Raw genomic sequence first — 115,343 nt, 5'->3', positions numbered from 1 at the left:
TCGGACTGCCTGTTGTGCCTCCTGTATAGGCGATATGAGCAAGATCAAGTTCCGGAACGATACCCGCATCGAAGTCGTCTTCTGATGCCGCTGCTTTTAATGCTGCAAAACTATACCAGCCATCGTAGTCATCCATCGGTACAGGCGTTTCGTTGGAAAAGATTTCGGACTCTCCAGTGAGAATCACATGTTTGACTTGCGTATTGGTAAGCACTTCTCGAATGGAATGTGCAACCGATTCATGTGTCACGACAACTTGAGTTTCGGAATCATTCAATTGGTGCGTTAAATCTCCTGCAGGTAAATACGGATTGAGTGGGGAATAGGCTGCACCTGATAAAATGATTCCGTAATACGCTGCGACGTATTGCGGGCAGGTTGGCAAATGAGTTGATACGACCATGCCACGACCAATACCGAGTGTTCGCAGTGCATTTGCAAAACGCTTTGCCTCTTGATAAATCGCGTTATATGAAATCGGAGTATCTCGGTAAATATAGGCATTTTTTTCACCGTATTGTTTAACGCTACCTTTTAAAATCGCACCCGCCGATACGTTGGGAATGTCGAGAATTTCAGGGAAATCCAGGTCATAGTTATCTTTTTTTGGGAGTTGGACATTCATCTGATCACCGCCTATTTAAGAGTTTGAATGCAATCTATTTATAATTCAATAACACAAGATTTTTCGCGACAGTAATCTTCAATCGAATCTGTGCCAAAGCCACTACTTTTTACACCACTAAAGGGCATTTCAGGTCCGACGCGCGCATACGTATTAACCCATACGTTTCCAGCCTCGATTGCAGAAACCATGCGATGCGCAAGGCTCAAGTCTTTTGTCCAGACACCTGCAGCCAGACCGAATTCCGTGCCATTTGCGAGTGATAGAGCTTGTTCTTCCGTGTCAAATGGAATCATAACTGCGACAGGTCCAAAAATTTCTTCCTGGCAAATACGCAAAGTATTGGACTCAGCTTTTAATAAGGTGGGCTCAATCCAATAGCCCTCTGCTAAATCACTGTGACCGGGTGCAACTTCTGCTCCTCCAGAACGACCGCCAAAGAGCAGTTCCGCGCCTTCGTCTAATCCGACTTGGATATAATTACGAACGATATCGTATTGTGATTTGTTTGCGATGGGGCCAGTTGTAGTTGTAGGATCCAGTGTCGGCCCGTATGTTTTATAGGCAGGATTTTTTAGGCGTAACACGACGGCTTTAGCCACTTTGTCAAAGATTGATCGATGGACAAGTAATCGTGAACTTCCGACACAAATTTGTCCTGAGTTTCCAGAGAAGATGCTGTATGTACTAATCGCATCTGCTACGGCATCGATGTCCGCATCTTGAAAGATTATATTGGCAGATTTTCCGCCAAGTTCTAGAATGAGTGGCTTTGGTTTATCAGCTGTCGCTCGTGCAATAGTAGCAGCTGTACGACTAGATCCAGTCAAACTAATTTTGTTGACGTCGGGATGACTCGTTAAGGCGTCTCCAATATCTGCGCCGTATCCAGAAATTACGTTGAAAACTCCTGGCGGAAAGATGTCTTTTACCAACTCAGCGAAATACAGAGAAGCTGAGGATGCATGCTCAGAAGGCTTGATAATGACCGTATTTCCTGCTGCCATGGCATTTGCTGCTTTGATGGAAAGTGTAAATAATGGAGCATTCCACGGTGTGATTCCAACAACAACGCCATAAGGCTCACGAAGTGTATAACCCAGACTTGTCGCTGTCACGGGAACGGTTTGACCGCGGTTCGCACCCAATGCTCCAGCGGCAGCGTTAAACCAAATTTGTTGCAATACGGGGATTAAGCCATATGTCGTTTCGCGAATAACCCAACCCGTGTCTTGCGTTTCAAGAGCTGCAAGCGCGTCTCCGTGTTCACCGATGAGTTCAGCCACTTTTCGTAAAGCGGCTGCTCGATCTTCAGCTTTCGCTTTTTTCCAAGCTGGGAATGCACTCTTCGCAGCGTTAACTGCCAACACCGCGTCTTCTTCAGTGCTTTGAGGAATGTATGCCCATACTCGACCAGTTGAAGGATCGATGCTGCCAATTTTTTCGTCACCTATTGCCCCACGTAATTCACCATTAATTAAATTCTGATAGACTTTCAAATCCGTTGATACGGTCATTTGCCATTCTCCTTCTTAACTAATCTGTAGTTCGTTACTTACGAAACAGGTACGGGATGTTGTTTAGTGGATTTTGTATGCCAGCCAAGTGCACGCGCTGCTTTTTTACGAGAGTCGCGAACCGAACCGAAATAGTTCTCGTAATAGCGTGCACGTTTTAGGTAAAGTTGAACATCCAATTCTTCTGTGAATCCAATTCCGCCATGAAGTTGAATCGAGTCGGCAGCTGCTTTTATATAGGCTTTCGAAACGAAAGAACGAGCGCTATGAACAGCTGTTTCTTTATCTTCTGTATTATTTTCTACAGCCCAAGCTGCGTAATAAGACAAAGAACGTGCTGTTTCTAAATCGAGTTTCATGTTCACAATGCCGTGTTTGACTGCTTGAAATCGACCAATGGGTTGATTAAACTGAACACGGATTTTTGCGTATTCGGTCGTTGTATGAACCAGTTCATCCATGCCACCGACCATGCTAGAGCAGAGCGCCGCATTGAAATGGAGCAGTGCATTGTCCAACATTTGTGCCGCCTCGCCTGGTTCACCGAGCAATTCAGCAGGTGCTTGATCAAAGGTCAATTGTGCAATTTGCTGCGTCTCGTCAATGCCCTGAAGATTTTTTTGTGACGCAACATCACTTGCTTTAATAAGAAATAAAGATTTTCCTTCGGCTGTTTGTGCAGCTGTGACGAAGATGTCTGGATTTCCTAATACGGAAACAAGCGTTTTCGTACCTGTTACGGCGTATCCGCTAGTTGTTTTTGCTGCAATGGCGCTAAATGATTTTGGTGTCAGTCCTCTGTTTTGTTCATACCACGCAACAGAGATTGTGCTTTCGCCTGTGGCGACTTTTGTTAACCAATTGGATTTTTGGACTTGTGTTCCGTAAGCGTTAAGTAACGGTACGGCTAAGGCGAGTGTTTCAAGTTGGATGCCCGGTAATAGCACGCGTCCAGTTTCTTCAAAAACTGGAACGAGATCAAGTGCACCAAGTCCAAGTCCATCTTGCTCTTCTGGAATTGGAATCGCAGAGATACCCATTTCAGCAAGACCGGAAGTTACACGTGTAATCGATTCTAGTTTGCCATCAATTATGGAACGGGCAATATCGGTTTTGCCTAAATCAGTCATGTATTTACGAATGGCTGTACGAAACAACTCTTGTTCTTCACTTAATGCGAAATCCATGTTCTTCACCTCTCCTAACAGTTATCGTCCTAAGTCTTTTGGAAGTCCGAGAATTCGTTCGCCAATCGTGTTACGTTGTACTTCGCTTGTGCCGCCACCAATCGTTGCACCGAATGAAGCGAGGTATTGCCCTTGCATATCCGAATCGAACAAGGCATCTTCTGCCATAAGTATGCCTGCATGACCTTGAATCGTCATCGCAAAGTCGAAAAGTTCTTTCGTCAATTCACTGACCAGTAATTTATCAAGCGAACTTTCTGGTCCCGGTTTCCCGTTTTTTAACGTATGTGTGATGTTGCGATAGTAGTTTAGTTTGGCTCCATTGATGCGCGTGTATAAATCAGCAAGTCCGTCTTCAACGAACGGATCTTCCATTAGCGAGACACCGCATACTTGCACGGATTTTGCCATATCAACGACGCGATCAAATTGCTGTTCGAGTGTAAACACTTGAGCTGCAATACCAGATCGTTCATGCAACATAAGTGCAATCAGCACTTTCCATCCTTTACCGACTTCGCCAACGACATCTGCGTCCGTTGCAAGGGCATCTGTTAAATAGACTTCATTGAATTCTTGGTGACCGTCCATTTGGACAATCGGCACTGTTTCAACACCCGGTTGGTGCATATCAAGCAAAAATACGGTAATTCCGTCATGTTTGCCTTCGCTTTTTTCTGTTTTTGTTAACAAGAAACAGCAATCTGCAAGGTGAGCAAAACTGGTCCATACTTTTTGCCCATTGATGACCCACTTGCCGTCTTTCTTCACAGCCGTCGTTTGGATTGCAGAAAGGTCAGAGCCTGCACTCGGTTCTGAATAGCCTTGGCTCCATACTTGCTCGCCAGTTAAAATTTTCTCGATAAATTCATCTTTTTGACTGTCGGTTCCCATTTGCATCAAGGTTGGAGCAACCATATGAATTCCGATGTAGTTAATAAGGGGAGGGGATTGGACACGAACCATCTCCTGATGATAAATAATTTCTTCCATTAACGTTGCGTCGCGTCCGCCGTATTGCTTTGGCCAAGCGATGGCAGCCCAACCACCCTCATAGAGTGCGCGTTGCCAGTCGCGTAAAAATTGAGAGTAGTGTTGTGGGTCTTTAGGAAGTTGACGATCCCCTTCTAACCAACCTGTCGGGAGACTCGTTTCTAGCCAAGCGCGTAGTTCATCGCGAAACTTTTCTTCTTTTTTCGTAAATGTAAAGTTCATCAAGACACATCCTTTCGTTCTATTTCGTCGTTAGTTGCAAAGTTGAACTGCACTATTAAAAAGAGCGGGACTCTAGCTGTTGTTACTTTTCAGCAGGTATCCATTGAGGTAATGCTCGGTCTTCCGTGATATCTACCCACGTCATTTGGAGTGGCATGCCGATTTCTACATCTTCTGCGTCGCAATTAATAATGTTCGCCATCAGTTTTACTTCAGGAGCGGCATCAAGTGACGCTACAGTAATAATCGTTGGTAAGTCATGCTGGAAACCGGGGAGGAATGGACGGTACGACACAACGTATGAATACACGGTTGCTGAAATATTTGACCCAAGCAATTCCCATTCAGTTTCTGGACTGCCACAACTAGGACACGCTGGACCTGGTGGATGAATAAATGAACGACAAGCTGTACATTTTTGCAACTTCAACTCATGTTGATCTGCAGCATCCCAATACGGGTGATTGTCTTGGTTTTTTAATGGAATCGGTTTTTCGTAATCAGTTTTTATCGTCATAAAAACGCCTCCTTAGTTTCGTAGAATCATAGCACCGGCCATATCAGGACCCGCCCAGCCAGTTGCAATCCCGAGCTCACAATTTTTTACTTGTCGATCGGTTCCTTTGTAGTCATGTCGCAATTGGCGAACGAGTTCGAGTACATTATTCATGCCATGGGTATAGCCTTCGGACAACATACCACCTGCTGTGTTAGAAGGAAGTAAGCCGCCCATTTTCAAATTGCCGTCAGCCACGAAATCGCCAACTTCGCCGCGTTTGGCGAATCCATAGGACTCTAGTTGGCGAAGAACGACCCAGCTAAAGCAGTCGTAAATCGCTGCGACTTGAATGTCTTCAGGTTTTACACCAGCAGAACGATACAATTCTGCCGCCGCATAGTCGGCCGCAACTTCATCCACCTGAGTCCAATAGTGAGTGTTGGAATGAGTCGTACGAGGAGCCATTCCCGCAATAAATACAGGTTTCGATTTGCAATTTTTCGCATTTGCTGCAGACGTTACAATAATCGCATTTGCTTCATCTAGTTCTACGCAGCAGTCATGAATATTAAATGGTGAACTGATGTCAGGTGTCGCTAAATACGTTTCCATATCAAGTGGCTTGCCATGTAAAAATGCATCGGGGTTTCGCTGTGCATGTTCATAAAAACTAATACATACATGACCTAAATGTTCTTTCGTGATTCCAGTTTGCTGCATATGTCGCGTCGCGAACATGCCAAACCACTGTGTAGGACTAGCAGTTCCATAAGGCATCAAGAAGCTGCCACCTGACAGCATTTCTTGTAGCATGTTAGGGTCATAGCCACGTCCGACTTGATGGCCCGAACTACCATTCATTGAACGATAGATTAGCACCGTATTCAGCATGCCCGCTTCGATTAGCGCAACGGCGTCAGCGATAAGCAATTCTGTGCTACTGCCGCCACCACTTACGTCTTTGACGTATTTAGGGTGACATCCAAGAAACGTTGCGAGTTCATGGGAAGGACACGAGTCAGCCCCGGTAGAGTAGTTCATGATGCCATCAAGGTCGTGTGCTTCAAGTCCGGCATCTGCTAATGCATTACGTGCTGCAGTGAGTGCCATATGAAGCGGAGTGGTTCCTGATTTACGTGAGCGCTTATTTTCGCCGACTCCGACGATTGCGCATTGATTTGAATAAGTTGCCATGTGTGGAGCCTCCTTCTTTAGTTAAGTGGGTTCGAACATACTAGAACAGCAGAACCGGTCCCGACTCGCTCACCCGGTGCTTTTTCTGCAAATAACTCAAGTGCCACTGCCGGTTGTCCATCGATTTCCATCAATTGCTTTACAAAACCACCACATGTGATCACGTCACCAGGTTTTGTCATGGCACCGAATCGCATATTGAATTGGTGAACAACCGATTCGGTTCCAGCAATTTCTTGAACGTATTGACCAAGAAAGCCCATGATGAGCATGCCGTGGGCAATAACGCCATCTAGTCCAATGCTTTTTGCAAAGTTATCATCTGTGTGAAGCGGATTCAAGTCGCCAGAAGCTTGTGCATACTGAACGAGTTGTTCTTTGCTGACAGCAGGTTTTGTAAAAGAAGGAAGAGCGGTATTGGACTGAAGTTCCGAAAAAGAAATAGCTGTAATCGCTTTCATTTATTTCGCCTCCTTCGGAACGGGTCGATAAATAATCGTGTTGCGAGAAACTGCTACAAGTGTGTCGTCTTCAGTTGTCATATTCGTGTCGAGAACAAGAAATTGCATCGTTCCACTTTTCCCAACCCGGTCGTAGACATCCGTGACGGTCATTATACAGTCTAATTTATCGCCAATTCGTACGGGTTGATGGTAGATAAACTCCTGCTCCCCGTGCAACATGCGTTTGAAATCGAGTTTAAGTGGAAACTCAGCGTGGCTACCCAGCGCCACTAAAAAAGTAGGAGGGACAGTCATTCCTTCGTAAGCGGTTGTTTTTGCATAAGCTTCATTTTCATACAACAAGTTGTTGTCGCCGATTGCTTGTGCAAATCGCGTAACATGTTCTCGTTCGATGACGACACTATAGGGGGTACTGGCAATCCCTATCATGCTTTTATTTAAATTCATGAGGCACCTCCGAATTTTTTGTTTGAATATTCTATCTAAAATGAATATTAAATGAATTATATTGACAGAACAATGTATGAATCTCTATATTTATAGTATATAAAGTAGATTTTTCTCTACTGAAGGAGCGTGAGGCTATGGATAATTCGATTGCAACACTCTATAACCGAATGGGGTTCAAATTGCCTTATTCCGTATGGAAGAAAACCGGAGAGTCTAGCACGTTGGAGGCAATCGTTAATAAATCAGAAATGAAACCTCCTGCTATGGAAAATATGCGAGGAACGCCTATTCACACCTTTCAAGAGAACGATGAACAAAAAGTCCAATTTACATATGCAGATGATTACCATGTCTTTCTCGTTTTTACAGAAAATCGTGTAGTTGGTGAAGACGAGTTGGCTGTGCTTTTTGACTTTTTCTATAAAGGCTATGCACAGTTTATCGATGTTACGGGACGTGTCAAATTAGCAAAGATTGTTGATAGTATTCGTTATACAACCGCATCACTCAATTTAGAAGACGTTTTTTGCAATATTTTGACGCATACGCTTGAAGTTATTACAAATGCAGATTATGGAACACTTTGGTTGTATGATGAAACGAAAAAGAAAATTGTTTGCAAAGCATCACAAGGATATCGGTACGAAGAAATCCGTCACATGGAGTTCGAACTAGGAGAAGGTCCTGTTGGTCATGCCTTTGAAGTTGGGACGCCCGTGTTAATAACAAACCCTAGCGATCTGAAATTTGGTGAAGTAAAACATATTTCGAAAGAAAACAAACAGCGTTGGGGAAGGCGAGTTGAAGATATCACGAATATTCGATCTGTGATTGCCTATCCCATCGTCGTAGAAGACCGTATTGAATGCGTCATGTACCTGGGACAGATGCATTCAGAACATGTCTTAACCGATCGAGATTTATGGCTGCTGCAAATTTTTACGACTCAAGTGGGTATCGCAATTCGCAACGCCAAGCAGTTTGCGAATATCAGGGAATTGAATGATGCTTTGGTGCAGCGAGATGTCATTCATGCAAGGTTGACGGATTTATCCGTTCGAAATATGGGGACAGAGAAGATGGTTGAGGAACTAAGTCAGATGGCGGGACAGTCGCTAGTGTTTATTGATTTGTTGATGAATGAAATGATTCCAGCTATGGCCATACTTCCCACTGGATTATCATTCAGTCATTTACTGCAGATTATTCAAAAAGAGTCTCAAGCAAAAAGTATCGAACTTAATACAAAAGAAGGCGATGTCGTATACCCAATTCGTTCAGGATCTGTCGTGCTGGGTTGTTTGATTGCAAAGTCACCACAAACCTTGACGCGTCTTGGTGAAGTAGCACTCGAACAAGGCAGTGCAGTACTTGCCTTAGAACGTGTTCAAAAGCAAAATGTGTTAGCATTTTATTATAAAAATCAGCAACAATTGTTTGATGAACTTCTCTATACGAACGATCCCGAGCTACTGAATGAAAAAGCAGAGGCTCTCGGAATTCGGAATTCTGAAGGGTTTGTCGTGGCGATGCTGCAAGTGACGGGTTGCTCCGATCCGCAGGAACTAGAAGCGCATATTTTTCGCCTTATAGCGGAGTTACGTTCCGCAGCAGGTGCACTTGTTCAGACCGTATTTGGTTGGCAAAACAAAGTCATTTTGCTGGCTGGCGTAACCGGAACTGTGGAACTTGGTTTTTTCGAAAGGCAATTGGATGAAATGTTAGTGTATCGAGCAGATGGCCGAAACGATTACGTGTTGCATGGGGGAATTGGGTCGTTGATCTCTTCATACAGCGACATTGAGCGCTCGTATCGTGAAGCCGAAATTGCGCTGACCAATCCACTTGCAGGAAAGGTGAATCACAAACTTGTACGTTATACAGATATCGGGATTAGTCGGTTATTCACGAGTCGGAATACCGAAGAAGTCAGTAAGTTTTTATCAGATGTCTTTCAACCATTACGCGAAATCGACCGTTCAGGTGGCATGTTGGAACAGACACTTCTTGTCTATTTCGAAAAAAATCGATCAGCAGGCGAAGCGGCAGAAACCTTGCATATCCATATTAATACGCTTTATCAGCGGTTAAAAAAGATAGAAGAGGTACTTGGCTTGTCGTTAAAAAATGCAGATGATGTCTTACAATTGCAGCTGGCTTGTTATTTGTGCCAGCGTGCATAGAAAAATTATCACCTAACAAAGAGGGGATGTCTCAAAAAAATTAGGAACAATGACTTTCGAGATAGCTCCTTTTGCATGCTAAAGAACAAGTTGCTGTTTATTATGACGAGGCTAGCGAACATATCTTTGCTCTTCGCCATGTCCATACCTATCAGCCGTTTTGAATCTTAAAAAAGAGACAAATAAACATCCATTTCTGTAAGGAAATAGAACGATTACGCAAAAATAATGTGGAAAATGCGTTCGGTCTTATCAAGAGAAATCAGTCGTTCTGAAATTTCACCTCCAGGGTCTTGAAAAAGTGCACACCGAGTTCTGGATTATAGGTACGAGTCAATAAAACAGACGAAGAAAAAAGAACTCTTTTTTCTTCGTCTGTTTTATGTTAAAGGCTATAGGGCGACGCTCTTTATATAAAGCTATTTTTTTTGTAACTCGATTTTAACATCTCCATTAATATAATTTGGATAGGAGAACAAGTCGATTTTTATCGGATTGATATACCCGTTATCTACGATGCCAATTGCAAAGTTTTGTCCGTTTTTATAACTAGTAGACATGCTAGAAGATGACAAGTCTAGTAGTTCATCATTTGCATCCTTTACTTGATAATCAATTCCGTAAGCATGTTCTTTATCTGCATCGACTTTCAAAGTCATTTCAACTTCAGTTCGACTAGATTTAGTTAAGGTCAACCTACCATCTTTTGGACTGTGCAATAAAAAGTTCTTCTCCGTATCTACTATCAAATAAGCGTCTTCTTGGTCGACCGCTTGCATAGTATTGATTCGTAAATACAGTTGCTTCGGCTTTTCAAAATAATTGCTTTGAAGATAGTAAAGCATTTCGCCATCTTCCATATTACCAGTAGTCGAAATTCCATTGGATATTGAACTCCAAATTTCACCGGTGTCATCTTCTAAGCGCATATCTTCAAATTGAAGTATTTTTTTAGTGTTAGTTGGATCAAACGAAATCTTAATACCTACGCGAAGTGGATGAACAGTGATATCTTCGATTGTGAATTTTTGTCCTTCGACTTCCACTTCTTTATTGATGCCATAAATGATACTTGGTTTTACATTTTCAGGAACAACAAACGGTATGGAAAAATCAAACGAATTGCCGTTCAAAATAGTTTCTAGTTCAAGTGTAAAAGATAGGTCTTCAAAATTTATCGGGTTTTCAAATGTATATTTCAGGATATCTGTATAGATTTTTGGAGACAGATCTTCAGACACTGGAGAACTGTAGGAAATGCTTGCAGAACCATGTTCTTGTTGCTGATTTTTTAAAACAGGCGTTTCTATGACGACATCTTCTATTTCTACAGGAGATTCAATGGTATAAAAGAGATTCATGCCCGATTCGTCTAAAACGACACCGTCAATTGTCATCGTCGTATGTCCAATTGTTTGAGACTCACCGATCGGTTGGTAGTAGTCATTTTCAAATATAGCAGTAAGTCCTTTGTCATCTTGTATCATTTCAACAAATTTTTCCATTCCAGGAATTGATGCCACCGCATTAGCGAAAGTGGGAGATATCCGGATTGTCGTGAGGACTGTGAGAATTACCAGCGCAGCTGCGGCTAGGCTCCAAAAAGTTCGCTGCCGTTTAGCGTGGAGTTGTTTTTTTTCTCGTTTGGCTTGTTCAAGACCTTGTCTAATTGCACCGTCTGCTTGATCAATGGGAAGAGGGATCTGTGCTAAGTGGTTTTTGAAATCATTTAATTTCTGTTCCTCTTTTTCATACATGATCGATCTCTCCTTTGTCTTCAAGATATCTACGGAGCGTTCGTAGTGTTTTATGCAAGCGTGATTTTACAGTACCTTCAGGAATTTTTTCGATGGCTGCGATGTCTTTGATTTTAACGTCCTGAAAATATTTCATGTAAATCAATTGTTGTTCAGTGGGAGAAAGTGTACTTAAAGCTTCCTGTAATTCAATTTGGGCTAAATTATCTAAAACTGGAAGGTCAAGATTTTTCTCGCTCAGGACGAACCGTTTGCCTCTTTTTAGTTGATCCTGGCAATAATTAATCATAATACGAATTAGCCAGGTTTTGGCATAGGCAGGCTCCTTTAAGGTGTGAATTTTCTTGAATGCTCGGTAAGTCGTTTCTTGTAAAGCTTCAAGTGCTGCGTGTTCGTTTTTAAGAAAAGCTAAAGCAGTCCGTAATAAGGCTTCTTTATGCATATGCATTAAATCGATAAAAGCTTCTTCTTCGCCTTGTATCGCTTTTCGGGCGACGTTAATTTCATCCACAGCCAACACCTCACTCTCTACTTACATATTAGACATCTCAGCCTCGAAAAAGTTCATCGAAAATATTTTTTTGTTAAAATAATTTTTTTCCATATTTATATGATTCTAGCTCAATACAAATTACGGTTTTTATGTACTTGATCGATTAACCAACAAAACACTCTTTCGACGCTTACTCCACACAAATTGATGCTGCCATTATCAGCGCGCTTTAATGCGTCCGTTACCCGCTTCAAAATCAATAGGAAAATCGAGCGCGTCGGTAGCTAGTTGGATACGCTCATTCTCCGCCTTCGCCTGCAATATTGGGCTGGACGGATAAGTTAGTTCAGCACTTTACTTACCCGCGGAAGTCCCCACTATTTTGCTCCATCTCTTCTTGTTACCAACGAAAAAATAGATCCTACCTTCCTGCTCGACAAGTTACTTAGCACCGGTGTGTCGACGGGCTTGGCGAAGTAAGAAGACTGGCGAACTTTACCTGGCTTCTCGAGGAAGCCATTCCCAAAGCGTTGTAGAAAAATTGGCTACTTTCATTCAATTTATATAAAAAAAATGGTGCAAAATAGTCATCCTATTGACTAAACCGTAAACTTTATCATAAATGTATTTATTTATCAGAAAAATCAGTTCATTAATGGTTTACATGTTATATTATGGAGTAACAAAGTGAATATGGTGCTGAATTTATTTTTTCGCAACTGCTTGAAAGAATGCATTGTCTCTATTGTAGAAGGGGGATGCTGAAATGTGGCATGTAGAGAAAACGATTTTCATCGACCGCAGTGTGGAGGAAGTCCATCGATTCGCAACGAATCCGAAATTCTGGTACCAGTGGTATGCCAATTTATCCGAAGCTGAAAATCAAATAGGAACAGGTAAAAAAGGAACAAGCATGGATTTAAAGTATTTTTTTTTAGGAAGAGAACGATCGGTGCATGTACTTGTGGAAGAAAACGCGCCCGTTGGTAATGGGTATGTTTGGCGATGCCTCGTCACGGGTTCTTTTGACGCGTCTCAAACATGGAGTTATGTACCGAAAGAGGAAGGCACTGAACTTCATTTTGAGATGAATTATGAACTTTCAGGAAACATCGTCGGGAAAGTGGCCAATACGTTTTATGTAAAAAAGCTGATGTCCAATTCAGTAAATCAGACATTGCAAAATCTAAAAGATATTAGTGAAAGCGAATAACATGTCTCATATGGCGGATTGTGTGAATCGAAATGAACTAATTGCAAAAAAAAGTTTGCTTAAAGAACAAGTCAACTGGGCCTCTTATGAAAATGCCAGGGGCAAATGGAGAACCCGAAACGTTGTCACCTGAGATTCACTTTTTTTACTCTTTTGTCAATGTATAGCGCTCAACAGCATTTAATCCTTGGCCTCCACATGCGATAAGTCCGACTTCCGCTTGTTTTGCGTAGTCGCGCGAAATGACCTTATCAGGTGAACCTGAGATGACAAATACGTTCACTTCAGATATGTCACCTGCTAAGGCTTTTTAAATCATCAAAACGCTTCTTGCCACAATCAAAGATTCGATCAACATACAAATTCCTCCGAAGCTTTTTTGTTCATAGGCTTGGTATAATTTTTCAACCATGATAAAAACCTTTAGAAATCTTTTTACTAGCTGGCTAAAATGATATGAAGCTTTGTTTATAAAGGTTCATATCATTTTGATAAATTGAACTGACTCCACACTTTCTGCATGTATAGCGCGTACATTTAAATTGTAGACAGATACAAGGATTTTAAAAAGGAGGCAGAAAGAAATGATGGGACCAGGATGGGGAATGGGTTGGGGAATGGGAGGTGGAATTTGGATGATACTCGCATTATTGGTTATCATCGGCGTTGCTGTTTACTACTTTACGAAAAATAAAAACAACAATGGTTTAACTAACTCGCAGCAAGATACTAAGACAGACGCACTGGAAATAGCTAGAACTAGACTGGCTAAAGGTGAAATAACGACTGAAGAATTTGAAGAAATTAAAAAGACGCTGTTATAAAAAAGACTAATGAGATGCTGAAAAAGCGCGCATGAAAAATACATCCGTGCAATACGCAATTTCGAGCTGTACAGTTTTGTAACATAGAGAAGATAAAGCAAAAAACCGCGATTTGGGTCTGGCTCAATCACGGTTTTTCTATAGGTATAACTTTACGTTTTCATACGACCAAATATGTTTTAAGCGCTTGCTGCAACGTACCCAGTGTTTTCGTTTTTGGGTCAAAAGACAAGTCTAAGTGAATCATTTTGCGGACAACTTCTGCGCGTAAACCGGTAATTATCGTGTTGCAGCCCATTAACGCTGTACCATCGATAATTTTCATAATGTGATAAATGACTTCTTTTTCCATATCGGCTATTCCAGACAAATCCAAAATCAATGTATCGATACGAGAGATACCGACTTCGTTTAATACTTTTTCTTCAAGAATCGATGTACGGAACAAATCAACCGAACCGATTAACGGAAGAATGGAGACAGATGAATTGATGGGAATGATTGGCACAGACAAGTTTTCAACCAACTGTCGGTGTGCTTTAATCAACGAATCTTTATAAGTTGAATAACTGATAAAGAACGTATTTAAGAACACATCAACGCGTGAGTTAATATCTTTTTCCATAGCAAAAAAATCAAATGTACTTCCATTGTCAGTAGCCTCGTTGTATTGTTGAAGGAAGATCCACAAGGTACGACGAATGGCTTGAATCCATTCTAATTTGAAGGAAAGTTCAATAGAGTGTGTAGCCCATGCAATGCCTTCTTGCTTAGCAAATAACCGGAGGTCTTCTTCTTGTCCATCAATGATGTAGCTAACAACTGCATGCGCGTTTGTAACAAGATCAATATTGCCAACCGTTAAGATTTCATCCATTTTGTTTTTTACGTTAACGGCTTCCTCTGACAATTTTTCTTCAAACGCTTCTTGATGCTTCAAGAAAAAAGCTTTGATTTCTTCTGATTTTTGTAACGGCTTGACCATTCCTTTTTCTCCTTTAGAGTGAATTTTAATGAGTAAATCGAGTGTCTCTTTAAAGTATATCATTAACGATTTTTTTTTGTGAAGTGGTGTTAGGAGAACGGGGATTTCTTATTTCGTCTGTAATTCTGAGTAAAAACTGCGTATTTAGAAAAGGGGAAGAGCATTGTAGTAGATAAATTGACGCAACAAACCATCCGAAGAATTTGACAATCCTAGGAACGCAGCGTCAATATGCATATTACGTTTATTTGTATAAACTAATAATGTTTTTTAATGTGTCATTGCCAACGGCTCCTAGATTTAACACATTCGCATCTGTCCAATAAAGGATTCGCACAGAAGAGCCATCTTTAAGGTGAATATCGAGAAACGTTCCTTCTTCATCTTCGATTTTCTTGTATACATTATCAAACCCTACGAAATCTAGCGTCAAAAATTCATTAATAAATTTTGTCCAATGCTCCTCCTTCAAATCCATGACATGACTGCCATCGTAAGAACTTCTAACACTCATTCCTTCTACCTTTCCTTCTATATCATAAAGTTCACCGATTGTTTTGGCTTTATCATTTTCTTGAACTTCGTAAACGATTCCATCGGCAATTATTCGGAAATCACTTTTGTATCCATTAAATTCATATAATGTAGTGCCAACAGATAAAAAAGCAGCATCTCCATTTTTTATTTGATGATTTAAGCATGCTTGATCGGCCATCTCGTATTTAACTTCACCAATAATTTCCCCTAAATCTTTCTCTTCAACCGTATAATTGGTGGCATCTAATGCATGATATTGAATATCGTTGATTTTAACCAAGTCGACCCATTCAACGATTGTGTTAGGAGGACACCCACGAGGGATCGAGCAGCCGGACAACATAACGATGCTCATAAAGAATAGAAATGTTCTTTTCAAATGATTTCATCTCCTTTAGCTTGTTAGGCGCTTTAGTAGAAGAAAAGTTACACTGAAAAAAGCCGGTTTCTTTGAAAATTTATAATTCAGTGGGAGTCATTGGTGTTTGGAGATACAGGTGTCCTAGGCAGAGGTTTAGGATAGACATTCTGATAATTCTGCTTCTATAATAAAGTGTGTATAAAAATTATACAAAAATTATATAATGAAAGTTTTTAAAATCAACAGGTAGGGAATTGTAAGGACGATAACAATATTTTTACAAGTTAACAGATTCTCCAAAAGTATAGATGAGACAAGAAGGGCGGTACCTGTATGAATCATTCACAAAAATCGGTAATCGTAATTGGGGGAGGCCTTGGCGGCTTGTCTGCTGCTATTTCACTTGCACAAAAAGGTTACGCGGTTTCTTTATATGAAAAAAACGATCACATCGGCGGGAAAGTAAATCGTCTCGAGCAAGACGGATTTGGTTTTGACCTCGGCCCGTCTATTTTAACGATGCCGCATATTTTTGATAAACTGTTCCAAGGGAGCGGCAAGCGGATGGAGGATTATGTGCCCATTGAACGCCTTGAGCGGGAATGGCGTTCGTTCTTTCCAGATGGTACCGTACTGGATTTGTACCATGATCTTGATTTAATGGAACGAACAAATCCTGCACTTTCTCACAAAGACATGAAAGAGTATTACGCATTGTTGAAATACGCACAAAAGATTTATAAAACGACAGAGCGTAGTTATTTAAAAGAAGGCTTTGAGTCACCGCAAGAAGCCGTGGCGCAAAATGGCATCATTGCGACGTTGACTGGATTCGATTTAACGTCAACCATGTATAGCGCGATTTCGAAACGTATTAGTAACCCACATCTACGCGACATGCTGTCGTATTACGTTAAATACGTGGGTTCTTCTCCTTACAGTGCACCTGCCGTTCTCAACATGATGATTTACATGCAACACGCGCAAGGGTGCTGGTATGTGAAAGGCGGTACGCATAAATTAGCAGAAGGCTTAACAAAGCTTGCAGAAGAAGCAGGCGTCCGACTCCATACAGGCATGGGTGTGATTCGTGCATTGACTAGCGAAGATGACAAAATTGTCGGTGTTGAACTGGAAGATGGCTCATTCGAAACTGCAGATTATTACGTATCTAATATGGAAGTTATTCCGTTTTATAAAAAAATGGTCGCCGCAGACGAAGCGTTTGTTGCGGATTTGAAGAAAAAGTATGAACCTGCAAGTTCTGGACTTGTGCTGCATCTGGGGGTCAAGAAAACGTATCCCTTGCTAAATCATCATAATTTCTTCTTTTCTGAGAACCTGCATGAACAAATGGAGAAAGTGTTTGAGAAACACGAGTTGCCAGACGATCCAACCATCTATTTAGTGAATGTGAATAAAACCGATCCATCTCAAGCACCAGAAGGACATGAGAACATTAAGATTTTGCCACACATTCCGTATATCCAAGACAATCCATTTACACCTGAGCAATACGCGGATTTTGAAGAACTTGTGCTTGATAAATTAGAACGCATGGGCTTAGAGGGGCTGCGGGAAAATATTGTGACACGCGACGTCTGGACACCACACGATATCGAACGCGTGTATGGTTCAGACCGAGGTGCCATTTACGGAACGGTTTCTGATAAAAAGAAAAATGGTGGCTTTAAGCACAAGAAACAAAGCGAACTGTACGACAATCTTTACTTTGTCGGGGGCACAGTAAATCCAGGTGGCGGAATGCCCATGGTAACGCTCAGTGGTCAACAAGTGAGTGATAAGATTGTTAGACGTGATCAAGCAGAGAAGAAATAGAAACGCTATATTTACGGGCATAATCCGAAAAGAGGTGACTCGGTGAAGATGATGAGATTTATGGATGATTTGAGCGGTGCAATTTTCGATTCGGACCCACAGGGTATGGGGCGTGCAACTGGCGCATCAGGACGTAGCGGTACCCGTTGCTAATGGAAAAACAGACGCTCTCTTTTTACTTAACGAGTTATTTAGCGCCGGCGTGTCAACAGCCTGGGCGAAGTAAGAAGACAGGTGAACTTTGCCTGACTTCTTGAGGGAGTCATGCCCAAGGCGGTGCAGAAAAGTCGCTTTCTTTTATTCAACTTATATAGTTTTTTATTAAAATATGAATAGCAAAAAAGCCATCTTTGAAAAAATCAAAGATGGCTTTTTCGTCGGTAAAGAGCTTCAAAATTTAAGAAGAGCTGTGCAATTCAGAGCGAATACGTGAGATGTGTTGGCTCATGAGGTGTTTGGCCAAGTCACTATTTTTGTCTGCGATAGCATCGTATATTTCCTGGTGTTCGTCAAGTGTCTCTTGTTGGCGATTGGAATCGGTAAAGCGGTGTTTGCGTGTTTCTCGGATGTTTTCTTCTATTCGCAAGGCTAATGTCGCCATTAAATCAATCAATAATTGGTTTTTCGTGGCATAAGCAACTTGTAAGTGAAAGTCTAAATCTGCTTGTACTCCTTTTTCGGGGTCACTTTTTGCATTAGCCATTTGGATAAGGACGTTTTGGATCGCTTCTAGGTTTTCAGGACTGGCTCGTTGAGCTGCTAAAAAAGCGGCTTCGACTTCAAATGCACGTCGCAGCTCAAGCATTTCATCAATCAAAATCGCTTTTGCTTTGTCAATATGCGTTCGAAGTTCATTGCCAAGGAGGTCGCGTTTGGTCGTTGACAGAAAACTCCCACCACCTTGCCGTATTTCGATGAATTCTTTCCTTTCCAAATCTTTTAAAGCTTCCCTAATGGAATTTCTACTGACGCCAAACAAACTCGCAAGGTCCCGTTCGGAAGGCAGGCGATCACCTGGCTGCAGATTTTGTTCTAAGCAGAGAAGATTGATTTGTTCCACGATTAGTTCATAAGTTTTTTTCTTTGGATTCAAAATAAGCGCTCTCCTTGCATATTTTTAAAGGTTAACTTTAGTATACAGAATAAAATCTGCAATAGCTTAAAGAAAACGTTGTACTTTTCAGATTATTATGTATAATTGGGTTAATTGGTTGGACCAATTTTAAACGCAAGGGAGCGAACAGCTATGACAATTGCAAATCAAGAAGCCATCCTCGATCACTTAAAAGAACATTTAACAGCTGAGCAAATCAGCATGAACGAAACCATTAAAGAACTTCATGGGCAAGATGAGTCTTATCATCAAATGAAATTACCCGATCTGGTGGTTTTTCCAGAAACAACAGAACAAGTTTCTGAAATCATGAAAATATCCGCACAATACCAAATTCCAGTAGTGCCATTTGGTCTCGGTTCCAGTTTAGAAGGACATGTAATTCCAGAGAACGGCGGAATCACTATTGATTTCTCATTGATGAATCGCGTGTTAGCAGTGTCTGAAGAGGACTTTCTGGTGACTGTACAACCAGGAGTGACACGGTCGCAGCTCAATAAGGAATTAAAGAAGCATGGTTTGTTTTTTACCGTAGATCCTGGAGCAGATGCAACACTTGGTGGCATGGCTGCGACAAATGCCAGTGGCACAACTTCTGTGAAATACGGCGTGATGCGCGACCAAGTACGTGATTTGGAAGTGGTGTTAGCAGACGGAACTGTTATACATACAGGCAATAAAGCCGCCAAATCTTCATCGGGCTTGCACTTAAACGGTTTGTTTGTCGGTTCTGAAGGAACGCTCGGTTGCTTTACTGAAATGACGCTGCGCGTTTACGGCATTCCTGAATTCATCACAGCGGCTCGTGCATCGTTCCCAACTGTAAAAGACGCTGTCGAAGCAGTCGTATCGATTTTACAAGCGGGCATTCCAATTGCGCGCGTTGAACTAGTCGACGAGCAATCAATGCAGCAAGTCAACAAATACAATGATACCGCTTACGCGGAAAAACCTACACTGTTTTTAGAGTTTCACGGTAATGAAGCAGGGTTAAAACAAGATGTAGAATTTATGCAAGAAATTGTTCAAGGGCATGCCTGCGAAGAAGTCGCATTTGAAACAGATACGGCCGCACGAAATCTTCTATGGGAAGCACGACATACATTGGCGTATGCCTACATTCACGGTTATCCTGGCAAAAAGATGATGGTCACAGATGTTTGTCTGCCCATTTCTGAACTAGCAGGAGCTGTGGGACATGCCCGTGAAAATTTGATGGAACTGGGATTGCCTGGTGGCATCGTTGGACATGTCGGTGACGGCAACTTCCACGCACTTATCATGATGGATATGAATAATCCAGAAGAAATAGCAAAAGCACAGGAATTCAATGAACGCATTGTGTTGTACGCACTAGCAAGAGGCGGTACATCTACCGGTGAACATGGGGTTGGTATTGGGAAGCAGAAATACCAGCAACAAGAACACGGACATGCGCTAGATGTGATGGAGAAAATAAAAGCAGTACTGGATCCAAGCAATTTATTAAATCCTGGCAAGAATATTAAATCAGTAAAAAAGGGAGTTGAGTAAATGAAAGTTCTCAATGGATTGAGTAACATTGCGGGAAAATACTTTGCGGTTTGGGTCATTTTGATTGCACTCGTTGCCTTTTTGTTTCCGTCTGTGTTTGTGGGCTTAGGCAGTTACATTACGATTCTTCTAGGTGTCGTGATGTTTGGTATGGGATTAACGTTAAAGCCTGTAGACTTTAAAATTATTGCGAAAAGTCCGCGTCCAGTTTTCGTTGGGGTGGCTGCACAATTTTTGGTTATGCCGTTCGCTGCATTTGGTATCGCGTATCTACTAAATTTGCCTGCTGAATTAGCAGCTGGACTTGTTTTGTTAGGTTGCGTACCAGGAGGAACCGCGTCGAACGTTATGGTGTATTTGGCAAAAGGAAATTTGGCATTGTCTGTTGCTATGACCTCGTTATCGACCTTAATGGCACCGATTATGACACCCTTATTGTTACTCCTGTTAGCGGGACAATGGCTTCCTGTAAATCCAGTATCTATGTTTGTGTCCATCATTCAAGTGATCATCGTGCCGATTGTACTTGGTCTATTGGTTCAAAAGCTAATGCCAAAAGTGGTCAAACAAACAATTTCAGTGATTCCCCTTATTTCAGTTGCCGCGATCTTGATTATTGTGTCGGCTGTTACAGCAGCTAATGCAGAAAATGTCGTCAGTTCAGGATTTGTTGTTTTCTTAGCAGTCTTTTTACACAATAGCTTTGGCTTAATGCTTGGTTATGTAACGGCAATGGCGATGGGGCTCGACGAAGTGGATCGTCGTGCTATTTCACTGGAAGTCGGTATGCAAAACTCTGGTTTAGGAGTCGCGTTAGCCACGGCTCACTTTGGGCCGCTTGCTGCGTTACCAAGTGTTTGGGGCGCAATTTGGCATAATATCTCTGGTCCGATTTTGGCCACAATTTGGTCGAAAAATCCTTCGCAAAAGGAAAAGCTAGTCAACGTAAAACGAGTACCTGAAGTTAAAGCAGATAGTGTGTAACTTTAACGACCAACACAAAACCCGTAGTCGAAAAGCTGACTACGGGTTTTGTTTCGTTTATTTTGTATTCGTGAATCCACCATCAATACGGATGGTGTCACCGTTAATGTAATCGGCTTTTGTTAATAAGAAGGTCACCAGTTCTGCAACATCTTCTGGTTTACCAAGACGTTTTTGCGGAATTCCAGACTCGGCACTTTCTTTCATGTCTGGATTGTCTTCAAAGAACTTTTTAACCATTGGTGTTTGAATAGGTCCAGGTGCAATGGCATTTACGCGAAGACCGTCTTTAGCGTACTCGGCAACAAGGCTTTTGGTCATACCCACAATGCCATGCTTAGTTGCACCGTAAGTCACGACAGAAGCTTGGCCAATGACGCCAGCACTTGAAGCGGTATTGACAATTGAGCCGCCGCCGTTTTTCACCATAACTTCAGCGACATAACGTAAGCCGTACAAAGCGCCAAGCATATTGATGCCTACAATTTGTTCAATTTCTTTGATGTCGGTTTCAAGGAATTTCTTACCACTACCAGAAATCCCAGCGTTATTGAAAAAATAGTCAATCGAGCCGAAATGCTCGAGTGTTTTGTCTACGTAGTTTTTGACTTCTTCCGCTTTAGAGACGTCCGCTTTAATGAAAATCGCATCAACGCCTATTTCTTTAAGTTTGGCGACTGTTTCGTTGCCACTTTCTTCGCTAATATCGACAACTGAAATATTGACGCCTTCTTCGGCTAAATAAAAAGCTGCAGATTGTCCTAATCCACTACCGCCACCTGTAATAATTGCTGTTTTACTCATTAAATTTCCTCCTCTGCTGTAAATACCTGTTATAAGTATTCTTTTCCCTATCGTGATTGATCTTAATCAAGAAATAGTGGAATAGATTTTTTCTGAAATTTGTAAAATAGACTGATAATAGCTTACACTTTATGCAATACCATAAAATGTGAGTTTAAAGTGAGGAGGACAATTATGAAAATCGGAATTATTGGAACAGGTAACATTGCGGCATTTCTACTAGAACAGGTAAACAGTAATCAGATGATCGAAGGGGAAATCATAGCCATTTTTGGCCGCAATCAAGAAGTAGGTTCACACTTGAGCGAGCAATTTGGTGTGGACTTTCATACAGACATTCACGAATTTTTAGAAACACCACTCGATATCGTAGTAGAGGCAGCGACGATAGAAGTGGCGGGTCTATATGCAAAAGAAGTAGTGACTTATAAGAAAGACCTTGTTGTTAGTAGTATGGGTGTGTTCAAAGACAGCGATTTTTTAGAGGAAGTGGATCGATTAGCTGAGTCTGTAGGCACGCAAGTTTTCTTGCCATCTGGCGCAATTGGCGGATTAGACGTATTGCAATCGGCTAAAGCAACTGGAGGCTTAAACCAAGTTCGAATCACGACACGAAAATCACCAGCATCTCTTGGTATCGAAGCCAGTGAAGAGAAAGTGATATTCGAAGGCTCTGCTTATCAAGCTGTCGAGAAATTCCCGAAAAATGTTAATGTCGCAATGACGCTGGCACTTGCTGGAATTGGCGTTGAGAAAACCATCGTACGGGTTATCGTCGATCCGAACGTTGTACGAAATACCCACACCATTGAAGCGATAGGGGATTTTGGACGCATGGAACTAAAAGTAGAAAATAATCCGATGCCAAACAATCCGAAGACCAGTCTTCTTGCAGCATTGAGTATTGTGGCAGTATTGCAGAACAAAGACAAGGCGTTACGGATTGGGAATTGATTTCGACAAAACGATCGATGTTCTCATTTGCTCTTTTTGTAATCAACAAATGTGTAGCGAATAAAACATAATTGGAGATAGTGACTCAAGAATACAAAAGTTAAGGGGGATTACTTTGGAGTCTTTTGCAATTTTGGGATTTACTTTTGGAATGACAGGATTCTCTTTTGGTCTGATTGGATTTATTTTAAGTACTACAGCAACGAGTAAACTAACCAAACTGGAAAAGAGAATGGATGATTTGGAGAAAAAATCTTGAATCGTTTTGTTGAGCAAATGAAACTGTCTATGCAGTTGGCGTATAGAAGACTCCAGAAACCTTGTTCAAGCAGGTGGCTGGAGTTTTTTTATATGAAAGAAAGTCGCAAAGTATTTTAAGACAACTCAATCCCGCAACGTCAGTGCCAAATGTAGTACAACTGCGTCTTGAAAATTAGTCGGATCTAATCCGGTTGCATCATAGATTTTTTTTAGCCGGTAACTCAAAGTATGACGATGAACTTTTAAGCAGTCAGCGGTTTCTGCGCTGTTTTTGTTGCAGATAAAGTACATAACCAGTGTTTGGCATAAGGAATCGTTCAAATCTGCTAGTATTCTATTGGTAAAATTTTCGAGCTCGACATGTGGATTATGCTTTAATAACGCTATCAATTCCACGTCTTCAAAATAAACGAGCGACTGATCAGGCTTTCCGAAATCCAATGCGTTTTTTGCCGCGAGATAAGAAGTTCGGGTATTCAGAATGCTACTGACTGTTACGCCGACACCCATTCTAACGAGTGCCGTTTTTTGCAGTATTTGGAGCAGGGTAGTTAATTTTTGTTGAAGTTTTGCCGGTTCATCGTTCTTCATCAATAGGAAGATTTCGTTTAGTTGCGAGTGACCCGTAACAATCGTTTGACCATCGAAATGGCTTTCGAGCTGTTCGATAATTCTGCGAGAAAGTGAAGGAGATTTTTTTATTTCAATTAATAGCGTGATAAATGACGTGTTTTGGTCGAGTCTCATTTGCGAAATCCGTTCATGGACAGCGGCAGACAAAGGATTGCCACTTGTCAGTTCATCAAAAATCAATTCATTGCGCTTACGATTCCATTCAATATGAGAGGTAATCAGTGATTGATGGACCATCATTTCTGTCGTCAATTGAACGAGCGTCGAGATTTCTTTGAGCTCTTCTGGGTTACCTGTAATCCCGATGACCCCCACAAGTTTTTCTTGAAAATAAATCGGTAAGTTGACGCCGGGTTTGACGCCATGCCAAGCTGCTAAATCCGTTTCTTTAATCCACAAGGTTTCACCGCTTTTAGCGACTTGAGCTGCGGCCTCATGAATTTTTTCAATCCGCTCGGTTTCTCCTGAAGCCAAAATCATGCCGTTGGTATCCATAACGTTTAAGTTGCGGTTTAATCGGATCATGGTTTGTTCTACAATTTCCTCCGCCAGCTGTTTTGTAATCATAAATACTCCTCTGTGTATATATATATTCTAAATATTTCGTCAAAAATCCATACCGTCAGTATAATGTATATTGGCTTCTTTTTCATTATAATTTTATGTAAGCGCTTTACTAATAGGGTAAGGAGGTTTTAGGGATTGAAAATTATAGTAGCACCCGATTCATTTAAAGGCAGTTTGTCTGCTACAACAGCCGCACAAGCAATGGCAGAAGCCATACAGGAACTGGGTCGTGAGATAGAAGTCGTCTTGCTACCGGCAGCAGACGGCGGGGAAGGAACGATGACGGCCATGGTTGAAGCGACAGGTGGCAAGTTGATCACGCACGACGTCGAGGATCCGCTTGGCCGTAGAATTACCGCTCGTTACGGAATTCTTGGTGACGATCAAACATGCGTTATCGAAATCGCAGAAGCTTCTGGACTGACCTTGTTGAAAATAGAGCAACGAAATCCGTTCAAGACTTCGTCATTCGGGACAGGAGAACTGATCTGTCACGCTTTAGATGCTGGTTTCCGAAGCTTTATCATCGGACTTGGCGGTAGTGCTACCAATGACGGAGGAGCAGGAATGCTAGAAGCTCTTGGTATGACTTTTCTAGACCACAGTGGGCAACGTTTAAAAAGGGGCGGGAGCGCACTCGGTGAACTTGCTGAAATTGATCGTAGTCATTTTGATCCGCGCATTGCGGAAAGTACGTTTCTAATTGCCTGCGACGTAGAGAATGTCTTAATCGGTGAACAAGGAGCTTCTGCAGTATTCGGTCCACAAAAAGGAGCGTCTCCAGAAGCAGTCGAGCAACTCGATAGCAATCTACAAAATTTTGGAGATGTTGTCGAGCGACTTACTGGAACGGCACTTCATCATAAAAAAGGTGCCGGTGCAGCAGGTGGTGCTGGTGGCGCGATGCAAGCGTTTTTTGCAGGTAATATGCAGCGTGGTGTTGACGTCGTACTTGAAGCGATTGCATTTCAAAATCATGTGGAAACGGTCGATTTGATTGTGACCGGAGAAGGGAAAAGTGATAGTCAAACTTTATCGGGAAAAACTCCTTTAGGGATTGCTGAAGCTGCAAAAAGAACGGGGACTCCAGTGATTTTAATTTCGGGGATGGTTGAACCGGAAAGTACAGAGTTACTAGAGCCTTATTTCACCGAAATTCATTCGATTGTCAGTGACACCGTATCGGCAGAACGAGCGGTAGCCGATGCCTATAACCAATTAAAAATAAAAACCAAAACAGTCGTTAAAAACTATATAGAAAACGAAAAGGGGTGTTAACATGTTGTTTTTCATTATTGCGTTAAGTGTCATCTTGGTTGTGTTGTTAACTGCTGTATTCAAAGTTCATCCGTTCTTATCGTTATTAATCGGCGCATTTTTTATGGGCATCGCGTCCGGTATGCCGCTAGCTGACGTTGTACTGAACGTTAACGAAGGCTTTGGCGGGTTGATGACCAATATTGGGATTGTCATTGTTGCCGGAACAATTATCGGTGTTATTTTAGAGAAATCCGGTGCAGCTTACCGGATGGCAGAAGTGGTATTGCGTTTGATTGGTGAAAAGCGACCGCAACTAGCGATGTCGATTATTGGCTTTATCGTATCAATTCCTGTGTTTTGTGATTCTGGATTTATTATTTTATCGAGTTTACGAAAAGCCTTAGCAAGACGTGCGAAAGTATCCATGGCTTCGATGTCAGTGGCGCTCGCAACTGGTTTATACGCAACCCATACTTTGGTACCGCCAACACCAGGACCAATTGCTGCAGCTGGTAACTTAGGCGCTGAAAATTACTTAGGGACAATTATCTTAATCGGTTTAGTCGTCGCAATTCCAGCAGCAGTTGTCGGGTATCTTTGGGCTATTAAAGTCGCTGCAAAAATCGAAGTGCCTGATGATACTTTAGAAGACGGCGAATTGAGCTACGAAGAAGTCATTAAATCATTTGGGAAAATGCCTTCTACATTTAAAGCCTTCTTGCCGATTGTTCTACCATTGGTATTGATCGGAGCAGGGTCTGTTGCCGGTATTCTTGGTGATGATGGTGGGCTGACAAGCTTATTGAAATTTTTAGGATCACCAACAGTGGCGCTATTATTTGGTGTCTTAGCGGCGTTCTTATTACTGCCAAAATGGAACGAAGAAACCTTATCTGGTTGGATTGGCGAAGGAATCGTCGGTGCAGCACCTATTCTATTAATTACTGGAGCAGGTGGCGCATTCGGACGAGTTATTAGCAATTCAGGTGTGGCAGATTTGATAGCGGGAATGGACATGACAGCACTTGCTGGTGGCTCGTTGTTCTTACTCATTCCATTCATTATTGCAGCGGCATTAAAAACCGCTCAAGGTTCGTCAACAGCAGCACTGGTTATCACGTCAACATTGATGGCACCGCTCTTGCCAACGCTCGGCATCGAAGGCGCAGTACCACTAGCGCTTGTCGTAATGGCGATTGGGGCAGGCGCAATGACAGTGAGTCATGTTAACGATAGCTTTTTCTGGGTTATCACACAGTTTACAGGCATGAAGGTAACAGAAGCCTACAAAGCGCAAACAATGGCAACTTTGTTGCAAGGTGTAACAACGATTGTCTTCACGATGATCTTGTGGACAATTTTAGTTTGATGGGGTAGTACAAATAACTGTATAAATGAAAAATGCCTCACCCTGGAATGCATATCCAGGGTGAGGCATTTTTAAAGAGAATAATATTTACAAAATCAGTAAAAATTTAGTTAGTAATAGATGTTTGATATGATACTATTGAATCATTAGTTAGGTCTTATTAATTAGAAGGGCGATTTTTAACTGCATCACAAAAAAACTCAAGGAGCAAACCGATGACAAAACTAACTGAGAACCTAAAATCACTTCGCTTACAGAACAAATTGTCACATCAAATCGTTGCAGAGCATTTAAAGATTACTAAAGCAGTTTATGGGAAATTTGAGATGGGTACTATAGAACCACCTCTGAGATTAATGATCAAACTAGCTGATTTATATAGTATTTCTTTAGACGATTTAGTTGGTAGAGAGTTTGCAGCTAATGGTCAAATAATTAACCAATTGTTAATGAAGAAAGAAATGACTAAAGAGATTAATGTCCTAGTGAAACAATTAGGTAACCAATTTATTCAAAGCAAAGAAGCAGACATTGTGAAAAGGTTGAAGCAGAAGTTTGATTTGAATTGAATGATTGAAGTAATAAGAAAACGTTCAAATTATAATGAAACTCATTGCATAGTTGATAGAGAGTAATTTAATGTCGTTAAAGAGAAGAGACATATAGGAAATGTTATGTCGCAGTCACTACACATTGGAGTGATTTCTTCACTGTCCTAGTTTATTGAGTTGAACTACTCTTTTTTAAACAAACTTATGAATAGTAACTAGAAATAAAATTTTATTTTTAAAAAAGGAAGTTTCCCATGGCCAGAAAGAAAAAGAAAGATAATCTATCAGAACTGCTAATGGCAGTTTTAATGCTTAGTAGCGCAATCACATTTGTTTACACACAGTCACTCACAGCAACGGTCGCTGTATTGGCTGTCGGCTTTGTTGGCATGCTAGCAATCGTAAAGACCCTCCAAAACAATAAGCAGAAGAAATTAAATGAGTCAGGTATTTTGCAAGTGGATGCAATGTCGGGGGCAGAATTCGAAGAGTTTCTGCGTCTCCGTTACAAGGCTGAAGGATATGCAGTTCGTAAAACGCCTTATACGGGCGATTATGGGGCAGACCTTATTTTGGAAAAAGGACCGCAAAAAATTGCTGTGCAGGCAAAGCGATATAAAAGTAATGTTGGCATCAAAGCCGTGCAAGAAATTTCTGCAGCAAAACTGCATTACGGAGCAAATGAAGCATGGGTGGTTACCAATAGTTTTTTCACAAAAGCGGCAGCGGAACTAGCGCGAAGCAATAAAGTGAAATTAGTAAATCGCGATGAATTGGTAGAGATTCTATTGGCAAAGAAGGTAGGATAGACAAGAGATTTCCTTTATAGCGCGATTCGTAAAACCAGATACAGCAAAATTCAAAGTATCTGTTGGCATTTTCGGCGTTGCAGCATTTGCCTCGAGTTTTGTTGGCTTCGTCACTTTGGTCAGCACAGTTTATCCGGTTATGGGTTATTTAGGATTTGTCTTGATCGCTGCGCTTGTTGTAGCTTGGTTCCGTTCGAAAAAAGTAGCAGCTGAACGCAAAGTGCTGAGTTATTAAGAACATTTACGATAGATTTAAGGTTTACTAGTCTGTAAAATTTGTGCAATGTAAATAGCTACTCCGAAGGGATTTATCTCCTAAGGGGTAGTTTTTTATTAAATAATGATGACGTGAATATCAAATGCAGGTTTCATTCTGAATCGAGTAAAAGTAGTGATTCCCAACTATTTTAATTGAGCGCTAGTGATATAATACATACATTTCAGCATTGGGAAATTCTTTTTCTAAAAAATCGAATACATGATTGTTAAAATAAATGACAAGGATATATGTCTTTACCATTTTATAAAATAGTTGCTCCTAAAGAAAGGAGGATGTTTAATGATCCGGATTGCAGTCGTAAGTTCAAAAAAATTTGCTGAAGAGATTAAGAAATTTGAGAATGAAGTTCCGACTAGTCGAGTTACTTATTATACATACGACAATCCTTTGGAAAGTCTAGCAATTGTTAAGAAAATTCGTGAATGTGACGTCATTATGTTCGCTGGTCCGCTTCCTTACTTTCTGTCAAAAGCATGTACTAAAGCTCGAAATTTACCCTCGGTATTTATTCCATCAGATGAATATACATTAACGCACACTTTACTGTACTTGTTGCTCAATCGAAAAGAAGGACTAAAAGGATTATCAATAGATATCCATAATGAGCATCATTTACATCAAGTAGCAGAGGAAATGAATATGGATGTGTCGGATTGGCATGTCTTAGATTCAAAAGAAACAATAACTGAAAACCAAGTAACTATCGATCCCAATGCAGTTCTCGAATTTCATCAAAATTTATGGGAGAGTGGAAAAACAACTTATGCGGTAACAAACATCGATTACGTGAGAGACAGGCTCCAGAAAATAGGTATTCCGTCCACGGCAATCATCGTACCAGGGAAAGCCATTATTGATACCTTTCAGCAAGCAATCATGTGTGGGAAATTATCCATTAGTAAAAACATGGAATTCTCAGTAGGTATTATTTCTGTTACCTTATCTGGTGCAGAACTCACGACTGAAGGAGAACAAGCAGTCTTGGCAGAGCAAATGTTAACGTATTTGGCACGAAATTTGGAGTCTCCTATTCAAAAAAAATCACCGGGACAATTTATAGTTTATGGGACTATCGGAAGCATGGAACTTTTCTTGTATAGTGAAAGATTACAGAAATTGTTGAACCATTTTAGCGAGGTTCAACAGTTGGTTATTCATATCGGTTGTGGCGCAGGTATGACCGCGAAAGAAGCTGAAGAAAATGCGCAGACTGCATTGTTTTATGCTCGTCAAAAAAAATTGGAACACAGTGTTTTCTTTATGACTGCTGAAAAGAAAATTATTGGGCCACTTAATGAATTAGTAAAAACGTTTCAAGTCAAAACTGAAGATACGGAGACGTTGAAGGTGGCAGGTAAAACGCATTTAAGTGTCGCTACAGTGACAAAGCTCCAAGAGTTTGCAAAATTGCGTCATGACGAAGGATTTACGACAGTCCAACTTTCAGAATATCTTGAAATTGGTCGACGCAGTGCGGAGCGACTAATGAAAAAAATAATTGAAGAAGGCTATGCTCTGCAAATTGGAGAAGAACAGCCTTATAGCAAAGGACGTCCACGTTCGGTGTATCGAATGAATCTAAACTAACTTATTTGTTTTTCATTTAGATATGCAATATATCTGAATTCTATTGACTGACTTTTCTTTCTATAGTAATCTAGTAAAAGCATTTAACGACTATATAACGACAGAGAGGGAAGTGTAGTGATTGATGAAGTGTAGTGATCTGTAATCCCTAAAAAAGGAGCTAATAAAATGACGATCGTTACTGACGCAACAACGAAAGAGAAAAAGAAAAAAGAGGCAATTCACCCGTTTAATATTTTATTCATTGTTATTTTGTTTATGGCTATTTTGACTTATTTTGTTCCAGCAGGTGAATATGAACGATTAACAAACGATGCTGGGCAAACGATCGTTGTTGACGGATCGTATGCACAAATCGATTCAAACCCGGCAGGATTTTTAACTGTGTTTCAAGCCATTCATAAAGGAATGGTGCAAAGTGCACCGATTATTTTCTTTATCTTTATTGTAGGTGGGGCATTCCATGTGTTTCGTGACACAAAAGCAATCGAAGGTGCGTTTGCCAGCTTGTCTGCGAAGACAAAAGGAAAAGAAATGATCATGATTCCAATTGTAATGATTTTCTTCGGCATAGGTGGTGCAACAATTGGAATGTTCGAAGAAGCATTTCCATTTGTCATGATTATGGTGCCACTTGCTATGATTTTAGGCTATGACTCAATGGTCGGACTTGCTATGGTGTTGATTGGTGTATCGGCTGGATTTACCGCTGCATTTATGAACCCCTTCACTGTTGGAGTTGCTCAAGGATTAGCTGAACTACCACTATTTTCTGGCATGTTGCCACGTGTCGGTTTTTGGCTCGTCTATATGGCTGCAGCGATCATTTTTGTCATGTTGTATGCAAATAAAGTGAAAAAAGATCCAACCAAAAGTATTGTTTACGACGTAGACCAAGCGCGTGAAATTGACCGGAACATGATGGGGATGGAGAAAATCACTAAAAGACAAGTTGCAGTTCTTAGCGTACTGGGTCTGACACTTGTGGTTTTAGCTTATTCCGTTATTCAATTTGGCTGGTATATTGGTGAAATTTCCGCGCTCTTTATTATTATGGCGTTAGTGATGGGTCTTGTTTATGGAATGGGCTTCAACAAAATCACCAAGTCATTTGTCAAAGGCTGCGAAGAAATGGCAACTGGGGCCTTAATTGTGGGTCTCGCTTATGCTGCCGTTGTCATTCTTCAAGAAAGTTTCATCATTGATACAATTCTCTATAGTATTTCAAGCTTGATCTCTACTATTCCAGCGAGTTTGAGTGCTGGGGCAATGTTTATTACACAAGCGCTGTTGAATATTGCAGTAGCTTCAGGCAGTGGCCAAGCGGCGCTTAGTATGCCGATTATGGTACCTCTCTCAGATTTGATTGGCGTTAGTCGTCAAACTGCGGTCTTAGCTTTCCAAATGGGGGATGGCATTACGAATATGTTTTCTCCAACGAACGGTTTGTTGTTTGCAGCGCTTGCTATGGCCGGAATACCAATTCTTAAATGGTTTAAATGGGTATGGCCTTTAATCTTAGTACAAGCAGTATTGAGCCTGATTTTCGTAACTGTAGCTCATTTCTTTATCTGGCCGGTGTAATAGAAGAGTTGAAATTAGAAGGAGGACAATCTGTTGCTTGATAAATTGTTTACGCGTTACGAAGAGCTTTATCCAGAGTTAGTTGAAATTCGACGAGAACTGCATAGGAATCCTGAAATATCAAACGAAGAAGTAGAGACTCCGAAAAAAATAGCGGCATATTTAACGGAACTTGGGCTTGATGTACGAACAGGCGTAGGTGGACGGGGTGTTGTCGGGTATCTTAAAGGTGGGAAACCGGGAAAAACAATTGCTCTTCGTGCAGACTTTGATGCACTGCCAATTCAAGACGAAAAACAAGTCGAATACAAATCACAAGTAGCTGGAGCTATGCACGCGTGTGGACATGATCTACACACGGCGACGCTGCTTGGAGTAGCGAAAGTGTTAAGTGAAATCAAAGAAGAGATACCAGGGACTATTGTGTTCTTGCATCAATTTGCTGAAGAAACAACTCCTGGTGGTGCACAATTTATGATAGAAGACGGCTGTCTTGACGGAGTAGATGTGGTTTATGGCGCTCATGTTATGTCACACGAACCAGTGGGTACCGCGCAAGTGATTGAAGGCTATGCGTCTTCAGCACAAGATGATTTTTACGTGGAAGTCCAAGGTGTTGGCGGACATGGTGCATCACCACATATGACGGTTGATGCGCTTGTTACAGTTTGTCAATTAGTCGTGAACTACCAGCAAATCATTAGCCGCCGTGTGAGCCCAATGCGTCAAGCTGCATTAACAGTAGGAGCTATTCATAGTGGGAGTGTAACGAATATCATTCCGGATACAGCTTCGTTAAAAGGAACAGTTCGAACATTTGACGAAGAGACGCGTGACGTGATTGAAAAAGCTATGCAACAAGTAACAACATCTACTTGTGAAGCAGCGGGGGCAACTGTGAAGTTCAACTACATTCGAGACTGTCCATCGATATTCAATGATGCGACCGAAACAGATCGCATTCGCGAAGTTGCAAAATGGGTATTAGGCACTGAGAATGTTAGTGATGCAGAAAAAATGACAGGCAGTGAAGATTTCGCTTTCTATCAACAAGTAGTGCCTGGCACCTACTTTATGGTTGGTGGAGGAAATCCTCAACTAAATGCCGTTTATCCTCACCATCATCCTAAGTTTGATGTGGACGAAATGTCCATTCAACATATCGGTAAAATTTTTATTGGTGGGGCATTGAATTATTTGTCAGATGGAGAAATAAAGAAGGAATTGAAAAAAAATTTGGTACTTTTATAATGAGAAATCCTTACGCTAGCATATTTGGCGTAAGGGTTTTTATTGTGAAAAGATTAGTGGAACTTAATAAATACTTTATGTAAACATATAGATAGTTCTCATCAAATTTTAATGTTCTTCTCATTCTCAGCTCATTTTCAAAGATTATGCTTAATGTGTAAAACAAGTAGAGGAGGAATAATTTTGAAAAACAAAGTTATGATTGGAACAGTAGTAGGTACGGTTGTTGTAGGGAGTCTTGGTGGAGTAGCAGCTTTTGCAGCGTCCAATGACAGTAATTCGGTAGGGCAACCTGGAATTACTGCAGAAAGAGCACTTGAAATTGCATTTGATCATACAGAAGGAACTGTTCAAGAAGTCGAACTTTCTTTTGAAGAAGATGGCAATTATTATGAAATTGAAATCGCAAGCAATACGAGTGAGTATGAATTTAACGTTGATGCAGTAAAAGGTGAAATCTTAGATCAACATGCAGGTAATGTGGAGCAAGAAGAAGAGGAAGACAATCCTTCAGATAATGGTCATTATCCAAATGAGCCAGCTGATGTAGCTTCTTTTGAGGAGTACGGCATGATTGTTGATCAAGTGAACACAGATGGACTAACTTTCCACTTATCTACTGACAATCAAGGAAATCGCATTATGTTCTTAGTGAGCGAAGATGGAAAAAAACAATACAAAACCATTTTTGTGAAATACGATCAGCACCTTAAAATTATTGATGTGAACAATGGTGGATTGGTGTATAACGGTACGATTTAATTGATCCGTCCATGTGAGTAAGAAAATAAATAAAACGATTAAATGCCCCCTTCATTTTTGAAGGGGGCATTTGTGTTTGAAAGAGTGTACGTAAGTATTAAAATTTACACGGAAGAGTATCTGTTTCTTCTTGATTGCTGGATCTTCAAATATGCTATTTCTTCTACTAAACATAACCGGATGTCATTTAAAGCTAAGCTGAGAGTAATTAAAAATTCTCCGTTTGTTCGTTAATAAATCTCAGGCGTCTAGTAAAATTCACAACTAAAAAAACGCATAAGCTCAAATAGATGATATGATTAGATGAAAACAGATCAGGCGAAATACGTCGATTTGAAATTTCTTCAGCTCCAAAGAACAGGTGATTACATGACGAATGCACAGACAGCAACATATAAAACTTCGGTACGACTAACTAAGACGGCAGCGGAAAAAATGGGCGTGTTCGGTATCAGCGAACGCTCATTTTTTGTTGCGGACAAAGCCTTTAAGGTGTTTATCGAGCGTTATCCTTCCAATGCGGATGGCGAGCTTTCGGTTGCGTTGATTTTGGACAGGTCGGAGAACGCACGATTGACTGGCAAAAAAGCAGAAGCCTCGATTGTTTTGCACGGGGTCTTTACCAATCATCATTTGCTCATCACTAACTTGACGCAACGGAAATCCTACCAGGCGCTCGGAACTAATTGGCAACGAGAGGCAAACTTGACGTTTGAAAAAACGCGTGAACCGGCGTCAGTGCCTTTGATCAATATGATCAAACGGTTGACGCCAGCCAAAGAAAGTTCAGATTATGTTAAAAAACGGATTGGTAGTTGGGAAGGCTATTTGAAAATTCAAGAGCGTGGCATGGACATACCAGACGTGAAGACTTCTTTTTCTAACTTGTCATTTAGCCATGATTTTAGCCGTATTACGTTAAAAGGCTGTCAGTTAAAAGAGACGCAATGGAAACAGGTGAAAAACCTGACAGTGCGCCTCACTGGAATTACAGGGGATGTTGGAACGGTTATTAAAGCGGCAAATCGAACAGTGGAAGTAGAATTGCAAAGCTATATCGTCAAGCAACTACGGGAAAAAGGGTTAACACTCGATAAGAAAGAAGTGGTTTTCAGCAATTTCGCAGCCTTGAGCCAAATCAGAAGGTTGCGGCAAGGATTTGCGAATCTTGAAAAAGGTCTCGCGGTAAATCCAAATCTAGACCGAATCTTGTTTGAAGAAAAGCCTCCAGTCCAACCACTTCAACCTTTAGAGCGTTTAACTTTCCATAACCGACTCAATGAGTTCCAACAACGAGCGGTGTCGGGAGCAATGGCGGCGAAAGACTTATACGTTATTCAAGGTCCGCCGGGTACCGGGAAAACTACAGTTATTTCGGAAATTTGCTTGCAAAATGCTAAAAAGGGACTGCGAACACTTGTCGCTTCGCAGTCGAATTTAGCTGTTGATAACGCACTTGGAAGGCTACTGGCCAACAAAGATATTCGGATTTTGCGTGTCGGACGAACGGAAAGCATCGAAGAAGAAGGCAAGAAATTTATTGAGGAAAATGTCGGTCAGTATTGGAAAGACCATACCTTAAAAGAAATTACGGCTCAATACGAAATGCGTGAAAAACGTAAACCACAGCTTGAAAGTGAACTAACGAGTAACCAACAAGCTACTGAGAAGTTGCAGCCGCTATATGAAAGTTTGGCAACAGCCGTCGAAGAGAAAAAGGCAGCGCAAGTTAAACAACAAAAAATTCAGCAACTGCTTGATAGTGAACAAAAAAAGGTAGACGCTCTCGAACTTCAAAAAGACAAGACGACCTCTGAAAGCCAGGAGATAACGCAAGTTGTCGAGAAAATTAATGCATCTATTCACCGAGACACAGCATTTACTGATCATCATGACAGCGACAAAAGACTTCAGCAAGAACAGCATATTCAACAAACTATACAGTTGCTTGAACGTGCACTCGGTTTGAAAAGACTGGAACAAGACTTAGTCGTAAAAAGACAAGAAATTGCAGTGATTACCGAAAAGCGTGATCAAATGGCAGAGATTATTGAACAAAAGGCAATAGCTGTTGAGAATATGGATAGCATTAAAAAAATGGATGACTTGCTTCAGGTAATGAAAGTTCAACGAATTGAAGAAACATCTGCTATTACTTATTTAGTGAATCGGCTAGAAGCCAACCGTGAAAATATGGCAGATTGGACTAAGCTTAACGAATACAACGTGCTGGTATCTAACGCCATTACGTATATTGAAAACCTACTGACTTCTGTTGATATTTCTGTAGATAAGTTAAAAAAGCAAGCATTGTTGAAAACAGAAACGTATAGTTCAGCTGAAATTGATGAGTATTTAGAGAAGCTGAGAGCGGTTTTGAAAAGTACACAACGCAACGATCCGACCATTTTACAAAAAGCGTTAATTGGGTTGTACAGACGGCAACATAATTTGTGGAGAAGAGGCGCAAAATTTAAACCGGTCGACGTCTATGCAGCTGAATCTAAGCGAGCTTTCGATGACTTGAAAAAGGCATTATGCGAAGAACTAAAAAAACAGCAAGAACAATATCGTGTGTGGGACGAAAAATGGTTAGAAAAACAAGAAAAGCTAGAAGAAGATCTAGCGCCGCTTGAACAACGTTACCGCCAAATGCCCAACTCAGCGGACTTGCCAGCTGATGTAGAAGCCGCGATTCGTCAACACAAAACAGAACTTGTGGAGTTGCAAAAAGAACAAGCTTTAGTGGAACAAGCGCAACAAAGAATTGAGAACGATAAAGCTAAGCGCACGCAACAGCTAACTTTACTAGCAGAAAAAGAAGCCCAGATTGGCAAAGTAGATGTCGAAATCCAACAACTAAAAACAGTTGCAACCAGCTACGAACAAGAGTTGCATTCTTTGAGTGAAGTCCTAGCTTTAAATCCAGAACAGGATTATGAAAGAACGGCAAAAGAACTAGCTAGTTTGTCCTTTACAAAAGAATCGCTCAAGCAAGAAATGAAAAATTTACCGCTGCTTCAATCGGTACAGAAAAAATGGCTGGATTTACTAGTAGGAGCGAGCGAGCACGATTTGGACGAAATCCGAAAAATGTATATTAAGCATGCCAACGTTATTGGTACGACTTGTGTTGCTTCGGCACGCAAAGATTTTATCGACAACTATCCCGAGTTTGATGTCGTTATCATTGATGAAGTATCCAAAGCCACGCCGCCCGAATTATTACTGCCCATGCTCAAAGGCCAAAAGATTATTTTAGTCGGTGACCATCATCAATTGCCACCACTTCTTGGCAATGACACATTAGAGGAAACGCTTCAAGAAATGATTGATGAAGACAACGGTTTTGAAGAAAAGAAAGAGCTTGAGAAGTTACTTGAGGAATCGTTGTTTGAACGATTGTATAAAAATCTACCAGCAGCCAATAAAACGATGTTGGCCATTCAGTACCGAATGCACGAAGACATTATGGAAACCATTTCGCCATTTTACCAGTTAGAAAACGACCAGCTGCAATGTGGCATTGAGGATTCTGACAAAGAGCGTGACCATTTACTCGAATCAACCACCGTGAAGCGTAGCAATCATCTGATGTGGCTTGATTTGCCAAACGAATCGGCATATTTTGAAGAACGCATGAACGGAGGCAAGAGCTTGTACAACGCAGCGGAAATTCAGGAAATCCGTTCGTTATTGGTAGAATTGAATAAAGCAGCTGGTGAAGCGAAACAAGCTGGACGAATCGCTCTAGACCAACAAAAAAGTATTGGCGTCATTAGTTTTTACGGGGAACAAGTAAAACGACTTCAGCGAATGATTGACCAAGAGCTACAGTTGCCACATTTAACGGTTCGAACAGGCACAGTCGACCGTTTCCAAGGAAGTGAAAGAGACATCATCGTACTAAGTATGGTGCGCAACAACCAAAACAAGCATGGCGATATTGGCTTTGCGAAAGACTATCGGCGATTGAACGTCGCATTGTCACGTGCCAAAGAATTACTGGTACTTGTCGGTAGTTCTCAGATGTTTACAGAACGGGCCAAGCAAACAGAAACCAAAAAAATGTACAAGCATGTATTAGCAGTCGTGAAAAAGACAGATGGCTTAAAGACCTTAGAAAGCAGCAAGGGGTGACGATGTGGACGAATTGATAAAAGAGCTACGATCAACTGTAGCAGAAAATCCAGAGGTCACCGTCGTCAACGAACAGCTATGGAAGTTGCCAAGTGTATTATACGAAGTCAGCTTTAGCCAAGTTAAGCGATTAAAGATGGACATTTTAATGAAAATGCTGCTGTTATCGTTTCAAGAAGCGGATATTCGCCGAGCTGCGACTTTGGCTGAAATGCTGTTTGTAGAAGAATTGTTTATTCGTGACTTGATTGATAAAATGCAACGGACCGGATTGATCCAACTAGAAAAGCCGGGTTATAAGTTAACGACCAAAGGCTATGATTATCTTAGTCAAGGTATTTTTGATGAAGAAAATGCAGGTGACGAAACCGTAATTGCCTATAGTGCTAGTCACGACAACTACAAGTTAGCAGAAGAAAATAGACATCCCGAAGCCGAAGAATCATTACCGTTGTATCGCTATCCGGGAAAAGGCAGTTTGAATAAAGAACGCATGCAACAACTTCTTTTCGAGAAAAAATCAGCTTTAAAAGAAGCAGGTTTCCAAACAATCGTTACAGGCATTACAGCATGTATCGAACAAATTACAGATTATCTCCCGTGCATTGAATTTCAATTATACGACGAAAAGCAGGACATTTTTTATGCTCGTGTCTGGAATACAGCAACTGGCGGTTGGGATGAAATGTTGGAGCAGCAGATTGAAGCACGTGAGCTTGTGAAATGGCGCAAAGTGATGGAGGAACAGAAAGTAGCTTTAAGTTGAGGAACTAATTCTACTGCAGTGACGTCTACTAACTTAATAGGTTGAAGAAAGCAGACATGGTTTCGAAACTGAAACTATGTCTTTTTCTATTGGTTTAAATGAATATTCTGAAAGAACGACAAGCTGTCATTTTCTAGTATATTAGAGTAAAATAGAGTTTGTCATAATTTTTACATGAAATTTACTTAAGCTATTGGGTTCAAATTTTTAACCAAACGTCCCCAAGTCCCTGTGAATACTAATAATGAGAAGGTGCAATATGGAAAAGAGTAAATCATTAAATAAAAAAATAGTTAACAAGTATGTGCCTCTGTTCGTTTTGGCAGTCGCTATGCTCTGGATAAAAACCTATGTATCTCAGAAAATGCAATTTAAACTAGATGTTGACGGAGTGCTCCAAGAGTTTCTGCTGTTTATCAATCCACTTGGGTCCGCGTTACTCCTATTAAGTTTGTCGTTCTTCTTTAAAGGGGCGCGAAAATACTGGTCGCTGCTACTCATTTACACATTAATGTCGGTGTTATTATATGCCAACGTCGTGTATTTCCGTTTCTTTAGTGATTTTATAACCTTGCCAACTTTGTTTCAAACGCAAAATTTCGGTGATTTAGGCGGCAGTATTATTACATTAATCCAGCCAACCGATGTGCTATTCTTTGTTGATGTAATAGTACTCGCGATTCTTATAGGATCAAATCGAGTTAAAAAAGAGTCCGGAAATTTTAAGACGAAAGTTATTCTTCCGGTTATTACGATTGCGTTAGCCATTTCGTTCTTTAACTTGGCTCTAGCGGAAAAAGATCGCCCACAGTTGTTGACGCGTGGATTTGATCGAAGCTATATCGTAAAATATTTAGGTATGTACAATTACGCGCTTTATGACACGGTCGAAACCTTGAAATCCTCTTCACAACGGGTTCTTGCTGATAGCGATGATAAAACTGAAGTATTAAATTATACAAAATCGAATTACGCAAAGCCCAACGAAGACTATTTTGGTGCTGCTGAAGACATGAACGTTGTTTACCTACATCTTGAATCGTTCCAAACCTTCTTGCTGGACTATGAACTGGACGGGGAAGAAGTGACGCCGTTCTTGAATTCACTGATCGGTGATCAAAACACATTGTATTTCGATAATTTCTTCCATCAAACAGCTCAAGGTAAAACATCAGATGCAGAATTCATGCTTGAAAACTCTTTGTATGGGTTACCAAAAGGCTCGGCATTTATAACAAAAGGCCAGAATACGTACCAAGCAGCTCCGGCAATATTGAAGGATAAAGGTTATACATCAGCTGTGTTCCATGGCAATAACGGAACGTTTTGGAATCGTTCGGAAATTTATAAATCCTTTGGTTATGATCATTTCTTCGACATCGAATCGTATACCAATTTGACTGAAGAAGACATGGCAGAATACGGCGTTATGGATAAGCCATTTTTTGAGCAATCAGGTGAACTATTAGAAACCTTGCCAGAACCTTTTTACACGAAATTAATGACAGTGTCGCATCATTTCCCTTATCACATCAATCAGGATTTGACGACAATTGGAAAAGCTACAACGGGCGATCCAAGTGTTGATAATTATTTCCAAACGGCTCGTTATGCAGATGAAGCAATCGAGCAGTTTTTCACGCAACTAGAAGAGTCTGGTTTGGATGATAACACGATGGTTGTCTTGTACGGTGACCATTACGGGATTTCCGATAATCACAATCAAGCAATGGAACAAATTCTATCAAAAGAAATTACACCAGTTGAAAATGCTAATCTTCAGCGCGTGCCACTATTCATTCATGTACCAGGTATGAAAGGCGGCGTTGACCATACTTATGGTGGACAAATCGATCTTCTGCCGACTGTTATGCACATGCTTGGCGTTGAAACAGAAAATTACATTCACTTTGGTGCAGATTTACTATCTGAAGACCACGAGGAACTGGTGACATTTAGAAATGGCGATTACGTCAGTCCTGAAATCTATTCAATCGGCGAAAAATATTACAACCCTAAAACGGGATTGCCGTTAGAAGATACACAACTCGAGCAAGCAGAGAAATTCCAACAACAATCTAATTACGAACTGGAATTATCTGATCAATTAGTTACTAGTGACTTGCTGAGGTTCTACACACCTGACGGATTTACACCAATTGATCCGGCTGACTATAACTATCAAAATGATAAAGTAGAAGAAGCTGAGTAACGATAACAAAAAAGCATCCTAAAGACGGATTACACCGTCTTTAGGATGCTTTTTGCATTTAGTTAAACTCTCAAAAACCCTCTAAATCCTCTTGCTCCGTAATACGAGTCCGCACCGTTATGGTACAAAAAGACTTGTCCATAGCGGAAATCACAGAACAGAGCGCCGCCGAGATCGCGGATTTCTTTAGGTGTCAGAACCCAGCTTGATGTTTTCAAATCAAAGCTACCGTGTTTTTGCAATACCCGGTATTGATCTTCAGACAGCAGTTCAATACCCATAGCAGTAGCCATGGACAGAGCATTGTTGTCAGGTTTGTTTTTCTTTCTAGCGTCCAATGCCTTTTGATCATAGCAAATACTTCGGCGACCACTCGGGCTTTCTGGTGAACAGTCGTAAAAGACATAATTGCTTGTTGTCTCATCAAACTCTAGGACGTCTGGTTCTCCGCCAGTTCGCTCCATTTCGTGCAGTGACCAAAGCTTGTCAGGCTGGGTCTCCAACTTTTTCTGGATTTCGTCCCACTGCATCCAGTCGTGACGCTGGATATTTTCTTCGAAACGGATTTTCAGCGTACCGAGTAGTTCTTCTCGCTGTTCAGCTGTTAATGCGTTTTTCTTAGCCATGCGCTTTCCTCCTGTCGTTCTCGACGTTCTACAAACTGACTTTTATTAAATTATGCACGGTTTTGAATAGCTAAGCAACTGGCACTCTTATGTAAGGAGAGAAAAGAGGGGTTATAATATTTTTTTGTAAGAGTTGTTGCTCTGTCACTAATATCCATTCAAATCCCATTGACTTTTCATTGATAACGATTATCATTATTAATTAGAAACAAAAGATGAAAGAGGGATATACATGAAAAAAGCTCCATTTTTACTATCTTCCATATTAATAAGTGCTGCATTAGCAGGATGTGCAGAAAAAGAAGCGAGTTCACAGCCTGAAGTAGCTGCAGAAACGATCGATTTACAAAATGAAGTAGATGCCTATAAACAATTTGCGATTGAGCAAATGAACCAATTTGTAGTAGAAACAGAAAAATTTACAGAAGCTGTGAAAAGCGGGGATATTGAAACTGCGAAAGCGATTTATCCACAAGCACGTATGTATTTCGAGCGATCGGAACCAATTGCAGAAAGCTTTGGCGATTTAGATCCCCGTATTGATGCTCGACTTGCAGATATCGAAGAGGCCGGTCAAGGTGAAGAAGACTGGTCAGGTTACCACAAAATTGAGTACGGCCTATGGGTAGAAAATACAACAGAAGGTTATGAAGAAGTAGCGGATCAATTATTGGTCGATACGAAAGAACTTCGTGCTCGAGTCGAAACGGTAGAAGTGACGCCAGACTTAATGATGACAGGCGCAGTCGATTTGTTGAATGAAGTATCTACTTCGAAAATTACTGGCGAAGAAGAAATATTCTCTCATACCGACTTATATGACTTTCAAGCAAATGTCGAAGGTGCAGAAAAGATCTTCCACATTTTAGAACCTGAAATCGAAAAGAAAGATGCGGCACTTACGGAAGACTTGCAAGCAAAATTCGATGCTTTATATGGGCTATTAGACAAACACGCAACGGGTGAAGATGGTTTTGTTTCTTACGAGGAATTGACTTCTGAAGACACGAAACAATTAGCAGAAGCAGTAAACCAGTTAGGTGAACCACTTAGTCGGATGGGTATCATAATGGAGTGAATGTAATGACTGAAAAAGACGAAAAATGGTTGGAAAAGAAAATTTCAAGACGCCATATGCTGAAAATCACAGGAGCAAGTGCAGCAGGAGCTGCTGTGCTTGCTTCTGGAATGGGTGGCATGGCAAAAGCTTTTGGCTTTGACATTCTTGATGACGATCAAACGGCTGAAAACAAAGTTTTGTTTTACGGAAAACATCAGTCAGGCATAACAACTGATACCACCACGCACATTTACTTTGCTTCGTTGAATGTATTGGTGGAGTCACAAAGTGAGTTACAGGACTTGTTTAAGATGTGGACTCCTCTGGCCGTACGTTTAATGAACGGAGAACGATTGGAAGAAAGTTCTCAAGGGGTATTTACGCCACCGAAAGACACCGGTGAATCAGCGGAGTTAGATGCTGCTAACTTAACCGTTACGTTTGGCGTTGGCCCATCGTTATTCGACAACAACAAGCTTGGTCTTGGATCTAAGAGACCAACTGAATTGACTGAGCTGCCTCATTTTCCTAAAGACCAAATTGACGATAAATTTGCAGGCGGGGATATTTGTATACAAGCATGCGCTGATGATCCACAAGTCGCGTTTCATGCCGTCCGTAATTTAGTGCGTGCTGCTACAGGAAAAGTGACATTAAAATGGACACAGACAGGATTTACATCGACACCTAAAGTAAAAGATAAAAAAGAAACGCCCCGAAATTTATTTGCCTTTAAAGATGGAACCGTCAACCCAAGTCCGAAAAGCGCTGTTGATATGAAGGAAGTTGTATGGGTTCAACCTAATGAATCAACAGGCTGGATGACTAACGGAACTTATTTAGTCGTCCGCAAAATTCAGATGCATTTAGAGACATGGGATCGAACTTCATTGCAAGGACAAGAAGCAACTTTTGGAAGACATCGTGACAGCGGCGCTCCAATTGGTAAAAAGAAAGAATTTGACGAAGTCGATTTAAATGCGAAAGATGCTAGTGGCAATCCGCATATTCCAGCCGACTCACATATGGCACTTGCGCGGAAAGTGAAAGATCGGATTTTGAGAAGAGGCTTTTCTTATTCCAGTGGATTGATCGATGAAACAGGCGCATATGATGCAGGCTTATTATTCATTTCGTTTCAGAAAAATCCAAAGCAGTTTATCAATATTCAAAATGCATTAGGACGTGCGGATAAACTGAATGAATATATTACCCATCGAGGTAGCGGTATTTTCGCTTGCTTCCCTGGTATACAAAAAGGGAGCTATATTGGTGAGAAACTTTTTAACGTACTTTAAAATTCTTCTACTAGCGATTGTATTACTATTGGTTCCGGCTCATAATCATGCTTCTGCCGAACAATCTTTTGGTCTTTTCTATGTTTCGATTACCGACGCGATTATGAGCACTCAAAATGATGATGATGTAAAAGCTGTTGAGGCCATTGAAGATTTTCAAAAAGAATGGCAACAGCTAAGCGTTACGGAAGGGGAGGAATCCCAAGCAGTAACGAACTCGCTTGAAAAAGCTTTGGTTGCAACAACCAGTGAAGAGCGATTAACTGCATTAACCGGACTATCAAAAGCACTGACCGCCTACGAAAAAGCTGAAAACCCCGTTGACGAAAAAGCGGGACGAGAGGATTTTTTGCAAGCAACAGAGCCATTTGTCGTTGACTTAAAAACAGCAGTCGATTCTGGAAACACACAAGAAATTCAAGATGCGTATTCAGTTTTTCTGGGGGTTTGGTCGAAAAATGAGCGAGTTGTTCAAGAGCAGAGCATTGCAGCCTATGGGCAAGTAGAAACACAAATGTCCTTTATGCGGATTTCTTTAGCTGAAGATAGTCTTGATGTTGCGGCATTTAGTGAGCAGGTTGAAGCACTTGATCAAACGATTCAAAATTTTGCTGCTGGAAAAATAAAAGAATCAACTGCAACGACTACTTATTCTTTAGCAACTTTGATTGGCTTGTTAGAAAAAAGTGAAGCTTCAATTGAAGAAAAAGAGTTTGACCAAGCTGCAGAGGCGTTGAAGAAATTCATCACAATTTGGCCAAGTGTCGAAGGCGAAATTCGCACAAAAAACGCCGGCTTGTACAGCGAAATTGAAGCGGAACTCCCTCTTCTTGTGAGTGATTTGACTCGTGACGAAGTACAAGTTTCTGCAGTTGTTGAGAAGATTGCTTCTTTAAAACAACAAATCAATTTTATCCAACAAGATACGGAATACAGTTTTTGGGACTCTGCCTTGATCTTGTTACGTGAAGGATTAGAAGCGTTGCTCATTATTTCTGCGTTGATTGCGTTCTTGAAAAAAGCGGGTCAGCAACATATGCAGCATTATGTCTATATCGGAGCGGCAGCGGGTATTGCGGTGAGTATCCTTGCTGCAGTATTGATGTCTACGCTGCTTCAGTCCGGAACCATTGATGCCAGTCGCGAAGTAATGGAAGGCTATATTGGCCTACTTGCGGCAGCGATGATGCTAGGTGTTGGTGTATGGCTTCACAGCAAATCAACTGTCACTGCATGGAATCAATACATTGCAAAACAAATGAACCAAGCGTTATCCACACAAAGCGTTTTGGCCATGACGGTCTTGAGTTTTTTGACGGTATTTAGAGAAGGGGCAGAAACGGTCGTGTTTTATATGGGCATTGCACCGAAAATGTCGACCTTCGATTTTAGTTTGGGAATCGTCCTTGCGCTACTGATACTAGTAGCAGCAGCTTTCTTTTTTGCAAAAGCCAGTAAAAAGATACCGATGCACTTATTTTTTGGTGTAGCAACTGTCTTCATTTACCTGTTAGCATTTAAAATTATTGGCGCGAGTATTCATACCTTGCAATTAACCAATGTGTTGCCAACTCATATTCTTGCTGATTTGCCTGTCATTAATGTCATCGGATTTTATCCATCTGTAGAAACGCTGAGCGGTCAGTTGATATTGGTCATACTGATTGTAGCGACCATACTTTATAAAAAGAACGCAGCTAAAACTAGCAATGTAGCAGTAGAAGGGTGATTACACCCACGAAATTCCTCTAAGGAAGTTCGTGGGTTTTTTGTGTTTGAAAAGATGATTTTACGCAAAGTAAACTGATCCATGCAGGACATCTTACTGAATTTAGCGAAAGATACTAACTAGAAAACGAATAGAAAACGAACTAGAGGAGGAGCTTTATGTTCACTGATGTTCAAGATGTACTTCAAAACTACCGGGATGCTGTTTACGAGCAAGATGTGGAGAAATTCCTTTTAAGCTATGCACCAAATGTTCATGTTTTTGATTGCTGGGAAGAGTGGGAATACCATGGAATAGAGCAGTGGAGTACGATGGTGATAGAATGGTTTCGTAGATTGGCTGAAGAAGAGATGAAGCTTGGGGTAGAAATTCACAAAGAAGCAGGAAAAGAAAATGCAGAAATGGCTTATGTTCATGGCTCTGTTAGCTTTGCAGCTTTAGACCAGACAGGTAAGGAATTGAGAAAGATGAGCAATCGGTTTACTTTTGTTATGGAAAAAATAGACGATTCTTGGCGTATTGTTCATGAACATTCGTCGCTGCCGATTGACATGGAAAGTGGGAAAGCGATTTTTGGATAATCTAAAAATAAAACCCCTGGCAGAAAAACGTGCTTTTCTGCCAGGGGTTTTTGCTTTCTATTCTTTTTCTGTTAAAAAGGTAATGATTAAGAACAGCAAAAATGCGAGCAACAACAAACTGCCACCTACGATGAATAAAATCATGACCAAGGTTTCATTCCAATTAAATGGGTTGATAGTGTATAGCCACATACCCCCAGTAAGCGTGAAAGCTCCAACCATCGCGAGTACACTGTGAATCGCAACTAACTTTTTGAAACGGATGGTATAGACGCGGTAAAAGATCCCCCAAGCAAAGACTGAAAGCCAGCCAACGAGCAGGATGTGTGCGTGAATTGGACGTAGGGCATAATCCATTTCACCTGCCATTTGCGAACCAAGAAACGTACCAAACAATCCAAAAACTGCTGAAAAGCGTATTAAACGAAGACTCCATGTTTTTTCCAAGATATGACCTCCATAAGGTAGTTGAGTAAATCGAGATGCAGAAAAGCAAAACGTTTTTTTCACATTTTTATCGGAATGCGTTTTGTCAGCAATCTGATAGCTACTAGCAGTAGTGTGATTAGCATCAATGATCCCACTGTTGCTAGTGTAATGCTAACTTCTATAGAAATAAAGGGAATCCATGGAATCATCGAACTGCCGGTCCAAAAAAAACTATTTAGACTGAGAGCTCCCATCGCAATTGCAATAAAGCCAAAACCAATAAGCCATCCGAAACGGTAATAACCAATGCCGATCAGCCAGCCAATCAGGTAAAACGTAAAGATATCTAAGAAGAACATACCTGATGCTGAAAACCAACCTGTCGCTAGATCGAATATCATATAAGTGTTTGCATCAATAGGCAGTGTCACAAAAGTGGAAATTAAATGCTCAATGCCGTTAAGCGCAAGTGGAATAAGAGTAACAGCCAGCGCCAAGAAAAATGTGGAAATAACCGTTCCGGCATACAAGTCCTTACGAGTAATGCCTTGTTGAACATAATAGCCTAAAAAACTATATGCTGCGATAATTCCGCACACCAACATAAAAATAGCAACAGAATAGGTTGAAAAGGCGAAAAACCCTTGAATACTGGCATTATTTTTTGATGCAATAACCAATCCAATAACATGAGCAGCCGTAACAAAGAAGAAAAACCAAATACTCCATTTAACCTGTTCGTAAAAAAGGTCGACTGCGACTTTTGAGTAGAGTTTGACTTGCGTCACGTCAACGCACCTCCTCTGTTAGATGAATAAATAGATCTTGCAATGACAAAGGACCAACTTCAAGGCCTTGTTTTTGAGCAGTAAGTCGTTCTTGTTCTGAAATTGTTCCGTAGAACATGACAGATTTCGTAGTGCCTAGTTTTTGCTCGTTTAGTATTTTTCTGTCTGAGACAAAGGCATCGACTTGATCGGTTGCTCCTGTAATAGAAACGCCTTGAGCAGAAATGCTTTCATAATCATCATTCAGTATTAGACGACCTTGATCGAGAATGACAATTTGATCAAAAAGATACTCCATTTCTGAAATCAAGTGAGTAGAAAGAATAAAGGTTCGAGGATGCGTCTCTTGGTCTGCTAAGATTTCCTGATAAAAAATTTCACGAGTAGGGGCGTCCATTCCGAGATATACTTCATCGAAAATGGTTAATGGCGAACGACTAGCCAAGCCGATGACCACAGTGAGAGCCGACTGCATTCCTTTTGATAATTTACTAATCGGTTTGTCTAGTGGTAGATGGAAGCGTTGCAATAAATAATTAGCATACTTTTCATCGTAATTCGGGCGATACCGTTTAGAAAACTCTAGTATAACCGGAATCTTATCATCTTCTTCGCTGTAATTTTTTTCGTAAAGAAAAGCAATTTGCTGCATCTTGTTAGGATTTTCAAAGACAGGTTCGCCATCAATTTCTACTTGACCTTGTGTTGGCTCACGGAAAGCCGCAACCAAAGAAAGAAGAGTGGTCTTTCCAGCACCATTGCGACCGATCAGTCCGTGGATTTTCCCGGGCTCAAGTGTCAATGAAATATTCTTTAACGCTTCAAACTTTCCGAATGTTACTGTGACATTACTTAGATTCACCTCAGCGGCCATCAGATTTCACTTCCTTTCGTGTTTTTGATCAATTCAATGACTTCTGTTTCTGTAATTCCTAGTTTTTGCGCTTCTTGAACAAGGCTTTTGACGTAATTATCAACAAATGCTTTTTTACGTTGTCTTATTAATGTTTGTTTTGCCCCTTCTGCTACAAACATGCCAATCCCTCTTTTCTTAAACAAGATTTTTTCATCTACTAACTGGTTAATCCCTTTCGAAATGGTCGCATGATTAATTTTGTAAAAATTAACAAGTTGATTGGTCGATGGTGCTTGATCACCTTCTTGAAGCTGATCATTGACAATCTGATCTTCAATTAATGTACGAATTTGCAAAAAAATCGGCTTGCTCGAATCAAACGCATTGTTCATTAAAAACACCTCCTATGATCGTGTTAGGATATATGGTTGTATACTTATGTATATAACCATATATCGTAATGAGTTAGTTGTCAATTAACAATGAAAGTTTTTTCAATAAAAAACGTTTTAAGCAGCGCGTAAAGACTACTTAAAACGGGATATGATACGCATGATGGGTGTGGAATAGTTATTCGATTTTATCTCCAAGTTTTTCTTTACTCATCAGAAAGGCAGTTAATAGCGCTAAGAAAGCGGGAACAATCGCCCAGAAGAATGTGCTCGAAATTGAAGAAGATAATGCACTTATCAATTGATCTGTTATGTCAGTAGGGATATTTGCACGCGCTTCGGGAGATAGTAGAGCACGAGAATCTCCTGAAAAACGAGCAGCTTCAGTTCCAAACTGCTTTGTTAAGTTCCGACTGAATAAGTGGCTTTGAATAATTCCAAAAACAGTGATCCCGATGGTCATTCCGAATGTACGCAAAAAGCTCACTGTAGATGTTGCAGCTCCTCGTTTACGAATAGAAAATGGATGAATCGCAGCTGAAGGGATGACGGAAAACGAAGCCCCAATGCCAAGTCCTACCAAAATCATAAACACGACAACCATAAATCGTGGTGTATCAACAGACAGTGTCGCTAACAAAATCATTCCAATTGTCAACAAAGCAAGAGTGGGAACTAAGAAAGAACGATATGTGAATCTCGTCATTAATGCACCGCCAATAGAGGCACTGACAACCGATCCAACCATCATCGGCAAGAGCACGAATCCGGCATTCGTCGCATCGCCACCTTGCACACCTTGAATATAAAAAGGAATATAAACAGAAGCTGTGATAAAAGCAGCACCACTAAAAATGGAAATTAGCCCACTCGTCGCAAACAATCGCTCTTTAAACATGCTAAAGTCGATAACGGGTTCTACAGCACGACGCTCAGCGATAACAAAAACAATCGTGAGTATGACAAAACTTGCAAACAAGGCAAAGCTTTGAAGGGACATCCAAGCGAATTCTTTACCACCTAGTTCAACTGCGAACATTAAAGAAACGACCGCGCCAACTAATGTAGCAGCACCTAGCCAGTCAATTTTCCCTTTAGAGCGCTCGAGTGACTCTTTATAGAAAAAGGCGACCATGATAAAGGCAATCAAGCCAAGTGGGATGTTAATATAAAATACCCACGTCCAGTTAATGTATTCTGTAATGTAAGCACCAAGAAGAGGACCAAATACACTGGAGATGCCGAAAACTGCACCGAACATGCCGCTCATTTTCCCGCGATCTTTTAACGGTACGATATCAAACATAATCGTAAACGCAATTGGCATTAACGCTCCGCCACCGATTCCTTGAATCGCACGGAAAATAATCAATTCGTTAATGGTATCGGCGGTGCCACATAACATTGAACCAATCATAAAAACAAGTAGCCCGAACATAAAAAATCGTTTGCGACCATACATATCGGATAATTTACCGAAAATAGGCATACCTGCCATTTGTGCAACTAGATATGCAGAAGTTACCCAGACAAATTTATCGACACCGCCAAGCTCCCCGACAATAGAAGGAAGGGCAGTGGTGACAATCGTATTGTCCATGGCTGCGACTAAAATCGCTAGCAATAATCCACCGATGACCACTTTAATATTACTCTGACCTGTATTGTTCATGATTTCCACCCGCCATTCTTTTAGAGTATGTAAAAGATATTCATATCATAGTCCTCTGTACAAAAAAAACCAAATTCGAATGCACGATTTTAACAATAAAGAAAGTTTTTTTGAGTTATTGCTCTTTTTCAATATCATAGAGACAGTATGGTAAAGTTAAACTAAAAGGAGAAGATATCGAATGAATACTCTTTTTATCGCGGGTCATGCTAGACTTCCAGCGGGGATGGCCGCTCAAAATATATATGAAACGTTGACCATTACTGCAGAAATTGATAAGAATTACAGTGTGATTGTATCGGCAAGCTGCACATTGGCAACAGCTCACGGCCAAGAGTTTGTCCAACAGTTACTGAGAGGCTATAGTTTGCAAGACGGTATTGAAAAACCATTAGCAGATATAAAGGCTCATTATCTTGGAAAAGCAGGAAATGCTTTGGCTTCTGCATTGAAAGACCTTTTTAAGCATTATGAAAGCTATAAAGGAAGCTCCCGGTCATCTTAAAAATAACAGTAAACTATCAAAAACTGAATCTTAGCAGAAGCAGCAATAAAGAGGTTAGCTTCAGTTTTGTTGGGTATACAACAAGTAAATCTTTGGAATCGGAGTGATTAGAATGGCGAGAAAAGGCACAGCAGGAAAAACTCCTGAACAACAATCGGCTCCTTCACAATCGGTAATTGATAAAGCCGTCAAGAAAACAAAAGAAGCTTTCGACAGCGACAGTGAGGCGACTAATTACGAAGACGCTACAGATGAAATGGAGAAAGCGAAAGATTATTCTAAAGAGGCGCCCCATAAACGAAATGGAGAAAACCGGACTATTTAGTTAGTCTGGAGAAAGTGATGAATAGTCAGATTAAACACTCTTTTCGATTTACAAACCCTGTGTTCTGTATTACAGTGATACTAAGAGTCGTGTTAAAACGTTACAGCGTTTATCTCGCACGATCTGTACGATACGAAAAAAATTATGCTGCCTAGTCTGCTGAAATTTCTTTTCAGGAGTTTCATACGTAGATAAAAGCCAGTCCATTCAGACAAGCAGTTTTGCTGTTGTCTTTTTTGGCTGGCTTTTTTGCATGGCAGTTGCAGGGAAAGGAGAGGTGAACGTGGCAGGAGCATTGGCAGGCATGAAGATACTCGATTTATCACGCGTTCTGGCTGGTCCTTATTGCACGATGATTTTAGGAGATCTCGGGGCAGAAGTAATCAAAGTGGAAGCGCCCGGTGGCAGCGATGAAACCCGTAAATGGGGTCCTCCTTTTCAAAAAGGGGTCAGTGCTTATTACCTGAGCGTCAATCGCAACAAAAAAGCCATTACTGTTGATTTGAAAACAGCAGAAGGTGTCGCTACTATTAAAAATCTTGTAGCAGAAAGTGACGTGGTCGTTAGTAATTTCAAGACCGGTACGATGGAACGCTTGGGACTGGGTTATGAGACATTATCGCTTATTAATCCAGCTATCGTATTCTGTTCGATCACGGGTTTTGGCGAAACAGGACCTAACCGACATTTACCAGGTTATGATTTCATTATCCAAGCGATGAGCGGACTTATGAGCATAACGGGTACGAATGAGTCAGGGCCTCAAAAATCAGGCGTTGCGATTGTCGACATACTGACTGGATTGTATGCCTGTATTGGCATACAGGCGGCAGTGCTCGAGCGCGTTCACTCAGGAAAAGGACAAAAGCTAGATATCTCTTTGTATGATACAGCGGTTAGTGCGTTAGTGAACATCGGTAGCAATTATTTAATGGACGAACACATACCAACAGCTCTAGGCAATGCGCATGCCAACATCGTTCCTTATCAGACATTCCGAACAGCTGATGGAGAAATGGTTATTGCTGTTGGCACAGATCAGCAATTTCAGGCACTGTGTACGGTTTTAGGGAAACCCCAGTACGCAGTGGACGAACGTTACGACAGCAACCCGAAACGAGTAAAGAACCGTGACAGCCTTGTGCCATTATTGCAGGAAGCTTTGTTGACACAAAAAACAGTGTATTGGCAGGCTATATGCATAAAAAATAACATCCCAGCCGGACCCATTCAGACGATAGCGGAAATGATCCATGATCCACAGCTTCAAGCACGTGATATGTTCATTGAACAAAATCATCCGACAGCTGGAAAAATTAAATTGATAGGCAGTCCGCTAAAGTTGTCGCGGACACCGGTCAAAATGGAACGTCATCCGCCAAATGTGGGAGAACATAATGAAGAGATTTTAGGGCAATATTCTATTACGTAATTCACTTTATTAGTAAGGGGAGATTGACGATGAATTTTTCATTCACAGAAGAACAAGACATGTTGCGCAGCACGACACGAAACTTTGTCGACAAAGAAATCATGCCATTTATTGAAGACTGGGACCGAGCAGGTAAATCAGATCCAGCGATTTATGAAAAATTGGCAAAGCTTGGATTGATGGGTGTCTGTATTCCCGAAGCATACGGAGGCAGTGGCATGGATTACAATTCGCTAGCAATCGTTTGCGAAGAACTTGAACGTGGAGACACGGCTTTCCGTACTGCCGTTTCTGTCCATACGGGATTAAATAGCTTAACCATTCTTCAATGGGGAACAGAACAACAAAAGCAGCAGTACTTAATCCCACAAGCAAAAGGGGAAAAGATGGGTGCTTTTGGATTGACGGAACCAGAAGCCGGATCGGATGTTGCAGCTATGAAATCGACTGCTGTGAAACAAGGCGATCATTACGTGTTAAACGGCCAGAAAACGTGGATTTCTTTATGTGATGTGGCAGATTATTTTCTCGTCTTTGCTTACACGGGCGACCAATCACAAAAGCATGGAGCGATTTCTGCCTTTATTGTCGAACGTACGTGGCCAGGATTTTCCTCGAAGGCAATTAAAGGAAAACATGGCATACGAGCAGGAAATACAGGAGAACTGTTTTTTGAGGATGTTAAAGTACCGAAAGAAAATTTGTTAGGGCAAGAAGGCGAAGGATTTAAAATTGCGATGTCGGCACTAGATAACGGTCGATTTACGGTTGCCGCTGGAGCAGTTGGGCAAATTATGGCATGTCTTGAGGCAAGTGTGAGTTATTGTCACGAGCGTCAGACATTCGGTAAAGAAATCGGTAGACATCAGTTGGTTCAACAAATGATTGCAAAAATGGAAGCAGGATTCCAGATGAGCCGTTTGCTCGTTTACCGTGCAGGTGAATTAAAAAATACAGGAAAACGCAATACACGTGAAACGTCTTTAGCAAAATGGCAGGCTTGTGATTTTGCCAATCAAGCAGCGGACGATGCTTTCCAAATACATGGAGCTTATGGTTATTCCGATGAATATCCAGTCAGCCGTTATTTGCGCAATTCCAAAGCACCTGTTATTTACGAAGGAACACGAGAAATTCATACAATCATGCAAGCAGAATATGCTTTAGGTTATAAAGAAGATAAGGCGTTGTCGAAAACTTTACCTGCTTGGGAGCATCAAGCCGATCCGACAACTAGCCGCTAAGGATTTGTTTTAAAGTTGGAAGCCCCTGAGCGAATGGCAGTCAAGTTTTGCAAAGGGGTTACCAGCTTTTTTTCTTTTCATCAGGTTGGTTTAGTTTTGAAAAATAGAAAAGACTGAATTCTCTTTCGTTACAGATTAAATGAGTCGATTAATGCGTTATACTAGAATGGAGAAGTTTTTTCATCGCTATAGCTACAGTGAATATTGGAAGTAAAGAAAAACTATACAAAGAGGAGAATGATGATGGAAATTTTAAAACGTTTTAAAGATATTATGACGAGTAATATTAACGCTTTACTAGACAAAGCAGAAGATCCTGAGAAAATGATTGATCAGTATTTACGTGATTTGAACAGTGATTTAGGAAAAGTGAAATCGGAAACAGCCGCAATTATGGCAGCTGAAAAACGCGAACGCCGCGAACTGTCAGAGGTTGAACAAGAGATTGACGACATGCAGCGCTATGCCGTAAAAGCTTTAGAAGCAGGCAATGAAGACGATGCGCGGAAGTTTTTGCAACGAAAAGCAGAGCTTTCTGAAAGAGTAACAGACAAAGGAACAGCCGTTGAACTCGCAGCGGCCAATACACAACAAATGCGCCAAATGCATGACAAGTTAGAGTCGGACATTGGAGAACTTGAATCTCGCCGTTCAGAGCTAAAAGGCAAAGCTGCAGTTGCAAAGACACAAAAACGCATGAATGATTTTGCTTCTTCAGTAGACGGTGCAGGCGAGCGGATTTCTGCTTTTGATAAAATGGAGCAGAAGATCAACCAAGAACTTGACGAAGCCATTGCTATGACCGAACTCAACAAAGGATCGGAAACAGATATTAAAGATTTGGCTTCGAAATACGATAGCGACACATCTGTCGACGATGAATTGGAATCGCTAAAAGCAGGCATTAATGTAGACGATGAACTAGAAGCATTGAAAAGTCAGTTGGGCAAAAATGAATGATATGTGCAGTGTAAGAAGTTCCTTTAAGTTGAAAGGGGCGTAAAAGATGGTCATTCAGTATAAATGTCCGAACTGTGGTTCAGACATGGCGTTTGATAGTGAGTCAGGGCACCTGTCTTGTTCGAACTGTGGCAGGCAGGACAACATTGAGACGTTTCCTGAAACCAATATCTTACGAAAATTTGATCCACAAGAAGCGAAAGAATATCACTGTGAAAACTGCGGCGCCGTTATTTTGACCGAAGCACAAACTACTGCGACACATTGCAGTTTTTGTGGAGCACCCGTGTTACTTGCAGACAGATTAACAGGTGACCTGGCTCCGGCCAAAGTAATTCCTTTTACGATTAGCAAAGATGAAGCTGTCGCTGCATTTCGAAAATGGACGAATAATGGGCGATTGACACCAAGAGGTTTTACCAGTGGTGACCGCATTAAAAAAATGACCGGTATGTATGTGCCGTTCTGGCTGTACGACATTGATGGCACAGCGGATGTGGCAGCGCTTGCGACTAGAGTGCATAGCTATACGTCGGGCGATACGATCTACACAGAGACTGATTTTTATGATATTCGTAGAGAAATAGACCTTAGCTATTTAAAAGTTCCAGCAGATGCCTCGGAAAAAATGGACGACGAATTGATGGACAAGCTGGAACCTTATAATTACGAAGAATTGAAAGATTTCAAGATGCCTTATTTGGCAGGCTTTCTTGCCGAAAAATACGATTATGACGAAGAAGCGCTGTACTCACGGATCGAGTCGAAGATCGTCCCTTATATCGATTCGTACATAGGCAGCACCATTTCAGGCTATTCGACTGTCAGCTATACCCATAAGCAAATTCTGACGAATAAGAAAAACGTCTACTATACGTTGTTTCCTGTGTGGATGGTTTATTATGATTTCGACAATAAGGAACATACTTTTGCGATGAACGGTCAAACCGGTAAGGTAGTCGGTAAACCGCCAATTAGTGGATTTAAAGTTGCAGCTTGGTTTACCGGTATTGCGGCTTCCGTTTTTGCAGTCATGAAAGTGGTTGCGTTCGCTGTAGGAGGTGTTCTATGGTGAAGGCTTTTCAAGGTACATGGCTTAAAACTCTTTACTTATTGCTAATACTGGTGACTATAACTGGAGTCACTGCATTTGCTGCAGTGGATCAACATGTTTACGATAACGCTAATTTGCTTAGTGAATCAGAAATCGCAGAATTAGAAGCTGTGGCAACAAAATACAGTGATGAGCAAGATACGGACTTCCTGTTCTTAACTTTGGTAGATGAAAAATCGTTGTCGATTATGGAGGACATGGGTGATTTTTATGATGCATGGTCTGTAGAAAACAATCAAAAAAATGCGGTGCTGCTGACGATGAACATTGCCACACGCGATGTTTACTTAGCGGGCTTTGGTACGGCAGAAACATCACTAGATAATAAGCGGGTCGATTTGGTACTAGATCGAATTGTTCCCGAAATGCAAAACGGCGACTATGCAGATGCTTTTCAGGAGACCGTCACTACATCAAGCCGCTATATGGAATATCGACCAGGTGTCAATCCGGAAAACATTCTTCTTAAAAGCTGGTTTCAGCTGCTAATTGCGTTGTTACTGGCGACAGGTGTTGTCGGATTCATGTTATACAATTCTGGTGGACGTGTAACAACGACTGCTAGTACTTATTTTGATGGGGATCATACAAAAGTGACCGGTACGCGTGACCAATTTCGCAATAAAACCGTTTCCCGTCGTAAAGTTCCGAAGGCTAACAGTGGAAGCGGCGGAGGCTTTGGTGGGGGCGGAAGTACGGGAGGCGGCGCTTCTTTCAGTGGAGGCGGTCGTAAATTTTAAAAACAGATGATAGAAAAGGAGGAGAAACGAAGAATGGGTTTTTTTGGCAATCAATTTTCAGATGTAGTGGAATGGGAAGAATTTAGGGAAGATCAGATTTTCTGGAAGTGGACGAATAATGAAGTGAAAAAAGGGAGTAAGTTAATTATTCGTCCAGGTCAGGATGCCGTCTTTATGAATAATGGCAAAATCGAAGGGATTTTTGAAGAGGAAGGCGAGTACGATATCGAATCACAAATCGTGCCATTTTTGTCGACCTTAAAAGGCTTTCGTTTTGGCTTTAATAGCGGTATGCGTGTAGAGGTATTGTTCGTCAATACAAAAGAATTTACGGTTCGATGGGGGACGCAAAATCCAATTAATATCCCATCCCCACAGTTGCCAGGCGGTATGCCAATTCGTGCAAATGGAACGTTCCAGTTTACAGTAAGCGATTATATCGGCTTGATCGATAAAATTGCAGGCGTTCGAGATAGCTACATCGTTGACGATGTGAAAATCCGGATTACGGCGATTTTGGATCAACTCTTGATGAGATGGATTAGTAAAGAAGGCAAGGACATGTTCAATTTGCAAGCCAATGCGCATGAAATTGGACAAGGCATTCAAGACGATTTGAATATGCAATTGATGGAAGATGGCTTAAAAGTGACAGGCTTCCAAGTGATGAGCTTTAATTATCCGAAGGAAATTCAGGATATGATTAACAAAAGCGCATCACACGGAATGGTCGGGGACGTCGCCAAATACCAACAGATTTCAGTGGCCGATGCCATGGGCAAGTCATCTGGGTCCAATGCAGCCTCTGACATGGCAGGTATGATGATGGGAATGAACATTGCCAAAGAAATGATGGACGGTCAGAAAGAACAAGAGTCCAGAAAGCAGCAAAATACAGCGGGTACAGGTTCTATGGATTCAGCAACACAATCAGGTGCTAACGATAAGCCAGCACCAAAATTCTGTCCGAACTGCGGCCAGAAAAACGAAGGGGCCAAGTTCTGTCCGAATTGCGGGCAAAAGCTAGTTTCATAAACAAAAAACCCACTGCTAGGATATCAGAAATCCTAGCAGTGGGTTTTTCTGTTGGTGTAAAAGCGGTAAAAAAGCTGAACTGCTATTCTACTTATATAGTAAAATAGCAAAAGAGTAAGTCGAGACTGTTACGAATATTTCTGGGATCTTGAAATCATAGAAATATGGAATGTACAACTGCCAAGTCAGTTTTAATTGTTTTTTAAGAAAGTCAAAAAACTGGACCTCTCCAAATCACGCTTGGCTTAAAGCGCGAAAAACAGTCTATAAAAGAAAAATATGGAACTTACATAGTCAATAAAACTAGAACGGAGCGGTAACTAATGACTTTACCACGCTTTAAACTGAGTTCCATCATCATCTTCTTTATCTGTCTAGTGGTACTGATTTCGTTGATGATTACTATTCTTCTTATTACCGAGACAACAAGCGAAAGTATAGAAAATCAATTAGAAGAAAAAGCTGTCAACATTTCGCGTATAGTTGCGGAATCTCAAGTTATACGCAACGGCTTATTGTCTACTGAAATGGAAACAGAGATTCAAGATTATGCAACGACCATTCAAAAAGCCACAGATGTACTGTTTATTGTCGTTATGGATATGGAAGGAATACGAAAATCACACCCTGATTCACAACAGATTGGAAAGTTTTTTATGGGTGGAGATGAGAAACAGGTGCTTGTAGGTGAGGATTATACGTCGCGCTCAGAAGGTACACTTGGCAAATCTCTACGTTCATTCACACCTATCATGGATACAAAAGGAAAACAAATCGGCGCTGTAGCAGTTGGAATTTCACTAGAAGAAGTCCAATCGGCTATTTGGCAAAATCAAATCAAGATTTTGATGGGCTCGGCTGTCGGCTTGCTGATTGGAATTATTGGTGCTTTCTGGCTTGCTTGGTATATCAAGAAAAGTTTGTTTGGATTGGAACCATATGCAATTGCACGCATTCACGAAGAGCGAAATCAGATGCTGGAATCAGTTTACGAAGGGATTATAGCGATTGATGCAGATTCGAAAATCGTCTTAGTCAATAAGTCGGCAAGACGGCTTTTTTATGAGGCGGGATTAATGGACGAGGAACCGATTGGTATGGATAGTAACGAATTTTTACCGGGTGCTATGTTAGAACAAATACTAAATCAAAAACAGCCAGATTTGGATCAAGAGCAAAAGTTTAATGGTATCTCTGTAATTTCAAACCGCATACCGTTAGTAGTGAATGACCAAGTGATAGGAGCAATTGCCACATTTCGAGAAAAAACAGAAGTAAATTTATTGGCGGAACAGCTGACAGGTGTCCGACTATATGCAGATACTTTAAGGGCACAATCACATGAATTTATGAATCAGTTGCATGTGTTACTGGGTATGATAAAACTTGAAGAATATGAACAAGTAAAGCAATTTATTTCCAAACTAACTGATCATCAGGCTCATGAAGTCGCTGCTGTCACACACTATATTAAAGATCCTGTTCTTTCAGGATTTATCATTGGGAAGATCAGTTATGCAAGAGAAGCGCATGTCGAACTTACCATTCAATGTGAAACGGAAATTCCATGCCCAGAAGATCCAGCTGTTACACATGAAATCATTACTATTCTTGGAAATATCGTCGACAATGCAATTGACAGTGTGATGGAAAGTGAACGAAAGCTCATCACCATGGAGCTTTCTTATATTGATAATTTGCTAGAGATGACCGTAGCGGATTCAGGTCCTGGGATTCCACGAAACAGGGAAGAGACTATTTTTTCGAAAGGTGTCTCTTCTAAAAAAGGAGAAAATCGGGGATTCGGTCTTTATCTTACGAAAAATAGTGTTGAAAAACTGGAAGGTTCAATCGATATTATGTCAGAACGAGACGGAGCTGTATTTTCAATTATCGTTCCATATGAAGCAGGAGGTGAGTGTAATGATTAACGTCATGATCATAGAAGATGACCCCATGGTGGCAGAACTAAACCGCCAATACGTTGCAAAAGTAGAAGGCTTTACGGTGATTGGCCATGCAGCAGATACGAAGGAGGCGATTGAAATGTTAGCAGCAGTAGAAGTGGACTTGCTGCTGCTCGATATTCATATGCCAGGAATGAACGGATTAGATTTTTTAAGACAGCTTCGCGAAGGAAAAAAGGATTTAGATGTTGTGTTCATCACCGCAGCTTCTAACATCAGTCAAGTTCAACAAGCACTCAGACTTGGTGCTATCGATTACTTAATAAAGCCTTTTGAATTTAGTCGCTTTCAAGAAGCGCTTTTGCAATACAAAAGTCATTATTTTGGACTGGATAACAGAGATAAAGTAAGTCAGCAGGAACTTGATCAAATGCTACAGAAAAACAACGATACTCAAAAATCGGGGAAATTCGCAACAATACCAAAAGGAATGACAAGAACGACGTTAAAAAAAGTTGTTGAAGTAATACTTCAAGTAGAGTCAGAAACGTTTTCTACAGAAGATGTCGCAGAAATTAGCCATATCTCAAGAGTATCGGTAAGAAAATATTTAAAATTCTTGACCCAAATTGATTTTCTTGAAGAAAATCTTGTTTATGGAATCGGCCGACCAATTTACCGATACGTAGTAAAAAAATCAAATCGAAATAGTGTAACACCTTATTTGTAAAAGTAGCCAATTTGGCTACTTTTTTTAATTACAATAACTTCAATAGTTTTATAAGGTATTTGTTTTCTGACTATTTAATTAAGATAAGAATTAACAGTTGAAAGCGCTTACCCTTATGCGTTTATCAGTTATTAAGAAAAACAATGAAAAGCTAAAAAGTTGGGTGAATAACAAAAGAACATAGAATGGAGCTGATAGAAATGGAAGAAAGTAAACGAACAGTTCCAGCCGATTTGCCGATGAAAAAAAGCTTAGGAACGCTATCAATTTTTAATATCCCAATTTTGTGGTTTGGAGTTTTTGCGGCAATTGCTCTTTACGCTATGTATACAGATAACTTGCCAGCAGGTATGATTGGAGCGCTATTGATCATCATGGTCCTAGGGGAACTACTTGGCTGGATTGGAGACCATACGCCAATTGTTCGAACGTTCTTAGGTGGCGGTGCAATTGTAGCCATATTTGGTTCAGCTTATATGGTCTATAGCGGGTTAATGCCGGAAACCACTACTACGCTCATTACGGAATTTATGAAAGACGGAGACTTCCTGAACTTTTATATAGCGGCTTTGATTACTGGAAGTATTCTGGGGATGGAGTCGAAAGTACTGGTGAAAGCGGGTGTTCGTTACGCTTTGCCGCTACTCGCAGCAGTTGCAGGTGCAGTCTTACTCGCAGCGCTTGTCGGCATGTTACTCGGATTTAGTATACAAGATGCTGTACTGGTCATAGCCATGCCAATTATGGGAGGAGGCATGGGTGCAGGTGCCGTGCCGATGTCACAGGTTTACTCCGAGATGCTTGGAAACGAGCCTGGTTATTACTTATCAATTCTGGTGCCGGCATTGGCACTTGGTAACGTTTTTGCGATCATTCTTGCGAGTGTATTGAACATTGTTGGTAAGAAATACCCGAGTTTGACAGGTAATGGACAATTAATCAGAGGATTTCATTATGAGAAAAAAGAAGTACCACAATATAACCTGTCCAAAATGGGTATCGGTGTCTTGGCTGCAGTCTCCTTTTACATGTTAGGAAATCTTTTAGGCGACTTTATCCCTTTGCATCCATACGCAATTATGATTATTTTGGTGGCAGGTCTAAAAGTGGCGAATGTTATGCCGGAAATTATCGTTGAAGGAGCAAGTCAGTGGTACGAATTTGTCGCTAGAAACTGGACCAATGCTCTGTTGATTGGTATTGGTGTCGCTTATACAGATTTAGCGGCTGTTTTAAATGCATTAAGTGTAGAATATGTTCTGATCGTTCTGGCAGTAGTTATAGGAGCGGTTATCGGTTCAGGCATTATCGGGAAATTTATGGGCTTCTATCCAATTGAAGCGGCCATTACAGCTGGTCTTTGCATGGCGAACATGGGCGGTACGGGTGACGTCGCTGTACTATCTGCGGCAAGAAGAATGGAATTAATGCCATTTGCACAGATTTCCTCTCGTCTTGGGGGTGCGCTGATTTTACTATTAGCTAGCGTATTTATTCCGTTTTTCCTATAGAAGAAAATCCACTCACAGCTAATAGTGTGAGTGGATTTTTGATTCTCTTGTAGTATTTCCTTGAATGTTGCGCTATTGATTAGAGAATAAACATGTTCCCAATTCAACTGTTTCAAGTAGTAGCTTGCTTTTTCAATCGGATGTAATACGTCCATAGTTTGACTAACAAGGATCCGTAAATAGTGATGCATAGCATAAATACGAAAGTTCCCCATGATAACCATTGAGATAGCTCCGTTTGTCTATTCAAGTTGTTAACTAGGAAGTAAAGATACAAAAGTGTAAAAGGTAAAAAGAAGGCTGTATAAGTAAAAACTATTTTTTTAGCTTGTTTGATCCGAGTGAAATAATCGCTATATAGCTGTGGTCGCTGTTGATTTTCTTTGTACTCCTGGCTCCAAATAGTCCAGTTTTCTAAATTAGAATAGGAGACAAAACAATCACGCCAGCCGGCTTCTCTATGAATCGAAAAATAGCCTGCAGGCGGTTGTCTTTGATAGTCGACTCGGTAAGCGATATAGCGAGGCTGGCCTTTCGTAAAATGAAAAACAGTTCCAATTTTACTGACGCGATATAAATTAAGTCCCTGCTGTTCCATCGACTCTAGCCATTTTTCGAGTTTATCAGGAGAATACATCCAGCCTAATCGAATTTTTGTCACCCAGCGTCCTGAGCGTTTCAAATGCTTTTCTGCTTGCGTATCAATGCCATTATTTAGTTGAGTAGTAGCTCTAATAACTTGTGAATTTTTAAGGATATTATTCGTTTTCGTAATTTTAATAATTGAATAAATGCCTAGCAAAACTAAACCAATAGCTAATGCAAAGAACAAATACGTCACAATCCAATAAGGGCTTTCTTCTACAACAATCGATTCATCCGTGAACAAGTAGGAAAAAGCTAAAGAAATGGGTGCAATTAGTACACTTATTAAATAAAACAAAAGTCCATAAAAAAGATACGTAATCGTTTGGTTGTGTTTAATAACACCATCTCGAGTTGGAAAGTTTCTAATCGTTTGTTCAGGTCGATTATTTGTTGTGACTTGCCATTTCCCTTTAGTGGCAATAGCTTTCCAACCCTCAACTTGCAGCGTTTTTGGAAGGATAGGCGATTTTAATTTGTCATAAGCAATTCGATAAATTCGTGAATTTGTGGGGGTCTCAGTAAAGTAGAAGCAGCGCGTCCAGCGATTCAATTCTGCAAAGGTTAGTCCGCTATGTGCCATTTTTGATAGCCATTGCTCTGTTTTAATAACATCGTAGCTCCAGAAAGGATTGTACATTTTCTTCATTGGAAATCCTCCTCAAAAGTCAGTGCATTTTGATGTAACTCTTTCAGTCTTCTTATTTCTTCGTGTATGAGTTGTTTTCCAGTATCAGTGATTTCGTAAACAATTTTTCGCTGTTCATCCGCAAAAACGACGATCACTCCATCTTTTTGCATCTTTGTCAAGGTTCCATATACAGTACCTGATCCAAGACGCAGTCGACTTGTTGTAATTTCTTCTACGTGTTTAACAATGCCGTAGCCATGTCGAGGTTCAGTTAAAGACAATAGAATATAAAAAGCGGTCTCAGTCATAGGTACATATTTTTTTAACATTTTTTGAATATCCATAAGAAACCCTCTTTCTCATATGTCACATCTCGACTATATCACGTCGTGACATATAAGGCTATTATTTTATGTATAAAGTACTCCTCAGAAACTGAGAAAAGAATAGTAAAAATACAGAATAAAAATTATGGTTTATACTTTTTAATTAAACTGAAAAATCAGTCTTATTTTGTATCATTCTCAAATAAAAGAGAGTATGCTAAAGGGAAAAGGAGGAGGAGTTCTAATGGAAGCTACCTTTGGTTTTGTGCCCATGCTCATCCTTTCCATCATTGTCATTGTGCTCATCTTGTCTTATTTCTTCTTTCATCATTGGGCAAAGTGAGTAAAAAAGCGCTACTCCTAGGAATGTACATTCCTAGGAGTAGCGCTTTTTTATTAAACAAACAAATGACCGAACAACACAAGAATTGGTAAAGTGATGATGGTACGTAATACGAAAATTACAGCCAGTTCCCAGAATTTTACTGGGATGTTCGAACGTAAAATCAAAATGCCGATTTCAGACATATAGATGATTTGCGTTAACGAAACACCAGCTAGCACAAAGCGAGTCAATTCACTCTCGATACCTGCACCTAGTACAGCAGGCAAGAACATATCTGCGAATCCAACTAAGAACGTAGGAGCGGCTTCGGCGGCTTCGGGTAAGCCGAATAAGGTCAGTACGGGAATCAGTGGATAAGAAATGATTTTGAATAATGGTGTGTATTCTGCGACGATCAATGCCACAGTACCAAGAGCAATAACGAGTGGGATTAGCGCTAGCCATATATCCAGTACCGTCTCAATGCCGATTTGTGCAAGTTTTTTCGGGCTTGCCGCGCTGCTTGCTTTACGACGAGCTTCGTCAAAACCCCATTGTAAAAGCGGTGCACCTTCAGGAATGGTATCGTCAATTTGTTTGCCAACTGGCGCATAATAGTCGTCTTTTTTACGAGATAAAGGTGGGATGCGCGGCATAATGATGGCAGCTACTAAACAAGCAACCGATACAGCTAGGTAAAAAGGAAAGAACAAATGTCCGATGCCGACGACATTGGCAACTACTAAACTAAACGCCACAGAAGCGATTGAAAACGTAGTGGCAATGACCGAAGCTTCACGTCCGGTATAATTGCCTTCATCGTATTGCTTCATTGTTACCAAAACTCCAACAGGTGCAGCGCCCATCCATGATGCCATCGCATCGATTGAGGAACGGCCAGGCAAGGTGAAGACAGGTCTCATGAATTTGTTGAGCAAGGTACCGACAAATTCCATTAAGCCAAATTCAACTAGTAACGGCAATAAAATTCCAGCAAACAAAAACCAGGTGAGTAGGACAGGGGCTAAGTCATAAAGCACAACGCCTCCCGTAGCTCTTGAAGAAATGATTTCAGGGCCAATTTCATAAAAAGTCATAAAGCCAAATGCAAAAGCAAGAACACGAACGATTAAACCAAATGGTCCATTAATAAACGTAGTGCGTAAAAAAGGTGAATTTTGAACGAAAGCAGGTTTTGTAATCGTTGCAAGTACGCTAGCAAGTGCGGAAAAACCAAGTAAAAAAACAATAAATGCAGGAATTATATCACCGAATGTTGTTAAGAGGAAAGATGCCAAAATACCGACACCAATCGTGATTTCATCATTGTAAGAGATAGGGCATAAGAATAATAGCGCACCTATAATAGAAGGAATTAAGAATTTCCATGTGTCGACAGATTCAATTTTCTTTTTTTCGCTTTGAAGCAATGTCATATAAGTTCCTCCTTAAGTGATGTTTGTGTATTTTTTTAGTTTACGAACAACCGAAGGCTGGCTAATGCCGAGAATATGAGCCATTTCAGTCGTTGTTCTGTAGCGTTTTTGTGCATTTAGTAACACTTTCTTTTCGACAGATTCTAAAATATGTGGAAGCGTCTGGCCATCAAGTTCAAAGCCGATACGTTCACTGGAATCTGGCTGATAAGTAATCGGGAGGTCATCGAGCGTAATCAGTGCAGATTCACTTTCGATAAAGCTACGTTCTAGTACATTGCGCAACTCTCGGAAATTGCCTTTCCAAGAAAGTTGTAGCGCATGAAAGTAGAAGTCATCAGAAATCGTTTTTCGATTTTTGTAGTTGATATTGAGTTCTTCAAGAACGCGATGGATAAACTGATCTAAATCATCTGGACGTTCTCTTAGCGCTTTTAATTCAATCGAAGCTAAATGCAAAAAGTAAAACAAGTCTTCACGGAAGTTCCCAGCAATGACGGCCTCTTCAATTGAAACCGTGCTGATGGCAATTATGCGTGCCTCGTGTGGCTGCTGCAAAACGTTAAACAGGGTGGCCTGAGAAGCAGCTGAGAGCTGTTCCACTTCATTGAGCACAAGCGTGCCTCGAGCAGCTAAGTTTATGTAGCCTTCTCCGTCAAGTCCGGTAAAACTGATTTCAAACACCGATTCGGGGATAGCGCTGCAATGGACTTCGATAAATGCTTCTTCACGTCGATCGCTTTGTGCATGGATAAACTTAGCTAATGATGTTTTACCGGTGCCAGGTTCACCGTAAATAACAACCGGAACTTCAAGTTGCGCCATTTTGATGGCTGTTTGGAGTGCACGTTTAGAAGAAGGACTTTCCATGACATAGCCTTCAACATGAAGCTGTTGGTTTCGTAGATGAGCCAGTTCCCCTTTTACCTTGGACATTTCCGATTCCAGATTCTCTAAATATTCCTTCATAACCATCAACTGTGACATATCGTAAGAATAACTGACGACAAACTCTACATCGCCATTATCATTAAAAAGTGGAATGCCAGTGATCAAGACCTTTTTCCCAGAAGGTGTATTTTGGAGCAAAACAACTTTTTTCTTTTGCTTTAAAACGAGTGGCGTAATGGCAGGAGAGAAGATTCCAGCTGCTTCTAAATCATAGACCGATTTTCCAAGTAGTTCTTCAGCAGGTACTCCATATTGCTCACCACTGCAAGTAGAAGCTTTGATAATACGACCTTCTCGTGTAGTAACAATAATGTCTTCATCATAAGTGTTGATAATTTCTTCGTTCGTATTGGGAAGCAGAAATAAAGTATTCATGACTGTCCTCCTTTATTCATTCCTGTATAGACTATACATTATTGAATAATCAAATTACAAGAGAAAAATAAAATACTTTTAAATAGTTTTAGTTAGTTGTTGATTTTATAAGAGATAACCATATTGGTATTGATAGTTTGACGAAACAAGTGAGAGGAATTCTTATAAGTGAATGGGTATTTTTATAAATTTATTTTTAGTTTTTCTACATACTAGAATACTTACGGAAAAGGCAATGACGTTTAGAGAACCGAATACAGGGAAATCTAGAAGTATAACCATCTAACTTTAATTCAACTTAATGTAGGAGGAATAAATAATATGGTGAACGAGACAACAAACGATCTACAGGCCATTAAAACAGTTAATGACTTGATTAAGGATATTAAGGTAGCGATGTTCACAACCATTTCTACTGATAACAAAATTATTTCGCGTCCTATGCAAACACAGGAAGTAGAATTTGATGGTAATTTGTGGTTCCTCACAATGAAAGATACGGAAAAATACGATGAAATCATTAGCAATCCAACCATCAATTTAGCCTATGCAGGGAAATCTTATGTATCTATTAGCGGAACTGCTGAGTTTATTGAAGATGCAGCGAAGAAAAAGGAATACTGGAATCCGATTTTTGATAAGATGCTGGATACTACTTATGACGATCCGAATGTCGTGTTGATTCGCGTTGATGCTGATTCGGCTGAGTATTGGGACTCTGGCAATACGGTAAAGTCCGTTAAAACGTTTGTGAAGAAATTGACCAATAAGGACATAGAAAAAGACCGTAAAGAAATAAATGATACAGTGGATTTTAAATAAGAAAACATACAGCTATAAAAAAGCTCGCAGACAACTAGTTGTCTGCGAGCTTTTATGACTTTAAAGAACTTCTGTTTTTAGCGTGGGCTCTTCTTTAGAGAGATTGTCGTTTTTCCGTCCTGAGCTCCGTGCAATTAATCAACGCAAAGCGAGCAGTTGGCGTTTTGAATGTCCGATTTTCATTCAATCGCAATCAATTCTTTTGTTATGGTGCCGTCCAAGTCCACCGATTTTACTTCTCCAAAACCTTCCACCATATAGTAGATATGACCTTTTTCCAAAAGCTCAGAATTAGCCGCAACCGTTACTTCCACTGCGTTTGTGAACGTTCGATAAGGTGTTTTGACTGTAACCCCGATGTTGGTGACTTCGCGTGGAGCCGCGTACATCGTGTTCATATACCAATTTTGTCCGATTTTAACAGGGTACTCAAGCTCGGTATAGGACTCCGAATAAGGCATGCCAAATGTATAGTGAGTAGAGGTCTCGAATTCCACTGAATCTGTTATGAGAATGTCATCTTTCGTGTTAATGCTCCAAATATAACCCATCGCTAACCCATTTCGGGAAGGCACATAATTATAAACGTGACGTTCGACACCAAATTCTGTATCGTACACATAGGTTTTTGTTTTGTCTCTTAAATAAGACTGTTTGATCGTTGCGTCATTTTTAAACTTCGGTTCGAGTCCCCGCGCCAAAAATGCAGCAAATTGGCCACGCGTGACTGTATCGTTTGGACGGAAGGTATTATCTGGGTAACCGATGGTAATGTTAGCTGCTAATATTTTCTGTATAGGTTCGTATACCTTCATATTACGTGAAACGTCGGTAAAGCTAATATCTGCGCGGAACGGAACAATATACAATCGAGACAAAATAAACGCCATTTCGGCACGTGTGATGGTGTTGTTCGGACGGTAGCTGCCGTCTGGATAACCTTTGATCAACTTCGCTTCTGCAGCTGCTGCAATGTAACCACTGGCTTTGTGAGAAGAAGGGACGTCTGAAAATCCTGTATTCCGTTGTGTACGATCAAATCCTTTCAAGCGGCCCATCATAATAACAGCTTCTGCACGTGTTACCCCTGTATCGGGACGCATCGTACCATCAGGATAACCGCTTAAGACATCGCGATCTACTAAGTAACTGATTTCTTCATAAAACAAATGAGACGTCGCTAAATCGGAAGCAGCTTGAACAGGAATTGCCAAGGACAGCATTAAGACTAAACAAGCACTTATTGATAATTTCTTCAACACGCTCACTCCTTTTGTACGTATTCACCGACTCATGCATCGAAAGTGGTCATCATCCGGAGCAACACAGCTTTGTTTAAGGTATACCCGTTTTGCTGAATAATACTAAAACACAGTTAAAAAACAGAAATTTTAAAGAGAACAATTTTTATTTTCAAAAATATTTTTGTGCGATATAAAAAAAAAACGTGGAATTAATGCGAATGATAGCGCTCTCTTTTTTGACTTGACCGATGAGGCACCAATTAATTAGCTACTATAGTAAAATATTGATTTGCGCTAGCTTAAAACTGTTTGTATAATGAAAGGAAAATATTAAAAATAGCGAATAATTATACAGTTAGTTGCTGTTTTTAAAAAGGAGATTGAATGCAATTGACATTTATACGGCAGGAAAATCCAATTAAGCAGCAATCATCTTATGAATATATACAAGGTATACATAAAAAAGTTCGAGATCGAAATCCAGGAGAATCTGAATTTTTACAAGCAACTTGGGAAGTGTTCGATACGTTGCAGCCGGTCTTCGAACAACATCCTGAATATGTTGAACAAGGAATTCTTGAACGCATTTCAGAGCCAGAACGATTTATCGCATTTCGTGTGACATGGGAAGATGATGCTGGAAATGTCCATGTTAATCGGGGATACCGTGTCCAGTTCAATAGTACTCTCGGACCTTTCAAAGGCGGTTTGCGTTTTCATCCTTCTTTAACCGCAAGCGTTGTGAAGTTTCTTGGGTTTGAACAAATTTTCAAAAATGCATTGACTGGGTTACCAATCGGCGGCGGTAAAGGGGGCTCTGACTTTGATCCAAAAGGAAAAACAGATCGTGAAATTATGCGTTTTTGTCAAAGCTTTATGACAGAACTTACGCGCCACATCGGACCTGATATTGATGTTCCAGCTGGAGATATTGGCGTCGGAAAAAGAGAAATCGGGTATATGTTTGGACAATACAAGCGCCTTCGGAATGCCTCAGAAGCGGGTGTCTTTACTGGAAAAAATCCAGGAAATGGCGGTAGCTTAATCCGCAAAGAAGCAACGGGTTATGGAACGGTGTATTTTGTTGAAGAAATGTTAAAAGATCAGGGACATTCATTTAAGGGCAGTAAAGTCGTCGTCTCCGGTTCTGGAAATGTTTCAATTTACGCGATGGAAAAAGCAATCGAATTTGGTGCGACCGTTATTGCCTGCAGTGACTCAGAAGGTTATATTTACGATCCTGAGGGCATTAATGTTGAAACGGTTAAGCAGTTAAAAGAAGTGGAGAGAAAAAGAATTTACCATTACTTGGAGCATCATTCAAATGCTCAATATGGCAAAGACAAGTCAGAAATTTGGAAAATCCCATGTGATATTGCTTTACCATGTGCCACGCAAAATGAAATTGATAGAGAAAGTGCCCAGGCGATGGTCGAAAACTCAGTAAAGGCAGTGGGAGAAGGTGCTAACATGCCGTGTACAGAAGAAGCAGTTCGTGTGCTGACGCATAACAAAGTGTTATTTGCACCGGCTAAGGCCGCTAATGCAGGTGGAGTTGCGGTGTCTGCTATGGAAATGTCTCAAAACAGCATGCGTTATTCCTGGTCGGCTGAAGAAGTTGATGAAAAACTGTTACAGGTAATGAAAAGTATTTATCAAACGTGCACAGAGACAGCAGCGCAATACGGTTCGCCAGGCAACTTGATTGTCGGAGCTAACATCGCGGGCTTTAAAAAAGTAGCAGATGCTATGGTTAGCCACGGATTAAATTAAACATGAGTAAGCAGAACGAATAACAAACGGCTATTCCTAACGTAGAAAATTGGGGAATAGCTGTTTTTTTATTTGGAAGGTATTTATAGATTTGGCCGCGTCACTTATAGTTAGGCATAAGAACAATACGCAAAGGATGAGACATGTGAAAGATTTTGCTACACACGGCGAGCAGTTGAAAATTCTTGAGGAACGAGGCTTGGACGTATCTGATCAAGCAGCTGCGAAACGAATTTTGTCTCGTGAAAATTATTACGCATTGGTTGATGGCTATAAAGAACCGTTTTTGGAGCATGATGAGCGACTCAATCCACACGGTCTTGAACGTTACAAAGAAGGTACAAAATTTAGTCATCTTCAAGCACTGCACAGTTTTGACCGGAATTTACGATTGCTATTGCTAAACGAACTGTTGAAGTTTGAAAAAAATATAAAATCAAAAGTGGCATATCGTTTTTCAGAGAAGTTTAGAGAGAAAGAAAGTTTTCTTAACCCTGTCAATTATAGTCACGACAGCCAGCATCATCATGAGCGTGACCGCATTATTTCAACACTTGCCAATCTAATCAAAAGTCATAAAAAGCGAGACAAAGTAAGGTATCCAGCCATCCGTGAATTTTATGACAAGCACAAAAATGTACCGCTATGGGTGCTCGTCAATTTCTTGTCACTTGGACAAACCACACATTTTTACACAGTAATTGATGAAAAACTACGTGACCAAATTGCAGCTGATTTTGCCAATGAATACAGTGAAGAATACCGAGCAATCCATTTAGAGGCAAACGAATTAGATGCTATTTTGCGTATTGTTTTTCCGTATCGCAATAAATCTGCACATGAAGAAGTACTCTACCGCTTCCGCCTTCCGCATCCTGTAGAACTAGGTGCTCTCGAAGAAAGACTGGCAATGTCAAAAGGCAGTTTGAGTGGAGCGACTGTTTTTTCTGTGAGTCGTCTATTAAAACTAGTACTCTCACAAGCTGATTACGGCCAGTTTTCTACAGAATTAAATCGATTGATTGAGACGCTTGAAAAATCGATTCAAGAGCACGCATTTACAAAAATTATGAAAGATACCGGTTTTCATGAGTAGCATGTGAGGAGAGGAATGCGGTGTTATATGTGGCATTACTACGAGGAATCAATGTGGGTGGCAAGAACAAAATAGATATGAAGCTGTTAAAGCAAGCCTTTGAAGAACTAGGCATGTCATCGGTTATGACCTATATCAATTCAGGCAATATCATTTTTGCCAATCCTAATCATTCTGAAGAACAACTGGCAGAACGATTAGAGGAAACAATCTATAGCCATTTCAATTTGCGAATCCATCTATTGATTTACAGTGCAGAAGCGTTCCGGAAAATTGCGCAAGCCATTCCGGAACAGTGGACAAACGATTCACAGATGAAAAGTGATGTCTTGTTTCTATGGCAGGATGTTGATCATGAAGCAGTGCTAGACAGACTGACCATCCACAAGGAAGTTGACCGCGTCTTTTACGTTCCGGGGGCCATTCTTTGGTCGGTTAATAAAGACAAAGTTTCAACTAGTGGAATGGTCAAGGTTGCAGGAACTACCCTTTATCGCCATGTCACTGTTCGCAACGTCAACACGGTCCGAAAAATTTTAATGCTGTTATAGAAAATGGAGCACGAATAAAACGACCCTCCTCTTGTCATAAGAGAAAGGTCGTTTTTATTTGTAGGTATTCAAGCCACTGTATATTTCGACAATGTCTTTCATCTTTAAACGGACGAGTCCGCTCGAAGATGGTGCTACATATTCGACAATGCCCGGAATGACCGGTTCTTTTTGAGCACCCCACGAAACGGCTTTTCTTTGGCTAAACTGCTGATAGACACCTTTGCCGACAAAGCAGACAGCTTTTGGTTGCAGCTGTTTAATTTTTGCTGCTAGTAAGCTAGCCCCTTGTGCATATTCTTCTTTTGAAATCTCTGCCGCTTCTTTGGTCGGTCGTGCCACAATATTTGTTAAACCATAGCCGAGAGCCAGCAGCTTACTGTTTTCTTCAGGTAGGTATTTCCGAGGTGTCAAGCCAGCTTCGAAAAGAATCTTCCAAAATCGGTTATTCGGACTAGCGTAGTGAAAGCCGGTTTCAGAAGATCGAATGCTCGGATTAAACCCGACGAACAAAATCTTCAACTCTTTTTTTATATGGTCAGGAATCGGTTCTAAGTGCAAACGAGATATCCTCCTTTAAGATCTACCATGTTTCTCTTGAAAGTTTTCTTCAGATTGCAGAAGATATAGAATGCCTTCAATAATCCCGATTACTGCAGGAATACCTGTCCAAAAGAATAACAGATAAAGGATTCCCATGCCCGGCTTCCCAAGATAAAATTTATGTGCCCCAAAGTCGCCAAGGAAAATAGCGAGTAATGCGGCCGCTAATTTGTTTTTCATTCGTAATCATCCTTTCCAGATACTTTACTATTCCCGAATTATGAGAAGTTAAAAGCGATGTCAGTAATAATGTCCTTATTTTAGCTAAAGGAATTTTTGTTCTAATCAAATACAGTGAGAAAGAAATAACATTCAACTATGGATTCTGATCAACCATTAACTTAAAAGAGCGAAAGTCTGGTCACAAATCAGCTATATCGTTAAATGATAACGGGTTCATCCAATTAATAGAGAAAAAATAGCAAGATCTAAGTTTTGATATGATCACAGCGGTTATATTGAGAAGATATTTAAAGGAAAGAAGGTGAGCGCACAAGACAATATCTATGAAATGTTCGGTTTACTGCCTTGGTAATTTTTTGCGAATTCTGCTACACTATCAACTTATAATTAATTTTTCTAGAAAAATGTTGCTGGACGATGGAATAGAAAAAAGTTGAGATAGGCGTTTGGACATCTTCAGATTAGGTCAAGGCCGATTGATGGGGAGAATGACCAAGGTCTTTGTGAGGGATCAGTTATGAACAGAAAATGGTGGAAAGAAGCAGTTGCGTATCAAGTGTATCCGAGAAGTTTTCAGGATTCAACTGGAGACGGCGTAGGTGATATCAACGGCGTAACCAGCAAGCTAGATTATTTGAAAGACCTTGGGATTGATGTGATTTGGATTTGTCCGATGTATAAATCACCCAACGATGACAATGGCTATGACATAAGCGACTATCAGGAAATTATGGATGAGTTTGGAACGATGGCGGATTTTGATCGCTTGCTTGAAGAAGTACACGCACGAGGCATGAAACTTATTATTGATTTGGTGATCAATCATACAAGCGATGAGCATCCGTGGTTTATGGAATCACGTACATCAACAGATAATGACAAACGTGATTGGTATATTTGGAGCGATGAGCCAACCAACTGGGAAAGTATTTTCGGTGGTAGTGCTTGGGAATACGATCAAGCAACTAAGCAGTATTATTTGCATTTGTTCTCTAAAAAACAGCCAGACTTGAACTGGGAAAACCCAGAAGTGCGGCAAGCTTTGTACGATATGGTCAATTGGTGGTTAGACAAAGGCATTGATGGTTTCCGTGTAGATGCAATTAGCCACATCAAAAAAGACATGAGCGACGTTGAAGACCCCCAACAAAATTTGTATGTACCGGCTTGGGAGAAAATGATGAATGTCAAAGGCATTCAACCGCTGCTTGCGGAACTGCGTGATGAGACGTTTGCGAAACGTGACATTATGACAGTTGGCGAAGCGAACGGGGTCCAGGCAAGCGATATTAACGAGTGGATTTCAGAGGACGATGGGAAATTCAATATGGTATTTCAATTTGAAAGCATGGGGCTATGGGATACGGATTCAACAACCGGTATCGACGTGCCTAAGTTAAAAGAAGTATTGACCAAATGGCAAAAAGCGGTGGAAGGCCAAGGTTGGAATGCACTTTTCGTTGAAAATCACGACAAGCCGCGAATTGTCTCTTCTTGGGGCAATGACCAACAGTACTGGCGGGAAAGTGCCACGGCTATTGCCTGCATGTATTTTTTCATGCAAGGCACTCCGTTTATCTATCAAGGTCAGGAAATTGGCATGACCAACGCGCCCTTTGAAGAACTTGCACATTACAACGATATACAAACACATAATTTGTATCATAATAATCGTTCGGAAGGCATGGAGCACGACGCGGTGATGACCATCATCAAAGCACAAAGTCGTGATCATTCACGAACGCCGATGCAATGGGATGCCAGTCCGAACGCGGGGTTCTCAAGCGGAGAACCCTGGCTGCGTGTCAATCCGAATTATGAGAAAATTAATGTAGCAGCACAGCTTCGCGATCCACATTCGGTTCTGTGGTTTTACCGGAAGATGATTTGGTTACGTAAGCAGCAAGATGTGCTCGTTTACGGAAATTACGAGTTGCAGGACGTCGGTCATGAATCAATTTACGCTTATACACGTACAAATGAAAACAAGACAATATTGGTTATCACTAATTTGACCGAGTATTCTTGTTACTGGGACGAACCGCAAACAGCACATTGCTTGTTGCATAATTATCAGCAATGCGACCCAAAACAATTATTACCTTTTGAAGCACGCGTTTACGAATTGTGAAGCTAAAGCCATGCCCTCAAGTGATTTACTTGAGGGCATGGCTTTTTTATTTGATCCAATCGGTCATTTTGCAAACAACCAGTTGGATTACGCAAACAACGAGCCTATTTACGCAAACAAGCTTCACAAAAAACCATATCCTCAAGTAATCAAGGTTTATTCAAATAAATCCCTTTAAAGTCAAGGAGACTTATACAAATCCTCCACTTAAACAGAAAAAAACCACCTTGCCCGAGGGCAAGATGGTTTTGATAGTTTGCGGCGTTTCAAGCCACGTTCCACAACGTGTTCCTAAAAGGAATGCTTGTCCGTCTTATGCAAACGAGCTCATCGCGTAGTTAATACTAGTCGATAATCTACAAACTGTCAATATTTTAGCGGGAAATAGTACTTGTTTTCTTCGTGTTTATGCATATTTACAAAACAAGACCTTGGCATTTGAATCATGTGTCAAGTCCGGATTATTATTATAGTAAGAATATTTTTATATGAAGGAGAGTTGACATGAAGCAATCTTGGCAAGAGTTAGCAGAATTACTGACTGCAGTTAAAGTCGTAGCCCATCCGAATAACGAACCCGTCAGTATTGACGGAAATGTGGATGGATTTCGCTGCATCGGAGTAGGAACGGATGCGGCAGTGTTTCAATTTTTAGAGGCACCAGAATATGCCTTCAAAATATACGCAAAAGACAAAAAGGATAAACTTGAAGCTGAAGCAAAGGTTTATGCACAAATCGGTTTGTCTCCTTATTTCTCCAGTTGCTACGGGGTGACCAATCGATTGTTAGTGATTAAATATGAAGAAGGAGTAACTTTATTTGATTGTCTTTTGCAAGGAATTCATGTCCCAGATCAAGTTATACAAGATGTTGAAGCGGCAAGGGAATACATCCGTCAAATCGGGTTAAATCCACGAGATATTCACTTGAAAAATATTTTATTACAAAACGGTCGAGCGAAGCTGCTTGACGTTTCTGAGTATATAAAGCCGGGCAATGATTTCAGATGGGAGCACTTGAAAAAAGCATATGAAGAGTATTACGCGATTATTGACGGCAGACCAATGCCGTTCTGGCTGTTGGATACGATTAGGAAATGGTATCATCACTGGAATCGCTACGCCTCTTCTTTTGATGAATTTATGCAAACGGTATTAAAGCAAATGAATTATTGGAAATAAGTGTGTTTCTAACGAGCGGAATTTGTGTAAAGAATGAAAACGATGAAAATGTGCTTTCTTACACAATATTTGGCTATCGCTCTCCGGATGTGTGGCGTAAAATATTTTTGATTCCGAAGAACCTAAGTGACTTTTTGTGGAAAAGCTATCATTGAATCAATGTATTTGCGACAAATTCTGGTGTATTGTCCTATATTACTTGATGAGTTTTTAAAGAGAGTCTATTTAGATAAAAGCTAATCCGCTTTAAAAAAATGAAATTCATAAAAAAACATTGCTAATTCCTTATTTATACGAACATTAAACAGTTACTTAATGTTTAATGTTCGTATTTTTATTGACCCATCGCGTTGTGTTTGCTATAGTTGCCAAGTGAAAAATATTATATCACTCGTATATACTCGGTAATACGGTCCGAGTGTTTCTACCAGGTTCCCCGTAAAGAACTGGACTACGAGCTGGAGTATTTGGTTATTCGGTTTTCAACCGGAAACTTGGTTATTGCTTGGTGTGTGCATCCGCTCTCTTCATTCAATTTATACTTCGGCTCCAAAGGTTCAAATGGTAGAAATTCCATGACATTCTGGAGACTTTAACTTTGGTCAAATTACCGAGTGGAGCATACACCAAGGAGGAAATTCAGATGAAAAAAATGAAAATAGCTATCAGCAAGCAAATGGTAATTGCTATAATGGCAATAATATTATTAGCAATACTCACAGGATGTAGTTCAGCAGCTCAGTCTAGTGAAGCTGAAAAAGAAAGAACAAAACGTCCAATCCTGATCCAAGGACCAATGCCGATCGAAGCTGAAAACTTCGCTGAGCGTTTAGAGAATGTTGAAATAGAGCAATCAGGTTCGACCTTTGAATTTCATATCGGTACTGTAGATGGCTATCCAGTCATTGTTTCAAAAACCGGTAAAGGCATGGAAAACACGGCGGCTGCAACCGCAATTGCGATTGAAAAATACAATCCAGTAGCTATCATTAACCAAGGAACATCAGGGGGACATGATCCTGCACTTAATGTTTTCGACATTGTTTTGGGCGAGCGAACAGTGAATATCGGTTCTATGAAAACTGGAGACCGTGCTGAAGGTGAAGGCATCGAGGCAACTGAATGGAAACCGATGGACGTTATGGCTTCTGAAGGAAGTGCTGGGGAAGATCCAAATGCTGAAAAAGCACGTTATTACGAAGGGGACACAGAACTATTGGCCGCAGCTAACCGAGTGAAAGATAGCTACACACAAGGCAAAGTGGTTGAAGGAACAATTGGTTCAGCTGACGTATGGAATAACGAAGTTGATCGCATTCACTGGTTTCATGAAAACTATGGCACGTCAGTCGAAGAAATGGAATCCGCATCGTCCGCTATGATTTCAAAGGCGTACGATGTACCGTTTTTGGCAATCCGTATTTTGTCGAATAACAAAACAAATGAGGGTGCATACAACCCGGAAACAGCTGCAGCGAACCAAGAATATGTTTACAAAGTTGTGCAAGAGTATATTGCTGCGTTAGAAAAATAGCATAAAATAGAAAAAGCATTCCCACCAACTCAATACGGTGTGAATGCTTTTTCTATAACCGATTCTTATTTTACAACGTAGTCCATGGTCACTTCATACATTTTTCCTTGTTTCGGGGTTAACCAAGCAGCCAGTTTATATGTTCCGGGTTCAAGCTCAAGTGCGGGAATTTCAAAATCATAACTTAGCTCATCACCTTGATTTATCGTTTCTTCGCCTAAAGCTTGTAGGTACAAACTGACTGATGAAAAGAGGAAAGCTACTTCTCCACTGTCAGTTGTTAACGAAAAATCAAAGCGCTGGCTACTGGTGAATTCAAAAAGCTGTGCTTTTTCTGTTTGATTGATCAAAGTGTAACGATAGGTATTGTCGTTAACTTGCTCGATAGTAAGTTCTAACTTTTCTGCTGCTTCACCGTTAGTATCGATTTCTTCAGTTGCCGGATCTTTTTCTGTATCGTCACTCTCTCTCGTTCCGCAAGCTGTTAACACGAAAACAGCAAACAGAATCAGAAAGGCGCCCAACCAAATCATTTTTTTCATGGTGGATTCCTCCTAATGGGTTTAAAGACAAGTAAATCGCTTTAGCATAAGAACGTTAAAGTGCTGGAAAAGTTACAACTTTCCGGTAGAAATGCATCGAATACAAAGAGGATTTCCACGACGTTCTACACATTAGGTGTTGCACACTGTAGAATAAGCATTAAGAGATTTTATATTATGCCATTAGCTACACGAAAGGAGAAAAATCTACGTGAAAACAGCTTTCCATTTTTCAAAAGATATTGAAATGGCTTTTAAAAATGATCCGCCTGGCCAGTGGCTTTCTACTTTACCTCCAGGCTGCTTGCGTCTGAGTTCGGGTTATCCGGACCCTGCATTGGTTCCATCAAAAGAAATAAAATTAGCGGTAACGCGCTTGTTAGAAGAGGAAGGGGATTTGCCACTCCATTATATGGGCAGTCCACGAATACCGCAGTTAAAGAAATTTCTTCAAAAACGAATGGCACAGCGCGGAGTTGAATTAGCATTAGATGAGCTGCTCATCACTTCGGGTGCTTGTCAGGCCATTGATTTGATTGCTCGCGTGCTACTAGATAATGAAGCTGTCGTGGCTATTGAATCACCAAGTTATATGGAAGCTTTGGAAATATTCCAGAATTATACACCGCATTATATGACCATTCCAATTGATGAGAACGGATTGCAGACAGAGCTGTTTGCGGACATGTTGAAAGACCGAAAAGAAAAAGGACAACCGTTGCCGCGCTTGCTGTATACCATCCCGACTTATCAAAATCCGACCGGTACGACTTTGTCGCTTGAGCGTCGTCAACACTTGCTCGAACTTGCGGAACAATACGATTTTGTCATTTTAGAAGATGATGCTTATGGGGAGCTTGGCTTTCAAGACGTGCCGCATTTACTAAAAGCGATGGATCCCACTAACCGTGTACTTTACGTAGGTTCATTATCGAAAGTGGTAGCACCGGGTATGCGAATTGGTTGGGTAGTTGCCGATAAGCTACTAATCGAACCATTAAGCTGGTTTAAGAAAGATCTTGATCATCCATTCGATCAAGCAACAATGGCTTCTTTCTTAGAAGTTACTGATTTTGATCAGCACCTCCACGCTTTAACAAACGTCTATGCATCTAAATGTCAGACCATGTTGTTAGCGCTAGAAAAGTTTTTGCCACCTGAAGTCTCGTGGTTCGTGCCGAAAGGCGGCTATTTCGTTTGGGTTAAAGTTCCAGGTGTTGATACGTCAAAAATTTTGTCGGAAGCATTTGACGCGGGAGTTTCTTTTGTGCCGGGTAAATACTTTTTCTTAGAGCAGCAAGAAGGTCTTCAGTATATGCGCTTATCATTTAGCTATGCTACTGAAGAAGAAATTGGCAAAGGCGTGGAATTACTAGGACAAGTAATTGGCAAAAATATAGCCGTAGCTGAAAACGACTAGTACCTCTCAACAGCGTAATATTCCACAATAAATTAAGTATATTCATCTATTAACTCGATTAATTACGCCATATATCGTGTGAAAATACGCCAAACCGTGCACATCTATACAAAGATGGAGCACGGTTTTATTGGTTGTTGTCTTTTGAGACTAAGCTCTATATAAAACGAATTGACTATGTTTTCAGAATACGGTAAAGTTGAATATACTATTTAAGGCAGTGTGGAAAGTTCTAACGAGCATGAAGATGCTGGGGAACTTCAGTATAGGAGGAACAACTATAAGAGCAATAAGTTGATTACACGAGGAGGAATTCAAATGAATATTACAACATCACTCAGACAAAATGCGAAACGCTTTTCAGATAAGATGGCCATTACGTGCGAAGGAAGATCCTATACGTACCAAGAGCTTAATGAAGAAGTAAATAGATTAGCCAATGGACTGTTGGAAACCGGTTTGCAAAAAGGCGATAAAGTATCGTTGTTTATGAAAAACTCCGATTATTACGTCCTGGCTTTTTTTGCTGTGCTAAAAGCCGGCGGTGTTGCTGTACCTGTGAACTACCAGCTAAGTTCAGATGAAAGTGGCTATATTTTCGGTCAGTCTGATAGTAGATTTATCTTTTGTGATGCGGAATTTGAACTTGTTGTAGCTGAAGAAAAAGCACAAGCAAGCTCACTTCAGCAAATTATCGTTCATCCTGCACCTGACAATAACGATTATCTTAGCTGGGAAAGCGTGGTAAGCGAAAATGCATTAGAACCTTCCGTTGAAGTATTCAGTACCGATGACGCCGAAATTTTGTACACGTCTGGTACTACCGGAAAACCAAAAGGCGCGTTGTTTGATCATCAGCGTCTCGCTAACGTCAGTGCTTCTTTTGTTTTTGGAGTGGAGTTAAAAGCTGAAGATCGGATTCTTCATGCTGTGCCGCTTTTCCATTCGGTTCAATTAAATCTATATTTAGTGACCGGCATTTTACTAGGGACCTCTAATGTTATTGTTCGCGACTTCGAGCCAGTCAAAGCCATTCAAGCAATCAATGAATTCCAAGTTTCTGTTTTCTTTGGTTTACCGGATATGTACAGTGCATTGCTGCAAATGCCAGATGCAGATACAGTTGATGTATCTTCTGTCACCAAATGCATGTATGGTGCAGATCCAATCGAAGCGGATCTAGTCAAGCAAGCAATGACCTTTTTTGGACACCAACAATTTTACAATCTATGCCTATTAACGGAAGGTGGTCCTGGAGGCGTCTTTTTATTGCCAGCTCAGCATGAATATAAAGTAGGCTCTGGTGGAAAGCCGATGTACTTCACAGAAGTACGAGTAGTTGACGAGGAGTTTCGGGATGTTCAGCCTGGAACTATTGGAGAGTTTGTCATAAAAGGTGCGACGGTCATGAAAGAATATTTCAAAAAACCGCAGGAAACAGAAGAAGCTTTTCAAAATGGTTGGTTATTAACAGGAGATTTAGCAACAATTGATGAAGACGGATTTATCTCACTTGTCGATCGTAAAGCAGATCGAATCATTTCAGCCGGAGAAAATATCTATTCGATTGAAGTAGAGCAGGTTATTAACAGCCATCCGCAAGTGGCTGAAGCTGCAACGGTTGGTTTGCCGGAAGAAGAGTGGGGCGAGATCGTAGGCGTGGTTATCGTACCTAAACAAGGAGAAACTATTGATGAAGAGCAATTAATGGATTATTTTTTAGAGCATCTTCCGGGATACAAAATTCCACGCAAATACAGAATCGCGGATTCACTGCCACGCAGTGGAGCTGGGAAAATTGTGAAGTATAAATTGCGTGAATTGCATATTAGCGAATTTGAATGGTTCCGTAAAATTCCAGAGAGTCGTTATTAGGTTTTGGCAACACAAAGATGCCTCGCAGCAAGTTAAGCTGCGAGGCACCTTTGTGTTGTTTGTTTAAGTAATAGAAGCTTCGTAAATGCTCTTAATGGAGTTTTCCAACAGGGTGTTAAATTCCTCATCTGACTGACTGGCGCTGACACCTTCAGATAAAGCACGCGAGAAGCTAGCAATCAGTCCTTCGTTCGCAGCTAATTTCTTATTAGCATCGTCTCGCTTATAGCCGCCTGACAATGCGACCACTCGAAGTACACGTGGGTGATCAATCATTTCCTTAAAGAAATTATCTACGTTAGGAATAGTGATTTTGATCATGACATTTTGGTCTTCCTTTAACTGGTCTAACTGCTTTAACATTTCTTCTTTAAGTATTGTTTCGGATTGTTCTTTGTCTTTGCTATTGATATCTACTTCAGGTTCAAGAATGGGCACTAAACCAGCTGCAAGAATTTGTTTGCCAACGTCAAACTGCTGTTCGACTACTTTTTTGATGCCTTCAGAATTGGCTTCTTTAATAACGGAACGCATTTTCGTACCAAAAACATTTCGTTCGTTGGCACGTTTTAAGACATCTTCTAAGTCTGAAATAAGCTTCATGACCTGAACGCCGTTTTCTTCATCGGCTAATCCTTTGTCGACTTTTAGGAAAGGCACGACGCCTTTTTTCTGCCATAAATAATCAGGGGTATAATGACCTTCCACTTTGCGGTCCATCGTTTGTTCAAAAAGGATTGCCCCGATAATCGAATCAGAACTGAAAGAAGGTGCTGTCATGACGCGTGTCCGCATTTTATGGATCAAGTCATACATTTCTTCTTCTGTCGAGTATTGGTCTTCCGAAACGCCGTACAGCGCTAAAGCTTTCGGTGTGCTGCCGCCACTTTGATCAAGTGCTGCAATAAAGCCTTTGCCGTTTTTCACGAATTCCATTTGTTCCTGATTCATCATCCCAGCTCCTTAGATAAGTTTTTAGAAAGTCGATCAGTGTGCGTAAAAAATTTACTATAAAGAAACTCTTTCACTGAATATTGTAACAATATATACAAGAAACTACAAAAAGAAATTTTTTACTAATCGATCTATACATAAGGGTTTCCCTGTATAAATGGTTGCAAACTTCCCTTAGCTATCAAGTTCCACAAAAAGTCTGGTAAAGTCCACTCGTAGGACCCGGCGGCTGCGCATAGATTTCTTGTTCGGGTGAGTGAGCATACGGATTAGCCAGTACTGCCAGAAGTTGGTGGAGAACACGGTAATCTCCTCGTTCTTCAGCTGCTTCCAAAGCTTCCTCCACTCGGTGATTGCGCGCGATGACAGCCGGATTACTGTCGCGCATCAATTGCTGAATGGCTTCTATGGATTCCTCTTGCCGGTGGAGACGTGTCTGCCATGAGCGATGCCATTCCGAGAATTCGGGTGTTGTGAAAAAATTGTTGCCTTGCAGTTTATCGAAAGTTAATGCGCGAAAGGTATTGGTATAATCTGCAACGTTGGCATGCATTAGATTGAGCAATTCTTCGACTAAGATCTTATCAGTTGCTTCTTCATTGAAGAGCCCCAGTTTTCGGCGCATGCCGTTAAGCCAGTGACTTTCGAACAGTTCGATGTAGTTAGAGAGTTGTCTCTGTGCCATTTCGACGGCCTCTCCCGGTATGTCGTGCAACAAAGGCAGTAAACTTTCACCAAAGCGAGCCAAATTCCAGCCAGCAATCATCGGTTGGTTGCCGTAAGCATAGCGACCTTGAGCGTCAATCGAACTGAAAACAGTTTTCGGATCATAGCTATTCATAAATGCACAAGGACCGTAGTCGATTGTTTCACCACTAATTGCCATGTTGTCGGTGTTCATTACGCCGTGAATAAAACCGGCTACTTGCCATTTGGCAAGTAACGCGGCCTGGCGTTTGATCACTTCTTGAAACAATGCCAAATACCGATTTGGAACATCTTGTATATGAGGGAAATGGCGTTCTAATGCATAGTCAGCTAACGCCTTCACATCTTCTGTCGTTCCGAACCTGGCTGCGTATTGAAACGTGCCAACGCGCAGATGGCTATCGGCGATGCGCGTCATAATTGCACCGGGAAGTATAGTTTCACGACGAACGGTTTCGCCAGTTTCGACGACAGCTAGGCTACGTGTTGTTGGAATGCCGAGCCCGTGCATCGCTTCACTGATGAGGTATTCGCGTAGCATAGGTTTAAGTGCAGCACGACCATCTCCACCTCTTGAATAAGGCGTTCTACCAGAACCTTTTAACTGAATGTCTAAGCGTTTGCCAGTAGGCGTTAGTTGTTCGCCAATTAATAAAGCACGGCCATCGCCAAGCATCGTAAAATGACCAAATTGATGTCCAGCATAAGCTTGAGCAAGGGGGATCGTGCCTTTTGGAACGGCATTTCCTGCAAGAATGGCAATGCCGTCTTCACTTGTTAATTCCTCAGAATCTAATCCCAGTGTTGCCGCTAATTGTTCATTGAACATCACGAGTTTAGGTGTCGGCACTGGATTAACAGAAAACCTGCTAAAAAAAATTTCAGGCAAACGTGAATAGCTATTATCCAGTTGCCATCCGGTATGTGTAAGTTCTTTTTTATTCATTATCGATTCTCCTTCTTTAAGTAGGATTTACTTTCATTATACCCTCTCGAACAGAGGAACATGTCTCCGCTGTTCGAGTGATTTACGTATGCTATAATTCGGTAAATGAGAAAGTGAATATTCGAACGAAAGGGAGAAGATTATATGAGCAATAACACCGTTTTATTTGTGTTGTTAGATGACTATGCGGATTGGGAAGCGGGTTCATTAGCAGCTGCGCTGAATGAAGAGCCAGAAGGTAAAGGACAACGGTTTAATGTCAAGACGGTGTCGTTGACGACAGATCCGATTCAATCAATTGGGGGCTTTACGGTGTTGCCGGATTACGGATTGACTGATGCACCAAAGGATTTTGTGGGACTGATGTTAATCGGTGGAAACTCTTGGAGAAAGAAAGACAGCAAACAGGTCATGAAGTTAGTCGATAAAGCTCTCGAAAAACGAGTCGTTCTTGGTGCGATTTGTGACGCAACTGTATTTTTGGGGAACAATGGAATCCTGAACAACATTCGACATACTAGCAATCACCTAGAAGATCTGAAGGAGACAGCTGGAGAGAACTACAGCAATGAGGCAGGCTATCTCCATCAGCAGGCCGTTCGGAGTGGACAAATCATCACTGCCAACGGTTCGGCATTTCTGGAGTTTGGAAAACAAGTGCTTGAGGCGCTGAATGCGGCACCGCAAGCTGAAATTGACGAATGGTATCGTTTTTTCAAACAAGGTTATTACGAAAACATGAACACGAACCAATAGATCGAGTTGAATAAACCAGCTGTCATGTACGGGCTTAATTATCTACTTCAAGTAAGTGTCTGAAAAACCCTAATTGTTATTGCCACAATCCATGTTAGTTTTGCCTATCCAATTGTCCGAAAGCTTTTACTAATTTTCGGTGTGACAAACGAGATTACATGGCTGCTCTCATTTATTGGAGTAGTGTTTGCTTTTGCAGCTAGCTACTGGATTATTTATCGCTTAACTTCTCAAGTTTATTACAGCATTGTTAAATAGAGTGAGAACGCAATCAACCGGCTAGTAGACTTGCAGTCTACTAGCCGGTTTTAGCATTTCAATAAAAAGATAAATTTATACAGGTGTGAAGCAAATCACCGCTTCTTTATTTAGTAGATGGAGTAAGAGAAACTAGGCTTGCAAGCGTCTTCAGATGGGTAAAGAACTAGATAAGGAGGGATTTAGATGACGATAACAACTCAATATCTATTCGAACCATTTACTTTTACATCTGGACTAACCGTTAAGAATCGAATCTTGATGGCACCGATGACTACCTCATCTTCGGATCCCAGTGGTGACGTTACAGAAGAAGAACTGACTTATTATAAACGCCGTGCTGAAAGTGGACTAGGTGCAGTTATTACTGCCTGCGCACATGTCGAACCACTCGGTGTAGGCTTTCCAGGTCCATTCGGGGCAGACAGCGATGACCGTATCGAGAGCCTCAGACGACTGGCTACAGCTATTCGAGAAGGCGGAGCCAAAGCCATTTTACAGATTTATCACGCAGGACGTATGTCAAATGAAGACTTATTAAAAGGCAATCAGCCAGTTTCAGCAAGTGCCGTAGCAGCACTACGTTCAAATGCCGTTATACCGCGAGAAATGAGTTCTGAAGAAATTGAGAAAACAATCGAGGCATTCGGCGAAGCGACAAGACGTGCAATTGAAGCAGGATTTGATGGTGTGGAGATTCACGGGGCTAATACGTATTTGATTCAGCAATTTTTCTCGCCGCATTCTAATAGACGTACGGATAAATGGGGAGGCGACGTCGATTCACGTATGAACTTTCCGCTGGCAGTAATCAAATCGATCCAGCAAGCAGTTAACAAGCATGCCAGTCAACCATTTGTGGTCGGTTATCGTGTTAGCCCAGAAGAAAAAGAGGAGCCTGGTATTACAATGGACGATACATTGACTTTCTTAACCGCTATTGCTGATCAGGGCATCGACTATATTCATGTATCAGTCGGACGATTTTTTGGTGGTTCGATTCGCGAAGAGGATAGCCGCTCGCGTGTGGAACTCATTCAACAGCATATTGGGAGTCGTGTACCGGTTATTGGAGTAGGTGGCTTGCAGACCTTAGATCATGTAAAAGAGGCATTACAAGTTACTCCGCTCGTGTCTCTCGGTCATGCATTAATTATGGATCCGGACTGGCTCGCGAAAGTTCAAGAAAGTAGAGATGAGGAAATTTATCAAGCAATCCATTTGACTAGAAAACAGCAGCTAGATATTCCTGAAAATCTGTGGAATATGGTAACGAATGCACCTGGCTGGTTCCGAGTCGAGGAGTAACCCAAATGTAAGCGGGAAATTTGGTGTGCGCTTCGCAAAAAAACAGCACGCCCTGGAATTTATCCGGGTCGCGCTGTTTTTTTTGTAACTAAACATGTCAAACGATTTTTCGACCGCTGCGGCCTAACGCATAATAAATGCCGTGCTGAAGGCTTTGTAGGGATTCGAAGGTTTTCAAGCTATTTTGTGACTGAGCAATAATGATTGCCAGTTCAGGTGAAATGCCGACTAAAATGACTTCCGTTCCTAAAAGTCTTGCAGAAGCCCCAAGTTTATCGATTAAGGAAGCTGTATGTTCTGTAATATGTTGATTTAAACCAGTCAAATCAACTAATAGGTATTGGGCTTTGTGTTTTGGAAGTTCACTTAAAGTTTTAACGATTAAATCTTCTGTCCGTTGTTCATCGTAACTGCCAATCATCGGTACGACAATAATGCCTTCAAGTACAGGAATAATCGGAGAAGAAAGCTCTCGGACTAAATTTTGCAGCGATTTTGTATGCTCATCTACGAGTGCTTCAAGTTTTTGAATTTGATCGGCTTCTTGTTTCCGAGACAGCTCACGAATATTTTGCTGAACGGTTACTTCAGAAGGGAAATATTCGACGATGCTATAAGGGGTGCTATCGTTTTGATACTGAATGGTTTTATACCAGAAGTTAATACCAAACAGACCTGTCAATACACCTGCATAATGAGAAGGGACAAATATACCTTCTGTGCCTTTGTTTTTTAGTAAGTTCATTTTATATTCCCAATCATTTTGGATATGTAATGTAAAGGTATTGTGTTCAGTGTCCATTTTGACGATTTCCACTCTTCCCCAACCAGCAGGGGCATAAGTATTGGAAATCCACTCGACAATGTTGGACGTATCGATTTGCTTTAAGTTTTTAAATCCTTCACCGACAATAACGCCTTGACGAAATCCAGTCGTTTCTAATACGAGTTGTGTTGCTTCAATACCTGAAATGTCTTTGATCGTGTCAAAAAAAGTTTCCATGGCAGAAATCCAAAAGAAAACAACATCTCCACCTTCAAAAAATGTTTCTCCTGTTTCCAAATCCCATTGCAATTCAATACCGCCGACAACTATATTTTTTTTGCTCATGCTATAAATTCCTCCATTATGATAAAAGTGGGGATAGAGAATAAAAATCACAAACTCTCTTTAAGTATTCCTTGGATAACAAACAATATGTCTCACCAAAAAAAATACAAAAAATCGGCCATACATACTGTCAGCTTTTAATCTAGTCATTTAAAGGGATACACAACAGTCGTCAGTTTTTCCGACACGTCCCAAAGCTTGCAAGAAATTTCAGGATCAGTTGCATTGGTGTGAGGGGTTCCTAGCGCAGGATAGCCTCTTCGTTGAAACTGGGCAACTGGACCAATGTATTCCCCACCCATAAGACTGGGTTCGGTCGCAGCATAAATTGCCGACAATGCTCCCATACTAGGTGGTTGAAGAAAAAGGTTAGCAACACGTTTAACAGCAGTTGGAATTTCTTGACTGCCAAGCTTTAAAATGTTGGTGGCAGAAACACCTGGATGACAAGCTACGCTAATTGTCTGACAGCCATGTTCTTTAAAGCGCTTATCTAACTCTAACGCAAAATATAAATTAGCTAACTTGCTTTGGTTATAGAATTTTTTTGCCTGATAACCCTTGGTTCCTTCGAGATTATCAAAGTCGATTGTGCCACGGCTATGTGCTCGGCTGCTAACAGTCACGACACGTGAACCAGAAGTGTTTGTTAGTAAAGGCAAAAGCAGACCCGTTAAAGCAAAGTGGCCAAGATGATTGCTGCCAAACTGCAGTTCAAAGCCGTCTGTTGTTTTTGAAAGAGGGGGTGTCATAATACCCGCATTGTTAATTAACAGATCAAGTTTATCGAAGGCTTTGCTGAATTGTTCAGCAAACTTCCGAATCGTTTCAAGGTTAGCCAAATCCAACTTCATGACATCGATTTGAGCAGAAGGATAAAGCGCCAATAAAGTAGCGCGCGCTTGAGCTCCTTTTTTCGTATTGCGGACAGCCAGAATAACCTGTGCCTCTAGTGCTAGCAGAGCTTTTGCCGTTTCAAAGCCGATACCGCTATTGCCACCTGTGATGATAGCTGTTTTCCCTATGAGCAAAGTAACACTTCCTTTGTTTCTAAGACTGGAGTTGCTGTTTATTATTTTAGCCGTTTTATGAACGATTTGGAATCTTTGCTAATAAAAAAGTATGTGGTTTTTGTTATTTATTCCTTGAGCTGAGCGGTAGAATAGAGAGAGATCTATGGAAGTTTCGATTCGTATACTGAAGAAATGAGGTTAGGTAGATGGGGTATGTAGAAGAATTGCGAGCGGTTGTGGGGCATAGACCGTTAATTCTTGTTGGTTCGGTCGTCGTAATTGTTGATGAAGAAGGGCGTTTGCTGCTAGAAGAAAGGAAATTCCCAGAAGGTTTGTGGGGTCTTCCGGGTGGACTGATGGAACTCGGCGAATCCACAGAAGATACAGCAAAACGAGAAGTTATGGAGGAGACTGGTTTGACGATTGCCGAGTTGAAATTGATCAATGTCTACTCCGGACCGAAACATTTTGTAGTGGCCAAAAATGGCGATGAATTTTATGTGGTCACGACGGGTTATTATTCAAATAAATTTCACGGCGAATTGATTGTTGATCAAAAAGAATCACTAAGCTTTAAGTTTTTTGCTCCAGCCGATTTGCCGGACAGGATGGTCGGTAGTCACCGCGTAGTAATCGAGGACTATCTTAACCACCTAACCAACCAGCCGGGATAACAGCCGGGAAGTAATGAATAAAGCCACTTTCATTTTAATAATGAAAGTGGCTTCTAGTGTCATCAGACTTTGCTGAAATCAAATTGGACGCCGGTCAGCTTTTCTGATACGTCCCAGAGTTTTTGAGCAACTGCCTGGTCACCAGCTGACGCGTGAGGCGTGTCTAGCGTTGGGTAGCCTTTACGTTGACCTTTGCCATCTGGACCAATATATTCGCCGCCTGTCAGTCGTGAATCGGTAGCTGCATAAATGGTCGGTAAAGCACCCATAGCAGGTGGCTGCAAGAAGTTATGCATGAGCGACTTCATCAGTTTCGGTGCATCCCGCTTGCCAAATTTAAAAAGATTGGTGGCGGAAATTCCTGGATGACAAGCAATACTGACGGTTTGCAAATCGTACGCTTTAAAGCGCTTGTCTAATTCTTGAGCAAACAGCAAATTCGCTAGTTTGCTTTGGCCATAAAATTTCATCGCTTTATAACCTTTGGCACCATCAAGGTTATCAAAATCGATTTTCGCCCCTTTATGAGCCAAACTGCTGAGAGACACGACACGTGAATCCGGCGTATTTTTCAGTAACGGCATCAAAAGGCCGGTTAATGCAAAATGTCCGAGATGATTGCTGCCGAACTGCAATTCAAAACCGTCTTTGGTTTTTGAATAGGGGGGTGTCATAACGCCAGCGTTGTTGATTAACAAATCAAGTGAATCGTGCTTGTTTTTGAAGCTTTCTACGAATGCATGAACGCTTGCAAGATCTGCTAGATCAAGTTTCATGACGGTAACGAGCGCGTCTTTATCTACATCAAGAATCAATTCACGAGCCGCCTTGCCTTTTTCAAGGTCCCGCACGGCCATAATAATTTGTGCGCCAAGACCGGAAAAGACTTTTGAAGCTTCTAATCCGATACCGCTGTTGGCTCCTGTAACAATGGCTGTCTTTCCGGTTAACTGTTTCAAACAATCAGCTCCTGAGTCATGTTATTTGTCGTACGATAAAAATACCACGCCATAGCTCACGGAACAAATGATAGGATTAAAGAACTTTTTGCTGTTACATATATTCTACTCAAAAAGGGTAGAAGTACACTATTAGCGATAGGCGGGAGCGATAAGATGGAGAAAAATGAAAAACTAGCAGGCTTGGCTTTTTTGCTGTTAATCGGTGGACTGGGTCTAGCTGTGCTGTTTATTGTATTATTTGCAGAATTAGCTGAAGAAGTCGTGGAAAAAGAAGTTGCCCAATTTGATAACTTTATTATTAATGGAATGGAAGCAGGAGCAAGCAAAACGTGGGATCAGGTAATGTTCATCTTTACCGAAATGGGTTCAGTATGGTTTTTAACGGTGTTGTCACTCGTCGTACTGGTCGTACTTGGAGTTAAAATGAAAGACAAGTGGGGCATGTTGTTTTTTGTTATTGCAGTGGGGGGAGGCTCACTATTAACGACCGTATTAAAAAATCTATATGTCCGGGAACGTCCGAGTATTAATCCGGGTATTGATGCGATCGGCTATAGTTTTCCAAGTGGTCATTCGATGGGGTCGCTGATTTTTTACGGCTTTGTCATATATTTGGTCATCCGAACACGACAACGGTCTTGGATTCGGTGGTTGTTTGTCGCCATTTTGGGTATGCTCATTATTATGATTGGCAGCAGTCGAATCTATCTCGGTGCACATTTCCCAAGTGATGTTCTGGGTGGCTACATTGCTGGATTGATTTGGTTGATATTGAGTTTGGTTGCACTTGAATGGATTCAATGGCATAGCAGAAGTCCGGTACCGCCAGTTTATGCACTTCGCAAACTATTAGGGCCGCTATATAGAACCGTGCGAACAAAATTGCCTTTCTTTAATAAATAAAGTAGAAAAAGTAATCAGAAACGACCTCCTATTTATAACAGAAGGATGTCGTTTTTGTGTTAGGAAATTTAGGAGAATGGGTATCCAATATTATTAAAAAGGAGAGAAGGGACGTTATGAATCGGATATTCGGAGTTTTGGTGGCGGTAGGAGTACCCTTAACGGTACTTGGATCTTTCCAGAACTGGCCAAGCATCGCCATGTTTTTTATCTGCTCAATAAGTGTTGTGGCATTATCAAGTTTTATGGGAAGAGCAACAGAAAGTCTAGCAATCGTCAGCGGTCCACGCATCGGTGGTTTGCTGAATGCAACATTTGGAAACGCCGTAGAATTGATCATTTCTATTTTCGCCTTGCAGGCAGGTTTGATCGGCGTCGTATTAGCTTCCTTAACCGGCTCGGTGCTCGGAAATTTACTGTTAGTCGGCGGATTGTCCTTTTTCCTAGGAGGCATCAAATTTAAGCGACAAATGTTCAACGTTCATGACGCTACACACAACTCAGGTTTACTAATTTTTGCAGTTGTTGTAGCGTTTGTCATTCCAGAAATTTTTTCGATGACAATGAACGAAACCGAGACCATTCAATTGAGTGTCGGTATTTCCGTTATCATGATTGTTTTGTACTTGGCAGGATTATTCTTCAAGCTCGTTACACATCGTGGTGTTTATAACCATGCAGACGCAGCACAAGATTCCGAACACGAAGAACCAGAGTGGTCGAAAAAGAAGGCACTGATTATTCTGCTCGTTGCCACGTTAATCGTTGCTTACGTTTCAGAAAACTTGGTTCATACATTTGAAGAAGTAGGAGAGCAGTTTGGCTGGTCTGAATTGTTTATTGGTGTGATCATCGTCGCAATTGTTGGGAATGCGGCTGAGCACGCTTCTGCGCTCATCATGGCCATGAAGAACAAAATGGACGTGGCGGTAGAAATTGCCATCGGCTCCACGCTCCAGATTGCCATGTTTGTGGCACCTGTTTTAGTGCTTATTTCTCTTTTCATGCCGCAACAAATGCCATTGGTTTTTACCGTTTCAGAACTAGTCGCAATGATTACTGCAGTCTTTCTGGCAATCAACGTTATGAATGATGGAGAATCGAACTGGTTTGAAGGCTTAACGCTACTCGCGGCTTATCTCATCATGGGAATCGGGTTTTATTTGTTGTAAAAACAAGCTGCCAACGAAAAAATCGTTGGCAGCTTGTTTCATTTTTTGATTGCAGTACCTACTGCTTATTGGATTGATTCAAAGCTTGCTTTAATTTCTTCATTGCTGAAATGACCAGTCTGACTTTTAACGAGTGTGCCATCTGATCCGATATAAACAGAAGTTGGATAACCAATGACGCCATATTCGTCAAAGAAAGTACCACCTTCATCTAATAGCACAGTAATATTCTTGGCATCAGGAAATCCTTTAAACCATTTAGCAAATGAGTCGCTGCTTTTCTCAGCATTAGAGTCTGGCGATACGATTGTTAGCACTTTAAAATCGGTGTCTTCACCCGCTAATGTATTCAATTCCTCCATACCAGAAAGACAAATAGAACACCAAGATGCCCAAAATTTTACGTATACCTTTTGACCGGCGTAATCGGCAAGGTTTTGCTGATTTCCTTCCAAATCCACTAAGTTAAAACTAGGCGCTGGATTGCCATCGTTCAGTTGTTCAGCATTTGCTCCATCTTGTTGTGAAGTACCTGTGCATCCACTTAGTGCCACTAAAAGAACAAACAGTAATAGGGTGTTTCGTAATATTCTCATAGCCATCATCCTTTTCTGTAAACGAGCAGTTCGAGTTTATCTAATTCCATCATATAGTGAAAATTCAATAAAAGAAATTTTGGTCTCTTCGTTTTCTATGAGAAATCACCGTTAGTTGATACGCAGTCTATTTTTTGTCACTTTTGCTCTCTTCTATTTTTTGTAACGCATTTTTTTGGATAATCAAATCAGATAACCGTAGCTTTTCAGTGACAGAGTCAATCTGCTCGCTACACTGCTTAACTTCAACTTTTTCGCCCGAATCTGTTTCATAACAAGTGCCGCTTCCAGCAGCTACAGTCAAATCAGGCTCAAAATAAAATTTTTCATAACGAAAAGCACCGTCACGGAACAGCGTCAAATTGCTAGTATCGCTTAATAGCGACTGTCCCAGCATATAAGACGACTCAATTCCGACTAAGTCAAGGATAGTCGGAGCAATATCAATTTGACCACCGTTATTAGTAAACGTTTCTCCACGGGTCATGTTTGGTGCTTTAATAAACAGTGGAACTTGTCGATCAAGTTCAAATAATTCCACCTTCGTTTTGGCATCGAGTTTTTGTGCCATTTCACTAGTGGCCTGAGTCAATCCACTATCATGATCACCATAGAACACGATGAGTGAATCATCCCACATGTCCCTTTTCTTTAGTTCTTCGATCATCACGCCTACAGCGCCATCAACATAATGAATTGTTTCGTAATAGCCTTTTAACAGGGGATCTTCGTAACCGGATAACTCTAATTGCTCTAGTTCTTCGGGTATTTCATAGGGTGTATGACTCGATAATGCGACTAAAAAAGCAAAATAAGGCTCTTTTAACTGTTCAGCGAAATCGATAGAAGAAGTGAAAAAGTCTTCATCATTCAAAGCCATGCCGATATCCTGATTGTCGGGGAAATCTGTTTGGCTGAAGAAATGGTTAAAACCGATATTCTTGTAAAAATCATCACGATTCCAGAAATCTTTTTCAAACGCATGCATAGCTGCTGTGTCATATCCTGCATTTCTAAGCAGTTCGGGTAAGCCATCAAATTCGTGGTCGGCGTATTGCGTATAAACTGAACCGGATTTTAACGGGTATAGAGACGTTAATGTAATAAATTCAGCATCCGATGTCCGACCTTCATGCGTTTGATGATAAAACGATGAGAAAAAGTATGCTTCTTCTTTTAACGCATTTAAGTGAGGGGTTAGTTCTTGGCCATTCACTTGCTGTTCAATGACGGATGTTTGAAAAGACTCTAATTGAACAACGATCACATTTGGTTTTTCAAAATCGGGATTAGTTGAAGAGTGGTTGGGATGCAATTGGCGAATCTGTGACTCTTCTTCAGCAGTTACATTCGTGTCTTTAAAAAAAGAGCCAATACCTTGGGCAAAATCTAACCCGTGATAGCCCCAAAATCCAAGCTGGTAATATTCACGCATATTCGAAATCGGTTCATCTACAAGCCATTGTTCTTCGTTAGAGTAGCTAATCACGATAGGAATCACAAACAACGCAAGTCCAAGCGCAAAGCCACCACCTGCTACTATCCTTTTTCTCTCCAGTGTTACTTTTTCTTGTGTGTTGCGAGTAGCAAAGAGAACAATAGAAAAAATTAGCAAGTCAGCAAAAAAGAGGAAATCTTTCATTTCGATTAAAGTCAGAAATCCACCGCCAACATCACTCATCTGTGTAAGGTCTGCGATTAGCACGACAGATAGCAAATCATCAAAATAACGATAGTACCAAAGATCTGAAATGAGAAGAGTGCTATGTAAAAACAGCAATAGCAATAAAATCCATCGTCTTTTTTTGCTACTTAGTAACAAAGTCCAACTAGACAACACCACTATCGAAGCAAGATTAAGAACAAAGAAACTGAAAGAGAAATTAGTCCCTGCATACACGCTAAACAAAAACAGCTTCGAAATAGACAGTAACAGGTAAATCCAATACTCGGGAAATTTCATGACAGACCTCCAAATAAATTAGTCTATTTTGCAAATCAAAATTTTTTTTTGCAAAATGATACAGTTCTTTATAAATACCACTTTAAAGTCCTGCGAAAACATGGCAAAAGTTTGAGTAAATAAGCTGTGGGTATCTAGGAAATAAAGGAACAAGAAGTTAGTTCGTATAAAGGAGCGATGACTGTGGATAAATTTAATGGAAATACATCAGCTAAAGCAGAATGTAAGTATCCTGTGTTGCCTAACGGACAAAAATTTTTCGTGGATTTTGGCAGTCAGCAGGCTCTCCATGGCACATGGCAGATTATAGACAATGAGGAAGCTCCATTTTATTTCTGTGGTCGTGTTTTTGATAACGGTACATTGTCTAAACGAAAATCAGCTGATCACCGTCGCAAATTTTTTGAAGCGGAAATTTACTTGGCTTTAAAAAAAGAGATGTAAATACAACAGTAGAATCGATTGAGCGGTGGGGGGACCCACTCAATTAGTAGATATAAATAAATCACCAACGCGATTTTCTACTATGTTTTCTATAAGCAAACAGTTATTTTTCAAAAAAATAACTGTTTTTGTGCTGTCTATATAGGATTACCGAAATCTTTTGTTAAAATAAATGATTTTATAGACCAATTACGCAAAAAAAAATATAGATTATTTGAAATTTTGCTGTAATATGAAGTCATACTTTAAATGTAAGGGGATACATACAATGAAAACACAGCAACAAGAGATTAAAATACCATTTGCATTAGCACTTATTCCATTGATTGTCATGATTTCGGTAATGGCAATTACTATTATTGTTTTTGAAGGAAGTCCACATGTACCTCTAGCTATAGGCGCTATTGTGGCGGCATTGATTGCTTGGCGTCTCGGTTACAAATGGGAAACAATCGAAGAAGGAGCGTACAAAGGAATTCGTTTAGCGCTTCCAGCTATTTTGATTATTATTGTTGTTGGGATGATAATCGCTTCGTGGATTGGTGGCGGTATTATTGCAACGATGATTTATTACGGCTTACAAATTATTACGCCTTCATTGTTTTTGATGACCATTTGTATGATCTGTGGAATTGTTGCACTCGCTATTGGTAGTTCGTGGTCGACAATGGGAACAATTGGTGTAGCCGGTATGGGAATTGGTCTTAGCATGGGAATTCCAGCGGCAATGGTAGCCGGAGCTGTTATTTCAGGTTCTTATTTTGGTGACAAGATGTCGCCACTGTCAGACACTACGAATCTTGCAGCTGGTATTACGAATACAAATTTATTTGAACATATCAAGCATATGCTGTATACGACAGTTCCTGGACTAGTCATTGCTTTAATCGTTTACTTTTTCCTCGGTCGCCAATTTGCTGGATCGGCGATTGACCAAGAAAATATTCAAGGAATTTTAACCGCGCTAGACAGTAACTTTTTGATTTCACCTTGGTTGTTATTAGTACCTGCAACGATTATCGGATTAGTCGCACTAAAAGTACCAGCATTGCCAGCTTTAGTCGTGGGTGTATTCCTTGGTTTTATGTGCCAGATTTTTGTACAAGGAGGCAATGTTGGGGATGCAGTTAACACGCTGCATGACGGCTTTGCCATTGCTTCTGGTAACGAAATGGTTGATGAATTGTTTAACCGCGGTGGGATCGCTTCAATGATGTTCACTGTCTCCTTAACCATTTTCGCGATGGTTCTTGGCGGGATACTTGAACAAACAGGTATGCTAAAAGCAATCGTTACACAAATTTTGAAGGTCGCAAAATCAGCTGGTAGTTTAATCGCAGCGACAATCGTTTCTGCTTTTTTCACGAACGCAACGGCATCAGAGCAGTATATTTCGATTCTAATTCCTGGAAGAATGTATGCGACAGCTTATCAAGATAAAGGATTGCATTCAAAGAACCTTTCACGTGCGCTCGAAGATGGAGGAACTTTAACGTCCCCTTTTGTTCCATGGAATACATGTGGGGTATTTATTCTAGCAACTTTGGCCGTTCATCCATTTGCCTATGCTCCTTATGCGGTGCTCAATTATACAGTTCCAGTTATCGGCATTATTATGGGTCTAGTTGGGTATAAAGTTCAATTTTTGACAAAAGAAGAAGTGAAAAATTTAAAGTTAAGACAGCAGCGAATGGATAATGAAAACGAATTGACAGAAAATGTTTAAGATCTCGTGTTTGATAACTAAAAAAGTAAGCTCTCTTTTGAACATTCAAAAGAGAGCTTACTTTTTTAGGTAAATTACGAATTAGCGATTAACACCATACAATAGCCATGGAGAAGGCAAGTTAAACATGTGATGGGTTGGTAATGCACTGACTTGAGAAGGCGACAAGTCGATCCACAGCAAAGCTTTTGCTTTTACTGTTTCACTTAACTCGCGCTGAGCCAGTGAAACAGTTTCCCATAATCCGGCTTGTTCCATTAAATCATCCCATGGGTAGACGATGTGAAGATAATAATCTCGTTTGTAATCCTTTTTCGCTATGAGCACACGGTCTTTCTGAGGGTTTTCAAAAAAAGACCATTGTGCTAATTTAGCATCGGCAAACAACTCTTCAGAAGCTGGAAACGTATAGTAGCATTCATAAGGAAAAACAGCACCTGTCTGAATATACAATTGATCGACCCACGCCTGTTTTTGGGAAAGCGTTGTTAGGCTTTTCCAAATAGCACCACCAGTCTCAAGTGAAGATGCGTCAATGGAAATAGCGCTGTAAAGTGTGGATACTTCGGCAAGACCGAGCTTATCCATAACACGTCTGGCGGATGTGTTTTCTTGCTGCGTATTTGCACCGATCCATTGGATAGCAGGAAGCGAGAAGGCTTGCTCCATAATATAAGACATTAATTGTGTGGACAAATTTTTTCCGCGGAAGCGTAAATCACTGCGCATTCTGCCAAGCATAATGTATTGCTTGGCAAAAATCGTATAGCCACCGATACTTGCAAGACGGTCGTCTACAAACAAACCATACAAACGACTAGAACCGCTAGAAATTCTGCTGTAGACACGAAGAATATAATCATCTTCTATACCGGTCTCCATTTCTTTTAAATAATGCAAATCGTCCAATCCTAATTGCCGAATGATCTTTTTCACATACTTGACCTCCCTGCTCTAGTTGAGAACACCTAGCTTTATTATATCCAATACTAACGCTAACTTGGCTAGTGCTAAGCTCTTATCGCCCATCTATCCCTACGAAAGACTTAGAATGGAAAGGCTGTGCAGTATCTTTTACTCCTATTTTTATATATACTAGATATAGTGAAAAAGACGGTTTGAATATTCATTAACTTGCTCGTTAAAGGGGAAAAAACATTTGGGAAAAGAAATCGTAAGTGTTCAGGACAAATTTCAATTATCTAAAGGCGATCACGTTTTTTATTATGTGGAAGAACTGGAGCGTTACATTGATAATGCTGTTTCCTTTGTTATGGACGGTATTGAGCAAGGAGACCAAATTCTACTTGTTGAAAATGAACGTCTTTACCCAAAGATATTGACACATCTAGAGAAACTTCTATCTAAAGAACAATTAGAAAATGTACATTATATTAATAGCTTTACGTTTTATTGGAAGAATGGAAATTTTCATCCGCCAACGATTTTAGATTATTTTTCTCGAATCATCAATCCTTTTCTCGAAAAAGATTTGAGCTTTCGTACTTGGGGACATATCGAGTGGCGTGATGAAACAGAAATCATTAGCGATATTAAAGAATATGAACAAGCAATTGAGCAACTTGTACCACAGCTTAAAGCCATTTCTGTTTGTGCTTACGATGCTCCTCGACTCTCAGATTCGCTTAAAGACGTTCTAATGAATTGCCATGACTATTTGATGACCGACAACAACGTTTCGCCAATCTCAAGGCAGTCTAATTAAGTTATACCCACTCAAAAGGATTTTTTCACGGATATTTCGTGAAGAAATTCTTTTTTTGACTAACTAAAGAAAAAAAGAGTAAGTGTGTTATTACTTCAATCTTTATTGACGGAATATTGACAATAATAGAAAAGAGAATACTATATTAAGTAACAACATGTAAACAAACAGTTGCATTTACAGTAAAAGAGGATTGTCCAATTGAAAGGAGGAGAATCCAACATGCTTGAAATTGGGACGTGCCGTTTCGGTTCGATTATTGAAGGGAACAAAGTCATTAAAGCAGGTCTTAGAGAAATTAGCGTGAACGATCCTTATACTCATAAAGTAATCGGAAATTTTTCATGTGCGACAACAGAAGATGCAACTCAGGCAGTTATTTGTTCGCATCGTGTATACACAAAAATCATGAAGAAAATGCCGGCTCAGAAACGATCAGAAATACTAAGGAAAACAGCTAATCGAATAGAAAGCGAAATCGATCAACTTGCGTATTTCTTGTCTTTAGAAACAGTCAAGCCGTTAAAGACCACCCGTTTAGAAGTGGCACACGCTATAGCTGTGTTACGTTACGCTTCAGAAGGTGCAAAAACAATCTACGAGGAAAGAATGCCACTAACTCGTACAAGTGAAAAATTGACTCAGATGGGTATGACAAAGCGTATTTCTCTTGGGGTAGTAGGCGTCTTTACGTCGATTAACTTGCCATTTAATTTATTGATCGAACAACTTGCTTCAGCGATTGCAGCGGGCAATACAGTCATCTTGCAACCATCAGAAAAAGCCGTACTTTCTTTTTCTTTGCTCTACCGTCTATTTGAAAAATCCGGATTGCCCAAAGGGGTAATGAATATTGTTATGGGGACTGACGAGAACCTAGCGAGAATAATAACAACCCACCCTAAAACTAAATATGCGATCTTTACTGACAATTACAACTTGAAAACAGACGGAACGACCATACGGAAAAAAGTCATTCTCTCACATGATTACAAGACACTGCATATTGTTTTTAGAGATGCTAATTTGGACACAGCAGTTTACGCTGCAGTAATTGGGGGCATTACACACGCAGACGCAAGCTATACATCAGTTCAGCAAATTTATGTAGAAAGAGAAATTTATTTAGTTTTTCTTGAAAAGCTTACTCAAAAAGTAAAATCACTTAAAATAGTAAATCCTCTAGACGAGACAATTGATGTCGGACCGATGATTACTGAACAAGCAGCTGAAAGAGTAGCAACATGGGTAAGAGAAATGCTTGAACAAGGCGCAACTTTATCAGCAGGTGGATACCGTAAAGAGGCTTTCATGGAACCTACTATTATTAGTGATGTATCGATTAATATAAAGCAACGTAGTACCGATCGATTTGCTCCAGTCATTACGATTATTCCGTTTAGTGCTGAAAAAGAAATAATTAATCCTATTAATGAATCCAACTGCTGCTCACGAGCAGTCGTATTCACAAGCGATATGAAACGAGTTATACACCTAGGTAATGTCTTGACATCAAAAAAGGTCTATATCAACGAAGGTGCAGGCGATCATCCTATCAATGGTTCGGACAAGAGCGTTGATGCTAAGGCTGTGCTTAAAGATGAAGTTATCTTGGCAATTAAAGAAATGACCGAAGTGAAATTAATTCGTACTGAATTGTGAGTGTTGAAAATACAAGAGAAACGGGTGAGTATATGAAAATAAAGTCAGCAGTATTAAGAGAAATTGGAGCTGAAACCCCTTACGAAAAAAGCCAACCGATTAAAATTGAAACCTTAGAATTAGATCCGCCGCAAAAGGGAGAAGTACTGATTCAAATAAAGGCAGCCAGTTTATGTCATTCTGATTTGTCAGTAATGAACGGCAGTCGGCCACGTCCTGTGCCAATGGCTCTTGGTCACGAAGCAGCGGGTGTCGTTGTAGAAATAGGCGAAGATGTAATCGACTTAGAGCTTGGCGATCACGTTGCTTGTGTGTTTGTACCAAGCTGTGGACATTGTGGTCCATGCCGAGAAGGACGTCCTGCCTTGTGTGAACCAGGTGCTGCAGCAAATAAGGCAGGAACCTTATTAGGTGGCGGAAATCGACTTCACACAGAAACGGAAATCATCAATCATCACTTAGGAGTATCCGCTTTTTCGGAATATGCCGTAGTATCTAGGAACTCAGTCGTCAAAGTAAATAAAGAAATTCCGTTTGAAAAAGCAGCCTTGTTTGGCTGTGCGGTCATTACCGGTGTTGGAGCCGTCGTTAATACGGCAAGTATCAAACTGGGCAGTACCGTTGCCGTAGTTGGACTTGGGGGTGTTGGACTCAGTGCATTACTCGGAGCAATAGCTGCAGGAGCGAGTCGCATAGTAGCAGTGGACATCAATGAAACCAAACTAAAGCAAGCAAAAGAGTTGGGCGCAACAGATGTCTTCAATTCAAAGGATGCGGACGTTGTTGAACAAATTCGTAAAGTGACAGGTGGCGGTTTGGACTATGCTTTTGAAACTGCGGGAGTGGTACCTGCTATGGATGTCGCTTATGGCATCACGAAGCGTGGGGGAACTACGGTCACGACCGGGTTACCTCATCCGGAAAATCAATTTTCTTTTCCGTACGTCTCGTTAACTGCGGAAGAACGAACACTCAAAGGGTCCTATGTGGGCAGCTGTGTACCGAGCCGCGATATTCCACGTTACATGGATTTGTTTCAGAAAGACCGGTTACCTGTCGATAAACTGATTACCGATTTTATTACACTAGATGACATCAATAAAGGTTTTGATCTGTTAGCAAAAGGCGACTCTTCACGAATTATTATCAAGTTTTAGAGCAAAAGAATTAAATTCAATCGATATGTAAGTACATCTTTTAGAAGTAGAATCAGTGTGATTACCAAACTATTTCCCTATTTATATTTTGAAGGTAAAGGTCAGGAAGCGACACATTTTTACACAGATGCATTGGGCGGGAAAATAGCAGGAATCCTGACATACGGTGAGGCAAATGAAGGAGACATGGAAGGTGTGCCCGAAGCGGCAAGAGATATGATAATGAACGCACAAGTCGATTTGGAAAATGGAGATCTATTAATGATCTCAGATGTGGTGCCGGAGATGGGGACAGCATTTCGACATGGCACAAATATGGCACTTACGTTATTTTTTAATGACATGGAAGAAGCACGAACCGTTTTCCATAAACTAGCTGAAGAAGGTACCATTTCTATGGAGTTACACAAAACATTCTGGAGTCCCCTGTTTGGAACTTTAACGGATAAATTTGGAATCGATTGGCAAATTTCGGTTGAAGGTGAAACAAGTTAACTAAGTTTAAAAATCGTAATCCCTATAAAGGATTGCGATTTTTTTTTGCTGTTAGATTTATTCAGATGAAGGGTATAGAAACAGAGATCAGTAGATTTACTACAGTACTGAACAAGCATGTGGGAGGATGACTATGAATACCGATAAATACACAGTTAAAAAAGATGAGAAAATAAAGCTTTCCGATTACCCAACGACTGATGAAAACAAATTCAGTGAAACACAGCTGAAAGACGAGTTGATTCCTAAAAGTATCAAAAAGCTTAAAGAGCTGCATATGAAACTCCATGCTCAGGAAGAGAAAGGGATTGTTGTTGTCCTTCAAGCGATGGATGCCGCGGGAAAAGATGAAGCGATCACCTATATTTTTTCGAATTTAACAGCTCAAGGGCTAAAGACAACTTCGTTTAAAAAGCCAACTGAAACAGAGCTTGCTCATGATTATTTGTGGCGTTTTCGTGAAGGAATGCCAGCAAGAGGACAGATTGGCATTTTAAATCGTTCTTATTATGAAGAAGTGATTGCCCCAAGAGTTCATAACTTGCTTGAAGAGACACCACTTCCAGACGAATTGATTGACGAAAATATTTGGAATGCCCGCTATCGTCAAATCAATGACTTTGAGCGCTATATGGTGGAAAACGGCTTTCCAGTAGTAAAATTCTTTTTTAATATGTCTTATGATGAACAGCGTCGTCGATTGCTTGAACGTATGAAAAATCCAGAAAAAAACTGGGAGTTTTCATTTAATGACGTAAAAGAACGTGAGCATTGGGATGGCTATCAAGGAATTTTTGAAGATTTACTAACTAATACATCAACAGAATATGCGCCTTGGTATGCTCTTCCTGCTGATGATGAGTGGTATTCGCGTTACATCGTTTCGGAAGTGATGGTCGAAGCATTGCAGCGGATAGACCCGCAGTACCCGAAAATTACGGGAGAAGAAAAAGAAAAACTGAAAAAAGCAATTCGACAATTGGAAAAAGAGGAATAGCCATATAAGGAGTCAGGATGAATTTATTCTGGCTCTTTTTTTCTATTTGCGGACAGTCCGTGAACAAAAGAACAAAGGCTTGCATTCTTGTACCGAAAGCTACTATAATATGAAACATTGGTTCACTATAAAAAAGAACAATTTATTCGCATTGTCGTAGTTTTTATTGAAAAGTAAAAAAATACATTCCGATAAATAGTCTTAAGGTGACGTGCAGATGCACGCCCTTTTTTTGTGGAGTGAACAAAATAGAATGACTAAGGGTCACCTTAGGATTGGAGTTTAGTTATGAATAAATGGACGAGATTATTACTGATTTTTGTTTCTTCGATTGTTCTTGGATTTGCGTTTAATATGTTCTTACTGCCGCATGAAGTATTAGCAGGCGGAGTAACGGGTATTGCGATGATGCTAGGATTGGTAACCCCTTTGAACGCGGGGCTTTGGATGATCATTTTGAACATCCCGATTCTTGTTATGGGCTGGATGAAGCTCGGCAAGACGTTTATCGCAAACAGTCTGTTTTCTGTTGTCGTGACTTCGGTTTCGATGTTGTATATTCCTGTTGTTAAATTGACAGAGGATGCACTACTTTCTACTGTTTTCGGGGGGGTAATTGCAGGAGCAGCCATTGGAATCATTATTCGCTTTTATAGTTCGACTGGCGGATTTGACGTGATTGGCTTGTTGTTGTCGAGAAAACGCGATATTCCATTAGGTGCACTCGTTTTTGGACTTAATAGTGTCGTCGTTTTTGTATCGGGCTTTATTTTTTCATGGGAATTGGCGATGTACACAATGGCTTCTATCTATATCTCGGGTCTAGTACTTGATCGTGTTCACACGCGTCATATTAAACTGAGCTTAATGGTCGTGACCAATCAAGGAGATGCAGTAAAAAAAGAGCTGCTCGATAATTTATATCGAGGGATTACGGTAGTGGACGGTGAAGGTGCATATTCAGCAACTAAAGTAAAAGTTCTTTATAGTGTGATTAGCCGTCACGAATTAGCATTTGTTAGACCATTGATAAAGAAAATTGATCCACAGGCATTCGTGAGCATTAGCGAAACGATGGAAGTCATGGGGAATTTCAGAAAAGACGATAACTTCATGAAAAACCCAATTTAAAAAAGACTCTCCGGTCACTGGAGAGTCTTTTTTGCGTCTCTAAGCTAATTTAAAAGCTAATTCGTTTTTGTTAACAGGAATTATCGAAACAAGAGATAATCAATTTCGGAGATAAAGTCGTTGCTAATGTCGATAAACAAATAGCATTCGTGCGATAAAGGAAAACTAAATGTACGAATCATTTTACCAGTTTCAATATCCGAATAAACGTCCGACAAAATTCCTTTATGCCAACTTTTCATTTGCATCGTATTTTCAAGGAAATAAGGACGAAAAGCCCAATGTGAACCAAGTTGATCTTTTTCTAGCACCCATTCGTCACCATATTTTCTGAAGTTGGAAGATACTTGTCGGCCATCGCTATTGCAAATGTACAAGCGAAAGCTTTCTTCTTTAAAGGCTTCAGCAACAGCTTTGATAAAAAGATCTGCTGTTGCTGGACCATGCCATTTGGATAGCGATTTTTTCACCTTCTCTTCAAAACCTAGCGTAAAGGTATAGCGTTTTTCTATTAGCGATTTTTCTCGTTGAACAAACTCAGTAATTTTTTCTCCTACGTTCATCTGAATGCTATTGTTCATCGGAAGTTCAACTTCAGGATTGGCCAAATAAAATCCTTGGTAATAATGACCACCATGTTTCCAGGCGAAATACAATTGGTAATTGTCTTCAATGTTTTCATAAGAAAGCTTGGCACCAATTCGACGTGCAAGTACAGAGAGGGTTTGGATAACATCTTGGAATACTTCTGGATTGGCATTTCGAACAAAGCCGGTATCGATTTTTAAAATATGAGGACGCAATTGACGAATTCGATCAATATTAGAGCTTTTTGCTCCCACATGGTCAACCGCTATCTGAATGCCATAGGTTTTGTAGTAAAACAATAAATGCTGGAGCGTATCAAAATCTTCTTCAAAATCATATTCCGTAATTTCCAGGACAATTCGCTCCATGGAAAATCCTTTTTCCGCAAAGTTTTGAAGAGTTTCTAGAAAATCTTCCCCGCTATTAATCAGCAGTTGTCTGGCATTACGGTTTATAAATAACAGGCCATCATTTCTAGCTTCAAGCATTTGAGTGATTGCTAATGCCAATAGGTGCTGATCGACTTCTACTTTGTACTCGTCAGGTACATCATCGTCGTGAAAGAAACTGCCTAAACTCATCCAAGTATCTTCAACTTGGAAGCGACCCAAAACTTCATAGCCGATGACAGTATGTTTAACGGCGCTAATGATAGGCTGGAAAGCAGGTTTTACCTTATGTAAATTTTCAAGAATGTCAAATGGATCCATCGGGTGTGCTCCTTTGCTGCAAGTATTTCGGGAAGCAGAATGTTACATGATCATAAAAAAGTAAACAATGACCATGATGATCATGATCGCTAGCATAGAAGAAATTAAAGTGATGTGCATGTTTGAGGGAGTAAAGGTTTCATCAATGAGTTGTTGGCGTTTTTTCTTATAATTTTGTGTTGCTGAAAAAATAACGATGAGGCCAAAAATACAGGCGAAAATACCGAGTGCAATAGTAAACGTATCAACAAATGTATTACGTATGACACCCATAGTAAAATGCAAACTCGTCGCCAGAAAACCAACGCCGACAATTGAAATAACCGTACGAATCCAGGCTAGGTAGGTACGTTCATTAGCTAGGTGTTGTTGTGTATAAACCAATTGATTTTTGTCCTTTCGGTAGGACTGACGGGACATACGGTACGCTCCTCCAAGTAATAATCAGTTCAAAATTTTAAAAATCTGAAATTGAAAAAAACGAATGTCTTTCCAGTATAAATGAATCGCGATTAAAAAGGAATTTCAAAAAATTAAACAAGTTGAATAAATTATACAAAGAGAAGCAAGTAATGTTCTGTTGCTATGAAGGTACGAAAGCTGAACAAATCAATCGAGGAAGAATTCGACCACTGTAAACTAGTTGTGAAAATTCTATTAAGTTAATGTGATTGTGCCCAATTCGGAAGCTTTTTAAGTATAGTTAAGGGAGAATGGTATTTAAGAAGCGTCAGAAAAAATATGTCAGTGTCTTACTGCCAAACCAAATAAAAAGTAGGAGATGAAGCAATTGAAGAAAATTTCGTTTAGCTTATTGGTCTTATTACTAATGAGTACAGTGGTGTCAGTCAACTCAATAGGAGCAAAGGGAAAGTCGAAAGAAGCTGAATTTAATTCCAATCGATTTTTGTCTATTGCACACCGCGGAGCCTCTGGACATGCACCTGAACATACGTTGGCTGCCTATAAATTAGGTGAAGGGATGCAGGCTGATTACATAGAAGTGGATTTACAGATGACAAAAGATGGCGTTCTGATTGCGATGCATGACGAAAAAGTAAATCGGACAACGGATGGTTCTGGTTATGTTAAAGACATGACGCTTGCAGAAATCAAAAAATTAGATGCAGGTTCCTGGTTTAACAGAGCTTACCCTGAAAAAGCTCAACCTGAGTTTGAAGGATTGCAAGTATCGACTCTTGAAGAAGTGATAGAAACGTTCGGCAAAGGCTCCCGGTATTATATCGAAACGAAGGCACCCAGCGTTTATCCAGGAATGGAGCAGGAACTTGTGCGGATATTAGAAAAGCATAAGTTGACTGGACAAAATGCACAGTCAAGTAAAGTTCTGGTGCAATCCTTTAGTCAGGAAAGCTTGTTAACTATGCATGACTTGAAGCCAGAAATTCCACTAGTTCAATTGATTTCTTATTCAAAACCTGCAGTTATTTCGGATCTTGAGCTTGAACATATTAAAGAATATGCGATTGGAGTAGGCATGAGCCATACGAAAATTGACCGCTCTTATGTAGAGCAAGTACGACATCACGGGCTACTGATTCATCCTTATACAGTCAATGAACGTGCCGACATGGAACGCTTGATTGACTGGGGGGTAACAGGGATATTCACCAATTATCCAGAGGTTTTAGAAGCCGTATTGAAAAAAAAGGGCTAGCAGAAATTTAAAAACCGTCTATGAAATCAATTGTGATTTCATAGACGGTTTTTTACGTTATAATTTTTCTGTAGTACAGCACAGTGCTGTGCAACGGTAAGAACAATAATGGGACTGAGAAAAGATGTTTTTTAGTGAATACATAGACTATTGTTAAAGTAAGGGAGGATTAAAGGATGTTTTTAGATGAAAGAAGTGCAACTTTACTAAAGCTCCTACAACATTCATCAATTCCTTCGATGAGTGCGATTGAAGACCAAACGGGACTGACACGCAGACAAATTCAGTATAGTTTAAACAAGGTCAACGATTGGCTTCAATCTAATCATTATAAACCCGTTCAGTATAAGCGAGATACCGGCTATTTTTTACCAGATGCAATTAAAGAAGAAATCAATATCCAACTGACAAAACGAAGTTATGTATTTTCAGAGAAAGATCGCCAACAAATTTTTTACTTGTTAATTTTGCTCAGTTTAGAGCCTTTATCTCTTTATCATTTTCAATCGGTCGCCGGCGTTTCACGAAATACGGTTTTGACAGATCTTCAACGTCTTAAAAAGATGGCTAAGCAAATGGATTTGACAATTCAGTATTCTAAACAAGCGGGGTACATCATTACTGGCAATAGTCGAATCAAGCGCTTTGTCATTGAACAATTGATTCATGAAGTATTAAGTGGTTCAAATAGTCAGCTGATTATCGAATGCATTTGGACAGGATTTGAAGAGCACATCGATGCCATTCATTCAGAATTGGAAAGAATAGAACAACAACTGGGCACTACTTTTACAGATAATCGCCTAAACGAACTGGCTTATCTATTCTTTTCCACAAATCAATTGATTGGAAAAGGTGAAGAGCTAGAAGAAGATTCCAGTTGGTTGCCATTTATTGATACACAGGAATACGCATTAATCGAACAGATGGTTGGAGCGGCTGCATTTTATTCGGAATGGAGCCACACGGAAAAATTATATGCAACTTTGCATGTCATCAGCATGAACCGTATAAAAGACGGCTCTCCTTTAGAAGAAGATCAAGTTTTTTACGAGATCTTGCAGCAAGTCATTGAAGAATTCGAACGACTAACGTTTGTTCACCTTCACGAAAAAGATCAGCTATGTGAACAATTGTATGTGCATTTTAAACCAGCTTTTTACCGAATCAAGTATGGGATTCCTCATGTCAATCCGATGAGCGAACGGATACGCAAAATCTATCCGGAACTTCATCATTTGACAATCAAATCCTTGAAAGTACTCGAGGAAAAATTAGGTCTTTGCATTCCAGAAGCTGAAGTAGCCTATTTTACAATTTATTTTGGGGGCTGGCTTCAAAGACAAGGCACGCGTTTAGATGATCGAAAAAAAGCAATTGTCGTTTGTCCACACGGTACAGGTGTCAGCAACATCCTTAACTACACGTTGCGAGAATTGTTTCCAACTATCTTATTCTTGGATGTATTATCTGTTCGAGATACAGCTGACTATCCGCTCCCTTACGATTTGGTTTTTTCATCGGTCTATATGAGGACGAATGAGACATTGTTTATAGTGCCGCCTATTTTAGAAGATCGCGACAAACAAAGGTTGAGTAAGCAAGTCATGCAAGAACTTTACGGCTATGCGGTTCCAGAAGCCGATGTTGCAGGTATGATGAAAATCATTTCTAAATACGCCACGATTCATGATGCAAAACAACTAGAGAAAGAACTCCAAGTATCGCTACAGACACAAAAAAGTGCAACTCACACATATACAGTAAAGGAGGCGGAAAAGCCTGTGTTAGCCGAACTATTAAATGAGCAAACGCTTCAATTAGAACCAGTGATTGCCACGTGGCAAGAGGCAATCGAAGTGGCTGCTAGGCCACTTGTAGAATTAGGGACAATCGAAGATCGCTATGTAACAGCCATGATAGAGTCTATCGAGGAAAATGGACCTTATGTCGTTATTACGCCGTTAGTTGCAATCCCACATGCTCGACCGGAAGAAGGGGTTCGTTCTTTATCAATGAGCCTATTAAAACTTGATCAAGCGGTGGATTTTTCACCGGACAAACCTGTTCGATTAATTATCATTTTAGCAGCAGCTGACAGCGATTCGCATCTTCGGGCATTAATTCAGTTGACAAATTTATTGAATGAACCTGAAAATATCCAACAAATGTTGGGAGCAACAAATAAAAATCAACTTTTGGAGATTATCCATAACTATTCCAAGGAGGAAACAGAATGAAAATCATGGTAGTGTGCGGAAACGGATTAGGAAGCAGTTTTATTATGGAATTGAATGTTAAGAAGGCATTAAAAGAATTAGGCAAAACAGCAGAAGTAGGTCACACAGATCTAACTTCTGCTAAATCAGAACAAGCGGACATCTTTATTGGGGCAGCAGATATTATGAGTCAGTTAGATAATGGCAGTCGAACTATCGTCAATTTGGAAAACATGATGAGCATTCCAGAAATTAAATCGAAATTAGAGCCGCATTTAGGATAAAACTGACACCAAAGGAGGAAATGCTGTGTTACAAATAATTATGAACGATATACTGGGAACGCCAGCTATTTTGATTGGGTTATTTGCACTTATAGGGTTGTTACTTCAGAAGAAAAATAGCGCCGATGTAGTTTCTGGAACGTTAAAAACAGTAATGGGCTTTGTAATTATTGGTGCTGGAGCTGCAGTGCTGATTGGCTCTCTGGATATATTCGGGAAAATGTTTGATTATGCGTTTAATGTCCAGGGCGTCATTCCAAATAATGAAGCGATTGTTGCTGCTGCACAAAGTGAGTATGGAACTTCAACAGCATTAATCATGGTTTTCGGAATGCTTTTCAATATTCTCTTGGCACGTATCACACCGTTTAAATATATATTCCTTACGGGTCATCATACCTTGTTCATGGCATGTCTACTAGCAGTGACTTTATCAGTCGGCGGACTTGCAGGAGCTCCATTAATTTTGGTTGGTTCAATTATTCTTGGTCTATGTATGGTGCTTTTCCCAGCACTTTTGCAACCATATGTGCGTCAAATTACAGGAAGTGACGATTTTGCTGTAGGTCATTTTGGATCAATTGGTTATTTCGTTTCTGCCAATGTTGGGAAATGGTTTGGTAATAAAGAAAAAACCACTGAGGACATTAAAGTTCCTCAATCGTTAGGGTTTCTAAGAGATACTTCTGTAGCAGTTTCTTTGACAATGACATTGTTCTTTATTGTGGTTGCTTTATTTGCAGGTCAAGAGTTTATTGAAACAACACTCTCGAACGGTTCAAATTTCTTAGTATTTTCATTCATTCAAGCAATTACCTTTGCAGCGGGTGTTTACATTATCCTTGCAGGAGTAAGAATGCTAATTGCTGAAATCGTTCCTGCTTTCCAAGGAATTGCCGACAAGCTAGTACCGAACACAAAGCCAGCGCTTGATGTGCCAATTATTTTTCCGTTTGCTCCAAATGCTGTAATTATTGGGTTTTTATTTAGCTTTTTTGCAGGATTATTAGCGATGTTCGCTCTTCCGGTTCTTGGGTTGAGTGTCATTGTTCCAGGACTAGTTCCTCACTTCTTCACTGGAGCAGCAGCTGGTGTCTTCGGAAATATTACAGGTGGTCGACGCGGTGCGATGCTCGGTGCATTTGCTAACGGCTTAATCATCAGTTTCATTCCCGCTATCCTACTAGTATTACTGGGAGATATCGGATTTTCTGGAACGACATTTGGTGACTCTGACTTTGGAGTAGTAGGTATCTTGATTTTAAGTATTATGAAACTTTTAGGGTTTGCATAACAATGATTTTAAACTAAAAAAGCCAGTCAGAATCTATGAATTCTGACTGGCTTTTTTTGCATGGCATGGCTTTTTAGGTTTGAAGGCTAAACAGGTTCAGCAAAGGCTCTTTAGGTGATAGTAGTTGAATAGCAACTTATATAGACTGAAGATGAGCTAAAAAAACAGTAAATTCACCAAAATAGTCAAGATAATCGAAAGAATGAGTGAAGTAAGCAGGCTACCCATACAGGAAATCCGCACATTGACACCACCTTACTCAAAGAATGATTTGGAGCAGCACAGTGATAAAGATAAGCCCTGCGATAAAAGAAGGATAGCTACTATTTTTCTCTGCCGGCAATTCGTCATCTAAAATATTTAAGATGATTCCCCCTGTGAGAAACGCTGAAAAGAAGGCAATAGTCAATTCGTTAGTTTCTGTAACATGATAAAGCAACCAACCAAGTAATACGGAAATGGCCAATACCCAACGACCAATATTCGTATACAAGTCTTCGTGTGTTAGATGGAGTACGCGATTGTTGGCGATAAAATGGAAAGAAAAGACGATAAAGTAAATAAGATAATCCGAAATTCGTTCGCCACTTAAATCAGTAAGCAAATAGCCAATTAGCACGTTATATAATGCAAATCCGAAAATTTCAAGAGCGAAGACGAACCTGCTTGGTTGTGAGAGGTTTTCTTCTCTTTCATTTTTTGCTTTGGATTTCTCATTGAGTTGATTGATGCCGTAGAAAAACGCAATACCCAGGAGCGTTAACAAATAAGTGGAGTAGTCAAGTGACTCAAGCCACAGCGGTAATTGAGCATCTTCAGCGACTTCTTGGTAATGGGTCAATTCAGGAACGAGATGGAGAAAGACATAAGCAATTGAACCACCGGATACAAACGACATGAGTCTGTCTTTTGGCTTTCGATCAAGAAATTTAATGTAATTTGTAGAGATATGAACAATCATAAATGCGATGGTGATGGCTAAGCTCAAGTAAAACATCGCAGTACCTCCTAATCTGGGTTAAAAGCAGTATACCCGAATCTTTCCAAAAAACGCACGTTAAATAATAGTAGAATTCAAAAAGACATCTTAAATAAAAAGCGTAGAGTATAGACTGTTTTGGGTATACATAGATGACTCATACCCGGAATAGAATGGAGAAAAGCTATGGACTTGTTGCTTACTATTTTTCTTTTGTTGATTTGTCTATTGATTTCGAATGTAGTGAGCCATTACATTCCGTTTATCCCGACCGCACTAATCCAAGTGGCTCTAGGAATTATTTTGGTGCTTGTTTACCAAGATATCTCTTTCGATATTGAAACAGAATGGTTTTTACTGTTATTTATCGCTCCCTTATTGTTTAATGACGGCAGCCACTTTCCACGTGAAGAATTATGGCGAATGAAAGGACCCATTCTAGGAAATGCAATCATTCTCGTACTATTAACAACGGTGTTAGGTGGCTATTTTATCCACTGGCTAATAGATGAGATTCCGCTGGCTGCTGCATTCGCATTAGCTGCAATCCTATCTCCGACAGATCCAGTCGCAGTTAATGGCATCGCGCAGCGTATTCGGATTCCACAAAAAGTATTGAGTCTGGTGAGAGGCGAATCATTGATAAATGACGCATCGGGTTTAGTCGCATTTAATTATGCCGTAGCGGCTGTGGTTACCGGCTATTTTTCACTATCAGAAGCAGTTTTGGATTTTTCGTATAAATTTCTGGCAGGTGGATTGTTGGGTCTGCTATTAGGGTTATCAGTTATCGGAATTCGATTAATATTGCGAAAGCAAGGCATTAACGACGTCACGTTCCACACCTTATTACAAATTATGACGCCGTTTTTAATATTCATCGTTACAGAAGATATTCTCCACGCATCGGGAGTTATAGCGGTTGTAGTCGCAGGAATCGTACATTCTCTCGTTAGAGAACAGACCGAAACGTTTATTGCAGAAGAACAAGTCTCAACAGAAAAAATTTGGAAAATCATTCTTTTTATATTAAATGGCATAGTTTTTTTACTGCTTGGGTTGAATATCCCGATTTCGATGCGCGGTGTTTTGGAAAATCCTAACGCCAGTTTGTTGCTCATATTTTCCTATGTGTTCGCAATTGGTACGATGATTCTCAGCATTCGTTTTGTCTGGGCATACCTGTTTTCCATTTATGAATATCATTTTGGCAAAATGAAAGAAGCGGCCAAGCCCAGCTTGAAGTTAACTTTGTATGTTAGTTTAACAGGAGTTCGTGGAACCGTAACTATGGTCGGAGTTCTGTCACTGCCTTTTCTGATGGAGAATGGAGAGGCTTTTCCAAACCGGTCGCTTATTCTTTTCTTAGCAGCAGGAACCATTCTTTTTACGTTGATTGTTGCAACGATTGTTTTACCGATGCTCAGTAAAGGACAATTGGCAGATGGTGAGCAATCCTTAAAGATAGATTTAGAAGAAGCACAGAGACGAATTTTACTAACTTCGATTAAAAAAATAAAATCTGAAATTACGGAAGAAAACGAAGCAGGTGCTTATGAATTGATGGAAGAATATAAATTACGTTTCCGTCAGATTCAAACGGAAGAAGATGCTGCAACGCAAGCCAATAAAAAGTACCAGCGAAAAATGCGAGAACTCCGATTAAAGGCGCTGCGACTTGAACGTAAATACATCCAATCACTTTATCGTAAAAAGGAGTTGGATTCAGAATTACATGATGCTTTTGAAAAGTCACTAGATCGTCGCGAAGAAGTCATTGCCAACAATACGCGTTCGACGATGCTCTATTTACAGGGGAAGCTGATTCGGGCATGGAGGCGTTTCAGGGGGCAAAATGCGAGAGAAGAGGAAATACGGCTGGTCGAATTTCAGGAAGGACGAGAAGTTCAACTGCAGGCTTTGCAAGCGGCTCTCTCTGGGATTGAAGCATATGCAAAAAAATACGAACCGAAAGAAATTATGGAAGCGGTCGTTTCAGATTATAGACAAATGGTCAGTAGATTAAAAAAACCTGAAGCGTTGTACGATGAAAAATATGAATTGCAAAAAGAAGAACTGCGCGTCATTGTCATGGATATGGGACGAGCGGAAATTTATAAAATGTATGCATCTGGAGATATTACAAGAGAGCAGGCAAAAGAACTAAGACGCTATATTCATTTTATCGAAAGCGTTACCTTGCACGAAACTACTGACTAAAAAAGCAGCACCGATTTTTCGGTGCTGCTTTTTAGTCGTTAGTATCTACCAAAGAAAAGCTATATCCTTGCTGTTTAATCGCATGAATTAACTGAGGTAAAATAGTGATAGTTTGCTCTAATTCATGTAACAGGATGATAGCACCATCTTCAAGATTTTCAGTGATATATCGAATAATTTGTTGGGAATCTTCTTTTAATTCCCAGTCCATCGAAGCGATTCGCCACATGACCGTCGTTAAGCCCAGTGCTTTTGCTGCTCGTAACGTATCGGCATTGTAGTTACCGTATGGAGGCCGGAAAAAAACAACGGGTGTTCCAGTTGTTTTTTCGATATGCAACATACTATTGTGGATATCTTGATACTGTTTTTCATAAGACAGTTGTATCAAGTTCCGGTGTTTCATTGAATGCGTACCAAGAACATGCCCATCGTCCAACAAGCGTTGCCATGGTCTTGCAGGATAAAGCAGATGCGATTGCCAGAAGAACATCGCTTGCACATCGTGCTGTTTTAAAATATCTAGTAGTTGTGGCAGTCGTTTGCTTGGACCGTCATCAAATGTTAAGATCACAGATTTTTTGCTTTGCAAACGAGTGCTCGTAACAATTTCGGGGTGAGTAGAGTCGTACACGACCCTGGATTGATCGACTGCTCAAGGGCTCTTAATCATCCGAATCATCTCCTTGAATTTAAATTCCTGCATCGAAAAATGCGGTTTGTGGATTAGACGTATAGGTTTCATGATATTGGGAATCCGTGAAGTCTGCCGGCAGCCCATCAAAAATAAGCTTACCATCTTTTAAAGCAAGAATGCGACTAGCGTAGCGCTTTGCCAATTCGATGTCATGAACATTGATAATCGTCAGTAAGTCTAAACGTTCATGCATTTCTGTCAGTAACGTGAAGATGTGATTAGAGGTGCCAGGATCTAGACTAGCAACAGGTTCGTCTCCAAGCAAAACTTTTGGCTGTTGGGCGAGGGCACGCGCGATACCTACCCGTTGTTTTTGACCACCGCTCAGTTGTTCAACTTTTCGATAAGTCATATCGGACAAGCCAACATCTGCAATAACTTGTTTGGCGAAAGCTAACTCATCAGCAGAAAACCAGCCAATCAGATTTTTGAAAGAAGAACGATAACCAAACATGCCGGTCAATACATTTTGAATGACACTCAGACGAGGAACGAGGCTGAAATGCTGGAAAATCATCCCCGTTTCTCGTCGTACTTTGCGCAATTTTTCTTCACTATGGATAGAGATATCTTGATCATCAAAGTAAATTTCTCCACTAGTTGGTTTTTGTAATCCATTCAGACAACGAATAAAAGTCGATTTTCCAGCACCACTTTTCCCTAGTACAC

104 protein-coding genes and 1 riboswitch (2 of these 105 cut by a window edge) are annotated in these 115,343 nt (G+C 40.6%); of the genes, 61 read left to right on the top strand and 43 right to left on the bottom strand.

The features are described 5' to 3' along the window. From QMF37_RS07645 to QMF37_RS07610, 8 genes are all read right to left on the bottom strand, one after another. Positions 1–625 carry the 5' portion of an AMP-binding protein gene (locus tag QMF37_RS07645; protein ID WP_283477611.1) on the bottom strand. It extends 1,109 nt beyond the left edge of the window, so 625 of the gene's 1,734 nt are visible here — the first part of the coding sequence; it begins with the start codon at positions 623–625; its stop codon lies beyond the left edge, outside the window. A 38-nt stretch (positions 626–663) separates the two neighbouring features. Then, positions 664–2,142, bottom strand: coding sequence for an aldehyde dehydrogenase family protein (locus tag QMF37_RS07640; RefSeq protein WP_283477609.1), 1,479 nt, complete (start codon positions 2,140–2,142; stop codon positions 664–666). Positions 2,143–2,180: 38 nt separating this feature from the next. After that, the gene (locus tag QMF37_RS07635; RefSeq protein ID WP_283477607.1) at positions 2,181–3,329 is read right to left on the bottom strand and encodes an acyl-CoA dehydrogenase family protein; all 1,149 of its coding nucleotides are present in this window, start codon (positions 3,327–3,329) and stop codon (positions 2,181–2,183) included. A gap of 21 nt (positions 3,330–3,350) precedes the next feature. Then, on the bottom strand, positions 3,351–4,544 hold the full coding sequence (locus QMF37_RS07630) for an acyl-CoA dehydrogenase family protein (RefSeq protein ID WP_283477605.1): 1,194 nt from the start codon (positions 4,542–4,544) through the stop codon (positions 3,351–3,353). Between the two features lie 82 nt (positions 4,545–4,626). Further along, entirely contained in the window at positions 4,627–5,061 is a 435-nt protein-coding gene (locus QMF37_RS07625) for a Zn-ribbon domain-containing OB-fold protein (RefSeq protein WP_078080169.1), read from the bottom strand. Positions 5,062–5,073: 12 nt separating this feature from the next. Continuing rightward, on the bottom strand, positions 5,074–6,237 hold the full coding sequence (locus QMF37_RS07620) for a thiolase C-terminal domain-containing protein (protein ID WP_283477603.1): 1,164 nt from the start codon (positions 6,235–6,237) through the stop codon (positions 5,074–5,076). A gap of 17 nt (positions 6,238–6,254) precedes the next feature. Then, the gene (locus QMF37_RS07615; protein ID WP_149456576.1) at positions 6,255–6,698 is read right to left on the bottom strand and encodes a MaoC/PaaZ C-terminal domain-containing protein; all 444 of its coding nucleotides are present in this window, start codon (positions 6,696–6,698) and stop codon (positions 6,255–6,257) included. After that, a complete protein-coding gene (locus QMF37_RS07610; RefSeq protein WP_283477600.1) occupies positions 6,699–7,148 on the bottom strand; it encodes a MaoC family dehydratase N-terminal domain-containing protein in 450 nt (149 codons plus the stop codon). A 137-nt stretch (positions 7,149–7,285) separates the two neighbouring features. Between QMF37_RS07610 and QMF37_RS07605 the strand changes: the two genes are divergently transcribed. Next, on the top strand, positions 7,286–9,334 hold the full coding sequence (locus QMF37_RS07605) for a helix-turn-helix domain-containing protein (protein ID WP_283477598.1): 2,049 nt from the start codon (positions 7,286–7,288) through the stop codon (positions 9,332–9,334). A 419-nt stretch (positions 9,335–9,753) separates the two neighbouring features. On the opposite strand, the gene QMF37_RS07600 is transcribed toward QMF37_RS07605, so the two are convergent. Then, on the bottom strand, positions 9,754–11,091 hold the full coding sequence (locus QMF37_RS07600; protein WP_283477597.1) for a DUF4179 domain-containing protein: 1,338 nt from the start codon (positions 11,089–11,091) through the stop codon (positions 9,754–9,756). Beyond that, positions 11,084–11,602 carry a sigma-70 family RNA polymerase sigma factor gene (locus tag QMF37_RS07595; RefSeq protein WP_071154554.1) on the bottom strand — a complete coding sequence of 173 codons (519 nt, stop codon included), beginning with the start codon at positions 11,600–11,602 and terminating at the stop codon, positions 11,084–11,086. The genes QMF37_RS07600 and QMF37_RS07595 overlap by 8 nt, the downstream gene beginning before the upstream one ends. A gap of 748 nt (positions 11,603–12,350) precedes the next feature. Between QMF37_RS07595 and QMF37_RS07590 the strand changes: the two genes are divergently transcribed. Then, positions 12,351–12,797, top strand: coding sequence for an SRPBCC family protein (locus QMF37_RS07590; protein ID WP_283477595.1), 447 nt, complete (start codon positions 12,351–12,353; stop codon positions 12,795–12,797). A gap of 145 nt (positions 12,798–12,942) precedes the next feature. Here QMF37_RS07590 and QMF37_RS07585 read toward each other — a convergent pair whose 3' ends face one another. Next, the gene (locus tag QMF37_RS07585; RefSeq protein WP_283477593.1) at positions 12,943–13,080 is read right to left on the bottom strand and encodes a hypothetical protein; all 138 of its coding nucleotides are present in this window, start codon (positions 13,078–13,080) and stop codon (positions 12,943–12,945) included. Positions 13,081–13,381: 301 nt separating this feature from the next. Here QMF37_RS07585 and QMF37_RS07580 point away from each other — a divergent pair, with 301 nt between their 5' ends. Continuing rightward, a complete protein-coding gene (locus QMF37_RS07580) occupies positions 13,382–13,621 on the top strand; it encodes an SHOCT domain-containing protein (RefSeq protein ID WP_283477591.1) in 240 nt (79 codons plus the stop codon). 160 nt (positions 13,622–13,781) lie between these two features. Here QMF37_RS07580 and QMF37_RS07575 read toward each other — a convergent pair whose 3' ends face one another. Together QMF37_RS07575 and QMF37_RS07570 are read right to left on the bottom strand one after the other, a co-directional pair. Next, positions 13,782–14,606, bottom strand: a complete 825-nt coding sequence (locus QMF37_RS07575) for an STAS domain-containing protein (RefSeq protein WP_283477589.1) — start codon at positions 14,604–14,606, stop codon at positions 13,782–13,784. A gap of 244 nt (positions 14,607–14,850) precedes the next feature. Then, complete coding sequence (locus QMF37_RS07570) at positions 14,851–15,522, bottom strand: hypothetical protein (protein WP_058386195.1); 672 nt, start codon at positions 15,520–15,522, stop codon at positions 14,851–14,853. A gap of 315 nt (positions 15,523–15,837) precedes the next feature. Between QMF37_RS07570 and QMF37_RS07565 the strand changes: the two genes are divergently transcribed. Then, the gene (locus QMF37_RS07565) at positions 15,838–17,343 is read left to right on the top strand and encodes a phytoene desaturase family protein (protein WP_283477587.1); all 1,506 of its coding nucleotides are present in this window, start codon (positions 15,838–15,840) and stop codon (positions 17,341–17,343) included. 397 nt (positions 17,344–17,740) lie between these two features. On the opposite strand, the gene QMF37_RS07560 is transcribed toward QMF37_RS07565, so the two are convergent. Beyond that, positions 17,741–18,436, bottom strand: a complete 696-nt coding sequence (locus QMF37_RS07560; RefSeq protein ID WP_283477585.1) for a FadR/GntR family transcriptional regulator — start codon at positions 18,434–18,436, stop codon at positions 17,741–17,743. A 153-nt stretch (positions 18,437–18,589) separates the two neighbouring features. Here QMF37_RS07560 and QMF37_RS07555 point away from each other — a divergent pair, with 153 nt between their 5' ends. Both QMF37_RS07555 and QMF37_RS07550 read left to right on the top strand, forming a co-directional pair. Further along, a complete protein-coding gene (locus QMF37_RS07555; protein ID WP_078080174.1) occupies positions 18,590–19,990 on the top strand; it encodes an FAD-binding oxidoreductase in 1,401 nt (466 codons plus the stop codon). After that, entirely contained in the window at positions 19,991–20,974 is a 984-nt protein-coding gene (locus QMF37_RS07550; RefSeq protein WP_071154550.1) for a bile acid:sodium symporter family protein, read from the top strand. A 57-nt stretch (positions 20,975–21,031) separates the two neighbouring features. On the opposite strand, the gene QMF37_RS07545 is transcribed toward QMF37_RS07550, so the two are convergent. Further along, on the bottom strand, positions 21,032–21,778 hold the full coding sequence (locus QMF37_RS07545; protein WP_058386190.1) for an SDR family NAD(P)-dependent oxidoreductase: 747 nt from the start codon (positions 21,776–21,778) through the stop codon (positions 21,032–21,034). A 174-nt stretch (positions 21,779–21,952) separates the two neighbouring features. Here QMF37_RS07545 and nadX point away from each other — a divergent pair, with 174 nt between their 5' ends. Further along, positions 21,953–22,732 carry an aspartate dehydrogenase gene (nadX, locus tag QMF37_RS07540; protein WP_283477582.1) on the top strand — a complete coding sequence of 260 codons (780 nt, stop codon included), beginning with the start codon at positions 21,953–21,955 and terminating at the stop codon, positions 22,730–22,732. A gap of 115 nt (positions 22,733–22,847) precedes the next feature. Beyond that, a complete protein-coding gene (locus QMF37_RS07535) occupies positions 22,848–22,991 on the top strand; it encodes a hypothetical protein (RefSeq protein WP_169793160.1) in 144 nt (47 codons plus the stop codon). 125 nt (positions 22,992–23,116) lie between these two features. On the opposite strand, the gene QMF37_RS07530 is transcribed toward QMF37_RS07535, so the two are convergent. Continuing rightward, on the bottom strand, positions 23,117–24,193 hold the full coding sequence (locus tag QMF37_RS07530; RefSeq protein WP_283477579.1) for a CdaR family transcriptional regulator: 1,077 nt from the start codon (positions 24,191–24,193) through the stop codon (positions 23,117–23,119). A 135-nt stretch (positions 24,194–24,328) separates the two neighbouring features. Between QMF37_RS07530 and QMF37_RS07525 the strand changes: the two genes are divergently transcribed. The 11 genes from QMF37_RS07525 (at position 24,329) to ltaS (ending at position 40,764) form a co-directional block, all read left to right on the top strand. Further along, positions 24,329–25,471, top strand: a complete 1,143-nt coding sequence (locus tag QMF37_RS07525; protein ID WP_078080175.1) for a glycerate kinase — start codon at positions 24,329–24,331, stop codon at positions 25,469–25,471. A gap of 1 nt (position 25,472) precedes the next feature. Beyond that, the gene (locus QMF37_RS07520) at positions 25,473–26,822 is read left to right on the top strand and encodes a GntP family permease (protein ID WP_283477577.1); all 1,350 of its coding nucleotides are present in this window, start codon (positions 25,473–25,475) and stop codon (positions 26,820–26,822) included. Between the two features lie 215 nt (positions 26,823–27,037). Then, positions 27,038–27,391 carry a helix-turn-helix domain-containing protein gene (locus QMF37_RS07515; RefSeq protein WP_071154546.1) on the top strand — a complete coding sequence of 118 codons (354 nt, stop codon included), beginning with the start codon at positions 27,038–27,040 and terminating at the stop codon, positions 27,389–27,391. A gap of 236 nt (positions 27,392–27,627) precedes the next feature. After that, complete coding sequence (locus QMF37_RS07510) at positions 27,628–28,182, top strand: restriction endonuclease (RefSeq protein WP_071154545.1); 555 nt, start codon at positions 27,628–27,630, stop codon at positions 28,180–28,182. A gap of 559 nt (positions 28,183–28,741) precedes the next feature. After that, positions 28,742–30,049 (top strand): transcriptional regulator, encoded by a 1,308-nt coding sequence (locus QMF37_RS07505; RefSeq protein ID WP_283477573.1) that lies wholly within the window; start codon positions 28,742–28,744, stop codon positions 30,047–30,049. Between the two features lie 168 nt (positions 30,050–30,217). After that, on the top strand, positions 30,218–31,633 hold the full coding sequence (locus tag QMF37_RS07500) for a YfcC family protein (RefSeq protein ID WP_071154544.1): 1,416 nt from the start codon (positions 30,218–30,220) through the stop codon (positions 31,631–31,633). A gap of 33 nt (positions 31,634–31,666) precedes the next feature. After that, positions 31,667–32,884, top strand: a complete 1,218-nt coding sequence (locus QMF37_RS07495; protein ID WP_283477571.1) for a M20 metallopeptidase family protein — start codon at positions 31,667–31,669, stop codon at positions 32,882–32,884. Between the two features lie 183 nt (positions 32,885–33,067). After that, the gene (locus tag QMF37_RS07490) at positions 33,068–33,646 is read left to right on the top strand and encodes a PepSY domain-containing protein (RefSeq protein WP_071154542.1); all 579 of its coding nucleotides are present in this window, start codon (positions 33,068–33,070) and stop codon (positions 33,644–33,646) included. A 303-nt stretch (positions 33,647–33,949) separates the two neighbouring features. Then, complete coding sequence (locus QMF37_RS07485) at positions 33,950–37,786, top strand: AAA domain-containing protein (protein WP_078080177.1); 3,837 nt, start codon at positions 33,950–33,952, stop codon at positions 37,784–37,786. A 4-nt stretch (positions 37,787–37,790) separates the two neighbouring features. Beyond that, positions 37,791–38,552, top strand: coding sequence for a hypothetical protein (locus QMF37_RS07480; RefSeq protein WP_071154541.1), 762 nt, complete (start codon positions 37,791–37,793; stop codon positions 38,550–38,552). 259 nt (positions 38,553–38,811) lie between these two features. Then, positions 38,812–40,764 carry a lipoteichoic acid synthase gene (gene ltaS, locus QMF37_RS07475; protein WP_071154540.1) on the top strand — a complete coding sequence of 651 codons (1,953 nt, stop codon included), beginning with the start codon at positions 38,812–38,814 and terminating at the stop codon, positions 40,762–40,764. A 62-nt stretch (positions 40,765–40,826) separates the two neighbouring features. Here the strand turns inward: ltaS and QMF37_RS07470 are convergent, their stop codons facing one another. Beyond that, positions 40,827–41,390: a DUF4256 domain-containing protein gene (locus QMF37_RS07470; protein WP_071154539.1), complete on the bottom strand. Its 564-nt coding sequence runs from the start codon at positions 41,388–41,390 to the stop codon at positions 40,827–40,829. A gap of 232 nt (positions 41,391–41,622) precedes the next feature. Between QMF37_RS07470 and efeO the strand changes: the two genes are divergently transcribed. From efeO to QMF37_RS07450, 4 genes are all read left to right on the top strand, one after another. Continuing rightward, positions 41,623–42,468: an iron uptake system protein EfeO gene (efeO, locus tag QMF37_RS07465; protein ID WP_071154538.1), complete on the top strand. Its 846-nt coding sequence runs from the start codon at positions 41,623–41,625 to the stop codon at positions 42,466–42,468. A 5-nt stretch (positions 42,469–42,473) separates the two neighbouring features. Continuing rightward, positions 42,474–43,748, top strand: a complete 1,275-nt coding sequence (efeB, locus tag QMF37_RS07460) for an iron uptake transporter deferrochelatase/peroxidase subunit (RefSeq protein ID WP_078080178.1) — start codon at positions 42,474–42,476, stop codon at positions 43,746–43,748. Further along, entirely contained in the window at positions 43,723–45,477 is a 1,755-nt protein-coding gene (locus QMF37_RS07455; protein WP_078080179.1) for an FTR1 family iron permease, read from the top strand. Before efeB ends, QMF37_RS07455 begins: the two co-directional genes overlap by 26 nt. 158 nt (positions 45,478–45,635) lie before the next feature. After that, complete coding sequence (locus QMF37_RS07450; RefSeq protein WP_071154537.1) at positions 45,636–46,058, top strand: YybH family protein; 423 nt, start codon at positions 45,636–45,638, stop codon at positions 46,056–46,058. 57 nt (positions 46,059–46,115) lie between these two features. Here the strand turns inward: QMF37_RS07450 and QMF37_RS07445 are convergent, their stop codons facing one another. From QMF37_RS07445 to QMF37_RS07425, 5 genes are all read right to left on the bottom strand, one after another. After that, positions 46,116–46,505 carry a hypothetical protein gene (locus tag QMF37_RS07445; RefSeq protein WP_078080180.1) on the bottom strand — a complete coding sequence of 130 codons (390 nt, stop codon included), beginning with the start codon at positions 46,503–46,505 and terminating at the stop codon, positions 46,116–46,118. 59 nt (positions 46,506–46,564) lie between these two features. Continuing rightward, positions 46,565–47,275 carry a hypothetical protein gene (locus tag QMF37_RS07440; protein ID WP_071154536.1) on the bottom strand — a complete coding sequence of 237 codons (711 nt, stop codon included), beginning with the start codon at positions 47,273–47,275 and terminating at the stop codon, positions 46,565–46,567. 1 nt (position 47,276) lies between these two features. Then, positions 47,277–48,149 (bottom strand): ABC transporter ATP-binding protein, encoded by an 873-nt coding sequence (locus tag QMF37_RS07435; RefSeq protein ID WP_078080181.1) that lies wholly within the window; start codon positions 48,147–48,149, stop codon positions 47,277–47,279. Further along, entirely contained in the window at positions 48,149–48,523 is a 375-nt protein-coding gene (locus QMF37_RS07430) for a GntR family transcriptional regulator (RefSeq protein WP_049694831.1), read from the bottom strand. Before QMF37_RS07430 ends, QMF37_RS07435 begins: the two co-directional genes overlap by 1 nt. Before the next feature lie 178 nt (positions 48,524–48,701). Beyond that, positions 48,702–50,195, bottom strand: a complete 1,494-nt coding sequence (locus tag QMF37_RS07425) for an MDR family MFS transporter (RefSeq protein ID WP_071154535.1) — start codon at positions 50,193–50,195, stop codon at positions 48,702–48,704. Between the two features lie 181 nt (positions 50,196–50,376). Between QMF37_RS07425 and QMF37_RS07420 the strand changes: the two genes are divergently transcribed. The 11 genes from QMF37_RS07420 to QMF37_RS07370 all read left to right on the top strand — a co-directional run bounded on the left by QMF37_RS07420 (position 50,377) and on the right by QMF37_RS07370 (position 61,698). Beyond that, complete coding sequence (locus QMF37_RS07420) at positions 50,377–50,700, top strand: DUF3870 domain-containing protein (protein WP_071154534.1); 324 nt, start codon at positions 50,377–50,379, stop codon at positions 50,698–50,700. Between the two features lie 112 nt (positions 50,701–50,812). Continuing rightward, positions 50,813–51,025, top strand: a complete 213-nt coding sequence (locus QMF37_RS07415) for a hypothetical protein (RefSeq protein WP_058386157.1) — start codon at positions 50,813–50,815, stop codon at positions 51,023–51,025. Positions 51,026–51,308: 283 nt separating this feature from the next. Next, positions 51,309–52,457: a CaiB/BaiF CoA transferase family protein gene (locus QMF37_RS07410; protein WP_143039559.1), complete on the top strand. Its 1,149-nt coding sequence runs from the start codon at positions 51,309–51,311 to the stop codon at positions 52,455–52,457. Positions 52,458–52,486: 29 nt separating this feature from the next. Continuing rightward, entirely contained in the window at positions 52,487–53,701 is a 1,215-nt protein-coding gene (locus QMF37_RS07405; RefSeq protein ID WP_058386155.1) for an acyl-CoA dehydrogenase family protein, read from the top strand. 243 nt (positions 53,702–53,944) lie between these two features. Beyond that, positions 53,945–54,661, top strand: coding sequence for a PspA/IM30 family protein (locus QMF37_RS07400; RefSeq protein ID WP_071154532.1), 717 nt, complete (start codon positions 53,945–53,947; stop codon positions 54,659–54,661). Between the two features lie 46 nt (positions 54,662–54,707). Next, the gene (locus QMF37_RS07395; protein ID WP_071154531.1) at positions 54,708–55,736 is read left to right on the top strand and encodes a TFIIB-type zinc ribbon-containing protein; all 1,029 of its coding nucleotides are present in this window, start codon (positions 54,708–54,710) and stop codon (positions 55,734–55,736) included. Continuing rightward, positions 55,730–56,515, top strand: coding sequence for a TPM domain-containing protein (locus tag QMF37_RS07390; protein WP_071154530.1), 786 nt, complete (start codon positions 55,730–55,732; stop codon positions 56,513–56,515). The genes QMF37_RS07395 and QMF37_RS07390 overlap by 7 nt, the downstream gene beginning before the upstream one ends. A gap of 33 nt (positions 56,516–56,548) precedes the next feature. Further along, on the top strand, positions 56,549–57,550 hold the full coding sequence (locus QMF37_RS07385) for an SPFH domain-containing protein (protein WP_071154529.1): 1,002 nt from the start codon (positions 56,549–56,551) through the stop codon (positions 57,548–57,550). A gap of 323 nt (positions 57,551–57,873) precedes the next feature. After that, positions 57,874–59,481 carry a DcuS/MalK family sensor histidine kinase gene (gene dcuS, locus QMF37_RS07380; RefSeq protein WP_283477553.1) on the top strand — a complete coding sequence of 536 codons (1,608 nt, stop codon included), beginning with the start codon at positions 57,874–57,876 and terminating at the stop codon, positions 59,479–59,481. Next, entirely contained in the window at positions 59,474–60,187 is a 714-nt protein-coding gene (locus QMF37_RS07375; protein WP_078080182.1) for a response regulator, read from the top strand. Before dcuS ends, QMF37_RS07375 begins: the two co-directional genes overlap by 8 nt. 200 nt (positions 60,188–60,387) lie before the next feature. Further along, positions 60,388–61,698 carry a 2-hydroxycarboxylate transporter family protein gene (locus tag QMF37_RS07370; protein WP_071154527.1) on the top strand — a complete coding sequence of 437 codons (1,311 nt, stop codon included), beginning with the start codon at positions 60,388–60,390 and terminating at the stop codon, positions 61,696–61,698. 112 nt (positions 61,699–61,810) lie between these two features. On the opposite strand, the gene QMF37_RS07365 is transcribed toward QMF37_RS07370, so the two are convergent. The 4 genes from QMF37_RS07365 to QMF37_RS07350 all read right to left on the bottom strand — a co-directional run bounded on the left by QMF37_RS07365 (position 61,811) and on the right by QMF37_RS07350 (position 66,387). Further along, a complete protein-coding gene (locus tag QMF37_RS07365) occupies positions 61,811–62,992 on the bottom strand; it encodes a DUF2812 domain-containing protein (RefSeq protein WP_071154526.1) in 1,182 nt (393 codons plus the stop codon). Further along, a complete protein-coding gene (locus QMF37_RS07360; RefSeq protein ID WP_071154525.1) occupies positions 62,989–63,318 on the bottom strand; it encodes a PadR family transcriptional regulator in 330 nt (109 codons plus the stop codon). The genes QMF37_RS07365 and QMF37_RS07360 overlap by 4 nt, the downstream gene beginning before the upstream one ends. A gap of 378 nt (positions 63,319–63,696) precedes the next feature. Further along, the gene (locus QMF37_RS07355) at positions 63,697–65,061 is read right to left on the bottom strand and encodes a YjiH family protein (protein ID WP_071154524.1); all 1,365 of its coding nucleotides are present in this window, start codon (positions 65,059–65,061) and stop codon (positions 63,697–63,699) included. A 12-nt stretch (positions 65,062–65,073) separates the two neighbouring features. Then, on the bottom strand, positions 65,074–66,387 hold the full coding sequence (locus QMF37_RS07350) for a sigma 54-interacting transcriptional regulator (protein WP_071154523.1): 1,314 nt from the start codon (positions 66,385–66,387) through the stop codon (positions 65,074–65,076). A gap of 321 nt (positions 66,388–66,708) precedes the next feature. On the opposite strand from QMF37_RS07350, the gene QMF37_RS07345 reads away from it, so the two are divergent. After that, on the top strand, positions 66,709–67,209 hold the full coding sequence (locus tag QMF37_RS07345) for a pyridoxamine 5'-phosphate oxidase family protein (protein ID WP_071154522.1): 501 nt from the start codon (positions 66,709–66,711) through the stop codon (positions 67,207–67,209). A gap of 179 nt (positions 67,210–67,388) precedes the next feature. On the opposite strand, the gene QMF37_RS07340 is transcribed toward QMF37_RS07345, so the two are convergent. Then, positions 67,389–68,471: an S-layer homology domain-containing protein gene (locus QMF37_RS07340; RefSeq protein WP_439895827.1), complete on the bottom strand. Its 1,083-nt coding sequence runs from the start codon at positions 68,469–68,471 to the stop codon at positions 67,389–67,391. 366 nt (positions 68,472–68,837) lie between these two features. Here QMF37_RS07340 and gdhA point away from each other — a divergent pair, with 366 nt between their 5' ends. From gdhA to QMF37_RS07325, 3 genes are all read left to right on the top strand, one after another. After that, positions 68,838–70,226, top strand: a complete 1,389-nt coding sequence (gdhA, locus tag QMF37_RS07335; protein WP_071154520.1) for an NADP-specific glutamate dehydrogenase — start codon at positions 68,838–68,840, stop codon at positions 70,224–70,226. 136 nt (positions 70,227–70,362) lie between these two features. Further along, complete coding sequence (locus QMF37_RS07330; RefSeq protein WP_071154519.1) at positions 70,363–71,322, top strand: Abi family protein; 960 nt, start codon at positions 70,363–70,365, stop codon at positions 71,320–71,322. Positions 71,323–71,342: 20 nt separating this feature from the next. Beyond that, the gene (locus tag QMF37_RS07325) at positions 71,343–71,873 is read left to right on the top strand and encodes a DUF1697 domain-containing protein (RefSeq protein ID WP_071154518.1); all 531 of its coding nucleotides are present in this window, start codon (positions 71,343–71,345) and stop codon (positions 71,871–71,873) included. Positions 71,874–71,927: 54 nt separating this feature from the next. On the opposite strand, the gene mug is transcribed toward QMF37_RS07325, so the two are convergent. Together mug and QMF37_RS07315 are read right to left on the bottom strand one after the other, a co-directional pair. Continuing rightward, positions 71,928–72,434: a G/U mismatch-specific DNA glycosylase gene (gene mug / locus QMF37_RS07320; RefSeq protein WP_071154517.1), complete on the bottom strand. Its 507-nt coding sequence runs from the start codon at positions 72,432–72,434 to the stop codon at positions 71,928–71,930. Between the two features lie 15 nt (positions 72,435–72,449). Continuing rightward, entirely contained in the window at positions 72,450–72,656 is a 207-nt protein-coding gene (locus QMF37_RS07315) for a TM2 domain-containing protein (RefSeq protein WP_071154516.1), read from the bottom strand. A gap of 520 nt (positions 72,657–73,176) precedes the next feature. Here QMF37_RS07315 and QMF37_RS07310 point away from each other — a divergent pair. The 3 genes from QMF37_RS07310 (at position 73,177) to QMF37_RS07300 (ending at position 77,506) form a co-directional block, all read left to right on the top strand. Continuing rightward, the gene (locus QMF37_RS07310) at positions 73,177–74,790 is read left to right on the top strand and encodes a glycoside hydrolase family 13 protein (RefSeq protein WP_071154515.1); all 1,614 of its coding nucleotides are present in this window, start codon (positions 73,177–73,179) and stop codon (positions 74,788–74,790) included. A 504-nt stretch (positions 74,791–75,294) separates the two neighbouring features. Next, positions 75,295–75,972 carry a protein kinase family protein gene (locus QMF37_RS07305; RefSeq protein ID WP_058386140.1) on the top strand — a complete coding sequence of 226 codons (678 nt, stop codon included), beginning with the start codon at positions 75,295–75,297 and terminating at the stop codon, positions 75,970–75,972. Between the two features lie 371 nt (positions 75,973–76,343). Next, positions 76,344–76,446: riboswitch (purine riboswitch) on the top strand. A gap of 178 nt (positions 76,447–76,624) precedes the next feature. Next, complete coding sequence (locus QMF37_RS07300; RefSeq protein ID WP_245830274.1) at positions 76,625–77,506, top strand: 5'-methylthioadenosine/S-adenosylhomocysteine nucleosidase; 882 nt, start codon at positions 76,625–76,627, stop codon at positions 77,504–77,506. Between the two features lie 65 nt (positions 77,507–77,571). On the opposite strand, the gene QMF37_RS07295 is transcribed toward QMF37_RS07300, so the two are convergent. Next, positions 77,572–78,048, bottom strand: coding sequence for a BsuPI-related putative proteinase inhibitor (locus tag QMF37_RS07295; RefSeq protein ID WP_071154514.1), 477 nt, complete (start codon positions 78,046–78,048; stop codon positions 77,572–77,574). A gap of 211 nt (positions 78,049–78,259) precedes the next feature. Here QMF37_RS07295 and QMF37_RS07290 point away from each other — a divergent pair, with 211 nt between their 5' ends. Beyond that, on the top strand, positions 78,260–79,468 hold the full coding sequence (locus QMF37_RS07290) for an aminotransferase-like domain-containing protein (RefSeq protein ID WP_078080184.1): 1,209 nt from the start codon (positions 78,260–78,262) through the stop codon (positions 79,466–79,468). Positions 79,469–79,786: 318 nt separating this feature from the next. After that, entirely contained in the window at positions 79,787–81,343 is a 1,557-nt protein-coding gene (locus QMF37_RS07285) for a class I adenylate-forming enzyme family protein (RefSeq protein WP_078080185.1), read from the top strand. 63 nt (positions 81,344–81,406) lie between these two features. Here QMF37_RS07285 and QMF37_RS07280 read toward each other — a convergent pair whose 3' ends face one another. Both QMF37_RS07280 and QMF37_RS07275 read right to left on the bottom strand, forming a co-directional pair. Continuing rightward, the gene (locus QMF37_RS07280; protein WP_078080186.1) at positions 81,407–82,294 is read right to left on the bottom strand and encodes a fructose bisphosphate aldolase; all 888 of its coding nucleotides are present in this window, start codon (positions 82,292–82,294) and stop codon (positions 81,407–81,409) included. A gap of 184 nt (positions 82,295–82,478) precedes the next feature. Then, entirely contained in the window at positions 82,479–83,951 is a 1,473-nt protein-coding gene (locus QMF37_RS07275) for a protein adenylyltransferase SelO (protein ID WP_078080187.1), read from the bottom strand. A 144-nt stretch (positions 83,952–84,095) separates the two neighbouring features. Here QMF37_RS07275 and QMF37_RS07270 point away from each other — a divergent pair, with 144 nt between their 5' ends. Next, positions 84,096–84,707, top strand: a complete 612-nt coding sequence (locus QMF37_RS07270; protein ID WP_078080188.1) for a type 1 glutamine amidotransferase family protein — start codon at positions 84,096–84,098, stop codon at positions 84,705–84,707. A gap of 444 nt (positions 84,708–85,151) precedes the next feature. Then, the gene (locus QMF37_RS07265; RefSeq protein ID WP_078080189.1) at positions 85,152–86,273 is read left to right on the top strand and encodes an NADH-dependent flavin oxidoreductase; all 1,122 of its coding nucleotides are present in this window, start codon (positions 85,152–85,154) and stop codon (positions 86,271–86,273) included. A gap of 97 nt (positions 86,274–86,370) precedes the next feature. Here QMF37_RS07265 and QMF37_RS07260 read toward each other — a convergent pair whose 3' ends face one another. After that, entirely contained in the window at positions 86,371–87,384 is a 1,014-nt protein-coding gene (locus tag QMF37_RS07260) for an STAS domain-containing protein (RefSeq protein WP_078080190.1), read from the bottom strand. A gap of 146 nt (positions 87,385–87,530) precedes the next feature. After that, the gene (locus QMF37_RS07255) at positions 87,531–88,415 is read right to left on the bottom strand and encodes an oxidoreductase (protein WP_283477532.1); all 885 of its coding nucleotides are present in this window, start codon (positions 88,413–88,415) and stop codon (positions 87,531–87,533) included. 188 nt (positions 88,416–88,603) lie between these two features. Here QMF37_RS07255 and QMF37_RS07250 point away from each other — a divergent pair, with 188 nt between their 5' ends. Beyond that, entirely contained in the window at positions 88,604–89,071 is a 468-nt protein-coding gene (locus QMF37_RS07250; protein WP_058386128.1) for an NUDIX hydrolase, read from the top strand. 62 nt (positions 89,072–89,133) lie between these two features. On the opposite strand, the gene QMF37_RS07245 is transcribed toward QMF37_RS07250, so the two are convergent. Further along, complete coding sequence (locus QMF37_RS07245; protein WP_058386127.1) at positions 89,134–90,030, bottom strand: oxidoreductase; 897 nt, start codon at positions 90,028–90,030, stop codon at positions 89,134–89,136. A gap of 156 nt (positions 90,031–90,186) precedes the next feature. Between QMF37_RS07245 and QMF37_RS07240 the strand changes: the two genes are divergently transcribed. Next, the gene (locus tag QMF37_RS07240) at positions 90,187–90,936 is read left to right on the top strand and encodes a phosphatase PAP2 family protein (RefSeq protein WP_058386126.1); all 750 of its coding nucleotides are present in this window, start codon (positions 90,187–90,189) and stop codon (positions 90,934–90,936) included. 92 nt (positions 90,937–91,028) lie between these two features. Then, positions 91,029–92,108, top strand: a complete 1,080-nt coding sequence (cax, locus tag QMF37_RS07235) for a calcium/proton exchanger (protein ID WP_281251062.1) — start codon at positions 91,029–91,031, stop codon at positions 92,106–92,108. Positions 92,109–92,173: 65 nt separating this feature from the next. Here cax and QMF37_RS07230 read toward each other — a convergent pair whose 3' ends face one another. Then, positions 92,174–92,704, bottom strand: a complete 531-nt coding sequence (locus QMF37_RS07230) for a TlpA family protein disulfide reductase (RefSeq protein ID WP_071153729.1) — start codon at positions 92,702–92,704, stop codon at positions 92,174–92,176. 127 nt (positions 92,705–92,831) lie between these two features. Next, positions 92,832–94,667: an LTA synthase family protein gene (locus tag QMF37_RS07225; protein ID WP_071153728.1), complete on the bottom strand. Its 1,836-nt coding sequence runs from the start codon at positions 94,665–94,667 to the stop codon at positions 92,832–92,834. A 177-nt stretch (positions 94,668–94,844) separates the two neighbouring features. Between QMF37_RS07225 and QMF37_RS07220 the strand changes: the two genes are divergently transcribed. Then, positions 94,845–95,111, top strand: coding sequence for a hypothetical protein (locus QMF37_RS07220; RefSeq protein ID WP_058386122.1), 267 nt, complete (start codon positions 94,845–94,847; stop codon positions 95,109–95,111). Between the two features lie 268 nt (positions 95,112–95,379). Next, on the top strand, positions 95,380–96,837 hold the full coding sequence (nhaC, locus tag QMF37_RS07215) for a Na+/H+ antiporter NhaC (protein ID WP_078080193.1): 1,458 nt from the start codon (positions 95,380–95,382) through the stop codon (positions 96,835–96,837). An 81-nt stretch (positions 96,838–96,918) separates the two neighbouring features. On the opposite strand, the gene QMF37_RS07210 is transcribed toward nhaC, so the two are convergent. After that, positions 96,919–97,773 (bottom strand): GNAT family N-acetyltransferase, encoded by an 855-nt coding sequence (locus QMF37_RS07210; RefSeq protein ID WP_058386120.1) that lies wholly within the window; start codon positions 97,771–97,773, stop codon positions 96,919–96,921. 223 nt (positions 97,774–97,996) lie between these two features. Here QMF37_RS07210 and QMF37_RS07205 point away from each other — a divergent pair, with 223 nt between their 5' ends. The 6 genes from QMF37_RS07205 (at position 97,997) to QMF37_RS07180 (ending at position 104,005) form a co-directional block, all read left to right on the top strand. Continuing rightward, positions 97,997–98,563, top strand: a complete 567-nt coding sequence (locus QMF37_RS07205; protein WP_071153727.1) for an MEDS domain-containing protein — start codon at positions 97,997–97,999, stop codon at positions 98,561–98,563. 222 nt (positions 98,564–98,785) lie between these two features. Further along, positions 98,786–100,225, top strand: a complete 1,440-nt coding sequence (locus tag QMF37_RS07200) for an aldehyde dehydrogenase family protein (RefSeq protein ID WP_071153726.1) — start codon at positions 98,786–98,788, stop codon at positions 100,223–100,225. A 32-nt stretch (positions 100,226–100,257) separates the two neighbouring features. Then, complete coding sequence (locus tag QMF37_RS07195) at positions 100,258–101,382, top strand: zinc-dependent alcohol dehydrogenase family protein (RefSeq protein ID WP_078080194.1); 1,125 nt, start codon at positions 100,258–100,260, stop codon at positions 101,380–101,382. A gap of 57 nt (positions 101,383–101,439) precedes the next feature. Further along, entirely contained in the window at positions 101,440–101,877 is a 438-nt protein-coding gene (locus QMF37_RS07190) for a VOC family protein (protein ID WP_058386116.1), read from the top strand. A gap of 133 nt (positions 101,878–102,010) precedes the next feature. After that, positions 102,011–102,874, top strand: coding sequence for a PPK2 family polyphosphate kinase (locus QMF37_RS07185; RefSeq protein WP_283477523.1), 864 nt, complete (start codon positions 102,011–102,013; stop codon positions 102,872–102,874). A 288-nt stretch (positions 102,875–103,162) separates the two neighbouring features. After that, positions 103,163–104,005: a YitT family protein gene (locus QMF37_RS07180; RefSeq protein WP_078080195.1), complete on the top strand. Its 843-nt coding sequence runs from the start codon at positions 103,163–103,165 to the stop codon at positions 104,003–104,005. An 80-nt stretch (positions 104,006–104,085) separates the two neighbouring features. Here the strand turns inward: QMF37_RS07180 and QMF37_RS07175 are convergent, their stop codons facing one another. Beyond that, positions 104,086–105,303 carry an EAL domain-containing protein gene (locus QMF37_RS07175; RefSeq protein WP_071153724.1) on the bottom strand — a complete coding sequence of 406 codons (1,218 nt, stop codon included), beginning with the start codon at positions 105,301–105,303 and terminating at the stop codon, positions 104,086–104,088. A 42-nt stretch (positions 105,304–105,345) separates the two neighbouring features. Beyond that, positions 105,346–105,723, bottom strand: coding sequence for a YidH family protein (locus tag QMF37_RS07170; RefSeq protein ID WP_071153723.1), 378 nt, complete (start codon positions 105,721–105,723; stop codon positions 105,346–105,348). A gap of 361 nt (positions 105,724–106,084) precedes the next feature. Between QMF37_RS07170 and QMF37_RS07165 the strand changes: the two genes are divergently transcribed. The 4 genes from QMF37_RS07165 (at position 106,085) to QMF37_RS07150 (ending at position 110,778) form a co-directional block, all read left to right on the top strand. Continuing rightward, complete coding sequence (locus tag QMF37_RS07165) at positions 106,085–106,981, top strand: glycerophosphodiester phosphodiesterase (protein WP_071153722.1); 897 nt, start codon at positions 106,085–106,087, stop codon at positions 106,979–106,981. A gap of 176 nt (positions 106,982–107,157) precedes the next feature. Beyond that, on the top strand, positions 107,158–109,221 hold the full coding sequence (locus QMF37_RS07160; RefSeq protein WP_071153721.1) for a BglG family transcription antiterminator: 2,064 nt from the start codon (positions 107,158–107,160) through the stop codon (positions 109,219–109,221). Then, positions 109,218–109,484, top strand: a complete 267-nt coding sequence (locus tag QMF37_RS07155; protein ID WP_071153720.1) for a PTS sugar transporter subunit IIB — start codon at positions 109,218–109,220, stop codon at positions 109,482–109,484. The genes QMF37_RS07160 and QMF37_RS07155 overlap by 4 nt, the downstream gene beginning before the upstream one ends. Positions 109,485–109,509: 25 nt before the next feature. Then, positions 109,510–110,778 carry a PTS ascorbate transporter subunit IIC gene (locus QMF37_RS07150; RefSeq protein WP_283477519.1) on the top strand — a complete coding sequence of 423 codons (1,269 nt, stop codon included), beginning with the start codon at positions 109,510–109,512 and terminating at the stop codon, positions 110,776–110,778. Between the two features lie 259 nt (positions 110,779–111,037). On the opposite strand, the gene QMF37_RS07145 is transcribed toward QMF37_RS07150, so the two are convergent. Continuing rightward, entirely contained in the window at positions 111,038–111,775 is a 738-nt protein-coding gene (locus QMF37_RS07145) for a hypothetical protein (protein WP_283477517.1), read from the bottom strand. A 168-nt stretch (positions 111,776–111,943) separates the two neighbouring features. On the opposite strand from QMF37_RS07145, the gene QMF37_RS07140 reads away from it, so the two are divergent. Next, the gene (locus QMF37_RS07140) at positions 111,944–113,977 is read left to right on the top strand and encodes a Na+/H+ antiporter (protein ID WP_283477515.1); all 2,034 of its coding nucleotides are present in this window, start codon (positions 111,944–111,946) and stop codon (positions 113,975–113,977) included. 31 nt (positions 113,978–114,008) lie between these two features. On the opposite strand, the gene QMF37_RS07135 is transcribed toward QMF37_RS07140, so the two are convergent. Beyond that, positions 114,009–114,569, bottom strand: coding sequence for a polysaccharide deacetylase family protein (locus QMF37_RS07135; protein WP_283477513.1), 561 nt, complete (start codon positions 114,567–114,569; stop codon positions 114,009–114,011). Positions 114,570–114,669: 100 nt separating this feature from the next. Continuing rightward, positions 114,670–115,343, bottom strand: partial view of a phosphonate ABC transporter ATP-binding protein gene (phnC, locus tag QMF37_RS07130; RefSeq protein WP_078080197.1) — the 3' portion only. It continues 97 nt past the right edge of the window; 674 of the gene's 771 nt are visible here — the last part of the coding sequence; its start codon lies beyond the right edge, outside the window; its stop codon occupies positions 114,670–114,672.

Source organism: Planococcus sp. S3-L1, assembly GCF_030063085.1.
GTDB classification, from domain to species: domain Bacteria; phylum Bacillota; class Bacilli; order Bacillales_A; family Planococcaceae; genus Planococcus; species Planococcus kocurii.
This window is presented reverse-complemented; position numbering and strand designations above follow the sequence as displayed.

Excerpts from the sequence above, each read along its gene's own strand:
- QMF37_RS07640 (WP_283477609.1), bottom strand. The coding sequence starts at position 2,142 with ATGACCGTATCAACGGATTTGAAAGTCTATCAGAATTTAATTAATGGT.
- QMF37_RS07635 (WP_283477607.1), bottom strand. The coding sequence starts at position 3,329 with ATGGATTTCGCATTAAGTGAAGAACAAGAGTTGTTTCGTACAGCCATT.
- QMF37_RS07630 (WP_283477605.1), bottom strand. The coding sequence starts at position 4,544 with ATGAACTTTACATTTACGAAAAAAGAAGAAAAGTTTCGCGATGAACTA.
- QMF37_RS07625 (WP_078080169.1), bottom strand. The coding sequence starts at position 5,061 with ATGACGATAAAAACTGATTACGAAAAACCGATTCCATTAAAAAACCAA.
- QMF37_RS07620 (WP_283477603.1), bottom strand. The coding sequence starts at position 6,237 with ATGGCAACTTATTCAAATCAATGCGCAATCGTCGGAGTCGGCGAAAAT.
- QMF37_RS07615 (WP_149456576.1), bottom strand. The coding sequence starts at position 6,698 with ATGAAAGCGATTACAGCTATTTCTTTTTCGGAACTTCAGTCCAATACC.
- QMF37_RS07610 (WP_283477600.1), bottom strand. The coding sequence starts at position 7,148 with ATGAATTTAAATAAAAGCATGATAGGGATTGCCAGTACCCCCTATAGT.
- QMF37_RS07605 (WP_283477598.1), top strand. The coding sequence starts at position 7,286 with ATGGATAATTCGATTGCAACACTCTATAACCGAATGGGGTTCAAATTG.
- QMF37_RS07600 (WP_283477597.1), bottom strand. The coding sequence starts at position 11,091 with ATGTATGAAAAAGAGGAACAGAAATTAAATGATTTCAAAAACCACTTA.
- QMF37_RS07590 (WP_283477595.1), top strand. The coding sequence starts at position 12,351 with ATGTGGCATGTAGAGAAAACGATTTTCATCGACCGCAGTGTGGAGGAA.
- QMF37_RS07580 (WP_283477591.1), top strand. The coding sequence starts at position 13,382 with ATGATGGGACCAGGATGGGGAATGGGTTGGGGAATGGGAGGTGGAATT.
- QMF37_RS07575 (WP_283477589.1), bottom strand. The coding sequence starts at position 14,606 with ATGGTCAAGCCGTTACAAAAATCAGAAGAAATCAAAGCTTTTTTCTTG.
- QMF37_RS07565 (WP_283477587.1), top strand. The coding sequence starts at position 15,838 with ATGAATCATTCACAAAAATCGGTAATCGTAATTGGGGGAGGCCTTGGC.
- QMF37_RS07555 (WP_078080174.1), top strand. The coding sequence starts at position 18,590 with ATGACAATTGCAAATCAAGAAGCCATCCTCGATCACTTAAAAGAACAT.
- QMF37_RS07550 (WP_071154550.1), top strand. The coding sequence starts at position 19,991 with ATGAAAGTTCTCAATGGATTGAGTAACATTGCGGGAAAATACTTTGCG.
- QMF37_RS07545 (WP_058386190.1), bottom strand. The coding sequence starts at position 21,778 with ATGAGTAAAACAGCAATTATTACAGGTGGCGGTAGTGGATTAGGACAA.
- nadX (WP_283477582.1), top strand. The coding sequence starts at position 21,953 with ATGAAAATCGGAATTATTGGAACAGGTAACATTGCGGCATTTCTACTA.
- QMF37_RS07530 (WP_283477579.1), bottom strand. The coding sequence starts at position 24,193 with ATGATTACAAAACAGCTGGCGGAGGAAATTGTAGAACAAACCATGATC.
- QMF37_RS07520 (WP_283477577.1), top strand. The coding sequence starts at position 25,473 with ATGTTGTTTTTCATTATTGCGTTAAGTGTCATCTTGGTTGTGTTGTTA.
- QMF37_RS07515 (WP_071154546.1), top strand. The coding sequence starts at position 27,038 with ATGACAAAACTAACTGAGAACCTAAAATCACTTCGCTTACAGAACAAA.
- QMF37_RS07510 (WP_071154545.1), top strand. The coding sequence starts at position 27,628 with ATGGCCAGAAAGAAAAAGAAAGATAATCTATCAGAACTGCTAATGGCA.
- QMF37_RS07505 (WP_283477573.1), top strand. The coding sequence starts at position 28,742 with ATGATCCGGATTGCAGTCGTAAGTTCAAAAAAATTTGCTGAAGAGATT.
- QMF37_RS07500 (WP_071154544.1), top strand. The coding sequence starts at position 30,218 with ATGACGATCGTTACTGACGCAACAACGAAAGAGAAAAAGAAAAAAGAG.
- QMF37_RS07485 (WP_078080177.1), top strand. The coding sequence starts at position 33,950 with ATGAAAACAGATCAGGCGAAATACGTCGATTTGAAATTTCTTCAGCTC.
- ltaS (WP_071154540.1), top strand. The coding sequence starts at position 38,812 with ATGGAAAAGAGTAAATCATTAAATAAAAAAATAGTTAACAAGTATGTG.
- QMF37_RS07470 (WP_071154539.1), bottom strand. The coding sequence starts at position 41,390 with ATGGCTAAGAAAAACGCATTAACAGCTGAACAGCGAGAAGAACTACTC.
- efeO (WP_071154538.1), top strand. The coding sequence starts at position 41,623 with ATGAAAAAAGCTCCATTTTTACTATCTTCCATATTAATAAGTGCTGCA.
- efeB (WP_078080178.1), top strand. The coding sequence starts at position 42,474 with ATGACTGAAAAAGACGAAAAATGGTTGGAAAAGAAAATTTCAAGACGC.
- QMF37_RS07450 (WP_071154537.1), top strand. The coding sequence starts at position 45,636 with ATGTTCACTGATGTTCAAGATGTACTTCAAAACTACCGGGATGCTGTT.
- QMF37_RS07435 (WP_078080181.1), bottom strand. The coding sequence starts at position 48,149 with ATGGCCGCTGAGGTGAATCTAAGTAATGTCACAGTAACATTCGGAAAG.
- QMF37_RS07430 (WP_049694831.1), bottom strand. The coding sequence starts at position 48,523 with ATGAACAATGCGTTTGATTCGAGCAAGCCGATTTTTTTGCAAATTCGT.
- QMF37_RS07425 (WP_071154535.1), bottom strand. The coding sequence starts at position 50,195 with ATGAACAATACAGGTCAGAGTAATATTAAAGTGGTCATCGGTGGATTA.
- QMF37_RS07420 (WP_071154534.1), top strand. The coding sequence starts at position 50,377 with ATGAATACTCTTTTTATCGCGGGTCATGCTAGACTTCCAGCGGGGATG.
- QMF37_RS07415 (WP_058386157.1), top strand. The coding sequence starts at position 50,813 with ATGGCGAGAAAAGGCACAGCAGGAAAAACTCCTGAACAACAATCGGCT.
- QMF37_RS07405 (WP_058386155.1), top strand. The coding sequence starts at position 52,487 with ATGAATTTTTCATTCACAGAAGAACAAGACATGTTGCGCAGCACGACA.
- QMF37_RS07400 (WP_071154532.1), top strand. The coding sequence starts at position 53,945 with ATGGAAATTTTAAAACGTTTTAAAGATATTATGACGAGTAATATTAAC.
- QMF37_RS07395 (WP_071154531.1), top strand. The coding sequence starts at position 54,708 with ATGGTCATTCAGTATAAATGTCCGAACTGTGGTTCAGACATGGCGTTT.
- QMF37_RS07390 (WP_071154530.1), top strand. The coding sequence starts at position 55,730 with ATGGTGAAGGCTTTTCAAGGTACATGGCTTAAAACTCTTTACTTATTG.
- QMF37_RS07385 (WP_071154529.1), top strand. The coding sequence starts at position 56,549 with ATGGGTTTTTTTGGCAATCAATTTTCAGATGTAGTGGAATGGGAAGAA.
- dcuS (WP_283477553.1), top strand. The coding sequence starts at position 57,874 with ATGACTTTACCACGCTTTAAACTGAGTTCCATCATCATCTTCTTTATC.
- QMF37_RS07375 (WP_078080182.1), top strand. The coding sequence starts at position 59,474 with ATGATTAACGTCATGATCATAGAAGATGACCCCATGGTGGCAGAACTA.
- QMF37_RS07370 (WP_071154527.1), top strand. The coding sequence starts at position 60,388 with ATGGAAGAAAGTAAACGAACAGTTCCAGCCGATTTGCCGATGAAAAAA.
- QMF37_RS07365 (WP_071154526.1), bottom strand. The coding sequence starts at position 62,992 with ATGAAGAAAATGTACAATCCTTTCTGGAGCTACGATGTTATTAAAACA.
- QMF37_RS07360 (WP_071154525.1), bottom strand. The coding sequence starts at position 63,318 with ATGGATATTCAAAAAATGTTAAAAAAATATGTACCTATGACTGAGACC.
- QMF37_RS07355 (WP_071154524.1), bottom strand. The coding sequence starts at position 65,061 with ATGACATTGCTTCAAAGCGAAAAAAAGAAAATTGAATCTGTCGACACA.
- QMF37_RS07350 (WP_071154523.1), bottom strand. The coding sequence starts at position 66,387 with ATGAATACTTTATTTCTGCTTCCCAATACGAACGAAGAAATTATCAAC.
- QMF37_RS07345 (WP_071154522.1), top strand. The coding sequence starts at position 66,709 with ATGGTGAACGAGACAACAAACGATCTACAGGCCATTAAAACAGTTAAT.
- gdhA (WP_071154520.1), top strand. The coding sequence starts at position 68,838 with ATGCAATTGACATTTATACGGCAGGAAAATCCAATTAAGCAGCAATCA.
- QMF37_RS07330 (WP_071154519.1), top strand. The coding sequence starts at position 70,363 with ATGAGACATGTGAAAGATTTTGCTACACACGGCGAGCAGTTGAAAATT.
- QMF37_RS07315 (WP_071154516.1), bottom strand. The coding sequence starts at position 72,656 with ATGAAAAACAAATTAGCGGCCGCATTACTCGCTATTTTCCTTGGCGAC.
- QMF37_RS07310 (WP_071154515.1), top strand. The coding sequence starts at position 73,177 with ATGAACAGAAAATGGTGGAAAGAAGCAGTTGCGTATCAAGTGTATCCG.
- QMF37_RS07305 (WP_058386140.1), top strand. The coding sequence starts at position 75,295 with ATGAAGCAATCTTGGCAAGAGTTAGCAGAATTACTGACTGCAGTTAAA.
- QMF37_RS07300 (WP_245830274.1), top strand. The coding sequence starts at position 76,625 with ATGAAAATAGCTATCAGCAAGCAAATGGTAATTGCTATAATGGCAATA.
- QMF37_RS07295 (WP_071154514.1), bottom strand. The coding sequence starts at position 78,048 with ATGAAAAAAATGATTTGGTTGGGCGCCTTTCTGATTCTGTTTGCTGTT.
- QMF37_RS07285 (WP_078080185.1), top strand. The coding sequence starts at position 79,787 with ATGAATATTACAACATCACTCAGACAAAATGCGAAACGCTTTTCAGAT.
- QMF37_RS07280 (WP_078080186.1), bottom strand. The coding sequence starts at position 82,294 with ATGAATCAGGAACAAATGGAATTCGTGAAAAACGGCAAAGGCTTTATT.
- QMF37_RS07275 (WP_078080187.1), bottom strand. The coding sequence starts at position 83,951 with ATGAATAAAAAAGAACTTACACATACCGGATGGCAACTGGATAATAGC.
- QMF37_RS07270 (WP_078080188.1), top strand. The coding sequence starts at position 84,096 with ATGAGCAATAACACCGTTTTATTTGTGTTGTTAGATGACTATGCGGAT.
- QMF37_RS07265 (WP_078080189.1), top strand. The coding sequence starts at position 85,152 with ATGACGATAACAACTCAATATCTATTCGAACCATTTACTTTTACATCT.
- QMF37_RS07260 (WP_078080190.1), bottom strand. The coding sequence starts at position 87,384 with ATGAGCAAAAAAAATATAGTTGTCGGCGGTATTGAATTGCAATGGGAT.
- QMF37_RS07250 (WP_058386128.1), top strand. The coding sequence starts at position 88,604 with ATGGGGTATGTAGAAGAATTGCGAGCGGTTGTGGGGCATAGACCGTTA.
- QMF37_RS07240 (WP_058386126.1), top strand. The coding sequence starts at position 90,187 with ATGGAGAAAAATGAAAAACTAGCAGGCTTGGCTTTTTTGCTGTTAATC.
- QMF37_RS07230 (WP_071153729.1), bottom strand. The coding sequence starts at position 92,704 with ATGAGAATATTACGAAACACCCTATTACTGTTTGTTCTTTTAGTGGCA.
- QMF37_RS07225 (WP_071153728.1), bottom strand. The coding sequence starts at position 94,667 with ATGAAATTTCCCGAGTATTGGATTTACCTGTTACTGTCTATTTCGAAG.
- QMF37_RS07220 (WP_058386122.1), top strand. The coding sequence starts at position 94,845 with ATGACTGTGGATAAATTTAATGGAAATACATCAGCTAAAGCAGAATGT.
- nhaC (WP_078080193.1), top strand. The coding sequence starts at position 95,380 with ATGAAAACACAGCAACAAGAGATTAAAATACCATTTGCATTAGCACTT.
- QMF37_RS07200 (WP_071153726.1), top strand. The coding sequence starts at position 98,786 with ATGCTTGAAATTGGGACGTGCCGTTTCGGTTCGATTATTGAAGGGAAC.
- QMF37_RS07195 (WP_078080194.1), top strand. The coding sequence starts at position 100,258 with ATGAAAATAAAGTCAGCAGTATTAAGAGAAATTGGAGCTGAAACCCCT.
- QMF37_RS07185 (WP_283477523.1), top strand. The coding sequence starts at position 102,011 with ATGAATACCGATAAATACACAGTTAAAAAAGATGAGAAAATAAAGCTT.
- QMF37_RS07180 (WP_078080195.1), top strand. The coding sequence starts at position 103,163 with ATGAATAAATGGACGAGATTATTACTGATTTTTGTTTCTTCGATTGTT.
- QMF37_RS07175 (WP_071153724.1), bottom strand. The coding sequence starts at position 105,303 with ATGGATCCATTTGACATTCTTGAAAATTTACATAAGGTAAAACCTGCT.
- QMF37_RS07170 (WP_071153723.1), bottom strand. The coding sequence starts at position 105,723 with ATGTCCCGTCAGTCCTACCGAAAGGACAAAAATCAATTGGTTTATACA.
- QMF37_RS07165 (WP_071153722.1), top strand. The coding sequence starts at position 106,085 with ATGAAGCAATTGAAGAAAATTTCGTTTAGCTTATTGGTCTTATTACTA.
- QMF37_RS07160 (WP_071153721.1), top strand. The coding sequence starts at position 107,158 with ATGTTTTTAGATGAAAGAAGTGCAACTTTACTAAAGCTCCTACAACAT.
- QMF37_RS07155 (WP_071153720.1), top strand. The coding sequence starts at position 109,218 with ATGAAAATCATGGTAGTGTGCGGAAACGGATTAGGAAGCAGTTTTATT.
- QMF37_RS07145 (WP_283477517.1), bottom strand. The coding sequence starts at position 111,775 with ATGTTTTACTTGAGCTTAGCCATCACCATCGCATTTATGATTGTTCAT.
- QMF37_RS07140 (WP_283477515.1), top strand. The coding sequence starts at position 111,944 with ATGGACTTGTTGCTTACTATTTTTCTTTTGTTGATTTGTCTATTGATT.